110 protein-coding genes, 2 tRNA genes and 1 riboswitch (2 of these 113 cut by a window edge) are annotated in these 111097 nt (G+C 70.2%); of the genes, 68 read left to right on the top strand and 44 right to left on the bottom strand.

All coding sequences use genetic code 11. The features are described from left to right. The 3 genes from mnmA to DEIGR_RS11535 form a co-directional block, all read right to left on the bottom strand. On the bottom strand, window positions 1–227 hold the 5' portion of the coding sequence (gene mnmA, locus DEIGR_RS11545) for a tRNA 2-thiouridine(34) synthase MnmA (RefSeq protein ID WP_058977397.1). Its footprint begins 952 nt before the window's first position; only the first 227 of its 1179 coding nucleotides appear in the window; it begins with the start codon at window positions 225–227; its stop codon lies off the left edge, out of view. A gap of 81 nt (window positions 228–308) precedes the next feature. Beyond that, window positions 309–1151 (bottom strand): sterol desaturase family protein, encoded by an 843-nt coding sequence (locus DEIGR_RS11540; protein ID WP_058977395.1) that lies wholly within the window; start codon window positions 1149–1151, stop codon window positions 309–311. Further along, a complete protein-coding gene (locus DEIGR_RS11535) occupies window positions 1144–1836 on the bottom strand; it encodes a GntR family transcriptional regulator (RefSeq protein WP_058977393.1) in 693 nt (230 codons plus the stop codon). The genes DEIGR_RS11540 and DEIGR_RS11535 overlap by 8 nt, the downstream gene beginning before the upstream one ends. A gap of 99 nt (window positions 1837–1935) precedes the next feature. Here DEIGR_RS11535 and lysA point away from each other — a divergent pair, with 99 nt between their 5' ends. Together lysA and DEIGR_RS11525 are read left to right on the top strand one after the other, a co-directional pair. Next, on the top strand, window positions 1936–3207 hold the full coding sequence (gene lysA, locus DEIGR_RS11530; RefSeq protein WP_083524034.1) for a diaminopimelate decarboxylase: 1272 nt from the start codon (window positions 1936–1938) through the stop codon (window positions 3205–3207). Between the two features lie 63 nt (window positions 3208–3270). After that, window positions 3271–4263, top strand: coding sequence for a nuclease-related domain-containing protein (locus DEIGR_RS11525; RefSeq protein WP_058977390.1), 993 nt, complete (start codon window positions 3271–3273; stop codon window positions 4261–4263). A gap of 54 nt (window positions 4264–4317) precedes the next feature. Here DEIGR_RS11525 and DEIGR_RS11520 read toward each other — a convergent pair whose 3' ends face one another. Continuing rightward, window positions 4318–4950 (bottom strand): phospholipase A2, encoded by a 633-nt coding sequence (locus DEIGR_RS11520; RefSeq protein ID WP_058977388.1) that lies wholly within the window; start codon window positions 4948–4950, stop codon window positions 4318–4320. Between the two features lie 103 nt (window positions 4951–5053). Between DEIGR_RS11520 and DEIGR_RS11515 the strand changes: the two genes are divergently transcribed. Further along, window positions 5054–5647 carry a TetR/AcrR family transcriptional regulator gene (locus tag DEIGR_RS11515; protein ID WP_058977387.1) on the top strand — a complete coding sequence of 198 codons (594 nt, stop codon included), beginning with the start codon at window positions 5054–5056 and terminating at the stop codon, window positions 5645–5647. Between the two features lie 210 nt (window positions 5648–5857). After that, entirely contained in the window at window positions 5858–6631 is a 774-nt protein-coding gene (locus tag DEIGR_RS11510) for a TerC family protein (protein WP_058977384.1), read from the top strand. Between the two features lie 69 nt (window positions 6632–6700). Here the strand turns inward: DEIGR_RS11510 and DEIGR_RS11505 are convergent, their stop codons facing one another. Together DEIGR_RS11505 and hslO are read right to left on the bottom strand one after the other, a co-directional pair. Then, window positions 6701–8020, bottom strand: coding sequence for a lasso peptide biosynthesis B2 protein (locus DEIGR_RS11505; protein ID WP_058977382.1), 1320 nt, complete (start codon window positions 8018–8020; stop codon window positions 6701–6703). 6 nt (window positions 8021–8026) lie between these two features. Continuing rightward, the gene (gene hslO / locus DEIGR_RS11500) at window positions 8027–8935 is read right to left on the bottom strand and encodes an Hsp33 family molecular chaperone HslO (RefSeq protein WP_058977380.1); all 909 of its coding nucleotides are present in this window, start codon (window positions 8933–8935) and stop codon (window positions 8027–8029) included. Window positions 8936–9473: 538 nt separating this feature from the next. Between hslO and DEIGR_RS11495 the strand changes: the two genes are divergently transcribed. From DEIGR_RS11495 to DEIGR_RS11485, 4 genes are all read left to right on the top strand, one after another. Continuing rightward, entirely contained in the window at window positions 9474–11216 is a 1743-nt protein-coding gene (locus DEIGR_RS11495; RefSeq protein WP_058977378.1) for an ABC transporter substrate-binding protein, read from the top strand. Window positions 11217–11487: 271 nt separating this feature from the next. Next, window positions 11488–12462: a hypothetical protein gene (locus tag DEIGR_RS20380; protein WP_160329932.1), complete on the top strand. Its 975-nt coding sequence runs from the start codon at window positions 11488–11490 to the stop codon at window positions 12460–12462. Between the two features lie 128 nt (window positions 12463–12590). Then, window positions 12591–13277 carry a response regulator gene (locus DEIGR_RS11490; protein WP_046844446.1) on the top strand — a complete coding sequence of 229 codons (687 nt, stop codon included), beginning with the start codon at window positions 12591–12593 and terminating at the stop codon, window positions 13275–13277. Window positions 13278–13282: 5 nt separating this feature from the next. Beyond that, a complete protein-coding gene (locus DEIGR_RS11485) occupies window positions 13283–16180 on the top strand; it encodes a GAF domain-containing sensor histidine kinase (RefSeq protein ID WP_058977376.1) in 2898 nt (965 codons plus the stop codon). A gap of 9 nt (window positions 16181–16189) precedes the next feature. Here the strand turns inward: DEIGR_RS11485 and DEIGR_RS11480 are convergent, their stop codons facing one another. Then, the gene (locus DEIGR_RS11480) at window positions 16190–16735 is read right to left on the bottom strand and encodes a VOC family protein (protein WP_058977374.1); all 546 of its coding nucleotides are present in this window, start codon (window positions 16733–16735) and stop codon (window positions 16190–16192) included. A 16-nt stretch (window positions 16736–16751) separates the two neighbouring features. Then, complete coding sequence (locus tag DEIGR_RS11475) at window positions 16752–17762, bottom strand: YkoP family protein (RefSeq protein WP_058977372.1); 1011 nt, start codon at window positions 17760–17762, stop codon at window positions 16752–16754. 209 nt (window positions 17763–17971) lie between these two features. Here DEIGR_RS11475 and DEIGR_RS11470 point away from each other — a divergent pair, with 209 nt between their 5' ends. Then, window positions 17972–19153, top strand: coding sequence for a glycosyltransferase family 4 protein (locus DEIGR_RS11470; protein ID WP_058977370.1), 1182 nt, complete (start codon window positions 17972–17974; stop codon window positions 19151–19153). Here DEIGR_RS11470 and DEIGR_RS11465 read toward each other — a convergent pair. After that, window positions 19113–19787, bottom strand: a complete 675-nt coding sequence (locus DEIGR_RS11465) for a glycosyltransferase (RefSeq protein WP_058978681.1) — start codon at window positions 19785–19787, stop codon at window positions 19113–19115. The genes DEIGR_RS11470 and DEIGR_RS11465 overlap by 41 nt on opposite strands. Before the next feature lie 50 nt (window positions 19788–19837). On the opposite strand from DEIGR_RS11465, the gene DEIGR_RS11460 reads away from it, so the two are divergent. Then, window positions 19838–21067, top strand: coding sequence for an MFS transporter (locus DEIGR_RS11460; RefSeq protein ID WP_058977368.1), 1230 nt, complete (start codon window positions 19838–19840; stop codon window positions 21065–21067). Then, window positions 21064–21768, top strand: a complete 705-nt coding sequence (locus DEIGR_RS11455; RefSeq protein WP_058977366.1) for a polysaccharide deacetylase family protein — start codon at window positions 21064–21066, stop codon at window positions 21766–21768. The genes DEIGR_RS11460 and DEIGR_RS11455 overlap by 4 nt, the downstream gene beginning before the upstream one ends. A gap of 198 nt (window positions 21769–21966) precedes the next feature. Here the strand turns inward: DEIGR_RS11455 and recR are convergent, their stop codons facing one another. From recR to DEIGR_RS11430, 5 genes are all read right to left on the bottom strand, one after another. Further along, window positions 21967–22572, bottom strand: coding sequence for a recombination mediator RecR (gene recR, locus DEIGR_RS11450; RefSeq protein WP_058977365.1), 606 nt, complete (start codon window positions 22570–22572; stop codon window positions 21967–21969). A gap of 117 nt (window positions 22573–22689) precedes the next feature. Next, the gene (locus DEIGR_RS11445; RefSeq protein ID WP_046844453.1) at window positions 22690–22980 is read right to left on the bottom strand and encodes a YbaB/EbfC family nucleoid-associated protein; all 291 of its coding nucleotides are present in this window, start codon (window positions 22978–22980) and stop codon (window positions 22690–22692) included. Window positions 22981–23033: 53 nt separating this feature from the next. Continuing rightward, window positions 23034–23249 carry a hypothetical protein gene (locus tag DEIGR_RS11440; protein ID WP_058977363.1) on the bottom strand — a complete coding sequence of 72 codons (216 nt, stop codon included), beginning with the start codon at window positions 23247–23249 and terminating at the stop codon, window positions 23034–23036. A 190-nt stretch (window positions 23250–23439) separates the two neighbouring features. Beyond that, window positions 23440–24117 carry an NUDIX hydrolase gene (locus tag DEIGR_RS11435; protein WP_058977362.1) on the bottom strand — a complete coding sequence of 226 codons (678 nt, stop codon included), beginning with the start codon at window positions 24115–24117 and terminating at the stop codon, window positions 23440–23442. Window positions 24118–24239: 122 nt separating this feature from the next. After that, window positions 24240–26243, bottom strand: coding sequence for an amylo-alpha-1,6-glucosidase (locus DEIGR_RS11430; RefSeq protein ID WP_058978680.1), 2004 nt, complete (start codon window positions 26241–26243; stop codon window positions 24240–24242). Window positions 26244–26364: 121 nt separating this feature from the next. Here DEIGR_RS11430 and infC point away from each other — a divergent pair, with 121 nt between their 5' ends. From infC to tnpC, 3 genes are all read left to right on the top strand, one after another. Beyond that, on the top strand, window positions 26365–26994 hold the full coding sequence (infC, locus tag DEIGR_RS11425) for a translation initiation factor IF-3 (protein WP_058978679.1): 630 nt from the start codon (window positions 26365–26367) through the stop codon (window positions 26992–26994). A gap of 144 nt (window positions 26995–27138) precedes the next feature. Beyond that, window positions 27139–27384: a glutaredoxin family protein gene (locus DEIGR_RS11420; protein ID WP_058977360.1), complete on the top strand. Its 246-nt coding sequence runs from the start codon at window positions 27139–27141 to the stop codon at window positions 27382–27384. 136 nt (window positions 27385–27520) lie between these two features. Next, window positions 27521–28915 (top strand): IS66 family transposase, encoded by a 1395-nt coding sequence (tnpC, locus tag DEIGR_RS19675; protein ID WP_083524033.1) that lies wholly within the window; start codon window positions 27521–27523, stop codon window positions 28913–28915. On the opposite strand, the gene DEIGR_RS11410 is transcribed toward tnpC, so the two are convergent. Continuing rightward, window positions 28905–29966, bottom strand: coding sequence for a metallophosphoesterase (locus DEIGR_RS11410; protein ID WP_236704736.1), 1062 nt, complete (start codon window positions 29964–29966; stop codon window positions 28905–28907). The genes tnpC and DEIGR_RS11410 overlap by 11 nt on opposite strands. Window positions 29967–30018: 52 nt before the next feature. On the opposite strand from DEIGR_RS11410, the gene DEIGR_RS11405 reads away from it, so the two are divergent. The 5 genes from DEIGR_RS11405 (at window position 30019) to thrS (ending at window position 34314) form a co-directional block, all read left to right on the top strand. Continuing rightward, window positions 30019–30462 carry a DUF805 domain-containing protein gene (locus tag DEIGR_RS11405; RefSeq protein ID WP_058977357.1) on the top strand — a complete coding sequence of 148 codons (444 nt, stop codon included), beginning with the start codon at window positions 30019–30021 and terminating at the stop codon, window positions 30460–30462. A gap of 76 nt (window positions 30463–30538) precedes the next feature. Next, window positions 30539–30946: a DUF805 domain-containing protein gene (locus DEIGR_RS11400; protein WP_058977355.1), complete on the top strand. Its 408-nt coding sequence runs from the start codon at window positions 30539–30541 to the stop codon at window positions 30944–30946. 45 nt (window positions 30947–30991) lie between these two features. Further along, complete coding sequence (locus DEIGR_RS21605; protein WP_407638322.1) at window positions 30992–31540, top strand: GNAT family N-acetyltransferase; 549 nt, start codon at window positions 30992–30994, stop codon at window positions 31538–31540. Then, window positions 31537–32088 (top strand): GNAT family N-acetyltransferase, encoded by a 552-nt coding sequence (locus tag DEIGR_RS11390; protein ID WP_058977353.1) that lies wholly within the window; start codon window positions 31537–31539, stop codon window positions 32086–32088. Before DEIGR_RS21605 ends, DEIGR_RS11390 begins: the two co-directional genes overlap by 4 nt. Window positions 32089–32364: 276 nt before the next feature. Then, complete coding sequence (gene thrS / locus DEIGR_RS11385) at window positions 32365–34314, top strand: threonine--tRNA ligase (RefSeq protein ID WP_058978678.1); 1950 nt, start codon at window positions 32365–32367, stop codon at window positions 34312–34314. A gap of 47 nt (window positions 34315–34361) precedes the next feature. On the opposite strand, the gene DEIGR_RS11380 is transcribed toward thrS, so the two are convergent. From DEIGR_RS11380 to DEIGR_RS11370, 3 genes are all read right to left on the bottom strand, one after another. Further along, window positions 34362–35498: a permease prefix domain 1-containing protein gene (locus DEIGR_RS11380; RefSeq protein ID WP_058977351.1), complete on the bottom strand. Its 1137-nt coding sequence runs from the start codon at window positions 35496–35498 to the stop codon at window positions 34362–34364. Next, window positions 35495–35836: a PadR family transcriptional regulator gene (locus DEIGR_RS11375; protein WP_058977349.1), complete on the bottom strand. Its 342-nt coding sequence runs from the start codon at window positions 35834–35836 to the stop codon at window positions 35495–35497. The genes DEIGR_RS11380 and DEIGR_RS11375 overlap by 4 nt, the downstream gene beginning before the upstream one ends. 61 nt (window positions 35837–35897) lie before the next feature. Then, window positions 35898–36920 (bottom strand): DsbA family protein, encoded by a 1023-nt coding sequence (locus tag DEIGR_RS11370; protein WP_083524031.1) that lies wholly within the window; start codon window positions 36918–36920, stop codon window positions 35898–35900. Window positions 36921–37060: 140 nt separating this feature from the next. Here DEIGR_RS11370 and DEIGR_RS11365 point away from each other — a divergent pair. From DEIGR_RS11365 to DEIGR_RS11350, 4 genes are all read left to right on the top strand, one after another. Continuing rightward, window positions 37061–37134, top strand: a tRNA-Cys gene (locus tag DEIGR_RS11365). A 19-nt stretch (window positions 37135–37153) separates the two neighbouring features. Beyond that, window positions 37154–37228: transfer RNA gene (locus DEIGR_RS11360), tRNA-Val, on the top strand. 137 nt (window positions 37229–37365) lie between these two features. After that, complete coding sequence (locus DEIGR_RS11355) at window positions 37366–37671, top strand: hypothetical protein (RefSeq protein ID WP_058977347.1); 306 nt, start codon at window positions 37366–37368, stop codon at window positions 37669–37671. Between the two features lie 51 nt (window positions 37672–37722). Continuing rightward, on the top strand, window positions 37723–38751 hold the full coding sequence (locus tag DEIGR_RS11350; protein ID WP_058977345.1) for a PIN/TRAM domain-containing protein: 1029 nt from the start codon (window positions 37723–37725) through the stop codon (window positions 38749–38751). A gap of 95 nt (window positions 38752–38846) precedes the next feature. Here the strand turns inward: DEIGR_RS11350 and DEIGR_RS11345 are convergent, their stop codons facing one another. Beyond that, entirely contained in the window at window positions 38847–41582 is a 2736-nt protein-coding gene (locus DEIGR_RS11345; protein ID WP_058977343.1) for an AAA family ATPase, read from the bottom strand. 64 nt (window positions 41583–41646) lie between these two features. After that, on the bottom strand, window positions 41647–42825 hold the full coding sequence (locus DEIGR_RS11340) for an exonuclease SbcCD subunit D (RefSeq protein WP_058977341.1): 1179 nt from the start codon (window positions 42823–42825) through the stop codon (window positions 41647–41649). Between the two features lie 274 nt (window positions 42826–43099). Here DEIGR_RS11340 and DEIGR_RS21495 point away from each other — a divergent pair, with 274 nt between their 5' ends. Beyond that, on the top strand, window positions 43100–43222 hold the full coding sequence (locus DEIGR_RS21495) for a hypothetical protein (RefSeq protein WP_256435016.1): 123 nt from the start codon (window positions 43100–43102) through the stop codon (window positions 43220–43222). Between the two features lie 55 nt (window positions 43223–43277). Here DEIGR_RS21495 and DEIGR_RS20865 read toward each other — a convergent pair whose 3' ends face one another. Beyond that, window positions 43278–43451 carry a hypothetical protein gene (locus DEIGR_RS20865; protein ID WP_160329931.1) on the bottom strand — a complete coding sequence of 58 codons (174 nt, stop codon included), beginning with the start codon at window positions 43449–43451 and terminating at the stop codon, window positions 43278–43280. A gap of 87 nt (window positions 43452–43538) precedes the next feature. Between DEIGR_RS20865 and recD2 the strand changes: the two genes are divergently transcribed. The 6 genes from recD2 to DEIGR_RS11310 all read left to right on the top strand — a co-directional run bounded on the left by recD2 (window position 43539) and on the right by DEIGR_RS11310 (window position 51336). Further along, window positions 43539–45674, top strand: a complete 2136-nt coding sequence (recD2, locus tag DEIGR_RS11335; protein WP_058977339.1) for an SF1B family DNA helicase RecD2 — start codon at window positions 43539–43541, stop codon at window positions 45672–45674. Window positions 45675–45913: 239 nt separating this feature from the next. Further along, window positions 45914–47911 carry a DUF4900 domain-containing protein gene (locus DEIGR_RS11330; protein WP_058977337.1) on the top strand — a complete coding sequence of 666 codons (1998 nt, stop codon included), beginning with the start codon at window positions 45914–45916 and terminating at the stop codon, window positions 47909–47911. Further along, window positions 47908–48351, top strand: a complete 444-nt coding sequence (locus DEIGR_RS11325; protein ID WP_058977335.1) for a GspH/FimT family pseudopilin — start codon at window positions 47908–47910, stop codon at window positions 48349–48351. Before DEIGR_RS11330 ends, DEIGR_RS11325 begins: the two co-directional genes overlap by 4 nt. After that, window positions 48341–48760 carry a type IV pilus modification PilV family protein gene (locus DEIGR_RS11320; protein WP_058977333.1) on the top strand — a complete coding sequence of 140 codons (420 nt, stop codon included), beginning with the start codon at window positions 48341–48343 and terminating at the stop codon, window positions 48758–48760. The genes DEIGR_RS11325 and DEIGR_RS11320 overlap by 11 nt, the downstream gene beginning before the upstream one ends. Then, a complete protein-coding gene (locus DEIGR_RS11315; RefSeq protein WP_058977331.1) occupies window positions 48757–49578 on the top strand; it encodes a prepilin-type N-terminal cleavage/methylation domain-containing protein in 822 nt (273 codons plus the stop codon). Before DEIGR_RS11320 ends, DEIGR_RS11315 begins: the two co-directional genes overlap by 4 nt. Before the next feature lie 117 nt (window positions 49579–49695). Then, window positions 49696–51336, top strand: coding sequence for a CTP synthase (locus DEIGR_RS11310; protein WP_058977329.1), 1641 nt, complete (start codon window positions 49696–49698; stop codon window positions 51334–51336). Window positions 51337–51513: 177 nt separating this feature from the next. Here the strand turns inward: DEIGR_RS11310 and coaE are convergent, their stop codons facing one another. Next, window positions 51514–52104, bottom strand: coding sequence for a dephospho-CoA kinase (gene coaE / locus DEIGR_RS11305; RefSeq protein ID WP_058977326.1), 591 nt, complete (start codon window positions 52102–52104; stop codon window positions 51514–51516). Window positions 52105–52366: 262 nt separating this feature from the next. Here coaE and DEIGR_RS11300 point away from each other — a divergent pair, with 262 nt between their 5' ends. Together DEIGR_RS11300 and DEIGR_RS11295 are read left to right on the top strand one after the other, a co-directional pair. Continuing rightward, complete coding sequence (locus DEIGR_RS11300; RefSeq protein WP_058977324.1) at window positions 52367–53521, top strand: tetratricopeptide repeat protein; 1155 nt, start codon at window positions 52367–52369, stop codon at window positions 53519–53521. Window positions 53522–54051: 530 nt separating this feature from the next. Next, a complete protein-coding gene (locus tag DEIGR_RS11295; protein WP_058977322.1) occupies window positions 54052–54615 on the top strand; it encodes a CAP domain-containing protein in 564 nt (187 codons plus the stop codon). 266 nt (window positions 54616–54881) lie between these two features. Here the strand turns inward: DEIGR_RS11295 and DEIGR_RS11290 are convergent, their stop codons facing one another. Next, window positions 54882–55616 carry a DUF937 domain-containing protein gene (locus DEIGR_RS11290; protein ID WP_058977320.1) on the bottom strand — a complete coding sequence of 245 codons (735 nt, stop codon included), beginning with the start codon at window positions 55614–55616 and terminating at the stop codon, window positions 54882–54884. A 186-nt stretch (window positions 55617–55802) separates the two neighbouring features. On the opposite strand from DEIGR_RS11290, the gene DEIGR_RS11285 reads away from it, so the two are divergent. Genes DEIGR_RS11285 through DEIGR_RS11260 form a run of 6 tightly spaced genes read left to right on the top strand, consistent with a single transcriptional unit; the run spans window position 55803 to window position 59845 of the window. After that, window positions 55803–56648: an ABC transporter permease gene (locus DEIGR_RS11285; protein WP_083524028.1), complete on the top strand. Its 846-nt coding sequence runs from the start codon at window positions 55803–55805 to the stop codon at window positions 56646–56648. Next, window positions 56641–57459 (top strand): ABC transporter permease, encoded by an 819-nt coding sequence (locus tag DEIGR_RS11280; RefSeq protein ID WP_058977319.1) that lies wholly within the window; start codon window positions 56641–56643, stop codon window positions 57457–57459. The genes DEIGR_RS11285 and DEIGR_RS11280 overlap by 8 nt, the downstream gene beginning before the upstream one ends. A 34-nt stretch (window positions 57460–57493) precedes the next feature. Further along, window positions 57494–58450, top strand: coding sequence for an ABC transporter ATP-binding protein (locus DEIGR_RS11275; RefSeq protein WP_058977317.1), 957 nt, complete (start codon window positions 57494–57496; stop codon window positions 58448–58450). 5 nt (window positions 58451–58455) lie between these two features. After that, complete coding sequence (locus DEIGR_RS11270; protein ID WP_058977315.1) at window positions 58456–58845, top strand: hypothetical protein; 390 nt, start codon at window positions 58456–58458, stop codon at window positions 58843–58845. Window positions 58846–58901: 56 nt separating this feature from the next. Continuing rightward, window positions 58902–59225: a hypothetical protein gene (locus DEIGR_RS11265; protein WP_058977313.1), complete on the top strand. Its 324-nt coding sequence runs from the start codon at window positions 58902–58904 to the stop codon at window positions 59223–59225. Further along, window positions 59222–59845 carry a DNA-3-methyladenine glycosylase gene (locus DEIGR_RS11260; protein WP_058977311.1) on the top strand — a complete coding sequence of 208 codons (624 nt, stop codon included), beginning with the start codon at window positions 59222–59224 and terminating at the stop codon, window positions 59843–59845. Before DEIGR_RS11265 ends, DEIGR_RS11260 begins: the two co-directional genes overlap by 4 nt. Here DEIGR_RS11260 and meaB read toward each other — a convergent pair. The 5 genes from meaB to scpA form a co-directional block, all read right to left on the bottom strand. Beyond that, a complete protein-coding gene (gene meaB / locus DEIGR_RS11255) occupies window positions 59829–60797 on the bottom strand; it encodes a methylmalonyl Co-A mutase-associated GTPase MeaB (RefSeq protein ID WP_058977309.1) in 969 nt (322 codons plus the stop codon). The two genes, DEIGR_RS11260 and meaB, sit on opposite strands and share 17 nt — an antisense overlap. After that, complete coding sequence (locus DEIGR_RS11250) at window positions 60773–61309, bottom strand: hypothetical protein (protein WP_153013717.1); 537 nt, start codon at window positions 61307–61309, stop codon at window positions 60773–60775. The genes meaB and DEIGR_RS11250 overlap by 25 nt, the downstream gene beginning before the upstream one ends. Continuing rightward, on the bottom strand, window positions 61303–61746 hold the full coding sequence (locus tag DEIGR_RS11245) for a hypothetical protein (RefSeq protein ID WP_153013716.1): 444 nt from the start codon (window positions 61744–61746) through the stop codon (window positions 61303–61305). The genes DEIGR_RS11250 and DEIGR_RS11245 overlap by 7 nt, the downstream gene beginning before the upstream one ends. 47 nt (window positions 61747–61793) lie before the next feature. After that, window positions 61794–62012 carry a hypothetical protein gene (locus DEIGR_RS11240; protein WP_058977305.1) on the bottom strand — a complete coding sequence of 73 codons (219 nt, stop codon included), beginning with the start codon at window positions 62010–62012 and terminating at the stop codon, window positions 61794–61796. Window positions 62013–62089: 77 nt separating this feature from the next. Beyond that, on the bottom strand, window positions 62090–64219 hold the full coding sequence (gene scpA, locus DEIGR_RS11235; protein WP_058977304.1) for a methylmalonyl-CoA mutase: 2130 nt from the start codon (window positions 64217–64219) through the stop codon (window positions 62090–62092). A 288-nt stretch (window positions 64220–64507) separates the two neighbouring features. Here scpA and DEIGR_RS11230 point away from each other — a divergent pair, with 288 nt between their 5' ends. The 7 genes from DEIGR_RS11230 (at window position 64508) to DEIGR_RS11200 (ending at window position 73235) form a co-directional block, all read left to right on the top strand. Next, a complete protein-coding gene (locus DEIGR_RS11230; protein ID WP_119673358.1) occupies window positions 64508–65149 on the top strand; it encodes a YbhB/YbcL family Raf kinase inhibitor-like protein in 642 nt (213 codons plus the stop codon). A 142-nt stretch (window positions 65150–65291) separates the two neighbouring features. Continuing rightward, entirely contained in the window at window positions 65292–65966 is a 675-nt protein-coding gene (rpe, locus tag DEIGR_RS11225) for a ribulose-phosphate 3-epimerase (protein WP_236704734.1), read from the top strand. Between the two features lies 1 nt (window position 65967). After that, complete coding sequence (locus DEIGR_RS11220; protein ID WP_058977303.1) at window positions 65968–66687, top strand: 2-phosphosulfolactate phosphatase; 720 nt, start codon at window positions 65968–65970, stop codon at window positions 66685–66687. A gap of 85 nt (window positions 66688–66772) precedes the next feature. Next, window positions 66773–67975 (top strand): carboxynorspermidine decarboxylase, encoded by a 1203-nt coding sequence (nspC, locus tag DEIGR_RS11215; protein ID WP_407638321.1) that lies wholly within the window; start codon window positions 66773–66775, stop codon window positions 67973–67975. Window positions 67976–68774: 799 nt separating this feature from the next. After that, window positions 68775–70778: a methionine--tRNA ligase gene (gene metG / locus DEIGR_RS11210; RefSeq protein ID WP_058977301.1), complete on the top strand. Its 2004-nt coding sequence runs from the start codon at window positions 68775–68777 to the stop codon at window positions 70776–70778. 260 nt (window positions 70779–71038) lie between these two features. Further along, the gene (gene rapZ / locus DEIGR_RS11205; RefSeq protein WP_058977299.1) at window positions 71039–71878 is read left to right on the top strand and encodes an RNase adapter RapZ; all 840 of its coding nucleotides are present in this window, start codon (window positions 71039–71041) and stop codon (window positions 71876–71878) included. Continuing rightward, window positions 71871–73235 (top strand): gluconeogenesis factor YvcK family protein, encoded by a 1365-nt coding sequence (locus tag DEIGR_RS11200; RefSeq protein ID WP_083524027.1) that lies wholly within the window; start codon window positions 71871–71873, stop codon window positions 73233–73235. The genes rapZ and DEIGR_RS11200 overlap by 8 nt, the downstream gene beginning before the upstream one ends. Window positions 73236–73288: 53 nt before the next feature. Here the strand turns inward: DEIGR_RS11200 and DEIGR_RS11195 are convergent, their stop codons facing one another. Then, entirely contained in the window at window positions 73289–73897 is a 609-nt protein-coding gene (locus DEIGR_RS11195; RefSeq protein WP_236704733.1) for a hypothetical protein, read from the bottom strand. A gap of 164 nt (window positions 73898–74061) precedes the next feature. On the opposite strand from DEIGR_RS11195, the gene DEIGR_RS11190 reads away from it, so the two are divergent. Beyond that, on the top strand, window positions 74062–75429 hold the full coding sequence (locus DEIGR_RS11190; RefSeq protein WP_236704732.1) for an alpha/beta hydrolase: 1368 nt from the start codon (window positions 74062–74064) through the stop codon (window positions 75427–75429). A gap of 201 nt (window positions 75430–75630) precedes the next feature. On the opposite strand, the gene DEIGR_RS11185 is transcribed toward DEIGR_RS11190, so the two are convergent. The 4 genes from DEIGR_RS11185 to DEIGR_RS11170 all read right to left on the bottom strand — a co-directional run bounded on the left by DEIGR_RS11185 (window position 75631) and on the right by DEIGR_RS11170 (window position 80202). Next, window positions 75631–76275, bottom strand: coding sequence for a thiamine diphosphokinase (locus DEIGR_RS11185; RefSeq protein ID WP_058977293.1), 645 nt, complete (start codon window positions 76273–76275; stop codon window positions 75631–75633). Further along, window positions 76272–77246, bottom strand: a complete 975-nt coding sequence (locus DEIGR_RS11180; protein ID WP_236704731.1) for an ABC transporter ATP-binding protein — start codon at window positions 77244–77246, stop codon at window positions 76272–76274. Before DEIGR_RS11180 ends, DEIGR_RS11185 begins: the two co-directional genes overlap by 4 nt. Before the next feature lie 13 nt (window positions 77247–77259). Continuing rightward, a complete protein-coding gene (locus DEIGR_RS11175) occupies window positions 77260–78807 on the bottom strand; it encodes an ABC transporter permease (protein ID WP_058977289.1) in 1548 nt (515 codons plus the stop codon). Window positions 78808–79179: 372 nt separating this feature from the next. Further along, entirely contained in the window at window positions 79180–80202 is a 1023-nt protein-coding gene (locus tag DEIGR_RS11170; RefSeq protein ID WP_153013850.1) for a thiamine ABC transporter substrate-binding protein, read from the bottom strand. Window positions 80203–80265: 63 nt separating this feature from the next. Next, a riboswitch (TPP riboswitch) is annotated at window positions 80266–80363 on the bottom strand. Window positions 80364–80449: 86 nt separating this feature from the next. Here DEIGR_RS11170 and DEIGR_RS11165 point away from each other — a divergent pair. From DEIGR_RS11165 to DEIGR_RS11140, 8 genes are all read left to right on the top strand, one after another. Continuing rightward, on the top strand, window positions 80450–80896 hold the full coding sequence (locus DEIGR_RS11165) for an NUDIX domain-containing protein (protein WP_058977286.1): 447 nt from the start codon (window positions 80450–80452) through the stop codon (window positions 80894–80896). Continuing rightward, window positions 80893–81354 (top strand): NUDIX domain-containing protein, encoded by a 462-nt coding sequence (locus DEIGR_RS11160; protein WP_058977284.1) that lies wholly within the window; start codon window positions 80893–80895, stop codon window positions 81352–81354. The genes DEIGR_RS11165 and DEIGR_RS11160 overlap by 4 nt, the downstream gene beginning before the upstream one ends. Before the next feature lie 78 nt (window positions 81355–81432). Next, a complete protein-coding gene (locus DEIGR_RS19670; protein WP_322787165.1) occupies window positions 81433–81930 on the top strand; it encodes a winged helix-turn-helix domain-containing protein in 498 nt (165 codons plus the stop codon). Continuing rightward, window positions 81912–82493, top strand: coding sequence for an IS630 family transposase (locus DEIGR_RS11155; protein ID WP_153013714.1), 582 nt, complete (start codon window positions 81912–81914; stop codon window positions 82491–82493). The genes DEIGR_RS19670 and DEIGR_RS11155 overlap by 19 nt, the downstream gene beginning before the upstream one ends. Window positions 82494–82565: 72 nt before the next feature. Then, window positions 82566–82970 carry a transposase gene (locus DEIGR_RS19665; RefSeq protein ID WP_083524026.1) on the top strand — a complete coding sequence of 135 codons (405 nt, stop codon included), beginning with the start codon at window positions 82566–82568 and terminating at the stop codon, window positions 82968–82970. After that, on the top strand, window positions 82946–83455 hold the full coding sequence (locus DEIGR_RS11150) for a transposase (RefSeq protein ID WP_083524025.1): 510 nt from the start codon (window positions 82946–82948) through the stop codon (window positions 83453–83455). Before DEIGR_RS19665 ends, DEIGR_RS11150 begins: the two co-directional genes overlap by 25 nt. Window positions 83456–83792: 337 nt before the next feature. Beyond that, entirely contained in the window at window positions 83793–84242 is a 450-nt protein-coding gene (locus tag DEIGR_RS11145; RefSeq protein WP_236704730.1) for a MarR family winged helix-turn-helix transcriptional regulator, read from the top strand. Further along, a complete protein-coding gene (locus DEIGR_RS11140; RefSeq protein ID WP_058977272.1) occupies window positions 84239–85858 on the top strand; it encodes an MDR family MFS transporter in 1620 nt (539 codons plus the stop codon). Before DEIGR_RS11145 ends, DEIGR_RS11140 begins: the two co-directional genes overlap by 4 nt. Window positions 85859–85923: 65 nt before the next feature. On the opposite strand, the gene DEIGR_RS11135 is transcribed toward DEIGR_RS11140, so the two are convergent. Together DEIGR_RS11135 and DEIGR_RS20375 are read right to left on the bottom strand one after the other, a co-directional pair. Further along, entirely contained in the window at window positions 85924–88062 is a 2139-nt protein-coding gene (locus tag DEIGR_RS11135; protein ID WP_058977270.1) for a DNA internalization-related competence protein ComEC/Rec2, read from the bottom strand. Window positions 88063–88109: 47 nt separating this feature from the next. Beyond that, window positions 88110–88664: a ComEA family DNA-binding protein gene (locus DEIGR_RS20375; RefSeq protein ID WP_083524024.1), complete on the bottom strand. Its 555-nt coding sequence runs from the start codon at window positions 88662–88664 to the stop codon at window positions 88110–88112. A 171-nt stretch (window positions 88665–88835) separates the two neighbouring features. Between DEIGR_RS20375 and rpmH the strand changes: the two genes are divergently transcribed. From rpmH to yidC, 4 genes are all read left to right on the top strand, one after another. Further along, window positions 88836–88979, top strand: coding sequence for a 50S ribosomal protein L34 (gene rpmH / locus DEIGR_RS11125; protein WP_046844501.1), 144 nt, complete (start codon window positions 88836–88838; stop codon window positions 88977–88979). Between the two features lie 73 nt (window positions 88980–89052). Further along, on the top strand, window positions 89053–89553 hold the full coding sequence (gene rnpA / locus DEIGR_RS11120) for a ribonuclease P protein component (protein WP_058977268.1): 501 nt from the start codon (window positions 89053–89055) through the stop codon (window positions 89551–89553). Between the two features lie 17 nt (window positions 89554–89570). Further along, window positions 89571–89804, top strand: coding sequence for a membrane protein insertion efficiency factor YidD (gene yidD, locus DEIGR_RS11115; protein WP_058978671.1), 234 nt, complete (start codon window positions 89571–89573; stop codon window positions 89802–89804). Continuing rightward, a complete protein-coding gene (gene yidC / locus DEIGR_RS11110; protein WP_058977266.1) occupies window positions 89801–91411 on the top strand; it encodes a membrane protein insertase YidC in 1611 nt (536 codons plus the stop codon). Before yidD ends, yidC begins: the two co-directional genes overlap by 4 nt. Before the next feature lie 57 nt (window positions 91412–91468). Here yidC and DEIGR_RS11105 read toward each other — a convergent pair whose 3' ends face one another. Continuing rightward, the gene (locus DEIGR_RS11105; RefSeq protein ID WP_153013713.1) at window positions 91469–91795 is read right to left on the bottom strand and encodes a hypothetical protein; all 327 of its coding nucleotides are present in this window, start codon (window positions 91793–91795) and stop codon (window positions 91469–91471) included. 131 nt (window positions 91796–91926) lie between these two features. Further along, complete coding sequence (locus DEIGR_RS11100) at window positions 91927–92406, bottom strand: heme-binding domain-containing protein (RefSeq protein WP_058977262.1); 480 nt, start codon at window positions 92404–92406, stop codon at window positions 91927–91929. A gap of 252 nt (window positions 92407–92658) precedes the next feature. On the opposite strand from DEIGR_RS11100, the gene DEIGR_RS20370 reads away from it, so the two are divergent. Beyond that, a complete protein-coding gene (locus DEIGR_RS20370; RefSeq protein ID WP_153013712.1) occupies window positions 92659–93369 on the top strand; it encodes an Ig-like domain-containing protein in 711 nt (236 codons plus the stop codon). Between the two features lie 315 nt (window positions 93370–93684). Here the strand turns inward: DEIGR_RS20370 and DEIGR_RS11095 are convergent, their stop codons facing one another. Next, window positions 93685–95601 (bottom strand): heavy metal translocating P-type ATPase, encoded by a 1917-nt coding sequence (locus DEIGR_RS11095; protein ID WP_058977261.1) that lies wholly within the window; start codon window positions 95599–95601, stop codon window positions 93685–93687. Window positions 95602–95799: 198 nt separating this feature from the next. After that, window positions 95800–97278 (bottom strand): NADP-dependent isocitrate dehydrogenase, encoded by a 1479-nt coding sequence (locus tag DEIGR_RS11090; RefSeq protein WP_058977259.1) that lies wholly within the window; start codon window positions 97276–97278, stop codon window positions 95800–95802. Between the two features lie 71 nt (window positions 97279–97349). Between DEIGR_RS11090 and DEIGR_RS11085 the strand changes: the two genes are divergently transcribed. Beyond that, window positions 97350–97628: a helix-turn-helix transcriptional regulator gene (locus DEIGR_RS11085; RefSeq protein WP_058977256.1), complete on the top strand. Its 279-nt coding sequence runs from the start codon at window positions 97350–97352 to the stop codon at window positions 97626–97628. A gap of 20 nt (window positions 97629–97648) precedes the next feature. On the opposite strand, the gene DEIGR_RS20860 is transcribed toward DEIGR_RS11085, so the two are convergent. Both DEIGR_RS20860 and DEIGR_RS11075 read right to left on the bottom strand, forming a co-directional pair. Beyond that, window positions 97649–98431 carry a DinB family protein gene (locus tag DEIGR_RS20860; protein WP_058977254.1) on the bottom strand — a complete coding sequence of 261 codons (783 nt, stop codon included), beginning with the start codon at window positions 98429–98431 and terminating at the stop codon, window positions 97649–97651. A 32-nt stretch (window positions 98432–98463) separates the two neighbouring features. Beyond that, complete coding sequence (locus tag DEIGR_RS11075; protein ID WP_236704729.1) at window positions 98464–99306, bottom strand: hypothetical protein; 843 nt, start codon at window positions 99304–99306, stop codon at window positions 98464–98466. A 179-nt stretch (window positions 99307–99485) separates the two neighbouring features. Between DEIGR_RS11075 and acnA the strand changes: the two genes are divergently transcribed. Then, entirely contained in the window at window positions 99486–102197 is a 2712-nt protein-coding gene (gene acnA / locus DEIGR_RS11070) for an aconitate hydratase AcnA (RefSeq protein WP_058977252.1), read from the top strand. Window positions 102198–102282: 85 nt separating this feature from the next. Here acnA and DEIGR_RS11065 read toward each other — a convergent pair whose 3' ends face one another. Next, complete coding sequence (locus DEIGR_RS11065) at window positions 102283–103134, bottom strand: hypothetical protein (RefSeq protein ID WP_058977250.1); 852 nt, start codon at window positions 103132–103134, stop codon at window positions 102283–102285. A gap of 86 nt (window positions 103135–103220) precedes the next feature. Between DEIGR_RS11065 and DEIGR_RS11060 the strand changes: the two genes are divergently transcribed. Together DEIGR_RS11060 and DEIGR_RS11055 are read left to right on the top strand one after the other, a co-directional pair. Further along, window positions 103221–103553 (top strand): hypothetical protein, encoded by a 333-nt coding sequence (locus DEIGR_RS11060; RefSeq protein ID WP_058977248.1) that lies wholly within the window; start codon window positions 103221–103223, stop codon window positions 103551–103553. Between the two features lie 321 nt (window positions 103554–103874). Then, on the top strand, window positions 103875–104990 hold the full coding sequence (locus DEIGR_RS11055) for a S8 family peptidase (RefSeq protein ID WP_236704728.1): 1116 nt from the start codon (window positions 103875–103877) through the stop codon (window positions 104988–104990). 46 nt (window positions 104991–105036) lie between these two features. Here DEIGR_RS11055 and DEIGR_RS11050 read toward each other — a convergent pair whose 3' ends face one another. After that, complete coding sequence (locus DEIGR_RS11050) at window positions 105037–106257, bottom strand: type II secretion system F family protein (RefSeq protein ID WP_058977243.1); 1221 nt, start codon at window positions 106255–106257, stop codon at window positions 105037–105039. An 84-nt stretch (window positions 106258–106341) separates the two neighbouring features. Between DEIGR_RS11050 and DEIGR_RS11045 the strand changes: the two genes are divergently transcribed. The 4 genes from DEIGR_RS11045 (at window position 106342) to gatA (ending at window position 109934) form a co-directional block, all read left to right on the top strand. After that, the gene (locus DEIGR_RS11045; protein WP_407638319.1) at window positions 106342–106965 is read left to right on the top strand and encodes an L-threonylcarbamoyladenylate synthase; all 624 of its coding nucleotides are present in this window, start codon (window positions 106342–106344) and stop codon (window positions 106963–106965) included. Then, window positions 106962–107519, top strand: coding sequence for an SMC-Scp complex subunit ScpB (gene scpB / locus DEIGR_RS11040; RefSeq protein ID WP_058977241.1), 558 nt, complete (start codon window positions 106962–106964; stop codon window positions 107517–107519). Before DEIGR_RS11045 ends, scpB begins: the two co-directional genes overlap by 4 nt. A 143-nt stretch (window positions 107520–107662) precedes the next feature. Further along, window positions 107663–108424 carry a DUF4388 domain-containing protein gene (locus tag DEIGR_RS11035; RefSeq protein WP_058977239.1) on the top strand — a complete coding sequence of 254 codons (762 nt, stop codon included), beginning with the start codon at window positions 107663–107665 and terminating at the stop codon, window positions 108422–108424. A gap of 61 nt (window positions 108425–108485) precedes the next feature. Further along, window positions 108486–109934 (top strand): Asp-tRNA(Asn)/Glu-tRNA(Gln) amidotransferase subunit GatA, encoded by a 1449-nt coding sequence (gene gatA, locus DEIGR_RS11030; RefSeq protein WP_058977237.1) that lies wholly within the window; start codon window positions 108486–108488, stop codon window positions 109932–109934. 68 nt (window positions 109935–110002) lie between these two features. On the opposite strand, the gene truB is transcribed toward gatA, so the two are convergent. Then, window positions 110003–110944 (bottom strand): tRNA pseudouridine(55) synthase TruB, encoded by a 942-nt coding sequence (truB, locus tag DEIGR_RS11025; RefSeq protein ID WP_058977236.1) that lies wholly within the window; start codon window positions 110942–110944, stop codon window positions 110003–110005. 98 nt (window positions 110945–111042) lie between these two features. Between truB and DEIGR_RS11020 the strand changes: the two genes are divergently transcribed. Further along, window positions 111043–111097, top strand: partial view of a hypothetical protein gene (locus DEIGR_RS11020; RefSeq protein ID WP_046844516.1) — the beginning only. 317 nt of this gene lie beyond the right edge of the window; only the first 55 of its 372 coding nucleotides appear in the window; it begins with the start codon at window positions 111043–111045; its stop codon lies off the right edge, out of view.

Below are 111097 nucleotides of genomic sequence, written 5' to 3'. Positions count from 1 at the left end.
CGCGCCTCGTACGCCGCGTCGGGCGAGCAGCACGAGTCGAAGGTGTCCGTGCGCTTGTCGTCGGGCCAGAAGCGCATCATCGCGCCGACCACCTGATACCCCTGGTCCTTCAGCAGCGCCGCCGTCACGCTGCTGTCCACGCCGCCGGACATGGCGCACAGCACCCGTTCCCCCGCAGCGGCGGCAGGGGCAGGAACGGTCGCGGAGGCAGGAGAGGGGGCACTCATACAGCCGCGCAGCTTACCACCCGGCCCCTGAACCGGCGGTGACGCGCGCGGCAATTGAGGCGGGGCCGCATCGGGGCGGGGCTACCGCTCGGGGTGCCAGCCGGGTGGGCGGGTCAGGTAGTGCAGGCGGTCGCGCCAGCTGCGGGCGGCGCGGACATCGCGCCACAGGGCCGCGAATTCGTGGAAGGCGACCTGCACGGGCCGGTGCGTGTCGATGTTGTGCACGAGGCCGTAGCGGACGGGTTCCGTCTCGGGCTGGAAGGTGCGGTGCAGGCGGTCCCAGACGATCAGGATGCCGCCGTAGTTGCGGTCGAGGTACACGTCGTTGCTGCCGTGGTGCGCGCGGTGGTGGCTGGGCGTGTTCAGCACGGACTCGATGGGGGCGGGCAGGCGGCCCACCCGTTCGGTGTGGACGAAGAACTGGTACAGGAGGTTCCATGCCTGCGCGAGCAGCACCATCCACGGCGCGAAGCCCAGCAGGGGCAGGAGCAGCCAGAAGGGCAGGGCGGTCATGGGCACCCAGGTCTGCCGCAGCGCGGTGGACAGGTTGTAGTGCTGGCTGGAGTGATGCACGACGTGACTGGCCCAGAACAGCCGGACCTCGTGGCTGACGCGGTGGTACCAGTAGTACGCGTAGTCGTCCGCGAGGAACAGCAGGACCCACACCCACCACGCGTCCTGGGGCAGGCGCAGCGGGGTGAGGCTGTACAGCGCCGCGTAGATCGTCACGACGGCGCCTTTCCACAGCAGGTTGATCAGGACGTTCCCGACGCCCATGCTCAGGCTGGTGAGGGTGTCGCGCGTCCCGTACCCGAAATGCTCGTGCGGCGCGTCGTGATCGTGGCTGAGGTGGCGGTACGCGGCCCACTCGATCAGCAGGGACAGCAGGAAGACGGGGATCGCGGCGCGGATCAGGTCAAACACGGCGCGCCTCCCACAGCTGCAGGCTGTCGAGGCTGGTGCTGCGCGCCACCTGTTCGGCGGCGGCGGGTCCCAGGGGCAGCGCGGCGTGCAGCGCGCGGTAGTGCTCGCGCGAGCGGTCCCGGCGATGTGCGTCGCTGAAGTAGATCGCCCCGGCGCGGGCGTACACCTCGGCGAACGCGCCCAGCAGCAGCGGGGCCAGCGCGTTCCCGCTGCCCTGCGCGGCGAGCGTCTGGAACGCCCAGTCGAACGCGGCGAACGTCTGCGGCAGGTTCGGGTCGTCCGACTCGGCGGGCGGCGAGGCCAAGTGCTCGCGCAGCGCACGCGGGTCGCGGTCGGCGGTCTGCGCGACCCAGTGGGGCAGCAGCGCGGCGCGCAGGTCCAGCAGGTCCGGCACCATGCGGCCCAGCTCCCCGTGGCGGGACAGGTGCGCCAGGACGCGCAGGCCGCCCTCGTGCGGGTGCAGGACGCGGGTGGGTTTGCCCTGGCGGATCTCCAGCAGCCCGTCGCGGCCCAGGCGTTGCAGCGCCTCGCGCAGGGTGGGCCGCGTGACGCCCAGGCTGGCGGCCAGTTCGCGTTCGGCGGGCAGGGTGCTGCCGGGCGGGTACGTGCCGTCCAGCAGGCGGGCGAGCAGGGTGTCCTCGGCGTGCAGCGCGGGGCGCAGCGGGACAGGGGTGGGGGCGGTCATGGCAACCTCCTCGGTACAGCTCAGTAGTCAGTGGTCTGACCAGTCTGGGCTGACCACCACCCGTCCGTCAAGCCTGCCTCGCCCGCTACACTCCCCGGCATGAGCCTCGAAGAGCATTGCGGCGAGTCGCAGACGAGCCCGACCGGAGGGAGCAGCAACCAGGACCGGACGTCCGGAGATGGACGAGTCGCTGGTGGTGTACCGGCGACTCGGGAATCGCAGGAATCCGGTCTCACCGCCGACGCCCTTCACGCCGCCGCGCACACGTACGGCACGCCCCTGTACGTCTACGACGCCGCCGAACTCGACGCCGCGCTGGCCCGGGTCCGCGCCGCGTTCGGGGACGCCCGGGTGTACTACGCCATGAAAGCCAACCCCAACCTGACCCTGCTGCGCCGCCTGCACGCCCAGGGCGTCGGCTTCGAATGCGTCAGCGCCGGAGAACTCGCCCGCGCCGCCCACATCGGCGCCACAGGCGACCGGATCCTCGTGAACGGCCCCGCCAAGACCCCCGGCGAGTACGCCACCGGCGCGCAGCTCGGCGCGACCTTCATCATCGACCGCGAAGAGGAGGTCCGCCTGCTTCCGCCCGCCTCCCGCGCGCTGGTCCGCGTGAACCCCGCCCTGAACGTCAGTACGCACGACCACCTCGCCACCGGCGCGGCGGGCAGCAAGTTCGGCGTGACCCTCGACCAGGCCCCGCGCGTGCTGGACGCCCTGCGCGCCGCCGGGCACACCGCCCTGGGCCTGCACGTGCACATCGGCAGCGCCATCCGCGACGCGCACGACTTCACCGCCGCCTTCCACCGCCTCGGCGACCTGCGCGCCCACACCGGCCCACTCGACGTCCTCGACGCCGGGGGCGGCTGGGGCCTGGGCGCCGACCTGCACGGCATCGCCCGCGAAGCCCGCGCCGCCGCCGCCACCTTCGGCGCGCAACTGTGGGTCGAACCCGGCCGGTACCTCGTCGCGCAGGCCGGCACCCTCCTGACCCGCGTGGTCGGCACCAAACGCACCGGACGGAACTTCGTCCTCGTGGACGCGGGCATGACCGAACTCCTGCGCCCCATGCTGTACGGCGCGCAACACCCCGTCACGCCCCTCTGGGACCGAGGGGAGAGCGACACCTGGGACCTCGCCGGACCCGCCTGCGAGAGCGGCGACCTCCTCGCCCGGGACCTCACCCTGCCCGATCCGCACCCCGGCGACCTCCTCGCCATCCACGAGGCCGGTGCGTACGGCGCCGCCATGAGCAGCAATTACCTCACCCGCGCCCGCCCCGCCGAGGTCCTGCACGACGCGGGCACCTGGACCGTCATCCGCCAGCGCGAAACCCCACAGGACATCTGGCGCGCCGAGGAGAATGTGTAAATATTCGCGTCCACGTGGGCGATTTCGCCTCCTCCGGCGGGCTGGACGCGCTAGCGTGGCCGGGTGATCGTCAAGGACCTCGAACCGCAGCAGCACGCCGACCCGCTGCGCCGCGCCGGGTACGACGCGGAACGGCAGATGGCCCACTACCTCAAGCGTGCCTTCGCGGAGGACCCCCGCAAGTTCGTGTTCCACAACCTCCGCCTGGAGCGGCGCGGCGAGATCGCGCAGATCGACCACCTGATCCTGCACCGCTTCGGCCTGCTGATCGTCGAGAGCAAGAGTGTGGCCGGGCAGGTCAGCGTGAACGAGCACGGCGAGTGGACCCGCTGGTGGAACCGCCAGGGACGCGGCATGCCCTCGCCGGTCCTCCAGGCGCGGCGACAGCTGGACCTGCTGCTGGCGCTGCTGGACGACCACACCACCGAGCTGATGGACCGCTCCATGCTGGGCCTCAAGCAGCGCACCCTGAGCGGCGTGCGGCGCGACGTGCTGGTCGCCATCTCGGACGGTGGGCGCATCACCCGCAAATCGGACGTGCCGGAACTCGTGAAGGCCGATCAGGTACCCGACCGCGTGAAGGCCATCATCGGGGCCGAACAGGAGAAGACCTTCGGCTCGTTCGGCCTCACCGACGCCGAGATGACCCGCATCCAGGCGTTCCTGCGCAACCGCCACGTTCCAGCGCCTGCCGAGGCGGTGCCTGCCGCACCTGAACCTGCCCACACCAGAGCGGCGCCCGTCAGTGTGCCCCCGGCGGAGCCCGCACGTCCGGAACGCCACAGCGCCGCCCCGGTCCGCACGTCGCAGGAGCGGCAGGCGCAGGCGCGGCCCCGCCCGGACGTGGCGTGCCGTGCGTGTTCATCGGCGAACGTGACGGTGCAGTTCGGGAAGTATGGGTACTACCTGAAGTGCGGCGACTGCGGTGGGAACACGCCCGCCAAGCCGGTGTGCGCGGCGTGCGGGCAGCCGGGGAAGGTCAGCAAGCGCGGCCCGGAGTTCACGGCGACCTGCGCGGGCGGGCACACCTGGGCGTACTGGACGAACCCGGCCTGAACACGGGAGGTGGGGCGCGATCAGGCCCCACCTCCCGCACCCTGCGTCCCTGGTTCAGAAGCTGTCGCTGCCGCCGATGCGGACGCCCTGGTAGTAGGCGTACGCGGCGCTGTAGCAGGCGGGGCGGGCGTACCAGCTCTTGGCGGCGCAGATGGCTTTCATGTTCGTGTAGAACACGTCGTCGCTGGTCAGGCGGTTCGCGTCGGTGCGCTGGTACACCTTGAGGTTGCGGTACGCGAAGTCGTGCACGTTGCATGCCGGGCGGAAGTCCTCGCGGTAGCCCAGGCCCAGGCCGTCGGGGGCGCTGCACCCGTCGCGGGTCCAGTCCAGACCGGTGTAGGGGCTGCTGGTCCCGGCGTACGCGTTGTACTGCGCGTTGTAGTTGCTCACGGTGCCCCACCCGGTGCGCTTGACGTACGCGAGGCGGTCGCTGGCGTAGTCCTGCGTGTTCAGCGTGGGCACGCTGGGGTAGGACAGGGTGCCGGGCCGCTCGCCGTACGCTTCCTGCAACGCGGAGGTCAGGCCGGGGTCGTTGCCGTAACGGGCCAGGATGGCCTGACTGCCCGCGTCCTGCAACTCGGGGCGGTCGGCGTACGGTGAGGGGCTGGTGGTGGGCGCGGCCTGCTGGGAGCAGGCGGCCAGGGCCAGGGGCAGCACAAGGGTGATGGCGGCGGCAAGTCGGCGCATGGGGGGTCCTCCGGGAGTGGGGGCGATGGGTTGTGTGACGCCTCTCACTCTACCCGTCCGTGTCAGGGTGGTGCCAGCCCGCGGCCCGCTATCATGAGCGGCAATGACGGTTCCTCCTGTGTCTTCCCCCGCTGTGCCTGATACGACCCGCGCCCGCATTCAGCAGGAGGCGGCGCGGCTGTTCGTGAAGAGCGGCTACCACGGGGTGAGCATGCGCGAGGTCGCGGAGGCCGTCGGCGTCACCAAGCCCGCGCTGTACCACCACTACGCCGACAAGGAGGCGCTGTTCCTGGCGATGCTGGAGGGCACCCTGGCGGGCCTGAGCCGCCTCGTGCAGGCCGCGAACTCGCAGGTGGGCATCCGGCTGCAGCTGGACACGCTGGTGTACGAGCTGCTGGCCAGCGTCCCCGAGCAGCGCGTGGGCCTGCAGCTGGCGAGTGAACTGCGGCACGTGAACCCGGACCGCCGCGCGGCGTTCGAGCAGGAGTACCGCCGCGTGTGGGTGGGCGGCCTGTCGCGCCTGTTCGAGGAGGCGGCCGCGCGTGGTGAGCTGCGCGGCGACCTGCCCCCGGCGATGCTGGCCCGGGCGTTCCTGGCGATCACGTACCCGCTGGTGACGGGCGCGCCCACCTCCGATCCGCAGGGGACCGCGCGGGCGCTGCTGGCGGTCTTCCTGGACGGCGCGACGCCCCGCTAGGCCCCGGGGTGGCCCGTGGGGGGACGACCCGCGCGCCGCATGAAGGCCGGGCCCCACAGCATGAAGGATTGACTGGACTTGACCGGCGCCCCGGCTGTCAGGGAACATGACCCCTGGCGCGCCGCACGGGCGCGGAAGTAGGGTTACTACCCCCAACGGCATCCTGGACGTGCGTGGCAGCGTCCGCTTTCTGTTTCGTGGAGTGACACAATGGAATCACTGTTCGGCTGGATCACCCAGCCTGAGGCGTGGCTGGCGTTCGGTACGCTGCTGCTGCTGGAAGTCGTCCTTGGCATCGACAACGTCATCTTCATCTCGATCCTGGCCGGGAAGCTCCCGCCGGAGCAGCGGCAGCGCGCGCGCACCATCGGCCTGCTGGCCGCGATGATCATGCGCCTGGGTCTGCTGTTCTCGATCAGCTGGATCTACAGCCTGAAAAACGACCTGTTCACCCTGTTCGGCATGGGCTTCTCGGGACGGGACCTGATCCTGATCTTCGGCGGTCTGTTCCTGCTGTACAAGGCCGTCAAGGAAATGCACGAGCAGCTCGAGGGCCCCGGCGCGCACGAGGGAACCCCGACCGCCGGGAAGGTGGCGGGCGCGAACTTCGCGGCGATCATCGGGCAGATCATGATCCTCGACATCGTCTTCAGTCTCGACAGCGTCATCACCGCCGTCGGCATGGCCGACGACATCGGCGTGATGGTGGCCGCGGTCGTCGTGACCGTCCTGATCATGCTTGTCGCCGCGCGCCCCATCGGGGAGTTCGTGCAGGCCCACCCCACCGTGAAGATGCTCGCCCTGGCGTTCCTGCTGCTGATCGGCGTGAACCTCATCGCGGACGGTTTCGGTTTCAAGATCCCCAAGGGGTACACGTACTTCGCGATGGGCTTCGCGATCGCCGTGGAACTCCTGAACCTGCGCGCCCGGCGCGGCAAGCCCGTGCAGCTGCACGAGACGAACCGTCACCCCGACGCGGGCTGATCCGGCCCTCACCACAGACAGCGCCCCACCTGCACAGAGGTGGGGCGCTCTGCATTCACGCGGGGCGGTTCAGGGTCGGGGTGGGTGCTCCAGCGTCACCCGGAACGTCACTCGGTTGTGCGGCTCGGCGTACCCGATCAGCGGCCCGTGGGTGTCCTCCACCCACGCGTGACTCAGCAGCTGCCCGCCCTGGCGGGTGACGCCGCTGACGAACACCGCCGGGTGGCCCAGGCGCCGCAGCGCGCGGTAACTGGCGTACGCGCGCGGCACGCACACACCCGCGCGCCGCTGCCGGGGGTGCAGCAGGTGCGTCACGAGGCGCGCGGCGGTCAGCGTGCGGTCCAGCACGTCCGGTGTCAGGTCCGCGCCGGGCCCCGGGCGGCAGCGGTCCAGGTGACGGCGCGGATCGCCGCCCCGCCGCACCGCCCAGGCGGCCCACAGCACGTCCCCGAACGCGGCCGGAACAGCCGGGAGCAGGAACGCGGCGCGGCCCAGGCGTTCACTGCCGGTGCGCCGCGTCCGGCCGCCGTCGGCGTGCAGGGCGCGCAGCAGCAGCGGGCGGGTCACCTCTGCGTTCAGCTCCAGTCGGCCACGCGCCGGATCGCAGACCGCCTGGAACGCCGCCCAGGTGTGCGTCAGGCCCAGGTGCCGGGCGTGCGCCGCGAGGGCCTGCGGGGTGGTGTGCCGCGCCAGCCGCTCGCTGTCGAGGTAATCCTGGGGTTTCAGGCCACCGTGGTCCCCGCCCCACACGCGGTTGAGGACCAGCGTGAGCAGCAGCTCGTCACGCGGATCGGGCCGCCACACCGGAATGCCGTCCCAGTCCACCGCCCGCGCGCGCCGCCACAGGCCGGTCGTGAGCGTCATGGCGCGCGCCCGCGGCAGGTACAGCGCCGGGACGATCCAGCGGTGCACGTCGAGTTGCGCGGCGTCCCCCGGGGCGCGCAGGTGTGCGGTCTCGTGCAGCCACTCGGTGGGCCGCGTGACGTCCTCCAGCCGGTCGCTGCGCCACCCGAGGCGCCGGGCGACCTGCACGGCGCGCCGCACGGTCTGCGGGTCCGGCGGCAGCAGGACGTCCACGTCGCCGTAGAAGCGTTCGCCCGGCGCGTACTCGAACTCGCTCAGGGCGAAGCCCTTGAACATCAGCGCGGGAATCCCGGCGGCCGCCCAGGCGCGCAGCAGCTCGCGCACCGGACCGCGGGTGCGGGCGTGCCGCAGCGCGAGGTGCGCGGCGTCGTCACGCAGCTCGGCGCGCCAGGGGTGCCCGTGCGGCAGGCGGGCGCGCAGGGCGCCGCCCAGTCCGGACTGCCGGGCGGCGCGCCGCATCTCCGGGGTCAGCTGCCCGGGCGGGAGGGTCAGGGCGCCCTGCAGGTCACGGGCCGGTGCGGTCATGGCGGGTCAGGCCTGCGCGTGCCGGCCCTGGTCGTCCAGGGCGGCGATCTCGTCGGGGGTCAGCTGGTAGCGTTCGCCGCACCAGTGGCAGACGATCTCCTGGCCGCCCGATTCGATCATCTCCTGACGCTCCTGGGGGTCGAAGAACTTCAGGCTGTCCGCGGCGCGCTCGCGGGAGCAGCGGCACTCGAAACGCGCACTCTGCGCGTCGGGCGCGAGGTGCAGGTCCAGGCCCTCGGTGGCGCGACTGATGGCTTCGAGCAGGCCGCCGCGGCGCAGGTTGTCGGTGATCTGCCCCATGGCGCGGATGTTCGCCTCCAGCTTCCCGAGGGTCTCGTCGGTCACGCCGGGCATCGCCTGGATCAGCAGCCCGCCGGCGTGCGCCACGCGGCCGCCTTCCTCGTACACGCCCAGCAGCACGGCGTTCGGGATCTGCTCGGAGACGCCCAGGTAGGTGCTGACGTCCTCGGCGATCTCACCGCTGACCAGCGTGGCGCTACCGGTGTAAGGCTCGCCGTTGTCGAGCAGGCGGGTCACGGCGATCTCGCCGTCGGTGCCGACGATGCCGCTCACGTCCAGCTTGCCGTCCCGTTCGCGGATGGGCAGGTCCGCGTCCGGGTGGCGGACGTAGCCGCGCACGCGCCCGTCGGTGCTGCCCTCGGCGACGATCCAGCCGACCGGGCCGCCGCCCTCGACGCGCAGGTTCACGCGGCTGTCGCTCTTCTTGCCCAGCACGACGGCCAGCAGCAGGCTGGCGGTCAGGGTGCGGCCCAGCGCGGCGGTGGCGGTCTTGGACAGGCCGTGGCGCACGCGGGCGTCCTCGGCGATGCGGGTGGCGTCCATGCCGACCAGCCGCAGGGTGCCCTGCGCCGCGGTGCCGCGCAGGATGAAGGAATCGGGGATCGAGGCAGTCATCCCGACACCTTAACCGTTGCGCCCCGTGTGGGCTGTGCAGGGACTCGCAATCCGGGCGGACCTCCGGGCGAGCCTCACATGATACGGACTCCGGTTGAAAGGTTTGCAAAAACTTTCAACCCGAGCGGAGCGAGCAGGAGAGAAACGGGTTCCGGACGTGGAGTTGACAGATCGGTGGTGTTCCGATCTGTCAACGAAACAAACGGAATCCGTATGAGCCCCCGGCGCGCACCGGGGGCCGCCCCCCCCACCCCGGCGGACGGGGCGCGCGCGTCTCCCACGCGGGGACAATCGTGGTTTGGCTTCCTGTTCCCCATGCGGTACCTTCAGGCTTCTGGCGGGAACTTCTCACCTGCCGTTCCTAGCATGAGAGGCCATGACGGCCTGGATGGAACGCCCCGCACCGCTGCCCTGAAAGGGCGTGCGCGGCGACCACTGACACCACTGCCCCCCGCGTTCTCCCCGTCAGGTGTCCATCTGTGTCCCGACCCGCCAGTGTCCGGGAAGCGCCCCCTGTTTCCCGCCCCAAGGAGTACGCATGAAGAACAAGACCCTCAGCGCCGTGGCCCTGGCCACGCTGACCCTCACGCTCGCCGCCTGCAACAACAAGCAGGCGGGCGGCGCCGACAGCACCCTGGTCATCCAGCAGTCCGCCGACATCCTGACCCTGGACCCCGGCACCACCTACGACACGTCCAGCGGCCAGATCGTCGAGAACATGTACGAGACCCTGGTCGGCTACAAGGGCAGCGACATCACCAAGGTCGAGCCCGTCCTCGCCACCGAGTGGCAGGAAGGCCAGGGCGGCAAGGAGTACCGCTTCACCCTGCGTGACGGCGTGAAATTCCACACCGGTAACGACCTCACCTGCGCCGACGCGGAGTACACCTTCCGCCGCAACCTCGTGACGAACACCGCTGACAGCGGCAACTGGTTCCTGTCCGAGAGCCTGCTGGGCACCGCCAGCAACGCCAAGGACGACACCAGCATCACCTGGGCCAAGATCAGCAGCGCCGTCAAGTGCGACGGCGACACCCTGGTCTTCACGCTGCCCGCCGTGGACCCCGCCTTCCTGACCAAACTGGCCTACATCGGCCAGGGTATCGTGGACAGCAAGCACGCCAAGGAGATCGGCGAGTGGGACGGCACCGAGGCCACCTGGAAGGACTGGGTCGGCAAGGACATCCTGGGCGGCGAACTGAACAAGCAGCCCAGCGGCACCGGCGCGTACAAGCTGGTCAACCGTGACGCGAACACCATCAGCCTGACCGCCTTCGACGGCTACTGGGGCGAGGACAAACCCCAGATCAAGAACGTGCTCCTGCAGAAGGTGCCCGAAGAGGCCGCCCGCGTGCAGGCCTTCCTGAAGGGCGACGCGGACTTCATCGAGGTGCCCCGCGCGATCATCAGCACCCAGCTGCAGGGCAAGCCCGGCGTGGCCGTCCTGGACGACCTGACGAACACCACCGCCGCAGGCTTCAGCATGAACCAGAAGATTGAGGCGGGCAGCGGCATGATCGGCAGCGGCAAACTCGACGGCAAGGGCGTCCCCACCGACTTTTTCAAGGACGCCGACGTCCGCCGCGGCTTCGTGGCCTCCTTCGACGTGCCCACGTACATCGAGCAGGTGCAGGAAGGCAAGGGGAGCCCCCGGAACTTCCTGCTGCCCGACTCCTTCCCCGGGTACGACAGCAACCTTGAGGCGGCCACGTTCGATCCGGAACTCGCCAAGGCGGCCTTCCAGCGCGCCTGGGGCGGGCAGGTCTGGCAGAACGGCTTCACGATCAACGTGTCCTACCGCGCCGGCGCGCAGACCCAGCAGACCGCCATGGAACTGCTGAAGAAGAACATTGAAGCCCTGAACCCCAAGTTCAAGGTGAACATCGTCGGCAAGGAATGGAGCGAACTGATCAACTCCCAGAACGTCCCCAAGGAAGCGATGGTCATGACCGCCTGGGCGCCTGACTACGCCGACCCGGACAACTTCGTGTCCACCTTCTACTCCAGCACCGGCTACTACGCTCCGCGCATCAACGCGCAGGACGCGCAGATCGACGGCTGGATCAAGGAGGCGCGCGGCACCACCGACACGGCCCGCCGTGACGAACTGTACGCGCAGATCGCCAAGCGCGCCCTGGACGAGGCGTACTACATCATCATGCCCGCCCAGCCCGGCGTGTTCCCCTACCGCGACACCATCAAGGGCGTCAGCGCCGACACGTTCAACCCCATGATCGCCTTCACCAGCGGCACGTACTGGAAGAACCTCAGCAAGGAGTAATAAGGACTCCGGTTGAAAGGTTTGCAAAAACTTTCAACCCGAGCGGACTCGCAGAGCTGCGCAGCAGAGCGAGTAGGAGACAAACGGGTTCCGGGCGTGGAGTTGGCAGATCGGTGATTTTCCGATCTGTTAACGAAACAAGGTAGAACCACAGGACAGCGTGGAGTGATGAGCAACGAGATCGGGAAGATGGAGTGGTATGCAGCCAACTCCCTCTTCCCGACGCACTGATGATACGCCCCGATGCCCGTATTGCCCGTCGCCCACCAGAGTGGGCGTTCATTCCCGTCGCGACGCTCGATACCGCTGTCATCGCTGCCACACGACGTTCACCGCGACGCACGGCACACCGCTCTATCGACTCAAGACCGATCCGAACATCGTCCAACTGGTCCTGACCCTCCTCACCTTCGGTTGCCCCATCCCAGCAGTGGTCATGGCCTTCAAGATCGACGAGCGCACACTGGCCGACTGGGTGAGGAAAGCCGGTGAACACGCGCAGCGTGTTCACGAGCACCTTGTCTGTCAGGGCCAGTTGCATCTCGGGCAGGTGCAGGCGGACGAACTCTGGTGTCGGACCCAACGGGGCGTGCGGTGGCTGGCAACGGCCGTCTGTGTCTCCTCACGACTGCTCCTGTGGGGTGCGTTCGCTGCTGAGCGAACGCACGCCCTGATCGCCGAGGTCGTGAATCAGGTGCACTGCGCTGCACAGCTTCAATCACCAGTGCTGTGGGCAACAGATGGATACGGCGCGTGGAAAACACAGGTTCTCAGGATGTTCCGGACGCCGCGGCACACTGGGCGCCGTGGGCGCCCAGCGTTGGTGCCCTGGGCGGAGTTGCACATCGTGCAGGTCGTGAAACGAACCTCCCGTGACCGAATCGAGCGACGCATCGCATTCGGTGATCTCTTCGAAGCGCTGCACCTGATCGAAGCGTCGCAAGGTCGCCCGGGTACCGTGAACACCGCATTCGTGGAACGGTTGAACGCGACCCTCCGGACGTGGTTGCCGGCACTGGTCCGTCGCTCCCGGCATGCCGGGAGCGACGGCGAGCGACTGGAACGTCACTTCTTCCTGGTGTTGGCGGCGTACAACCTCATTCGTCCACATCGGTCACTTCGGGTGCAGGTGAATGGTCGGTGGGTGGATCGAACGCCGGGGATGGCAGCAGGTGTGACGGATCACGCCTGGACGATCGCGGAACTGCTCCGCTGTCGGATCGAACCATGTGTTCAAGCCGCATGATTCAACTCCACGCTGTCCTGTGGTCCTACCCGAAACAAACGGAATCCGTATAATCCCCGCTGATTCACGGCACCGCCTCGGCCACTCGGCTGAGGCGGTTTCGCGTGTGTGCGGGCTATGCTGCGCGCATGCTCGACGCCGAGACCCTCGAAGCCGGTTCCACGCGCCCCATCACGCTGCTCCTCGTGGACGACCACCCGGTCGTGCGCAAGGGCACCCGCGAACTCCTTGAGAGCGAGGCGGACCTGCGCGTGGTCGGCGAGGCGGGCAGCGGCGAGGAAGCCATCCTGCGCGCCCGGGAACTGACGCCGGACGTGATCCTGATGGACGTCAGCATGCCCGGCATGAACGGCATCGACGCGACACGCGCCATCAAGGCCGAGCGGCCCGGCGTGGGCGTGCTCGTGCTCACCAGCTACGACGACGACGCGTACGTGTTCGCGCTGCTGGAAGCCGGGGCCGCCGGGTACCTGCTGAAGAATGCCTCCGAGGACGACCTGCTCGGCGCCGTGCGCGCCGTGGCCGCGGGCGAGAGCGCGCTGCACCCCAGCGTGGCGAAGAAGGTCCTCGAGCGCTTCAGCACCCACACCACCCCCACGCCCCCCGAGGACGACCTGAGCCCCCGTGAACTGGAGGTGCTGCGCGTGGCCGCCACCGGCCGCACCAACAAGGAGATCGCGCGCGACCTCGACATCAGCCCGCGCACCGTGCAGGTTCACCTCGCGAACATCTTCTCCAAGCTGGGTGTGGGCAGCCGCACCGAGGCGGTCCTGTACGGCATCAAGCGCGGCTGGATCGACCCGAAGAACCTGTAAACGCGGTGTCCGAGTTTCTCCCGCCGTTCCCGCAGACCCTCTCGCAGGCGTCGAGTGTCGCCGCGTTCGCGCGGGACCTCGCCGCGTACGCCTGCCCGGTCCTGCACGCGCACGGCGTCCGCGTGTGGATCGTGCAGGACGCCGCCCTGACCCCCGCCGCCGAGGAGGGGCGCGGGCTGGCACTCAGTGACGGCACGCTGGCGCACGAGGCGCTGACCGTCGGCACCCTGCTCGAGGACGGCATGCTCGCGGCCCTGCCCTTCGGCTGCGGCGTGCTGGAGGCCGTGGGCGCCAGCCCCGACGGGCTGCGCGCGCTGCTGGGCGCCGCGCCGCTGCTGGCCCTGGCGGTCGAGGGCGTGCAGGCCCGCGAGGCCCGGCGAGGGCACGGCCGCATCGCCGAGACCGTCGAGGGCCTCGTGCGGCGCCTGGGCGGCAGCCTGGACCTCGCGGAGGTCCTGACCGTCACCGCGCAGAGCGCCGCGCTGGCCCTGGGCTTCCGCCGGGCGTTCGTGGCGCTGTTCAGCGAATTCCACGAGGGCGGCCGCGCCCGCACCGGCGAGGTCTTCACGCACGGCTTCGACGAGGAATTCCGCGGCGGGATCGGCGTGGGCCCCGTGACCTTCGAGACGCTGGTGCAGCGCGGCGAGGCGATCCGCTTCGAGCGTCCGCGCGACGCGGGCAGTCCCCTGGCGCAGGGACTGGCGGAACTCGCCCCGCACGCCGCCGTCATCGCGCCCCTCTCTGCGCGCGGGCAGGCGCTGGGCCTGCTGTACGTGGACACCCAGCAGCCCGGCACGACCGCCAGCGAGGACGACGCCCGGCTGGTCCTCGCGCTGGCCGAGCAGGCGTCCCTGGCGATCGACAACGCCCGCCTGTACGCCCTGGAAACCCGCAAGCGCGAGGCGGCCGAGGCGCTGCGCGAGGCCGGCGCGGCCCTGGCGGGGAGCCTGCACCTGAGCGACACCCTGACCCGCGTGCTGGAACGCGCCGCGACCCTCTTCCACGCGGACGCCGCCGCCGTGTACGAACGCCAGCCCGACGGACGCACCGTGAACATCCGCTCCGCGCTGGGCCTCCCGAACGAGTACCTGCTGCGCGTGCGCGCCAAGGTCGGCCTGGGCGTCACCGGCCGCGCCATCGCCGAGTGCCAGCCGGTCGCCGCGCGCGACCTCACGCAGGCGCACTACGGGGGCAGCAGCCGCTACACCCGCCAGCTGCTCGCCGCCGGACGCTACCCGTACCGGGGCGTGATCAGCCTGCCCCTGACCACCCGCGCGGGGGTGTTCGGCGCGCTGACCCTGTACTGGCAGGACGCCCTGCCGCTGGACGCCGACGATCAGGCGCTGGCCGCCGTGTTCGCGTCGCAGGCGGGACTGGCCATCGAGAACGCCCGCCTGTACGAGGAGGAACTGCGCCGCGAGAACGAGGCCGCGCTGCTGCTGAACCTGGGCCGCACGCTGGGCGAGGATCAGAGCGACGCCGTGCTGGCCGACGCGGCGCGGCTGGTCACGCACGCCATGAACGCCGCACGCGGCCTGATCGCCTTGACCGACGATCAGGGTGCGTTCACCCGTTGCGCCACGTATAACCTGCACGTGCCCCCGCAGAGCGACCTGCACGCCCTGGCTGCGCAGCTGGGCCGCGGCGCGCGCGCCCTGACCCGCCGCTACACCCTGGCGGTCGCGGGCAGCGGCCTGATCGTCCCGCTGCGCGCCGAGGGCCACCCCGACCAGAACGGCGAGGACGCCCTGCTGGGCTTCCTGTACCTCGACGATCCCGGCACGGACCCCCCGGGCGAGCACCTGCTGGCCCTGGCCCGCAGCGTCGCCGACCAGATCACACAGACCCTGACCCGCCAGCGCCTGCTGACCGAACTGGAACGGCAGGAAGCCCGCTACCGCCAGCTGGCCGAGGGCGCCCACGACCTGATCATCAGCACCGACCCCGGCGGGACCATCACGTACGCCAACCCGGCCGCCGGGACGCTGCTCGAACCCCTGACCGGGCCGCTGCCCGGCGCGAACCTCCTCGACCTGCCCACGCCCGACACCCGCCCCGCCCTGCGCGCCGCGTGGGCCAGCGCCCGCCGGGCCTCGCGCGGGAGCCGCACCGAGATCCAGATCGGCCCGCACCGCCTGGAACTGCGCGTGGGCGTCATGGACGGCGGGCGCGGCGTCCTGACCGTCGGGCGCGACCTCTCGGAACTCCAGACGCTCGCCGACGAGATCGCCCGGCGCGGCCAGGCGCTGGAGGCCGCCACCAGCGCCGCGCTCGAGATGCGCACCTTCCTGACGCTGTTCACGCAGGCGCAGGAGGAGGAACGCCGCCGCATCAGCCGCGAACTGCACGACGACACCGCGCAGGTCCTGACCGCCACCACCCGCCGCGTCGCCCGCCTCGCCCGGGAACTCCAGGGGCCGCAGAAGGACCGCGCCGACGACATCCTGACCGACCTGAACGCCGCCATCGACGGCGTGCGCCGCTTCGCCCGCAACCTCCGCCCCAGCGTGCTGGACGACCTGGGCCTGCTCCCGGCGCTGGAATGGCTGGCCACGCAGGCCGCCACGCCCACCCGCCTGGAGGTCAGCGGTCAGGAGCGCCGCCTGGACGCCGCCACGGAACTCACGCTGTTCCGCCTGTCGCAGGAGGCGCTGAACAATGTGGACAAGCACGCCGGGGCCGCCAGCGCCGCCATCCGCGTGGCGTTCCGGGCGGGGCACGTGCAGGTCGCCATCCGCGACGACGGGCAGGGCTTCACGCCCGATCAGGCGCAGGAACGCGCGCAGGCCGGGCACCTGGGCCTGATCGGCCTGCGTGAACGTGTCGCCCTGACCGGCGGCACCCTGGACGTGGACAGCAGCCCCGGCGCGGGCACCACCCTGACCTTCACCCTGCCCGGCTGAGTATCCGGCTCAGCGGCGCAGCAGGTCCTCGATGGCGTCCGCGAGGTGCTCGGGGCTGAGGTACGCGTCGCCGCGCGCCACGCGCAGCTCATAGGCGCGGCGCAGCACGTCCGCGTCCCGGAAGCCCTCGGGCGTCTGGAACTTGTAGCAGGCCAGTTCGACCTTCATGCCGTTCGGATCGCGGAAGTAGATGGAATCCATGAAGCCACGGTCGCGTTCCAGCACCTCGATGCCGCGCGCCCGCAGCCGCGCCGGGGCGAGCTGGAAGGTCGCGCGGGACACGGTGAACGCCAGATGCTCCACGGTGCCCGGTTCGCGCGGCGCGTCCCGCCCGGCGTCCACGCGGCCCTCGTCGGTGAAGACGGTCAGCAGGCGGCCGCCGCCGGGGTCGAAGTACAGGTGGTTCTCGGCCGGGTTGCCGAGGTTCGGCTGCTCGAACACGAACGGCATGCCCAGCACCCCCTCCCAGAAGTCCAGGGCACTCTGGCGGGTGGAACCGACGATGGTGACGTGATGCAGGCCCTGCACCTGCACCCGGGGGTCGCTGCGGGTCATGCGTCAGGCTACCGCGTCAGCCGTAGCGCCTGAGGAACTCCTCGCGCGGGAGCCACGCCATCTTCGGGGTGTCCTCGCTGGGCGCGCGGGTGGTGCCGTACGCGACGCGCAGCAGCCGGAAGCCCAGCCCGTACCAGCGGGCCGTGGCGGGCGGCAGGTCCAGCAGCGTGAAGCCCGCCTGCGCCAGCGGCGCGTGGAAGAGGGTCACCGCGAACACCGCCTGCGCCTCCTGCAACTCGGGGCGCTCCTGCAACGCCGCGCCCACGTCGCGCAGGCTGCGCAGGTACGCGCGGTACGCGGTCAGGGCGCTGCGCGAGGCGAGCCCCACGATGCGCGGCGAGTGCAGGTGCAGTTCCGCCGTGTGCGCCGAGCGGGGCAGGGGCAGCGGTGCGGGCGCGTGATCCAGCGGCGCCACGCGCATGACCGCATCGGCCCGCTGCGCGAGGTCGATCACGCCGTGCTGCCGCGCGAACCGGTCCTCGACCAGCCGGGTGTAACCGTGCAGGAACAGGTCGCGGCCCGTCCCGGCGCGCAGGTCCGGCACGTCCCGCACCGGCACCGGGCGGTACCCCAGGCGCTTCAGGTCGGCCAGCAGCGTGGGCAGCCGCGCGGGGTCCACGGTCAGCAGCGCGCCCGGGGCGGGCCGGTCGGTGCCCGGAGGCAGGGCGTGCAGGCCGCGCGTCCCCAGCGCGTGCAGGCCACGCAGGCGCTCCGGAGTGGCCCAGGTGGTCACGGGCGTACCCGCCAGGACGTCCAGCCCGGGCGCGCCCGCCGGGTCGCCCAGGCCCCCCACCTCGTGGCCCGCCAGCCGGGCGCGGTCCAGGTCCCGGGCCAGGGTGGGGGAGAGGAGCAGCGTGGCGCTCACCCCGGCCTCCGCCAGGGTCGCCAGCGCGGCCCGCAGGTCGGCGTCCGAGCGGACGGGGACGCTCAGGCCCACGCGCGGGTCGCCGGGGTGGCCGCCGTGCCACGCGCCCGCCCGGCCCGCCCGGAGGGCCGCGCGCACCGCTGCGGTCGAAGAAGGTGCCATGCGGCGTGAGTCTAGCGCGCCCGCCCCGCTCCCTGCCGCCGCAGGGCCACACGCGCATGAGAGCCGCGCCCGGGTCGCCCCGGCAGGGTGAGTCGGATTTCTGAGCCTACTCTCATGTCCGGCGTCGTATGCTCCTGTCTAGTGATGCTTCAGGAATTCTTAAACTTTCCCCGGGGCCGCGTCACCCAGCCCCTGACCGGCGGCGCCGCATGAGGCCGCTGCGCATCGGGCTGTTCACCGACACCTTCCTGCCGGACCAGAACGGCATCGTGACCAGCGTCAGCCTCCTGAGCGACGAACTGCGCGCACAGGGACACCACGTCGACGTGGTCGCCCCCGACTTTCCCGAACACATCGACACCCGCCCGGACGTCATGCGGGTCGACAGCCTGCGCTACATGTTCCTGCCCACCTACCGGCTGGCGTGGCCCACCCGCCGGGACTTCACGCACCGCTACGACGTGATCCACACCCACACGCCCCTGACGCTGGGGCTGTCCGGCGCGCGGCTGGCGCGCAAGTGGGACATCCCGCACGTCGCCACGTACCACACCCACATCGAGGCGTACACCCACTACGTGCCCGGCGCGACCGCCCTGCAACGCCACACCGGCGTCGTCACGAAGGTCATGGCGCTGCACTACGGCAGGGCCGACGCCGTCATCACGCCCACGGCGGGCATGATGGACGTCCTGAACGCCATGAAGGTCCGCAACCCGGTCGTGATCCCCACCAGCATCGACCCGCGCGCCCTGAACGCCGCCCCTAGCGTGCCCAGCCCCTGGCCGGAAGGGAAGCGGCGCCTGCTCAGCGTGGGCCGCCTCGCCCGCGAGAAACGCTTCGATCACGTCCTGGACACTCTGGCAGGCCTGCCCGACGCGCACCTGGTGATCCTGGGCGAGGGCCCGGAACGCGACCACCTGGAAGCGCACGCCGCCCGGATCGGCGTGGCGGACCGCGTGACGTTCCTGGGCGTGCGCCCCTGGACCGAGATCGGCGCGTACTACCGACTCGCGGAACTGTTCGTGTTCGCCAGCGACACCGAGACGCAGGGCCTCGTCCTGCAGGAGGCGCAGCTCATGGGCGTGCCGGTCGTCGCGGTCGGCGCGCGCGGCACCCTGAGCGGCGTGGCGCACGAACGCAGCGGGTACCTCGTGACGCCCGGCGACGTGAACGCCCTGATCCACCACAGCCGCGAGCTGCTGAACGACCCGGCCCTGTGGGCCCGCCTGTCTGCGGGCGCGCGCAGCTTCGGGGCCAGCACCACCCCGCACGGCGTCGCGCAGCGCGTCCTGGACGTGTACAGCCACGTGCTGGGCATGCCGCGCGCCGTGGCGTTCCAGGACGACCTCAGCGGTCATCCCCGAAGTAGCCTCGCGTATGACCAGTGATGTTGCGCACGTGCTGCCACAGGAACGGCAGCACGCCCCGGTCCAGGCGCCGGGCGCTCGTCTCCACCAGCGCGCGGCGCACGTACGCGATCTCGCCGGTGCGGGCCAGTTCCTCACCCAGGATCACGTCCTCGTAGGCCTCCACCTGCGGGTACCCGCCCACCAGCAGCGCCGCCTCGCGCGAGAAGGCCATGTTCGCCCCGGCCAGGTTCGGGCGGCCCATCAGCCGCGCGACGTGCAGGAACGCGCTGTAACTCGTGCCCGACGCCAGCGCCCAGTGACGCGGCACGCCCGAGAAACGCATCGGGCCGTACAGCGCCGTGCGGCCCGGCGCGGCCTCGTTCAGGACCTCCAGCCAGTGCGGCGCGGGCAGGGAATCCGCGTCGGTCGTCGCCACCCAGTCGGTCCGCGCGGCCTCCAGGCCCATCTGACGGGCGCGGGCCACGCCGCGTTCCTCGCAGCGCAGCACCCGCGCGCCGGCCGCCCGGGCGATCTCCATGGTCGCGTCGCGGCTGCCGTTGTCCACCACGATCACCTCGCGTGGGGGCCGGGTCTGCCGTTCCAGCGCGCGCAGCGTCAGGGGCAGGTACTTCGCCTCGTTGCGGGCGGGAATGACAACCGTGAAATCGGGCACCTTCACACCCTAGCAGGCCAGCCGCGCACGCCGCACGTCCGGAGCGCGCCGTGAACCTGCGCGAGCGCCTGCCCTTCCAGCCCGGCACTGCCCGCGCCGTCGTGATCGCCGCGCTGTCCCTGGCCGCCGCCGAATTCGTCCGCAGCGGCCTGTACCTCCCGTACCTGGGGCAGAGCCCCCGCGTGCAGGCGCAACTGGACCTCCCGGCGACCGTGGTGGGCCTCGCCTGGGCCGCGCACGTCCTGACCGACACCGTCATGCGCGGCCCGGCCGGGCTGCTGATCGCCCGGGTGGGCCTGCGCTGGGCCATGATCGCCGGGACGGCCGTGAGCCTGCTCGCCATCAGCCTGCTGCCCGCCGCGCACAGCGGGCTGACCCTGCTGCTCATCGCGGCGCTGCACGGCGTGGGCTTCTCGGTCATGTGGCCCGGCACCATGAACCTCACGGCGGACGTGACCCGACAGACCGCGCAGGGCCGCACCCTGACCGTCGTCGGCATGAGCGTGTCCTCCATGATCGGGCTGGGCTTCTTCGCGTACGGGTCGCTGCGCGCCGCGCCGCCCGAACAGGTGTACCTCCTGAGCCTGGGCGCGCTGATCCTGTCCCTGGTGATGGCCGTGCTGCTCCCCGCGCGCGCCGTGCGCGGCCCCGCGCGCGAGGCCCTGCGCGGCGACGCCCTGAAAGCCACGCTGCGCCGCGTGACGCCCCTGCTGCCCGCCGCGCTGATGCAGACCGTGACGCTGTCCCTGTTCGGGCAGGTGCTGTACAAGATCGCCGACGCGCTGAGCCTGAGTACCGCGCAGATCGTCAGCGTGCTCGTCGTGGGCGGCGCGGTCGCCTTCGCGTGCATCCCGCTGCTCGGCAAGATCGCCGACCGGGGCCGCGCCGTGCCCGTCCTGATCGGCGGGTACGCGCTGATCGCCGCCGGGATGCTCGGCCTGGCCGCGCTGCCGCCCCTGTGGGCCATGTACCCGCTCGCGGCGCTCGTCGGCGTGGGATTCGCCGGGGTGCAGCCCGGCTGGGGCGCCCTGGTGACCCGCACCCTGCCCGCCGCGCAGCGCCCCGCCGCGTGGGGCGTCCTGATGACCGTCGAGAACGGCGGCACCGCCCTGAGCCCCCTGCTGGGCGTCCTGGCCTTCGAACGCTTCGGCGCCGGCGGCCCCTTCGGACTGGCAGCCGGACTGGCGACGCTGGTCACGGCGTTCTACCTGCTGCTGCGGCCCCTGTTCGCCCGCGCCGCGCAGGAACAGGAAGCCGCGCCCCAGGACGCCCCGGCGTGAGGCGCGTCGCCTGGACCGCCGCGCTCCTGACCCCCGTCCTGCTGGCCGAAGTCCTGGGCCGCGCTGCCGGGTGGGGCGCCCTGGGTCACGGCCCGCGCGACCGCTGGCGGGTCGCCGTGACCTTCGACGACGGCCCCGGCGAGCGCACCCCGGACCTGCTGGCGATCCTGGCCCGCCACCGCGCGCGCGCCACGTTCTTCGTCACCCGCCCGGCCGCGCAGACCCACCCGGAGCTGCTGGACGCCATCGAACAGGCCGGGCACACCCTGGACGCCCACGGCATCTGGCACCGCACCGCCCTGACCCTGACCCCCTGGCAGGAGTGGGCGCAGGTCGCGTGGCACCCCCGCCCCGCGCGGCCCGGCCCGCACCTGTACCGCCCGCCCTACGGTGGGCACAGCCCCCTGACCCGCCTGTTCGCGCACCTGTCCGGGCGGCAGGTGGCCCTGTGGGACACCGAGGGCCGCGACTGGACCGGCGGCGACCCCGCCACGCTGGCCGCGCAGACCCTGGCGCGCGTGCAGCCCGGCAGCGTGATCCTCCTGCACGACGGGCCCGCCGTGACGCCCGCCCTGCTCGACGCCCTGCTGAGCGGCCTGGGAGAACGTGGGTTAGAGGTCGTCCCCATGCACGAACTGCCCGCGCGGCGCATCACCCTCCGCGAGGGGCTGACTCGACTACGCGCCAGCTACGGCGCCTGACGCTGGCAGCGGAGCGGGGCAGAGGTGACATGAACGCCTCCGCCCCGCTCCGCTGTCCGTATCAAACGGATTCCGTTTGTTTCGTTGACAGATCGGAACACCACCGATCTGTCAACTCCACGTCCGGAACCCGCTTCTCTCCTTCTCGCATCCGCTCGGGTTGAATGGTTTTTGCAAACCATTCAACCGGAGTTCATATCAGCCCTGCGGTTTGCTGACGCGCTGACGTCCGGCCAGCGCGCGGCCCAGCGTCACCTCGTCCGCGTACTCCAGCGCGCCGCCCACCGGCAGCCCGTACGCGATACGGCTCACGACCGCACCCAGCGGCTCCAGCAGTCGCTGCAGGTACAGCGCCGTCGCATCGCCCTCCACGGTCGTGCCGGTCGCCAGGATGACCTCCTGTCCCTCCTGCACGCGCGGCAGCAGCGGACGGATGTGCAACTTGTCCGGCCCCACGCCGTTCATGGGACTCAGCACGCCGTGCAGGACGTGATACAGGCCGCGGTACTCGCCGCTGCGCTCGATGGCGATCACGTCGCCGGGTTCCTCCACGACGCAGATCACGCCCTGATCGCGGCTGGGGTCGCTGCACACGTCGCACCTCTCGGCGTCCGTGATGTTGAAACACACCGGGCAGGTGTGCAGATCACGCTTGGCTTCCAGCAGCGCCCGCGACAGGCGCTCGATGTCCTCGCGGGGCTGCTCGAACAGATGGAACGCCAGCCGCTGCGCGCTCTTCGGCCCGATGCCGGGCAGGCGCGACAGCTCACGGATGAGCGCCACCAACGATGGGGGGTACTTCACTCGGACTCCTTCACCACCACCGGCCCCCAGTGCAGGGCCGGACAGAAACGGACAGATCAGCACAAACGGGCGCGGCCACCCACCGCCCACCGGCAGGGGTGGCCGACCACGCGGGACTCAGAAGCCGGGAATGCCCAGCCCGCGCGTGGCGTCCTGCTGCAACGCGTCCGCCTTCGCCCCGGCGTCCTGAATCGCCACGAGGATCAGGTCCTCCAGCGCCTCGACGTCGTCGGCGTCCACCGCTTCGGGCTTGATCTTCAGCGCCGTGACCTTCCCGTGCCCGTTCATGGTCACGGTCACCAGACCGCTGGCACTGCCCTCGACGGACTTGGCGGCCAGATCCTCCTGGATCTTCGTGGCGGCCATCTGCGCCTGCTGCATCTGCTTCATGAGCTTCTTCATGTCCATGCCCGCAGTCTAGCGGCCCGCGCCAGGGCAGATGGTGCCCTCCGGCGGGCGGGTCACAGCCAGCCGAGCACCAGCGCCGCCGCGAGCCCCGCGAACAGCAGCGCCGCCGCGCCCACCGCGCGGTTCAGCCCGGACAGCCCGGCGGCGGCGGACGCCAGGAACGCCAGGATGCCCAGCAGGCCGGGCGCGCGGCTGAAGCCGTCCCCGCCGAGCGCGGCACTCAGGACGAACAGCAGGACACCAGCCAGGAACAGGACGCCGGGAAGCATGCCCGATTCCAGCACGCTTCCCCGGCGTGGCGCTGCCCTATCTGTGTGGCGGGGCTATACGGATTCCGTCTGTTTCGTTGCCAACCCGGTGTCCTTCCGGGTTGGCAACTCCACGCCCGGAGGGGCGTTTCTCTCCTGCTCGCGCCGCTCGGGTTGAACGTTGTTGCAGACCGTTCAACCGGAGTCCGTATTACAGCGCGGGGGTGCGAGTGCCCTTGGCGCGGCGGTACAGCTGCGCGGGGCGGCCCACACCGCTGCGGCGCTCGCCGCTGGGCGTCAGGCTGCCCTGCGCGAGCAGCCGCTTGCGGAAGTTCCGTTTGTCCAGTTTGCGGTTCAGGATCGCCTCGTACACGCCCTGCAACTCGGGCAGGGTGAAGGTGTCGGGCAGGAACTCCAGCGCGAGGTTCGCGTATTCCAGCCGCAGCTGCAGGCGGCCCAGCGCGCGGTCCAGGATCGCCTGGTGGTCGAAGGCCAGTTTCGGCGTGCGGTGGGCGGGCATCCACTCGGCGCCCAGGGTGTGCCCGCCGCCGCTGACGCTGACCGTGCCGTGCGGCAGCACCGCGAGGTGCGCGACGCTGACGATCCGGCCGCGCGGGTCGCGGTTGATCTCCCCGAACGTGAAGAACTGTTCGAGGTGGCGGGGTTCGAGTTCCACGCTGGTCTCGGTGCGCAGTTCGCGCAGGGCCGCCTCGTGGAGTTCCTCGCCGGGGTGCACGAAGCCGCCGGGCAGCGCCCAGTCGCGCGCGTGCGGGAGTTCGCCGCGCTGTACGAGCAGGACGTGCAGTTCAGAAGCGTGCATGGCGAACGCGGCGACGTCCACGGCCAGGCCGACCTGCGTGGCGCCGCGGGGCAGCGCGAGGTCGGTCACGCGCGCTCCGGGTGGCGGGGGTGAGGTCGGGCGGTCATGGCGTGATGCTAGGGTTTGTGTCCCCGGTACGTCAAGGGGAATAGTGTCCTGCGGGCGCGGATTTTCACACGTGACAGCGGGGTTTACGCCGGGCTTTGCGTGCCTGCCGCCTGCGCCTCGGCCCGGCTGACCAGCACGTGGGCGCGCAGCAGTTCCGCCACGCTCCACGCCTGGAACGGGCACCCGCCGGGCCGCAGGCTGTCCCCGGCGAACACCTCCGACACGTGCCCCAGCCCGGCTTCGAGCACGTGCCCGCTCAGGCCGCGCAGCGCCGCGCGCGCCCGCCCGACCTCGCCCTGCGCCAGCAGCAGTTCCACGAACGCCGTCAAGGGCCAGGGCCACACGGTCCCCTGATGGTACGCCGCGTCCCGCTGCATCTGCGCGCCCCCGTAGTTACCCCGGTACCGCCCGTCCAGCGGGGACAGCGTGTGCAGCCCGACAGGGGAGAGGAGTTCCGATTCCAGCTGCGCGGTCGTCGCGGCAACCAGCGCGGGGCTGGTGGGCGTGTCCGGCAGTGCCAGCGCGATCGCCACGTTCGGGCGGAGGCTGCGGTCCGGCGTGCCGTCCGCCGCCAGGGTGTCCACGTACGCGCCCTGCCAGAACGCCGCGAAGCTGGCCTGCGCGCGCGCCAGGGTAGCCGCGAACTGCGCCTCCTCACCCAGCGCCGCCGACAGGCGCGACTCGGCGCCCAGCGCGGCCAGCCACAGGCCCTGCACCTCGATGGGTTTCCCGTGGCGGGGCGTGACGACCCAGCCCTCGATCTTCACGTCCATCCACGTGAGCTGCACACCCGCCTCGCCCGCCAGCAGCAGCCCGTCCGCCGGGTCCATGCGGATGCCGTGATCGGTGCCGCGCACGTGCCAGTCGAGCAGGTCGCGCAGCTGCGGCAGCGCCTCCCGCGCGAAACTCGCGTCGCCGGTGACGGTCACGTACCGTTCCAGCGCCACCGCCAGCCAAAGCGCGCCGTCCACCGTGTTGTACCCGGCGCCCTGCCCGTCGTCGTGGAAGTTGTTCGGCGTCAGGCCCCGGCGCAGGCTGCGCAGGAACGTGCCCAGGAGGTCTTGCGCCTCGGCGTGCCGCCCGGTCAGCAGGGTCAGGCCGGTCAGGGCGATCATGGAGTCGCGGCCCCAGTCCGCGAACCACGGGTACCCGGCGATGACCGTCACCCCCTGCGGCTGCGTGCGGCGCACCAGGTACGCGTCCGCCGCGACGGCCAGCGTGGCGACCAGTTCATCCGGCACGCCCGTCGTGACCTGTGCCCGCACGGCCAGTTCGCGGCGGCGCCCGGCCTCGTCGGCGTACGCCGCCCACGGGTCGAGAACCAGCGCCTGCGCCACGCCCGGCGTGACCGCCTGCACCACCAGCGCCGCGCGGCCCCCGCCCGCCGGGAAGCTCAGGTCCCACAGCGGCGTGCCCAGCGTGGACTCGGTGTCCGGCTCGCCACGCGCCAGATCGTGCCGGTAGTGCACCCGCTGCGGCACAGGCCGGGGGTCCAGGGCGTCGATCACCGCGCCCGGCGCGTGCACCTGCACCCGCGTCTGCGCCTCGCCCTGCACCGTCACCTCGCGGCCCGCCCCGTGGAAGGCCAGCGTGGGCACCCGCTCGTGCACGGCGTGCATGTCCCGGTCCACGAAGAACCCCCCCAGCCGCAGCGCCACCGGATCGCGGCTCTGGACGTCGTACACGAACACCACCGCGCCCGACCCGCGCGGCATGAACGCCCGGCGGCGCACCCGCACGCCCGCGAACAGCTGCTCCCGTTCGGGCAGCAGGTCACTCAGTGACGCGCCCGTCAGCCAGCGCAGCCCCTCCCCCTCGAAGGTGTCCGGGGCGATCTCCAGGGCGTGCAGGGTCGTCTCGCGCACCCCGCCTGCGCCGGGCACGCGCAGCACCTCCAGCGGCGAGACCAGATGCGTGCGCCGCTGCACCGGCGGCAGCTGGCTGGCCACCAGCCCCGAGTAGCAGCGGGTCGGGACGCCCGACAGGCTGCTCAGGGCGAAGCCGCCCAGCCCGTCGGTCAGCAGGACCTCCAGGTCCGCGCTGCGGGCGGTCAGGGAACCGAAAGGGAAGGTGACAGGCGCACTCATGCGCGCCAGCATGGCACGAAGGCGCCGCATGGAAGGCGCGTGGTAGACTGAGGGGTACCGTCCGCCCCGTGGGGTGGGCGCAGCCGCCCGGGAAGCCAGCGTGCCCCGGAGCGCGGCGGAGGTGATGAACATAGCGAAAGAACACAAGGTCAACGAGCAGATCCGCGTGCGCCAGATCCGACTGATCGGCGCCGAAGGCGAGCAGGTGGGCATCATTGACACTCGCGACGCCATGAACATGGCCCGCGAGGCCGGGATGGACCTCGTCATGGTCAGCCCGCAGGCCGTCCCCCCCGTCTGCCGCCTGCTCGACTATGGCCGGTTCCGCTACGAGCAGCAGCAGAACGAGAAGGAAAACCGCAAGCGCGCCCGCGCCCAGGAAGTCAAGGCGATCAAGTTCCGTGTGAAGATCGACGACCACGACTTCAACACCAAGACCGGGCACGTGCGCCGCTTCCTGGAAGAAGGCCACAAGGTCAAGGTCACCATCATGTTCCGTGGCCGTGAACGCACCCACCCGGAACTCGGCGAGCGCATCCTGGTGCGCGTCGCGGAGTCCCTGGCGGACATCGGCGCGCCCGAAGGCACCCCGAGCATGATGGGCATGGACATGAACATGATCATGACCCCCCGCGCCGAGAAACCCGCGAAGAAGGAACGCGCCGCCGAGGACGCCCCCAGCACCCCGGCCCCCAGCGCAGCTGCCGCCGAGCCCGCCCCCAGCGAGCCGGTGGCGAACGCCGGCGCGTAAGCCCTGACCTGCGAGAACGCCCGTCCCGGCTGGGGCGGGCGTTCCTGTTGCCCGGGTGGTCCGCGTTTGTGGACGCGACCACCCTCCGGAATGCTTTAAATAGTAAACTGAGGTCCGTGGGCGACGCCCACCCGGAGGAACCCCATGATCAAGATGTACACCACCACCTGGTGCCCCGACTGCCACGCCGCCAAACGCGCCCTGACCAGCAAGGGCCTCGCGTTCGAGGAAATCAACATCGAGCAGGACGACGCCGCCGCCGAGTACGTCATGAGCGTCAACGGCGGCAAACGCAGCGTCCCCACCCTCGTGCACGGCGACACCGCCGCCAGCCTCAGCGGCTTCCGCCCCCAGAAACTCGACGCGTTCCTCGCCCAGGCCGGACTGTAAGAGACGTCGAAAGTCACAGGTTGATGGTTGATGGAGGTGTGTCCTCCATCAACCATCAACTTTCTACCTTCAACCCTTCTTCAACCGTAACTGCTCAGCAGGGTGATTTTCCGGAGTCGATTGGGTAAGGTGGACCATCAGCGAGGTCCCCTGCCCAAACTGCAAACGACTCGAGGCACGCGTCCGTGAACTCGAAGCCCAGCTCGCTGAGGTGCTGGCTGAACTTCGCACCATCAAAGCTCAACTGGCCCGAAACAGCACCACATCCAGTCAGCCTCCCAGTCAGGACAAGCCCTGGCAGCCCAAGAGTGAGCGCCAGAAGACCGGCCGGTCTTCTGGCGCTCAACCCGATCACCCCGGCAAGACCCTCAAGATGTCCGCGCATCCCGACGTCATCGTCGATCTCCCGGTGACGGGACACTGCACCTGCGGGCAGGCCTGGGATGACGTTCCAGTCGACACCCAGGTCGCTCGACAGGTTCATGACCTCCCCGACCTCCACCTTCAGGTCACCGAATACCGCGCCGACGTCAAGATCTGCCCTGGATGTCGTTCCCGGCAGCGAGCACCCTTCCCCACGCACGTCACGGCTCAGGTGCAATACGGTCCACGGGTCCACGCCTTGACGGTGTATCTGAACGTGGCGCACTTCGTGCCCCTCGAACGCACCAGTGAAATCCTGCACGCGGTCTGCGGAGCACGCCCGAGTGATGGCACCATCGCGCTGAACCTGAATCTGGCAGCGGAGCGACTGCAGGACTTTGAAGGGCGACTCAGGACAGCCCTGACACATCAACCGGTGCTGCATGCAGATGAGACCGGCAGCCCGGTGAACGGGAAGCTGCACTGGATGCATGTCGTGAGCTGCGCGCAGCTCACGTTCTACGGCCAGCATGCCCGGCGCGGCCTCGCGGCACTGGAGCACATGAAGGTCCTGCCGAAGTACACCGGCATCCTGGTCCACGACGCCTGGAGCTCGTACTTCAAACTTCCGGCACAGCATGCCCTGTGCGGAGCTCATCTGTTGCGGGAGCTGCGGGGATTGGCCGAACACCATGGGCAGGTGTGGGCTGGCGCACTTCGGGAATCGCTGAGGACGGTGTATCACGACCTGAACGCCGGGACGCTGAGCCCAGAGGCCCGCACGGCGTTTGAACGGCGATTTGATGAACTGCTTGAGGAGGGCTTGCTGGCCAACCCAGCCGCGCCGCCCGTTCCAGGGCGACGCGGTCCGACGAAGCAGTCACATGGGCGGAATCTGGCGTTGCGGTGCCAGCAGCACCGCGCAGCGGTGCTGCTGTTCCTACATGACTGCCGAGTGCCGTTTGATAACAATCAGGCGGAGCGGGACGTGCGGGCATGGTGCGTGAAACGCAAGGTATCTGGAGGATTCCGGTCCGAGGAGGGTGGGTGCAATTTCGCTCGGATCAGGAGTTACATTTCCACGTTGCAGAAGCAAGGTCTCAGCGTCTGGGAGGGCTTGGTCAGCGTGTTCACGGGTGACGTGCTCATGCCTAACTTCAACCCCTGAGCTTGCCCTGCTGAGCAGTTACCTTCAACCGAGCGGCTTCGCGGGCCGTGACCGTGTCGTCTGCCGCGACCGTGTACGCCGTGACGACCAGCTCGGCCGGCGTGAGGTCCAGGCGCAGGAAACCCGGCTGACCGAAGGCCGCGAACGCCGCCGCACGCGAGCCCGATGGACCTCCCCCCACCTCGCCCGCCGCGCCGGACACCGCCGTCCACGTGCCCGGGCACTCCGGCTGCGGGGCGAACACCTCCAGCGCATGCACGTGCCCACTCAGGATCAGGTCCGCCGCGCCGCACACCGACCCGTACAGGTCCCGCACCGCGCCGCCCTTCTGGAACTCGAACGGGAAGCGGTCGTACGCCCCGGCATTCCCGTGCTTCCCGTTACTGAACAGCGGGTGATGCCCCAGCACCAGCCGCCAGCGCGCCCCGCTGCCCCGCACGGCGCCCGAGAGCCACGCCCGCTGCGCCTGATCCCACGCGCCCCCCGGCCGCTCGGCAGGCCGCAGGCCCGGCAGGTACGCGGCCAGCGGCGCCGTGTCCACCCCGAAGAACTCTGCCAGGGTTCCCACCGGCGCGCGGTAGGTGCGCGCGGGCATTACCCACTGCCCGTTCACGCGCGAGTACGCCACCTGCACGTCCGCGCCGCGCGCATCGGCCCCGTCGCCGCCCACCAGCCACGACTCGTCATGGTTGCCCGGCACCACCAGAAACGGAAAACCCAGCGGGCCGTACACGTCCGCGAACCGCTCCCGGAACAGCGGCGAGGACACGTCCTTCGGCCCCGCCGGGTAGAAATTGTCGCCCAGCGCCACCCCCAGGTCACAGCCCTCGCGGGCGCACACCTCCCGCATGGCGGCCGCCACGCGCCGCTGCACCTCCGACCCCGTCCCCTGATCCCCCATGACCAGCACCCGCAGCCGCTCCGTCGGCAGGGCGGGCAGTGACGCCCGAACGTCCGGGACGACGACCGGGTCGGTCAGGGCTGGCGCGCACGATCCCAGCGTGACCCCCAACAGCACCCCCAGGGCACCCCTCCACATTTTCGGCAACATGGGCTAAATGTGACGCTTAGACTGTTCTCACGCAACAACCCCAGGGGGAACCATGAACGAATACCTGAATGTCATCCGCAACAACTACGCCAACTTCACCGGCCGCGCCCGCCGCCGCGAATACTGGATGTTCACCCTGATCAACGGCATCATCACCTTCGTGCTGGCCATCCCGCTCTTCGGCGTCGTGACGAGCCTGGGCATGCAGGCCGACGCGGGCACCGACCCCAGCGCCGCCCTGACCGGTACCACCCTGATCTTCGGCCTGATCTACACGATCTACGCCCTGGCCACCTTCGTTCCCAGCCTCGCCGTCACCGTCCGCCGCCTGCACGACGCGGGCTTCAGCGGCTGGCTGTACCTCCTGAACTTCATCGGCCTGAGCATCGTCGTGCTCGTCCTGTGCGTACTGGACAGCAAACCCGGCAGCAACAAGTGGGGACCCAACCCCAAAGGTATTACCGACGGCACCCCCGCCCCCGCGCAGAACTGGTAACACCCACCGGTCAGGTGAAGTCCCCGTTGCCACAGGTGAGGCAGCGGGGACTTCACATTCCGCTTACTCTGAGCTCATGAACGAGGTCATCGAAGTCGTCACCAAAAAGTACGCGCAGTTCACCGGTCGCGCCCGCCGCCGCGAGTACTGGATGTTCACGCTCGCCTACGGCATCGTCAACATCATCCTCACCGTGCTGGACAACGCACTTGGCCTGAGCACCGGCAACACCCTCAACGACGTCGGCGTGTTCTCCGGCCTATTCGCGCTGGCGATGCTGATTCCGCATCTGGCCGTCAGTGTCCGCCGACTTCACGACACGGGCCGCTCCGGTTGGTGGATCCTGCTTGGCCTGATTCCATTCTTCGGCTGGATTGCCCTGATCATCTTCATGGCGACCGACGGACAAGCTGGAAGCAACAAGTGGGGACCGAACCCGAAGGCCCCGGCCGGACGCACGCCCGTTCCGGCGCAGAACTGGTAACGCTGCTTGCCTGACCGCTCTGCCGTCCGGTGGGGCGGTCTTCTCATGCCCGTGCATCTGCCAGTTGGCGCAGGCGCGCCTGGGGTCGGGCGGTCAGACTGGGTGGCGTGCCTCTCACTGTGCGACCGCTCACCCCGTCCGACTTTCCCCAGGTCCGGCCGATGTTGCTCGACATGGGGTTCGTGGAGGACGAAGCCGAGCTGGCGGCGCGCTTTCCGGCGTTTTGCGTCCATCCGGAGTGTGGTGGGCGCGTTCGAGGATGAACGTCTGCTCGGGTACGCCGCCGCTCAGGATTACGGGTCGCACATTCGCTCCGGGAGCACCCACCGCACGGCGAAACTGCACGACCTGTACACCGCCCCGGGTGCGCGTCGCCGGGGGGTGGCCCGCGCCCTGATGCGGGGAGTCGAAGCCTGGGCCTGCGCCCGCCTGCTGCGGTACGTGTTCTGGTACGCGAATACCCGTGAGGCTGGCCCGGCCTACGAACGCATGGGGTATACAGCGGCCGATGCCGGGCAGCAGGGATACCTGTTCTTCGAGATTGATCTGGGGAACCCGGCAACCTGCATCCCGCACCCGGAGCGGGGCTCGTGACCCTGACCGCGCACGTCACACCCCGCGCGGACCTGACGCCGGAACTGGAGGCCGGGCTGCGATCCCTGTTGATCGCCGCGTACCCGCAGTTCGCGGACTTCTGGGTGGGCACGTCGTACTGGGGCAGCGAACCCGAGTGGCACCTGTGGCTGGCCGACCCGGCAGGCGTGCCCGCCGCGCAACTGGGCTGCGGGCGGCGCGTGGCGGAGGTCGGCGGGCGTGAGGTCACGCTGGTGGGCGTCGGTGGGGTCGCCACGCATCCCGCGTGCCAGCGTCGGGGCGTGGGCCTCCGCCTGCTGCGGGAACTGCGTCCCTTCCTGCACACGCTGCCGGACGTGCAGTTCACGTTCCTGCAGTGCCGGGAGGAGGTCGTCCCGTTCTACGAGCGGGGCAGTTTCGTGCGTGTTCCGAACCCCACGCAGTACCTTGACCCGGACGAGGACCGGTGGGTGACGGACGCCGGGCCCACCCTGATCTTGCCTGTGCACGCCACGCTGACTGACTGGCCGGTGGGGGAGACCGTGAATCTGCGTGGAACACCCTGGTAGTGCTGGGTGGGTGAGAGGGCCGGGTAGGCCAGGGTGCGGGTTGCCCCCCTCTGCGTGGGGCGGTATCCTGCCTGTATGAAGCCTCTCGCCCGTCACTCCGGTCTGGTGATGCGTGGCGCAGGGCTGAACCGAATGCCTGCACCCGGTCTGGTCACGCGAACTCTGAGCGCCTGAGAACCCCTTCAAGGTTTTCAGGCGTTCTGCTGGAACGGTGGCCAGACCGGGTTTCTCATGGTTGAACGCGACCGCGCGCTCAGCCCGCACACAGAGGTCGACATGCACGTAATCCTTCCCGACGGTAAACAACTCGAACTGCACGCTGGCGCGACGGCCCTCGACGCCGCCGCCGCCATCGGCCCGCGCCTCGCACAGGACGCCCTGGCCGCCACCGCGAACGGCGAACTGGTGGACCTGATGACGCCCCTGCCCGACGGCGCGAACATCACGCTGATCACGAAGAAGAACCCGGCCGACGCTGCGCCGCTGTTCCGCCACTCGCTGGGCCACGTCATGAGTCAGGCGGTCGGTGAGTACTACAAGGGCAAGGGCTACGGCGCGGACGCCATCAAGCGCGGCGTGGGCCCCAGCATCGAGAACGGCTGGTACCAGGACTTCGACCTGCCCGAACCCCTGAAGGAAGAGGACCTCCCGGAGATCGAGAAGATCATGCGGGACATCATCACGCGCGGCCTGGACTTCACGCGCCGCGAGATCAGCAAGGCCGAGGGCCTCGCGCAGTTCCCGCACGACCCGTACAAGCAGGAACTCATCGCGGGCCTCCCCGAGGACGAGCCCATCACGTTCTACACGCAGGGTGACTACACGGACCTGTGCCGTGGGCCGCACTTCCCGAACACCGGGAAGCTGCCCGGCGCGTTCAAGCTCATGAGCACCAGTGGCGCGTACTGGCGCGGGAACGAGAAGAACCCGATCCTCCAGCGCGTGTACGGCGTCGCGTTCGCCACGCAGAAGGAACTCGACGCGTACCTGCACCAGCTGGAGGAAGCCAAGCGGCGCGACCACCGCAAACTGGGTCGCGAACTGGAACTCTTCACCATCGACCCGCTGGTCGGCAAGGGCCTGCCGCTGTGGCTGCCGAACGGCACGGTCCTGCGCGAGGAGCTGACCAGCTTCATGAAAGAGCAGCAGTTCCAGCGCGGCTACCAGGGCGTCATCACGCCCAACATCGGGAACCTCGACCTGTACCGCACCAGCGGGCACTACGAGAAGTACTCCGACGGTCAGTTCCGCCCCATCGAGGTGGATGACGAGGAGTACATGCTCAAACCCATGAACTGCCCGCACCACGTGCGCATCTACGCCAGCAAACCCCGCAGCTACCGCGACCTGCCGGTGCGACTCGCGGAGTTCGGTACGGTGTACCGCTATGAGCAGAGCGGCGAACTGAACGGCCTGACCCGCGTGCGCGGCTTCACGCAGGACGACGCGCACCTGTTCGTCCGCCCCGACCAGCTGAAAAAGGAATTCCTGGACGTCCTCGACCTGACGGTCCTCGTGCTGAAGACCTTCGGGATGAACGAGGTGCGCTTCCGCGTCGGCACCCGCGACCCCGAGAGCGACAAGTACGTCGGCGACGAGGCCAACTGGACCCTCGCGGAGCAGCAGATCATCGAGGCGGTCGAGGAAGTCGGCCTGCCCTACACCATCGAACCCGGCGACGCCGCCTTCTACGGCCCCAAACTCGACTTCGTCGTCAAGGACGTCCTGGGCCGCGAATGGCAGCTCGGCACCATCCAGGTGGACTACAACCTCCCCGAACGCTTCGACATCAGCTACGTCGGCGAGGACGGCCAGGACCACCGCCCCATCATGATCCACCGCGCCCCCTTCGGCAGCATCGAACGCTTCACCGGCATCCTCATCGAACACTACGCCGGGGACTTCCCCCTGTGGCTCGCCCCCCGCCAGGTCATGATCATCCCCATCGCCGACCGCCACAACGACTACGCCTGGCAGCTCCGCGACGAACTGCACCAGGCAGGCCTGCGTGCCGAGGTCGACGACTCCTCCAACCGCATGAACGCCAAGGTCCGCACCGCCGAACTCAGCAAGATCCCCGTCATGCTCATCGTCGGCGACCAGGAACAAGACGGCCGCGCGGTCAGCGTCCGCGAACGCACCCCCGAAGGCCACAAGGAACGCAAAGGCGTCGCCTTCGACGACCTCAAGAACGAAATGCTCAGCCGCTACAAGACGCGCAGCTGAACTGCAACAGAAACGCCCGGTCCATGGAGGCCGGGCGCTGTTGTTGATCAGGGAGTGAACGGCAACGGGGTCAGGTCAATCGGCGCATCGGTCCGGTCCGGTAAGGCCACGAGAATGGCCGGGAAGGTGCTGCTGTCTGCTCTGAGCCAGTCGTTCATATTCGATTTGAGGGTCAGGTCAACGACTTTCATGCCATGCGGTACACGAATCGGAAGGTTGACCTGACCCTGATCACTGACTGGCAGCGTGAACGAGAAGAACATGGGTGCTGAATACTTCCGCTTGTCCGGCCAGGAGGTTCCGTTGAGCTGGAACCGGACGAGCAATCCCACATTCTGGGCGGCTGTCTCGACGTGGCGTGTGCTCCATATGATCTCCGATGAGTAGTCCGAGTAGGCAAGCACACTGGGCTCGTTCTGTGGGAAGGGAGCAGTCGGGCTAGACCACAGGTGGCGGGGCAGGTGACCGAGGCTGCGGGAGAGTTGCGGCACGTAGAACATGGTGGCGATCTCTCTGGTCCATGCGTCAGGGAAAGCTTTTCCGTGCAGTTTCACCTGTTGTCCGTCGAGTTCAAGCGGCCAGCCGGCTTCACTCATGCAGGCCAGCAGGCTGGCTGGATTGACATACCTCACACTTGGGTTGCCCGTGAGCCAGTACCGGGGTTGATCGGTGGCACTGGACGTAGTGGGTCCCTGGCAGACCCAGGACTGGTTCAGTTCGGTGTTCGCGACGGGTAGATCAGCACGCCGCAGTTCCCATGATTCGCCGTGGTACTTGAGTTGAATGCCGTAGGGTTTCAGTTGTGCATTTGCCTCTTTGACTGAGAGGTACCCTCTGGCCCGCAGTTCAGTGACTGATTCATTGGTATCACCTCCGGAGTAGGTTGCCTGCGGGTTCAGTAGCTCCGGCACGGGCCACAGCAGCAGCGTGGCGAGTGCGATGAGGGCGGCAGCACTCAGGGCGGGGTGGACGTGCTGGGTGCGGCGCAGGCTGCGGGCGACGGTGGGGGCCGGGCCGAGTTCCTGCTTGGCCTGCGCGCGGGCCTGCTCGGGGCTCAGGCCGGTCAGGGTGAGTTGCCGGGTGCGTTCGGTGAGGTGGTCGAGCAGTTCGGCCTGGGTGTCCTTGCGGGCCTGGCCCTTCAGGCCGCGGGTGGCGTTGCGGACGTACTGATGTTCGGGGCTCATGAGAATTCCAGGTAGGGGCGCAGGGCGCGGGCGTGGGCGCGCTGTTCTTCCCGTTGCCGCGTCAGTTCGCTCAGGCCGGTGGGGGTCAGGTGGTAGTACTTGCGGGGTGGACCGCCGGTGTCGCTGGGGCGGGTCTCGGCGCGGAGCAGGGCGCGTTTTTCCAGGCGGTGCAGGGCGGGGTAGAGGGTGCCTTCCTTGAAGTTGAAGTGGCCGCCGGTGCGCTGCTGGACGTCCTGGATGATCCGCAGGCCGTAGAGGGGGCCGTGTTCGAGGCTGGCGAGCAGCAGGAAGTCCAGCGTACCGCGCAGCAGGTTGCCGTCCGCACTATTACTTTGCATGGCTACATAGTGGCACAAAGTAATGGCGGGCGCTGCACGCACCCGCCGGGGGAGGCACGGATCAGCGGAACGTTTTCAGTCGCGCCTCGATCACACTGGCTGCGGACGGCTGCGCCGTCGTGATCGCGCGGGCGCGGGCCACTTCACGCGCGTCACTGTAGTTCGACAGTTTCAGGCCGTTCAGGTACACGGTCGGTGTGCCCTGCACGTTCACCTTCAGCCCCGCCTGCATCTGGGCGTCCACGCTGGCCCGGAACGTCCGCTGGCTCACGCAGGTCTTGAACGCGGCCGTGTCCAGCCCGGCGGGCTTCGCGTAGGCGGCGTACTTCGCGGGGGTCTCCTTCGGGTCCAGTGGGGTCCAGGTGCGGAAGTTCGCGAACAGCTGATCCGCGAACGGCCAGAACTTCCCCTGCGCGGCGGCGCACTCACTGGCCTCCGCCGCGCCCTGCGCGTTGCGGTGGAACGACAGCGGGAACTCGTAGTGCATCACGCGGTACGTCGCGCTGTCCTTACGCCACGCGGGCATCGCGTTGTCCCACATCTGTTTGCAGTACGGGCACTGGAAGTCACTGAACACCCGCAGTGTCACGGGCGCGGCAGCGCTGCCCGTCACGGCCTTCGTGGCCGGGAAGGCGCTGTCCGGCCAGATGTTCACGGCGACGTACGCCGCGTACCGCGTGGCGCTGCCCTCGCCGGTCACCTTCAGGGCAATGACGTCCGTTCCCGAATCGTCGGAGGGCTGCACGAACCCCGAGCGGGCCGCCGCCAGCAGCTGCGGGTTACTCAGGCTGGCTTTCAGTTTCGGAAGGTCCGGGGCGCCCATGCCCCAGCCGGTCGCCACGCCACGCGCCAGCTCATCGAGCGAGTCCGTCTCGGTCAGCACACCCACCACGTACCCGCCAGTGACGTCGAGGGTGATCGTCGTCGCACCCTGACGCAGCGTCGTACCGTCCACCGTCAGGCCCTTCAGGATCGGCTGCGCGGCCGTCTGGGCGGGCGTCTGAAGGAGCTGCGCGCCCGCCGGTGCGCTCAGGGCGAGGGTGATGGTCAGAGGCAGAAACCGGGTCAGGACAGGCGCGTGCATGTGCGGCAGTCTAGAGGCTGGCCCGGCAGTTCCGCGGCGCAGCTGCCCCCCTGTTTACAGACCAGAAAAGCCGTGCTAACATTCCTTCCGCTGGAGAGGAAGACCCACCAGCCGCCCGCAAGGGACAGCAAAAGCCTCACGGCGCTGTAGCCAAGTGGTAAGGCAGAGGTCTGCAAAACCTCCACCACCGGTTCGAGTCCGGTCAGCGCCTCCAAGTACCCCATTTCAGGTCTAGAACCGTAGCTCAGGGGTAGAGCACTACCTTGACACGGTAGGGGTCAGGGGTTCAAATCCCCTCGGTTCTACCAACAGAAAGTCCCCAGTTCAGACACTGGGGACTTTTTTTATGTGGTGTGAGGCGCAGCCGGGAGGCAACCTGTCTCGTCTGTCTCTGAAGAATTCACAGCTTTCTCAAGAAAAGACTCTCTACTTTCGAGGGTGGACTATGAATGACCTGCAATTGATGTTGTGCCTCGTGACCGGCGTCGCTCTGGTGGCGACGGCTACTCAGTTGCGCGGCGCGTCCCGGCGCATCCATTACCGTGACCGCCGGGGCTTCTGGCGTGGTGTGGCGAGCATTCCCGTCGTGGCTGCGCTTGGGCTGCTGCTCGCGGCGGTCGTGCTTCAGGGCTGGGTCGCGGACGGTTTCCTGTGGCTGGCGGCGGCGCTGGCAGTCCTGAGTGGCGTCGCGAGTTACTGGGTGGACCTGGACCCGCAGCGCGTTCTGGCGTGGCGCCGCGCGCGCGCCTGACATTGAGGGATGTCCCGGCCTCTGCTCAGGCTGGGACGCTAGACTGAGTCAATGCTGGCTTTGCGACTCTTGATCATGCTGCTGGGCCTGCTGCTGGGGCTCGCGGCCGGTCGCGGCCTCGCGGCGGTGCAACCGGACGACCTCGGGATCGTCAACACCCTGAGCCTCATGCTGGCCGGGATGCTCACCGCGTTGCTGCTCGCGCCGCGCATCGAGCAGGTTTTCGTGCGGTTCTCGGCGACGTTCACCCGCTGGTACGCGCGCCTGTCGCCCCGCGCGGTGGCCGCCGCGACCTTCGGCCTGATCGTGGCGCTGCTCGTCAGTGTGCTGCTGAGCAGCCTGCTGCGGACCGTGCCGTTCTACACCTGGATCTGGAACCTGATCGTCACGGTCGTGCTGGGCGTGTTCTTCGTGTCGTTCGCGCTGCGCAACGCCGAGAGCTTCGGGCTGCTGGCGTTCCCGCAAGTGCGCCGCAAGCCGGGCAGCAGGCTGCTCGACAGCAACGTCATCATCGACGGGCGCATCGTCGAGTTGCTGCGCGCCGGGTTCCTCGACGGGGAACTCGTCGTCCCGGCGTTCATCCTGCGGGAACTCCAGACGCTCTCCGACCATCACGACGCGCAGAAGCGCACGCGCGGCAAACGCGGCCTGGCGGTGCTGGAGGACCTGCGCGCCCTGCGGCCCCTGCGTATCGAGGACTGGGACGACGCGGCCCTGCCCACCACGGACGACAAACTGATCCGGCTGGCCCGCGAGAGCGGCGCGCGGATCGTCACGAACGACAACAACCTCGGCAAGATCGCCCGCCTGCACGGCGTGGAGATCCTCAGCATCCACGAGGCCGCCGTCGCCCTGAAACCCCAGGTGCAGGCGGGGGACCACCTGACCGTCACCATCAGCAAGGGCGGCCAGCAGAAGAATCAGGGCGTCGGGTACCTCGAGGACGGCACCATGGTCGTCGTGGAGGACGCCATCAGGTTCCGGGGCAAACCCACCCGCGTGGTCGTCGTGAACAACGTGCAGACGAACGTGGGCCGCATGATCTTCGCGAAACTCGACGGAGAGGAAGGCGCGGCGTAACCGGGGAGTGGGCAGTGGGCTGTAGGCAGTGGGGAGTGGACGAGGTGCACCAGCAACCAACCGACCCACTCCCCACTGCCCACTTCCTACTGCCTTTAGAGGTCGAAGCGTTGCACGCTGCTGCCCGCCACGCTCTTGGTGACCAGAAGGCGGCTGGGCAGGCGTTCGCTGAGGCTCTCGACGTGCGTCACGACGCCCACCATGCGGCCCTGCGTGCGCAGGTTCTCCAGGGCGTTGGCCACGGCTTCCAGCGCCTGCGGGTCGAGCGTGCCGAAGCCCTCGTCGAGGAACAGCGCGCCCAGCACGCGGTTCCCCGCGAGGTAGTCGCTCAGGGCGATCGCCAGGGACAGTGACGCGAGGAACGTCTCGCCGCCGGACAGGGTCTTCACGCCGCGCACCTCACCGGCGTTCCAGAGGTCCTGCACGACGTACTCGCCGTCCTGCAGGGCCAGGCGGTAGCGCCCGTCGCTGATCTCGTGCAGGAGGATGCCTGCTCGGGTCAGGAGTTGCGCCTCGATCTCCGCGAGGAGGAACTGCTGGAACTCGTTGGCCTTCAGGCTGTTCGTGAGGGTCTGCCAGGTGTCCAGAGCGCGCGACGCGGCCTGCGCGCGGGCGTGGATGTCCGCCTTGCGCTCCAGGCGTTCACGCAGTTGCCGTTCCTGCTCGGCGAGGCGCCCGGCCTGCTCGCGCGCGGCGGTCAGGGCGGCGTCGGTGGCGGTCAGGTCGCGGGTGACCTGCGCGAGGTGCGCCGGGTCGAAGGGGGCCGCGCCCAGCTGCCGGTCCAGGTCGGCCAGTGCCGAGCGGAGCTGCGCCACGTCCGCCTCGTGGGTGCGGGCGGCGGCTTCCAGCGCGGCGATGTCATTCTCGGGCAGGGCGGCGGCGCGGGCCTGCGCGGCGTCCAGGTTCAGGTCACGCAGGGCGGCGTCCAGGCTGGCCTGCGCGTCCTGCGCCTCCTGCGCGCGGCGGTCGGCGTTTGCCTGCACGCCGCGCAGGGTCGCCCCGGCGGCGGCGAGGTCACCCTGCGCGCGCGCCAGGGTCGCCTGGGCGTCCTGCACGCGGGTGCGCAGGGCCGTGATCTCGGCCAGGGCCGCCTGCCGCGCGCGGGCCGGGTCGGGTCCCGCCGCGCGGACACGGGCGGCCAGTCCGGCCAGCAGCCGGGCCATGTCCGACTGCGGGTCCCCCGTCACCAGCGCTTCGGCGGCGCGCAGGTCGGTCTCGCGGGCGGTCAGTTGCTCGTCCCAGTTGCGGTACTCGGCGCGTTTCTCGTCCAGCCACGCCTGCCGGGCCTTCAGCGCGGCGCGCAGGTCCGTGAAGCGCGTGCGGCGCTCGTCCAGCGTGCGGGACAGGGCCTCCACCTGCGCCTGCTGCGCGCCCAGATCGGCGCGCGGCGCGTCCGGCAGCACCGTCACGGTCTGCCCGCACAGGGGGCAGTCGTCCCCGACGTGCAGGTGCGCGCGGTACGACGCCAGACCCGCCTCCAGCCGCGCGGCGTCCAGTGCCCCCTGCGCGGCCTCCAGCGCCGCCTTCGCGTCGGTGCCCTCGCGCTTCACGCGCTCCTGCTCGGCCGTCTCCTGCGCCTGCGCGCGTTCCTCGCTGGCGAAACGGTCGTGCGCGGCCTTCAGGCTGACCCGTTCGGTCTGCACGAGCACCCGCTCCTGCCGGGCCTTCTCGGCACGCTGCGTACCCTCACGCGCGGCGAGGAACGCGTCCTCGTCCCAGGGCAGGGGCTGGGCGTGCGTGGCGTCCGGTTTGCCGCCCGCGCGGCGCAGCCTCGCCACGTCACTCTCGGCGTCGCGCAGCGCCTCGGCGCGGGCCTCCAGGTCGGGAATGCGGGTCTCGGCGGACTGCGCGGCCTCCAGGGCCGCGGCGGCCCCCTGCGCGGCCTGTTCCGCCGATTCGGCGGCGGCCTGCGCGCCCCGCAACTCGCCCGCTTCACGCGCCGCGGCGATCCGCGCCCGCTCGGCGGCGTCCAGGAGCGGCAGCACGCCCGCCACCCGCCGCGCCCGCGCCGCCCGCGCCGCGCCCTCCTGCACGCCCTGCGCGCGGCCCTCCAGCGACGTCAGCCGCCGCGCGGTGTCCTCGCGCGCCTTCCACACCCGCTCCTGCTCGCGCAGCCGCAACTGCTGCCCGGTCAGGCGTTCACGCTCGTCGGTCAGGCGTTCGGCGTCCGCGTCCGTCCGCTCCCGTTCCACCCGCAGGCCCGCCAGTGCCTCGGGCGTCACGCCCGCGTACTCGCCGTCCAGCACGGCGTTCAGGCTCCCGGCCTCGTGCTTGAGTTCCTTCGCCCGGTCGGACGCGACGCGCTGCATGGCCGCCACGTGATCCAGCCCCGTCAGCTCGCCCAGCAGCGCCTGCCGTTCCTTCCCGGTGCCGTGCAGCACCCGCGAGAACTCCCCCTGCGGGAGCATCACGCTGCGCGCGAAATTCCGGAAGTCCAGCCCCAGCACCCGCCGGATCCGCTCGTTGATGACCTTCATGCCACCGTCGGACAGGTTCGTCCAGCGGCCATCGTCATCCAGCCGCTCGAAACGCACCTCGTTCTCCGCCTGCCGCCGCCCCTTCGTGCGCGACGCGCGGTACGTCACGCCGCCCACCTCGAACGTCAGCGCCGCCGACAGGCCACGCTCGCCCTGCGAGATCAGCGCGTCCAGCCCCGACGCACCCAGCCGCGCCGTCTGCCCGTACAGCGCGAACGTCATCGCGTCCAGCAGACTGCTCTTCCCACTCCCCGTCGGCCCCACCAGCGCGAACAACTCCAGATCCCCGAAATCCAGACTCGTGAACTGCCGGAACGCCGTGAAGCCCTGAATGTCCAGCTTAATGGGCCTCATTGCCTTGCCTCCGGCGTGGTGATGGCGGATGGCAGATGGCTGATGGCATTCAGCTCAGGCCGCCTCATGCGCTTTCCTCGGTGCGGGCGAGTTCGTCGGCTTCCTGGAAGGCGGCGCGGAGGTCGTCGGGGAGGTCGCCGCGTTTCTCGCGGTGGTAGCGTTCGTAGAGTTCCATGAGGCTCAGGCCCTCCCGTTTCAGTTCCGGCAGCGCGAGGTCTTCCTGCACGGCGTCGAGGTCCACCGCGAGGGTGTTCGGCGCGAGGTTCAGCACGCGGTCCTTCAGGCCCGGCAGGGCGGTCCCGGCGGGGGCGCGTACGACGACCTTCAGCAGTCCGTCGAAGCCCTGAAGTTGCGTGAGGCGGCTCTCGACGTGTTCGAGGTCCACGCGCAGGGTGCGGAGTTCGCGGCCGCTGGCGAGCGGCAGGGCGTGGACGCGGGCGGGACGTCCGGCCTCCACCTCGATCAGGTTCACCTGTTTCTTCTCGCCCGCCTCGCCGAAGTCGAGCTGGATGACGCTGCCGGGGTAGTACGCGGGGGGCGCGTCGGACACCTGCTGCGGCTTGTGCACGTGTCCGAGCGCGACGTACTGCGCGCCGGGCGGGAGTTGCAGCCCGGAGAGGGTGTAGCTGTTCGTCAGGTCGAACTGCATGGTGCGCTCCGAGCCGCTGGGCACGGCGCCGTCCATGGTCGCGTGGGCCATGAGCATGTTCACGCTGCTGCCCGTGAAGCCCTCGCCGAGGCGGCGCAGGAAGAAGCCCATGCCCTCGCGGTACTTCTGCCGCCACGCGCCCGTATCCCCGCCCAGCAGGTCGGCGGCCTTCACGAGTCGCCGTTCGGACAGGTACGGCAGCGCGCCCACGACGAGGCGTTCGCCGCCGCGCGTCTCGATGGTGCGGATCATGTCGGCCGGGTTCGCGGTGGGTTGCGCGACGACCTGCACGCCCACCCAGCCCAGCAGCCCGGTCACGGACGCGAGGCGGGCGGCGCTGTCGTGGTTCCCGGCGATCACGACGCTGGGAATGCCCTGGTCGCGCAGGCGCAGGAAGAAGTCGAACACGGCGTGCTCGGCCTCCGCGCTGGGGTTGGCGGTGTCGAAGAGGTCGCCGGACACGAGCACCACGTCGGCCCGTTCGGTGCGGGCCAGCGCGGCGATCTCGGTCAGGGCGTCGTGTACCTCTGGCGTGCGGTCGAAGCCGCGCAGGGAACGTCCCGCGTGAAAATCAGCGGTGTGAAGTACGCGCATAACGGAAAAAATAGCACGGTGGGCCCGGGCGTCCCGGAAGGGTGGCCGCCCGCAGCTGTGCAGGGGAGAGGTGGAGGCTCTCGTGGGTGAATATGCATGACTGCATATGCATCTGGGTTGCCGTATGAAAAGCCGGCTTACCGGAATGATGGCGAATGCTGCGTGCGGACTGTCTCTCGCGGTCTCATCTGCAAATAAAAAGAATACCCACTTATAAGCATTCAAAGGGTCATTTATCATATTGAAAACGGCAATTCAATGCAAAGATGAACCCATGTACAGCAGTGACCTCGACCTCATCACGAAAAGCCGCCTGACGGCCACCGGGGACGTGGCCCTCGCCCAGCGCGCCGCCCGCCGCCTGCCCCGCTGGCTGCGCCGCCTCACCCGCCGCTGAACCCACAGTCCCCCGCTCCTCCACGCACCCCCGGGTTCGCGGAGGAGTTTCCGGTTCATTCTGGTGGGCATGACCGGCCCAGAGCGCCCTGGGCACCGCGCTGGCCGGGATCGCCACCAGTGTCCTCGCCGCGCATCAGGTGCCCCAGCGGCGTCAGCAGTGCCGGGTCGAGCAGCAGCCGCGCCTGCTCGGGCGTGCTGGCCGTCAGGGACTGGGGAAGGTCACTCACGTGCCGCAGTCTGCCACCGCAGGCGGGACCGCGGCGGCCGGATTCCGTCACAGGCGGAGTGCCCGCCCCGCGCTATGCTGAGTGGCGATGTCTGCTGCCGTTCCAACCGAGGCGTTCCGCGTGACCGGCGGCGTGAATAAAGTGCGGTTCCGCGCCGATTCGGGCTTCACGGTCATGACCGCCCGCATCCGCAACGCCGAGGGTGAGGACCCCGACGCGACCGTGATCGGCGTGATGCCGCCCCTGGAGGCCGGGGACACCTTCAGCGCCGACGTGCTCATGGAGGAGCACCGCGAGTACGGGTATCAGTACCGCGTGCTGAACCTCGTGCTGGAGGCCCAGCCCGCCGACCTGTCCGAGGCGGGCATCGCCGCGTACCTCGAAGCGCGGGTGGGCGGCGTGGGCAAGGTCCTGGCCGGGCGCATCGCGGGGACGTTCGGCGCGGCGACCTTCGACATCCTGGAGAGCGACCCGGACCGGCTGCTGCAGGTGCCGGGCGTGACGGCCAGCACGCTGCACAAGATGACGTCCAGCTGGTCGCAGCAGGGCCTGGAACGCCGCCTGCTGGCCGGGTTGCAGGGCCTGGGCCTGAGCATCACGCAGGCGCAGCGGGCCGTGAAGCACTTCGGCGAGGCCGCGCTGGAACGCCTGACCGCCGACCTGTTCACCCTGACCGAGGTCGAGGGCATCGGCTTCCTGACCGCGGACAAGCTGTGGCAGGCGCAGGGCGGCGCGCTGGACGACCCGCGCCGACTGACCGCCGCCGCCGTGTACGCGCTGCAGCAGGCGGCGCAGCAGGGCGGGCACTCCTACCTGCCGCGCGCCCGCGCGGAGAAGGGCGTGGTGCACTACACCCGCGTGACGCCCGCCCAGGCCCGGCTGGCAGTCGAGACGGCGGTGGAACTGGGTCGCCTGAGTGACGACACGCCCCCGCTGCTGGACACCGAGGACGCGCTGCACGACCCCAGCCGCATCTACCTGCCGCCTACCCTGCGCGCCGAGAAGAAACTCGCCAGCCTGATCCGCACGCTGATCGCCACGCCCCCCGCCGGGGACGAGTGGATCGTCCCGAAGGGCGCGGCGAAGGGCCTGTCCGCCGAGCAGGCCGGCGTGCTGGACCTGCTTGGGGAGCACCGGCTGGTCGTCCTGACCGGCGGGCCCGGCACCGGCAAGAGCACCACCACCCGCGCCGTCGCGGACCTCGCCGAGCAGCTGGGGCTGGAGGTCGGCCTGTGCGCCCCGACCGGCAAGGCTGCGCGCCGCCTGGGCGAGGTGACGGGCCGCGCGGCGAGCACCATTCACCGCCTGCTGGGCTACGGCCCGGCGGGTTTCCGGCACAACCACCTCGAACCCGCCCCGTACGACCTGCTGATCGTGGACGAGGTCAGCATGTGCGGCGACGGCCTGATGCTGTCGCTGCTCGCGGCGGTCGCGCCGGGCGCGCGGGTGCTGCTGGTCGGCGACACGGACCAGCTGCCGCCGGTGGACGCCGGGCTGCCCCTGCACGCCCTGACGCAGACGGCGCCCACCGTGCGCCTGACGCAGGTGTACCGGCAGGCGGCCGAGAACCCCATCATCCGCGCCGCGCACGGGCTGCTGCACGGGCAGGCCCCCGCGTGGGGCGACCCCCGATTGAACCTCACGGAGACCGAGCCCGACGTCGGCGCCCGGCGCGTGGCGCTGCTCGTGCGGGACATGGGCGGCCCCACGCAGGTGCAGGTCCTGACCCCCATGCGCAAGGGCCCGCTGGGCGTGGAGATGCTCAACCACCACCTCCAGAGCCTCTTCAACCCCGGCGAGGGCGGCGTGCGCATCGGGGACTCGCACGCGCGGCCCGGCGACATCGTCGTGCAGACGAAGAACGACTACACCAACGAGGTCTTCAACGGTACGGTCGGCACCGTCCTGAAGGCCGACGGATCGCGCCTGACCGTGGATTTCGACGGGAACATCGTGGAGCTGGCCGGGGCGGAACTGTTCAACCTGCAGCTCGGGTACGCGCTGACCGTGCACCGCGCGCAGGGCAGCGAGTGGCGCACCGTGCTGGGCGTCCTCCACGAGGCGCACATGCCGATGCTGAGCCGCAACCTCGTGTACACCGCCCTGACCCGCGCCCGCGACCGCTTCTACGCCGTGGGCTCCGCCACCGCGTGGCAGCGCGCCGCCGGGCGCCAGCGCGAGGAACGCTGCACGGCGCTGCTCGAACGCATCCGGGGCCGCTGAGCACCGGGGCCGCCCGGAAGTCCGGTGGGGGAGGGGGTCCAGGCTGGTGCGCCGCGGCGCCGCGTGCCGGATTTCCGGTCGTCACGCGGCACGCTGCCGGGCCGTGCCGGACGCCATGAGTGAACAGCGGGTCAACAAGTATGACATTCCGGCCCGGCGCGGCCAAGACCCGACCCACCCAGCCGGACGCCCCGGGCTGGGGGTGAGATTTTTCGCAGACGGATCTTCATACTGATCTCATGCGGTCATCCGAACGAACGCAGGGCGCCACCCTGATCGTCTCCCTGCTGCTGGTCATGCTGCTCCTCGCGGTGATCATGAGCGTCACCGCGCAGGTCACCCTCTCGACCCGGCGCTCCAGCAGCGACCAGGAAAGCGTGCTGCGCGCCCAGCTGGCCGCCGAATCCGGCACCGCCCTCATCCAGGCGCGCGCGCGCGTCATGAGCACCCTGCTGAGCGCCGCGCAGTTCAGCCCCGCCGACACGCCCCTCGTCCTGAGTGACCTGGCCGCCATCTGCGGCCTGAGCAGCATGCCCCCCGTGGCCGTCGGCAGTGACGTCTGCGACCTGAGCGCCCTGAGCGGCGGCCTGAACGAGGCCGGTGACGCCCGCGTCCGCCTGCTCGTGCGGGCCGTCGGCCCCGCCGCCTTCGCCGCCGCCGGACTCGACGGCAGCACCGATGCCAAACGCGCCGCGTACTGGCGCGAGATGTTCAGCGGTGCCGCCGGCACCAGCCTGAACGGCGCCCCCAGCGGCGCCACGTACGCCGCCACGTACGGCCTGCGCCCCACCCGCCTGACCCGCAGCGGCGTCAGCGAGTACCGCCTGTTCTTCAGCATGCCCGACGCGCAGATCACCGGCGCGGCCGGCACCACCACCCGGCAGGTCCGCCTGCGCGCCGAGCAGCCCGGCCTGAACCTCGTCATCCAGCGGCCGTCGCTGGCGCCGAACGCCCTGTTCACCAACCACCACTTCTCCTCCCCCGAGGCCGAAGCGGCCGGCAACCGCATCACCTTCACCAGCCGCACCATGTTCAGCGGCCCGGTGCACACCAACGGCCAGTTCCGCTTCATCGGCAAACCCTGGTTCGGCGGGGCCGTCACGAGCGCCGGCTGCCCCGCCGGGCAGATCCAGACGACCGCCACCGGCGACATCTGCGCTGTCGCCACCCAGCCCGGCGCACACTTCGACACGACCTTCACCGCCAGTTCCGCCATGACCCCCAGCCCCGACGCGCCCACCTACTGCTACGGGGGCAACCCCGACTGCGCCGGCAACCCCGACGTGGCCCCCAGCTTCCCGCAGGGCGTCACGTGGAACGCGCCGTTCATGCAGCTGCCCGTCAACGGCAACGACCAGACGGCCGCCGCGCTGACCGGCGGCGTGCTGATCCCCGGGAACGTCACGAACCTCCAGCTGTACCGCGCGGCCGTCACCGGGCAGGACAGCCAGCGCATCACGTACACCACCGAGGCCGGCGTCACCGTGAACCTCGCCGTGGGCGCCAACCGGAAACTGCGCATTCAGGACGGTGACGGCAACTGGGTGCCCGCCGTGCGCGCCGCCGACGGCAGCATCGCCCCCGGCAGCCCCGCCTCGGACTTCAACGGCGTGGTGTACGTCAGCGGCGCCGTGGCCAACCTGAACGCCGGGCCCGACCCGACCGTCCCCGCCGTCGCGCCCTTCAGCGGCCTGACCCTGGCCGCCACCGGCAACATCAACATCACCAGCGACCTGACCTACGCCGACCCCCCCTGCAGCGGGCAGCACACCCGCAACGCCGACGGGAGCGTCACCCCCGCCACCTGCGCGAACCTGAACGCCACCAACATCCTGGGCATCTACTCCAGCACCGGCAACGTGAACCTGATCAGCCCGCAGGTGGACCCGACCTCCCGGCTGGGCAACGACCCGAAGATCCACGCGGTCATGATGGCCGGCACCGGCGCCGTGCAGGTGAGCGGCTACGGCACCGGCACCCCCATGGGCAACGTGAACCTGATCGGCGGGATCATCGAGAACTACTACGGCGCATTCGGCACGACCAGCGGCAACGTCCAGCAGACCGGGTACGGCCGCAACTTCGTGTTCGACCCGCGCACCCTGGCGGGCGTGGAACCCCCGTTCTTCCCGACGTCGCGCACGTGGACCATGGCGCTCGTCACGACACCCACCGGCACCACCCAGCCCGCCCACCCCATCGACCTGCGCGGCGACACCGTCTCGGAGGCCCCGTGACCCCCCCGCGCACCCAGGGCTTCACGCTGCTGGAACTGCTGCTGGTGATCGCCATCCTGGGGATCATCGCGGGCATCTTCGGGTGGTCCCTGCTCGGCAACCTGCGCGCCACGCAACTGCGCGACGCCGCCACCCAGCTCGGCGCGGACCTGCGCGCCGCCCGCAGCGCCACCCTGAAAAGCGGGCAGAGCACCACCGTCACCACCACCCTGAACGCCAGCACGTACACCGTCACGCGCGGCGCCGACACCCGCACCCTCAACCTGCCCGGCGGCGTGCAGGTCAGCGCCCAGACGGCCGCCGCCGTGCAGTACCGCGCCCCCAGCGGCGTCACCGACGGCACCGGCACCATCTGGACGCTGCGCCACCCGGCCAGCGGGCGACTCATGCAGGTCAGGATCATCGGCCTGACCGGAAAGGTCATCCTGAATGCGAACTGAACCCCCCACCGCCGGACTGACCATCGTCGAGGTGCTCGTCGGCGTCTTCCTGCTGAGCGTCATCGCCGTCGTCGTCCTGAGCCCCCTGACCAGCTTCTTCGGCCTGACCCGCAAGAGCAGCCAGCAGGTCAGCGCCACCCAGCAGGCCCAGCAGGTCGTCGAGGCGATCCGCGGCGACTGGCTCAACGTGGGCAACTACGACCAGCGCTGCGCCACCGAGCCGCTCCCCGCGGGCACCACCGTCACCCTGCACAACCTCGACCTCAGCGGCGCCGAGGCCGCGGCCGTCACGCTGAACCCCACCTGCACCGGCCACCCGCCCGACCCCAGCCCCGCGCGGCGCATCAGCGTGCAGGTCAGCGTGAACGGCACCGCCAGCACCCTGAACGTGGACGTGGCCCGCCCATGACGGACGCCCACCACACCCCGGTGACCGCGCAGGGCTTCACCCTGATCGAACTGCTGATAGGCATCAGCCTGGCCCTGCTGGTCCTGTTCGCCGCGAGCAGCCTGCTGATCAGCAGCAGCCGCAGCGCCAGCGACCTGCAGATCCGCAACGACCTGCTGCTCGAACAGCAGGTCGCCGCGAACTACCTGCTCGCGGGCGCCCGCGAGGCCGCGTACGTGTACCCGAACGGCACGGCCATCAACCTGCCCGCGCACTACTCCACCACCCGCCCGGGCGGCGGCAGCTGGACGGTCGGCGGCAGCGTCCCCATCCTGGCGTTCATCCAGGCGCCCGAACGGCCCGTGGCAGGCTGCGCCCTGACCACCGCCGACACCCGCCGCGCCTGCTACACCTTCCGCGCGTACTACCCCGTCCGCCGGGGCGACTGGACGGCCGCCGCGCCCCCCGAAGCGAACCCCGGCGCCGACCCCGGCAACGACGACCGCTGGGTCCTGGCCGAATTCACGCAGGTCCTGAACGCCGTCACGCCCCCCACCGTCACGGGCGCGCAGAACCTCGCGGCGGGCGGACTGAACGGCGCGGCCACCCTGCTGCTCGACTACGTGCAGCCGGCCGTGCCGGGCCTGCCCGCGCTGCTGGACGCGGTCACGCCGGTCCCGCAGGCGCCCGGCACGGTGCGCGTCACCATGAACCTCAGCCTGAACCGCGCCGTCCGGGGCCGCGACACCACCCTGCCCGCCCGGCCAGACGCGACGCCCGCCACCTGGGTGCAGCGCGTGACCGTCGCGCCCCGCAACGTGGGCACCCTGGCGCCCTGACCGGGCCAGGACGTGCTAGCATGAAATCCCGGAGGCCGAGCGCCCCGGTTTTTCTTTTTGGCCCCGTCTCACCTGGGGTGGCCCCCCGGGCTGGGGGTCAGGCGCTCGCGGTCAGACATGAAATACATCTTCGTTACAGGCGGCGTCGTCAGCAGCCTCGGTAAAGGCGTGGCCAGCGCGTCCCTCGGGGCACTCCTGCGCGCGCGCGGGTACAAGGTCACGGCCGTCAAGATCGACCCGTACATCAACATCGACGCGGGCACCATGCGCCCCTACGAGCACGGCGAGTGCTTCGTCACTGCCTCAGGCGCCGAGACCGACCTCGACATCGGCAACTACGAACGCTTCCTGGACCTGGACATCCCGGCGGGCAGCAACATCACGACCGGGCAGGTGTACCAGGAGGTCATCCGCAAGGAACGCGCCGGGGACTACCTCTCGCAGACCGTGCAGGTCATCCCGCACGTCACGGACGAGATCAAACGCCGCGTGCGCGCCGCCGGGGAACGCGCCGGGGCGGAGATCGTCCTGATCGAGGTGGGCGGCACCGTGGGCGACATCGAGAGCCTCCCGTTCCTCGAGGCGATCCGGCAGTTCAAGTTCGACGAGGGCGACGAGAACGTCCTGTACCTGCACCTCACGCTCGTGCCGTACCTGGGCACCAGCAACGAGTTCAAGACCAAACCCACCCAGCACTCGGTCGCGGAACTGCGCAGCGTGGGCATCAGCCCCGACATCGTCATGGTGCGCAGCAAGGAGAAACTCCCGCCCGAGATCACCCGCAAGATCGCCGCGTTCACCAGCGTCCGCGAGAACCGCGTCTTCTCCAGCTTCGACGTCTCCCACGTGTACGAGGTGCCCCTCGCGCTGGAGGAACAGGGCCTCGGCAAGACCGTCGAGGACATCCTGGGCCTCGAGCGCATCCACCCGAACCTCGGCGTGTGGCAGAACGCCGTCAAGACCATCAAGCAGCCCGCGCGTGAGGTCACGATCGCCATCGCCGGGAAGTACACCGCGATGCCCGACGCGTACCTGAGCCTCATGGAGTCCCTCACGCACGCCGGGATCGCCAACGACGCCAAGGTGAACATCCAGTGGGTGAACGCCGAGGACCTCGCCGATCCCAGCGTCACCGACGCGGACGTGAGGGCCCGCCTGGACGGCGCCGACGGCATCCTCGTGCCCGGCGGCTTCGGCATCCGCGGCATCGAGGGCAAGATCCGCGCCGCGCAGTACGCCCGCGAGAGCGGCACCCCCTACCTCGGCATCTGCCTGGGCATGCAGATCGCCGTGATCGAATACGCCCGCCACAAGGCCGGGCTGGACGGCGCCAACAGCGCCGAGTTCGACGAGTACGCCCCGCACAAGGTCATCGACCTGATGCCCGAACAGCTGGAAGTCGCCGGGATGGGCGGCACCATGCGCCTCGGCGACTGGCCCATGGACCTCCAGGCGGGCACGAAGATCGCCGAACTGTACGGCGTCCCGCAGGGCGGCACCGTCCGCGAACGCCACCGCCACCGCTTCGAGGTGAACCCCGCCTACACCCAGCAGCTCAAGGACGCCGGACTCGTCATCAGCGGCGTCACCCCCGGCGTCGAGGGACGCGGCGCGGGCCTCGTGGAAACCATCGAGATTCCCGGCCACCCGTACTTCGTGGCCCTCCAGGCCCACCCGGAATTCAAGAGCCGCCCCATGCGCCCCAGCCCCCCCTTCGCCGGACTGATCAAGGCCGCGCTGGACGCCCAGCAGGCGTAATCTCGCGCAGGGAAGAGGGGGCGGACTCGCGGGGCGCGGGCGCCCCCTCTTCTGGGCTGTGGGGTGTAGGGAGTGGGTTGTGGGAAGTGGGGAGTGGGCTGGCTTGACGTGGGCATCCGGGTCGCGCAGACGCTGTTGACCATCAACCATCAACCATCAACCATCAACCATCAACCATCAGCCACCCAGTCCCAGCTGGCGCAGCGCCCTGTCCAGCTGCGCTTCGAGGTGGGGGAGGTCGCGGTCGTTGTCGATGACGACGGTGGCGCGCGCGCGTTTCTGGTCGGCTGGCAGCTGGCGGGCGTCGCGGGCCAGGACCTCGGCCTCGGTCAGGCCGCTGCGGGCCATCACGCGCCCCACGCGCAGGGGCAGGGGGGCGTCCACGACGATCACGGCGTCCATCTGGGCGTCCAGGCCCCCCTCGAACAGCAGCGGGACGTCCTGCACGACGACCCGGCTGCCCGCCTGCGCCTCCAGCGCCGCCATGCGCTCGCGGACACGGGGGTGCACGATGGCGTTCAGGGCCGCCAGTGCCTCCGGCTGGCCGAACACCCGCGCCGAGAGGGCCGCGCGGTCCAGGCGGCCCCCCACGACCACCCCCGGGAAGCGGGCCTCGATCAGGGTCAGGGTTTCCGGGTCCTGCGTGACCAGCCGCGCCTGCTCGTCGGCGTCCAGCACGGTCAGGCCGCGCGCGCGCAGCAGCTGCGCGACGGTACTCTTGCCCGCTCCGATGGACCCGGTCAGGCCGATGCGCTGCGTGGTGGTCATGCCCGGCACTGTAGCAGCGCCGCGCCCCGCCTCTGATGGGCGGACGTGGCAGCGCGCGCGGCCCGGCGGGCCGTCAGACGCCCGTCAAGTGGCGCGGCGACACTGCCCTCATGAACCGCCCGGCCGGTCATTTTCCTGCCTCTCACGGGCACTTCACCCCGCCCGGAGCGGTTCTCACGTATCATGCCCGCATGCCCAATCCCGGCAGTGAGCGGATCGCGCGTCCCCAGACGGCCGCGCCGACCCCCACGGAGGTTTCCGAGTGAATCGACGCACCATGACCGGCGGACTGCTGAGCCTCATGCTGCTGCTGGCGCCCGCCAGCGCGCAGACGGCCCCCGCCACGCCCGCCACCCCCAGCGCCGCCCCGGCCGCGCGCCCGATCCCCGCCGCGAACTACGTCGCGGTCGGCGGGTACTACTACGAGCAGGGCAAGTACGATCAGGCGTACGTCGCGTACCGCGCCGCCGCCGAACTCGAACCCAGCAACCCGGCCGCGCTGCTCGGCCTGGGGCGCGCACAGGTGAAACTGCGCCTGTACAGCGCCGGGATCACCACGCTGCAGAAACTCGTGACGCTCGACCCGCGGAACTTCGACGCGCAGATCGCGCTGTCACAGGCGTTCGTGCAGCAGTACATCGGCGCGGGCGACCGCACGCTGGTCGCCGCGAACCTCGGCGCCGCCCTGAAGGTCCTGCAGGACGCCGAGGGCGTCGCGCAGGCCGCCACGCAGAGCGGGGACCTGCTGCTCAGCCGCGTCTGGAACGAACGCGGGTACGTGTACAAACTCCAGGGCGACGCCGCGCGGGCCATCGACGCGTTCAAGCGGGCCATCGCCCTGAACGGCGAGAACGCCATCCTGCTGTACAACCTGGGTGACATGTACTACGCCACCGGGAATGTCCCGCTGGCCCTGGACAACCTGCAGCAGGCCGTGATCCTCGACCCGCGCGATCCGTTCAACCGCGCGTACTACGCCAAGCTGCTGGCCCTGAGCGGCAACGTCGCCGCCGCCAAACCCGAGGCCGCGCAGGCCGCGCGGCTGGCCCCGAAGAACGCCTACGCCGTCGGGCAGTACGGCGTCGTGAGTTACCTCGCGCGGGACGCCGTCACGGCCCGCGCGCAGCTGACGCAGGCCGTGGCCCTCGACCCGCTGCGCTACCCGGAGTTCTACTACTACCTGGGTCGCCTGTCGCTGGACGCCGGGGACCTGAAGGTCGCGCGTGAACAGTTCACCCGCGCGAGCGCCCTGGGCAGCCAGAACGCCGAGTACGCGTACTACCTGGGGCTCAGTTACGAGCGCGGGGCGGGCGCCGTCGCGCCGGACCGCCTGAAGGCCCGCGAGAACTACGAACGCGCCCTGAAACTCACCCCCGGGTACAAGGACGCGCAGGACGCACTGAACCGCGTGCGCTGATACGGACTCCGGTTGAAAGGTTTGCAAAATCTTTCAACCCGAGCGGAGCGAGTAGGAGAGAAACGGGTTCTGGACGTGGAGTTGGCAGATCGGTGGTGTTCCGATCTGTCAACGAAACAAACGGAACCCGTATGAGTCCACGCCCCCCTGCCGCAGGCCCCCTGGTTCCGACCGGGGGGCCTGCGCCGTGTGGTGCCCGGAACGCTGCCGCGCCACGGCGCGCGGGTGATCTTCATGTTGGGCGCGTGCGGTGACGGCCGCTGTCACAACAACCTCACAATCGTAAAAAATCCACATTCAACCCGGTGATCGTCCGGCATCCAGCCTGGCGGCAGGCGCGCGAATGACGTGCAGCACGCACATGCTGCGCCAGGACCCCCGGCCCCGCGGTGGCGGCCAGCCCCCAGGGTGGGGGCGCCCGGACCGTCAGTCTTCATTTTCTCCGTCGTGAGTGGCCCGAGAGGGCCCCCCGGCTACCTTGAGGCCACTTCGGACCGCGCCCACCTCTCCCGCCGGTCAAAGGACCTCACATGCGCCAGTTCCTCCTGACCAGCCTGATTCCCCTGACCGCCCTGCTCGCCTCCTGCGGCGGCCCCGCCGCCCCCAGCGCCGTCGGCAGTGTCGGCAGCACCGGCGGCCAGAGCAGCGGCCCCCGCGACGCCGGGAATCAGACCATGAGCAGCGAGGAAGCGCAGATCCTCAGCGCCCTGAACGCCGCGCGCGGCGTGGCCCGCACCTGCGGCAGCGAACGGTTCGAAGCGGCGGCGCCCGTCACCTGGAACGGCTACCTGGCCGCCGCGGCCCGCGCCCACGCGGCCGACATGGCCGCCCGCCGGTTCTTCGACCACGTGAACCCCGACGGGGCCACCCCCGCGCGCCGCGTCGAGAAGGCCGGGTACACCGCCTGGACCGAGGTGGCCGAGAACATCGCCGCCGGGTACACCGTGGCGAACGTCATGCAGGGCTGGATCGACAGCCCCAGCCACTGCAAGACCCTGATGGACCCCACCCTGCGTGAAGTCGGCGTCGGGTACACGTACCAGCCCGGCACGCCCTACGGCACGTACTGGGTGCAGGACTTCGGCACGCGCTGAAGCGCGCGGGGGACGCCGGCGGCAGAAGGCCCGTCCCCACTACGGCAACCACCGGGCGGGGCGACTCTGTGAGGGGAGTCGTTCCGCCCACGACTTGACCGCGCCGACTTGACCGCACAGCCCCGCTGCGGTGACGTCCGGCGGCCGTGACCCGGCGCCGACACAACCCGGCCAGGACATGACCCGGCATGGGGGAGGCCCGGCGCGGCGTGTGACCGGGCCTCCTTCCAGACCGGGTGTTCAGGGCTGCGGCGCGTGTGGGGCGCTCAGCGCCGCCCGCCGAACATGCCGATCAGGTCGTCCAGGGCGTTGCCGTCCCCGTCGCCGTCCAGCGCGCGGTTCAGTGTCCCGAACAGGTCGCCGCCCTGCTGCGCCGTGGCACTCGGGGCCGCGCGGCCCGCGTCCGGGTAGCCGGGCAGGACGCTACCACCCAGACCGCCGCCCATCTGTGACTGCGGCATCGGGGTCTGGGCCTGCCCGCCCAGGAGTCCGCCCAGCAGGCCACCCAGCCCACCGCCCCCCACCAGGCCGCCCAGGATGCTGCCCAGGTCGGGCCCGCCGCTCATGCCGCCGCCGCTGTTCGTCGTGTTCGCGGCGCCGCCCTGCCGCTGGCGGCTGAGGTACGCCAGCACCAGCGGGGCCAGCATGCTCATGATCTGCATGGCGAGCTGCGGGTCGATCCCGGCGCGTTTGCCCACGGCCTGCGCGGCCTGACCCTGCTGCGCGCCGAACACGTGCCCGAGGATCTTCTGGCCGTCCTGCGTGTCGGGCGCCTGCCCCTGTGTGAAGGCGTCCAGGGCGCTGCCGTCGTGGCGGTTCAGGGCGCCGCTCAGGGCGTCGAGGCCGCCGGGCTGCGCGGCGTTGCGGGTCAGGGCGCCCAGCAGCAGCGGCAGCGCCGCCTGGATGGCCGCCTGGGTCTGGTCGGGGCTGGCGCCGGTCTGGCGGGCGACGGTCTGCTGCGCCTGTCCCATCCCGCCGAGCATGTTGAAGATGTCCATCATGGTGTGTTCCTCCGTGTGGTGAAGTGCGTTCAGCGTACCCTGCGCGCGCCCTGTCCCCGCCGGGGGGGCCTTCAGGAATCCCTGACGTCTGCGCCTGTCCACTCCGCCACCCGGCGTATTCCGCGTCCGTCCCCGCCCCTGTAGCCTGAACGCTTCCGGTTCGGCAACTGGAGCAGGGAGGAAATCATGACCACCATACCCGCCCCCCCCACGGGAGGCCACGTTTCAGGCCTGTCCCGGCTGGCGCTGCCCTGGGCAGTGATCCGGCTGGGCTTCCGGCGTCAGTTCGCGTACCCGCAGGCGGCCCTGTGGGGCCTGATCACCAACTCGTTCTTCGGACTGCTGCGCGTGGCGGTGCTGCTGGCCCTGTTCGGCACGCGCCCGCAGGTGGCCGGGTACACCCCACAGGACGCCATCACGTACACCGGGCTGACCCAGGCGTTCATCATGGCGTTCAGCCTGTTCGGCTGGTTCGACTTCATGCGCGTCATCCACCGGGGCGAGGTGACGGCGGACCTGCTGCGCCCCGCCAGCCTGCTGGGCTTCTGGGCCGCGCAGGACGCCGGGCGCGCCCTGGGGCAGCTGGTGCTGCGCGGCCTGCCGATGCTGCTGATCTTCCAGGTCATCTGGGGCCTGAACTGGCCGCCTGGCCCGCTCGCCTGGGCGCAGGTCACCCTGAGCGTCCTGCTGGCCTGGGCGTGCGGGTTCCTGTTCCGCTTACTGGTGAACTGCGCGGCGTTCTGGTCGCCGGACGCGGTGGGGTTCGGGCGCTTCGCGTGGGCTGTGCTGGGCCTGGGCTGCGGCTTCCTGATGCCCCTCGCGTTCTTCCCGGAGTGGTTCCGTGCGCTGCTGGCCTGGACGCCCTTTCCCGCCATGCTGAACACAGTCGTGGAACTGTGGGTGGGCGTCACCACGGGCGGCGCAGCGTGGGCGGCACTGGGCACGCAACTGGGCTGGACGCTGGCGCTCCTGCTCGCCTGCCGGGTCACGCTGCGGGCGGGCCTGCGGCGGTTGGAGGTCGCCGGTGGCTGACCTGCGGCACCACCTGACTCTGTACGTCCGGCTGCTGGGCGCGCAGATCCGCTCGCAGGGCGTACACCGCGCCTCGTTCATCCTCGACGCGCTCGGCAGTCTGCTCATCACCGCCGCCGAGTTCGCCGCGCTCGCGCTGGTCCTTCCACGCTTCGGCGGGCTGGGCGGCTGGACACTGGGCGAGATCTGCCTGCTGTACGGCCTCGCGGAACTCGCGTTCGTCCTCATGGACATCCTGTTCGGCGGCTTCGACGCGCCCAACCTCTCCGCGCACGTCCGCAGCGGCTCGTTCAGCACCTTCCTGCTGCGCCCCGCCCCCCTGACCCTGCAGGTGTTCGCGTCCGACTTCGCGCTGCGCCGCCTGCCGCGCGTGCTGCTCGCCGCCGCCATCGCCGGGTATGGCCTCCTGCACGCGCCGCTGGCCGCCGGGCCCGAAACCGCCGCTCTCCTGACCGCCGCCGTGCTGGGCATGATCTGCTTCTTCGGCGGGCTGTTCGTCATCGGCGGCACCCTCACGTTCTGGACGGTGGACAGCGTCGAGGCCATGAACGTCCTCACGTACGGCGGCCGCACCCTGATCAGCTACCCCATGGACATCTACAGCGCGTGGCTGCGCCGCACCTTCACGTACCTGATCCCCGCCGCGTTCCTGTCCTACCTGCCCGCCCTGCACCTCCTGGGCCGCCCCCTGCCCGACGGCCTGCCGGACTGGGCCGCGCTGATCGGACCGCTGGCCGGACCGCTCGTGCTGGCCGGGGCGTTCGCGTTCTGGCGCGTCGGCGTGCGGCACTACCAGGGCACCGGCACATGAGGGCAATCAATACAGATCCGAGAGGAGGCACTCCATGATTCACGTCGAGCACCTGCGCAAGACCTTCACCACCCGCACCGGCCGCTTCCTGAGCGCGGGGCGCCGCACCCAGGAGGCCGTCCGGGACGTGTCCTTCCACATTCCACGCGGCGAGATCGTCGGGTACCTCGGGCCGAACGGGGCGGGGAAGAGCACCACCGTCAAGATCCTCACCGGCCTGCTCGAGCCCGACAGCGGCGCCGTCACCGTCGGCGGCCTGACACCCTGGCAGGACCGCCGCCGCCACGTCGCGCGGCTCGGCGCGGTGTTCGGGCAGCGCACCACCCTGTGGTGGGACCTGCCCGTCATCGAGAGCCTGCGCCTGCTGCGGCACGTGTACCGCATCCCGCACGCGACGTGGCAGGCGAACCTGACCACCTTCACGGATCTGCTCGACCTCGGGCCGTTCCTGCACACCCCGGCCCGCGCGCTGTCGCTGGGGCAGCGGATGCGCGCCGACCTCGCCGCCGCGCTGCTGCACGACCCGGAGCTGCTGTTCCTGGACGAACCCACCGTCGGCCTGGACGTCGTGGCGAAGGAACGCATCCGGGACTTCATCGCGCACGTCAACCGCGAACGGGAGGTCACCGTGCTGCTCACCACGCACGACTTGGGGGACGTCGAGCGCCTCGCGCGGCGCGTCCTGATCATCGACCACGGGCAACTGCTGTTCGACGGCGATCTCGCCCGCCTCCAGGCCGCGTACGGCTCGCAGCGCGAACTGCACGTGGACTTCGACGGCCCGGTCGCTCACCCCGAAGTACCGGGCTTGACCCTCCTGACCCACGAACCGGGCCGCGCCACGTACGCGTTCACGGGCGCCGCCGCGGACCCCATCGCCCGCGTCACCGCGCACGCCCCCGTCCGCGACCTCACCGTGCGCGAACCGGACATCGAGGCCACCATCCGCCGCATCTACGAGGGCGACCTGCTCCGCGCCGGGGTAGGGTAGAAGTCATGTCGCACCCTGAAGCCACGGGCCCGGCCCCCAGCGTGAGCACGGGCACGCTGTTCTTGGTGATCCTGACCTTCGCGGTCGCCTTCAACACCCTGTCCCTGACGGTCATCCCCGAGGGCCGCCCCCTGCGTCTCGCCTGCGCCGCCCTGCCCCTCGCCGCGCTGCTGTGGACCGCCGTCGCCGTCTGGCGTTCACGCGGCGTGCCCAGCCCATTCCCCGCCCCGCTCCTGCCCCTCACGGCCACCCTCCTCAGCCTGCCCGTGTCCGGCGCCGCCCTCCGCCTCGCGCAGGGCGACACGCTGCCCGCCGGACGGTGGGCCTTCCTGGGGCTTGGGCTGCTGGCATTCACCGGCGCGGCCAGCTACACCCGCCGGACGGGCGCCCGGTGAGTGGCAGACTCCAGTCACCCGGCGAGCGGGCATTCGTCCTCCTCCTACTCGTGGTGATGGCGATCAGTGTCATCGGCCACGCGGCGACCCTGCTGGGCCGCCCCGACGACCGGACGCTGCGCCTCCTGTGCGCGGCGGCGCCGTTCGCGCCCCTGCTGTGGTGGGCGCTGCGGCTGCGTCACCCGCAGTCGTCCTGGACCCCCGAGGCGACCATCCTGGGCCCCCTCTTCCTGTGCATGGCCGTTCTGAACCTCTCGGGCGTGACGCTGCTCCTCCTGACGGGCCAGCCGCTGCCGCCCGCCCGCGCCACCCTGCTGATCGGCGGTGTGCTGAGCCTCGGGCTGGCGGTCGTGCTGCTGCGCCGCCCGCCTCCTGTATGACCTCGCCGCTGCCACCGGCTCACTTCCAGGGTGACCCGGTTCCCGTCGCCCGCGCGCTGCTGGGTGGAACGCTCGTGCGCGTGCTGGACGGTGGGGAACGCCTGACCGGGCGGATCGTGGAGGTCGAAGCCTACGACTGCCCCCGCGACCCCGCCTGCACCGCCGGGCGCTTCCACGCCGCCCGCAGCGCCGAGATGGCCATCCCGCCCGGCACGTGGCTGTTCTGGACGGCGCACGGCCACCCGCTGCTGCAGGTCGCGTGCCGCCCCGAGGGCGTTTCGGCCAGCGTGCTCATCCGCGCCCTGGAGCCGCTGGAGGGCCTGGGCCAGATGCTGACCTTCCGGCCCGTCACCCGCGAACGGGACCTGACGAACGGCCCGGCGAAACTGGTGTACGCGCTGGGCCTGAACCCCGCGCAGATCAGCGGGCGGCCCGTGAACGCCCCGGAACTCCACCTCCTGCCGCCCCCCGCACCGCTGCCCGACGAGATGGTGGAGGTCACCGCCCGCGTCGGCATCCGCGAGGGCCGCACCCTCCCGTGGCGCTTCACCATTCGCGGCAACCCCTGGGTGTCGCCCGCCATGCCCAGCATGGACCTCGCCCTCAGCCCCGCAGAGTAGCGGGAGCGTCCAGCAGCGCCGCGACGCCCTGCACCGCCGTGCGCTCCCCGCGCGTGACCTCGGCGCGCAGGGCGTGCAGCCGCGCCGGGTCCAGGCCCGCCTGGAACGCCCGCCACGCGGCCTCGCGCAGCAGTTCGTCGAACCACTGCGCTGCCTGCCGCTGCCGCTTCACGCGCAGATCCACGGCGGCGCGGTACGCCTCGACGGTCGCCCACACGCCGTCCAGTCCCTCACCGGTCAGCGCCGACGCCCGCAGCGCCATCGGCCGCCACGGCGCGTCGTGCGGGGTCAGGAGGGTCAGCGCGGTGCGCAGCTCCGTCTGGGCGCGCACCGCCGCCTGCGGGCTGACGTCCGCCTTGTTCACCACGCACACGTCCGCGAGTTCCATGATTCCCCGCTTGATGCCCTGCAACTCGTCCCCGGCGTTCGGGAGGGTCAGCAGCACGAACAGGTCCGTCATGGCCGCCACCTGCGTCTCGCTCTGCCCCACGCCGACCGTCTCCACGAGGATCACGTCGAAGCCCGCCGCCTCGCACAGCGTGATCGACTCGCGCGTGCGCCGCGCCACGCCGCCCAGCGTGCCCCCGCTGGGGCTGGGGCGGATGAACGCATTCGGATGCACCGTCAGGCGCGGCATGCGCGTCTTGTCGCCCATGATGCTGCCGCCCGTCCGGGCGCTGCTGGGGTCCACGGCCAGCACCGCCACCCGGTGCCCCGCGTCGGCCAGCCGCACGCCCAGCGCCTCGATGAACGTGCTCTTGCCCACGCCCGGCACTCCCGTCAGGCCGATCCGCACCGACCGCCCCGCACGCGGCAGCACCTCCGACAGGAGGGATTGTGCCTGCGCCTCATGTTCGGGCCGCGTGGACTCGACCAGCGTGATCGCCTTCGCCAGCGCCCGCCGCGCACCCGACAGCAGCGGCAGCGTCAGAGGATGCGGAGTGGCGGACAAGTGAACCTCTCTCTCAGGTCGGCGGGGCGCAGTTCGCGTTCCAGGGTCGGCCAGGGCACGCGGTGCTCGGGGTGCACGTCGCCCCACTCACGGGTCTGCACGACCTGCCCGGCGGGGCCGATCAGCAGCTCGATCCGCGCGGCGACCGTGTCCTGGCCGGGCGTGCGGCGCAGCGCCCACGAGTACGCCCGGGGGCGGCCCGCCTCGTCCCAGTCGAGGCGCTGCTCGGTCCGGTCCGGGTTCCAGCCGGAGGCCGCGCGGAACACCAGCCGCCGCACCGTGCCGCGCGCGTCCGTCCAGGTCTGCACGTCGAAGAACGCGTCCATGATGCAGGGCATGGACGAGCCCTGGAACGCCCGCCACCCCCCCAGCGCGGCGTCGTTCCCGGTCACGACCGCCCGCGCGGACGCCGCAGGGGAGAGGGCCACCGGACCGCTCACCCCGCCCGCCAGTGCCGCACTACCCGTCAGCGGCGCACTCAGCAGCAGCGCCAGCAGCACCTGTTTCAACATGTCAGCCCCCTCGGCACCGCCCGCAGGTACGACCCCAGCGGTGTCGTCACGCCCCGCGCCCGGAAGCCCGATTCCCGCACCAGACGCCCGCGCGCGTCGAACGACCCGCGCACGTCCAGCAGGCGACCCGCGAAGCCACTCCAGCTCACACTGAGGCCCGTCAGGCGTCCGGCGCGGTCGTAACTCTGCCGCACCCACAGGCGGTTGTCCGGCACCAGCCGCGCGTACGTCAGGCTCCGCACGCGGCCCGAACGGTCCAGCAGGTACGTCGTGTCCCCCCGCTCGCACACCCGCAGCCCCCCCACCTGCGCGGGCGGCCCAGCAGGCGGCGCGGGCAGGGCCATTCCCACCGCACCCGCACCGCTCAACCCGGTCCCGGCCAGTCCAGCCACGCCCAGCACGGCACACGCCACCACAGCCCTCAGTCGCTTCAGCATGCGCGCAGGTACGCGGGGAGAGGGGCAGAGGTTGCGAGACACGTGCGTCAGGCTCTCCGGCGAAAGATCAGGGAGATCAGCCAGACGGCCAGACTCACGATAAAGAGGACAGCCGTCACGAGAACCAGCAGGAGCGGCGGGTTGACGTTCGGGAGGCTGTCCCAGGACTCCGGGCCACCGCCGGCAAGCAGAAAGATGAAGCCCATCCCCAGAGGTTCGAGCAGGAGAAGTGCACCCATGACGACGCCCAGGAGGCCGATCGCCATGCCCCAGCAGCCCAGGTGCCGCCAGACCCGGCTGGGATCGGCGGGGGTCGGGATCTGCGGGCTGGGCTGGGGTGTGCTCACGCCTGTTCGCGCGCTCGCAGGAGGTTCAGCACTTCGCGGGCGCTGCTGAGGATGGGGGTGCCGGGGCCGAAGATGCCCGCTGCGCCCGCCTCGCGCAGAGCGGGGTAGTCCTGCTGCGGGATGACGCCGCCCACGACCACCAGGATGTCCCCGGCGCCCTGTTCGCGCAGCGCGGCGATCAGTTGCGGCACGAGGGTCTTGTGCCCGGCGGCCTGACTGCTCACGCCGACCACGTGAACGTCGTTCTCGATGGCCTGCCGCGCGGCTTCCTCGGGCGTCTGGAAGAGGGGACCGACGTCCACGTCGAAGCCCAGGTCGGCAAAGCCCGTGGCGATGACTTTCGCGCCGCGGTCGTGGCCGTCCTGGCCCATCTTCACGACGAGGATGCGGGGGCGGCGGCCCTCGGCCTCGGCGAAGGCCTCGATGTCACTCTGGAGGGACGCGAAGCCCTCGTCGCCGTCGTACCCGGCGGCGTACACGCCACTGAGGGTGCGGATCTCGGCGGCGTGGCGGCCCCAGGCGCGTTCCAGCGCGTCGCTGACCTCGCCCACCGTGCAGCGGGCCTGCATGGCGGTCACGCTCAGGGCCAGCAGGTTGCCTGACCCGCTGCGGGCGGCATGTTCCAGGGCCGCGAGGGCGGCCTGCACGGCCTGCGGGTCGCGCGTTTCGCGCACGCGGTTCAGGCGGGCGATCTGCGCGTCCCGCACGGCGGCGTTGTCGATGTCCAGCACGTCCACCGGGGTGTCCTGGGTGGGGCGGTACCTGTTCACACCGACGATGACGTCCTCGCCCCGGTCGATGCGGGCCTGTTTGCGCGCGGCGGACTCCTCGATGCGCAGTTTCGGCACGCCGCTCTCGATGGCCTTCGCCATGCCGCCCAGTTCCTCGACCTCGCGCATCAGTTCACGGGCCTTCTCGGCGAGGTCGTGGGTGAGGCGTTCCATCATGAAACTGCCGCCCCAGGGGTCCACGACGTGCGGGATGCCCGTCTCCTCCTGGATGACCAGCTGGGTGTTGCGGGCAATCCGGGCGCTGAAGTCGGTGGGGAGGCCGATGGCCTCGTCGAAGGAGTTCGTGTGGAGGCTCTGCGTCCCGCCGAACACGGCCGCCATGGCCTCGACGGTCGTGCGGATGACGTTGTTGTACGGGTCCTGCTCGGTCAGGCTCCAGCCGCTCGTCTGGCAGTGGGTGCGCAGGGCGCGGCTCATGGGGTTTTTCGGCTCGAAGGGCGCCATGAGTTCGCTCCAGAGCAGGCGGGCGGCGCGGAGCTTGGCGACCTCCATGTAGAAGTTCATGCCGATCCCGAAGAAGAAGCTCAGGCGCGGCGCGAACTCGTCGATGTGCAGGCCCTTCCCGAGCGCGGCCTTCACGTACTCCAGCCCGTCCGCGAGGGTGTACGCGAGTTCCAGCGCGGCGTTCGCCCCGGCCTCCTGGATGTGGTACCCGGAAATGCTGATGGAGTTGAAGCGCGGCATCTGCTGCGCCGTGAACTCGATGATGTCCGCGATGATCCGCATGCTGGGCGCCGGCGGGTAGATGTACGTGTTGCGGACCATGAACTCTTTCAGGATGTCGTTCTGGATGGTCCCGGACAGCTGATCGAGGGTCGCGCCCTGCTCCAGCCCCGCCACGATGTACCCGGCCAGGATCGGCAGGACCGCGCCGTTCATGGTCATGGACACCGACATCTCGCTCAGCGGGATGCCGTCGAAGAGGATCTTCATGTCCTCGACGGAGTCGATGGCGACCCCGGCCTTGCCCACGTCGCCCACCACGCGCGGGTGGTCGCTGTCGTACCCGCGGTGCGTGGCGAGATCGAACGCGACCGACAGGCCCTTCTGCCCGGCGGCGAGGTTACGGCGGTAGAAGGCGTTCGATTCCTCGGCGGTACTGAAGCCCGCGTACTGCCGGATGGTCCAGGGGCGCGCGGCGTACATGGTGGCGCGCGGCCCACGCGTGAAGGGCGGCAGGCCCGGCAGTGAGGCCGTGTCCACGTTCTGCACGTCGTCTGCGGTGTACAGCGCCTGGAGGGTGATGCCCTCAGGCGTCTCGCGGTTCAGGCGCGCCGGGTCGGCGCCCTTCAGGTCCTTGCTGGCCTGGGCTTTCCAGGCACTCAGGTCGGGCATGTGTGTTCCTCCGTGTGCTGCCGCCATCATGCCACCCACCCCGCCCCGGCACCAAACGACCGTTCGGTGTTCGTGGGGCGTCGGCTGTTCCTGCGTGTGAGACAGGGCCACGCGCCGGGCTCCGCCCTTGACGAAGTCTGAAGTGTCCGGTGAGGCTCCCTTCAGAATGTGACCCCCGCAGGCGGCCCGCCACCCAGACCGTTTAGCGTTGAACCACCTGCGCGGCCCGCGCCCCCGCCGCCCCGCGCGCCGGAACGCGAACCCCTGCCACGCACCTCGAGGACCCCCATGCGCCACCTGCACACCGCCGCCCTGACCGTCACCACCCTCGCCCTGGCCGCCTGCGCCCCCACCCAGATGGTCGGCGGCGCCAACCCCATGAACGCCGGTCTGAACCCCGCCCAGCGCCTCACGGTCGCGCAGCCCGCCCCCACCGCGACCGCCATGGGCCTGAGCCTCACCAGCCCCACCTTCGCGGGTGGCGGCGCGTACCCCGCCGCGCAGGTCGCGAGTGGCTTCGGGTGCAGCGGCCCCAACATCAGCCCCGCCCTGAACTGGAGCGGCGTACCCGCCGGAACGCAGTCCCTGGTCCTCACCAAGTACGACCCGGACGCCCCCACCGGCAGCGGCTTCTGGCACTGGGCCGTGTTCAACATCCCCGCCAGCGCCACCGGCCTCGCGCAGGGCGCCGGGAACCCCGGCGGCACCCTGCCCGCCGGGGCCACGCAGCTGAACAACGAGGGCGGGCAGCCCGGCTTCATCGGCGCGTGCCCCCCGGTCGGTGATCCCGCCCACCGCTACGTGTTCACGCTGTACGCCCTGAGCAGCACCCTCGACCTGCCCGCGGGCACGACACCCGCCGTGCTGGGCTTCATGCTGAACGGCAAGGTGCTCGCCAAGACCAGCCTGACCGCGTACTACGGCCGCTGAGCCACGGCCGGTCGTCTGCTGCCCGCCCCGCGCGCCTGCCGGGGCGGGTCAGTTCTGTGTTCGCGTTCTGCCCAGCGCGAACTCGGGCGCGCCGCTTCGCCCCCCGTGAAATCCCCGCGTGGGGAATGCTAAGCTTCTGCCCGTGACCGCCGACACCCCCGAAGCGAGGCGCGTGAAGCTCGCGCCGAGCATCCTCGCCAGCGATTTCGCCCGCCTGGGCGACGAACTCCGCGCCATCGAGAGCGCCGACTGGGCGCACGTGGACGTCATGGACGGCCAGTTCGTCCCCAACATCAGCTTCGGGCTGCCCATCCTGGCCGCCGCCCGCGCCGCCAGCCCGCTGTTCATGGACGTGCACCTCATGATCGACCGGCCCGAACGCTACCTGCGGGACTTCGCCGACGCCGGCGCCGACGGCCTGACCGTGCATGTGGAGAGCACTGCGCATGTCCACCGCGCCGTGCAGCAGATCCGGGAACTGGGCAAGAAGGCGGGCGTCACCCTGAACCCCGGCACCCCCCTGGAGGCCCTGCGGCCCGTCCTGGCTGACGTGGACCTCGTCCTGATCATGAGCGTCAACCCGGGCTTCGGCGGGCAGAAATTCATCCCGAACAGCCTGGAGCGCATCCGCACCGTCCGCCGCTGGCTCGACGAGATCGGCAGCGCCGCCGAACTCCAGGTCGACGGCGGCGTCAGCGCCACGAACGCCCGCGCGGTCGTCGCCGCCGGGGCGAGCAACCTCGTCGCGGGCAGCGCCGTGTTCGGCAGGGACGGCGCGCAGGCCGGACTCGAACGCCTGCGCGAGGCCCTGAAATAACATGCGCCTGCGGGTCGACCTCCTCCCACACGGCAATTACCCGGACGTCGTGGTCATCATCGACGTGCTGCGCGCCACCACCACCGCCGTCACGTATCTCGAACGCGGCGCGGACGCCCTGCTGCTCACCGCCACCCCCGAGATCGCCCTGAACCTCCGCACCGAGGGCAGCCCCTACCTGCTCGGCGGGGAACGCGGCGGGCTGCCCATCCCCGGCTTCGACTTCGGCAACAGTCCCGTGGAGGCCGCCGGGCAGAACTTCACCGGCAAGACGGTCGTCATGAACACCACCAACGGCACCGGCGCCGCCCACACCGCCGCGCAGAGCGGCAAGCACATCTTCCTGGCCGCCCTGACGAACGCGCACGCCGCCGCCCGTCGCGCCCGCGCCGCCGCCACCGAGGAAATCGCCATCGTCTGCGCCGGCACCGACGAACACGTCGGGCTGGAGGACGTCTACGCCGCCGGGGTGCTCGCCGAGTACCTGCTCGCCATGGGGGAATTCAGCATCGACGACGGCGCCCGCATCGCCCTGACCGTCCGTCGCAACGGCGGCAACCCCCTGGAGGCCCTGGGCAGCAGCGGCCACGGCCAGCACCTCATGCGCCTGGGCCTCGGCGAGGACGTCCGCGCCGCTGCCGGACTGAGCACCAGCACCATCGTCCCCACCCTGACGCCCGACGACGCGCCCGAAGGCACCCTGAAATTCACGGCGGGATAAGCCCGGTCTGAACGCCCGCTGACCCTTTTCGTGCGCGTCAGCCGTTACGCTGTGGGGCGTGACTGTTTTTCCCTCTGATCTCAAATTGAGTGCTGTGACCCCGACCGAGTCGGTGGACTGGGCGGCGATTCCCAGTCCGGCGTTCGTGCTGGACGAGTCGCGGCTGCGCCGGAACCTGGAGTTGATCTCGTACGTGCAGCAGGAGAGTGGCGCGCAGATCATCGTGGCGTTCAAGGGCTTCTCGATGTGGTCGGCGTTCCCGACGCTGCGTGAGTACGGGATCACCGGGGCGACGGCCAGCAGCCTGAACGAGGCGCGTCTGGCGCGCGAGGAGATGGGCGGCGAGGTTCACGTGTACGCGCCCGCCTACAGTGATGCGGAGTTCCCGGCGATCCTGGAACTGGCCGATCATCTGGTGTTCAACTCGTTCAGTCAGTGGGCGCGCTTCAAGCCGCAGGTGGAGGCGGCGCGCGCGGCGGGCCGGACGGTGCACGTGGGCATCCGCGTGAACCCGGAGTACGCGGAGGTGGAGACGGACCTGTACAACCCGGCCGGGCCGTTTTCCCGGCTGGGCGTGACCCGGCGCGAGTTCCGCATGGACCTGATGGACGGCGTGGACGGCCTGCACTTCCACACGCTGTGCGAGAAGGACAGCGACACGCTGGAGCGGACGCTGGAGGTGCTCGAAAGGAACTTCGGGGACGTGCTCTCGCGCGTGAAGTGGGTGAATTTCGGTGGGGGACACCTGATGACCCGCGAAGGCTACGACATTCCGCGTCTGATCCGCGTGGTGCGGGCCTTCCGTGAGCGGTGGGGCGTGCACGTGATCCTGGAGCCCGGCAGTGCGTTCGGCTGGCAGACCGGCTGGCTGGTCAGCAGCGTGCTGGACGTGGTGCATAACGTGAAGGACGCCCTGCTGCTGGATATCAGCGTGTCGGCGCACATGCCGGACGTGCTGGAGATGCCCTACCGGCCCCGCATCCTGGGGGCGGGCGATCCGCCCGAGCTGGATCATCACCGCGAGACGACCGAGGGCGCGGGCGGGCATCCGTACATCATCGGCGGGACGACCTGCCTCGCGGGGGACGTGGTCGGGGAGTACGTGTTCGACCGGCCGCTGGAGGTCGGGGACCGCGTGGTGTTCGACGACATGATCCACTACACGATGGTGAAGACGACGTTCTTCAACGGCGTGAAGCACCCGGATATCGGCATCCTGCATCTGGACGGCTCGTACGAGCGGGTGAAGACCTTCGGGTACGAGGAGTTCAGGGCCAAGCTCAGCTGACCGCGCCTATCTGATACGGGATAAAATTGATTTGCTTGCACCGTGATCTCATTCCATTGTCCCCTCTCCCCCTGTGGGACTCGGAGAGCTGCGCAGCAGAGAGGGAGGGGCTCGCAGAGCTGCGCAGCAGTGGAGCGACAGGGCGGAAGGGTGAGGGGGCCACCGGGCGACTCCGAATGATGTGGAATCACTGGAGTCGCGTATGACGTGGTACAGGGTCCGGGCCGCCTCCTCTGCGCGTGGGGGCGGCCCGGGTGCTGGACAACGAAGCTTCGGTGAAGGGGTGTGCCTCTGCCTGGGCGGCACAGGCGCCGATTGGAACCCCGTGTGGTGGCCGCGCACATTGCGGCGTCGCCTGCGGGGGGAGGGGTGGGCCGGGGGCGTGCGGTGTGTCCCTCCGGCAGCACGAAAACGCTGAGTGGTCTTCACCTCTTCCGAGGTGAGCCCAGCATAGGCGCCGCACCTGACCCGTCACTGAACCCCCGCCTCATGCACGCGCTTTCGGCCCTCATGGACCTTCAGGTGAACCCCACCCCACGCAGGGCCGCCCGTCACGCGCGGGGCAGGCCCCTCTGCCAGACAGCGCATGGCCGCGCCGCACCCCGGACGGTACACTGGGCCGCATGACGGCCCGCATGCGAATGTCCCCCCGGCGCTGAGCACGAGCAGCGACCGCGCGGGGCGTCACCGATCAGGCCGGGACGCCCCGCACGCCATTTCACGCCCCCGCCCGCAGCCCGTATCCTGAACAGGTTGCCCCCGGCGCGGCCCACCGCGCCGCGGGGAAGGAAGGACGCCCATGAGCCAAGACCCGTTTTTCATCACGACCGCCATCGACTACGCCAACGGCGCGCCCCACATCGGGCACGTCTACGAGAAGATCCTCACCGACGCCATTGCCCGCTACCAGCGCCTCGCCGGGCGGGACGTGTTCTTCCTGACCGGCACGGACGAGCACGGCGAGAAGATCGCCAAGGCCGCCGCGAAGGCCGGGCAGACCCCGCAGGTGTTCGTGGACGACCTCGCCACGCGCGCCTTCAAGGGCCTGTGGGACCGCCTGGAAATCAGCTACGACGATTTCGTCCGCACCACCGAGGGGCGCCACAAGCGTTTCGTGCAGGACGTCCTGCAACGCGTGTACGACGCCGGGGACATCTACTTCGACGAGTACGAGGGCCTGTACTCGGTCGGCGCCGAGCGCTACGTCACCGAGAAGGAACTCGTGGAGGGTCCCGACGGCGTGCGCCGCTACCCCGGCGACAAGGACCCGCCCGAACTGCGCCGCGAGGCGAACTACTTCTTCCGCATGGAGAAGTACCAAGCGTGGCTGCAAGGGCACATCCAGCAGAACCCGGACTTCATCCAGCCCGCCGGGTACCGCAACGAGGTCATCGAGATGCTGCGTGAACCCATCGGGTCGCTGAGCATCTCCCGGCCGAAGAGCCGCGTCCCGTGGGGTATCGAGTTGCCCTGGGACCCGGACCACGTCACGTACGTGTGGTTCGACGCGCTGCTGAACTACGTGTCCGCGCCCGTCAGCAAGGGTGCCAAGCCCGACGTGATCGGCACCGCGTGGCACGTGATCGGCAAGGACATCCTCAAGCCGCACGCGGTGTTCTGGCCGACCATGCTCAAGGCCGCCGGGCTGCCCCCCTACCGCCGCCTCGTGGTGCACAGCCACATCCTCGCGGAGGACGGCCGCAAGATGGGCAAGAGCCTCGGGAACGCCATCGACCCCGAGGCGCTCGTGGGCGCGTACCCGGTCGACGCGATCCGCTACACCCTGCTGCGCGAGGCGACCCTCAGTGCCGACAGCCCCTACGGCGAGGGGATCCTAGTGAACCGCCTGAACAGCGACCTCGCCAACGACCTGGGCAACCTGCTCTCGCGGACCGTCAGCATGATCCAGAAGTACCGCGCGGGCGTCATTCCCGCCGCGGCGGACCTCAGCGACCGCGACCGTGAGATCGAGGCCGCCGCGCTGGCCCTGCCCGGGCAGATCCTGGGCCTCGTGGACGACCTGAAGATCAACATGGCCATCGAGGCCGCCATGAACTTCGTGCGTGACCTGAACCGCTACATCGCCGAGAGTGCCCCGTGGACCCTCGCCAAGAGCGAGGAGACGCAGCGCCGCCTGGACACCGTGCTGTACACCGCCGCCGAGGGCCTGCGCGTCGCCAGCGTCGCCCTGGAAGCCGTGATTCCCGTCAAGGCCCGCGAACTGCGCGCCCAGCTGGGCCTCGGCGGGCACACCTACGCCCTGCAGGCCGCGTGGGGCCTCACGCCCGCCGGGACGCGCGTGCAGGGCGGCGCGATCCTCTTCCCGAAACCCGAACCGAAAGACACCCCCACCCCCGCCGCGCCCATCCCGAAGCCCGGCAAGAAAGAGAAAACCATGACCCAGACAGCCCCCGAACCGACCACCACCGCCCCCGCTGCCGCCCCGGCCCCCGCCGCCGCACCCGAGGCCGAGGGGACGCTGATCAGCATCGACGAGTTCGCCCGCATCGACCTGCGCGTCGCGGAAGTCATCGCCGCCGAGGCCGTCGCCAAGGCCGACAAGCTCCTGAAACTCACCGTGAAACTCGGCGAGGAGGAACGGACCGTCGTCAGCGGCATCCGCCGGTGGTTCGAACCCGAGGCCCTGGTCGGCCGCAAGGTCATCCTGGTCGCCAACCTGAAACCCGCCAAGCTGCGCGGCATCGAATCGCAGGGCATGATCCTCGCCGCCGAGGACGACCAGGGCAACCTGGACCTCGTCGGCCTGGGCCTAGACCTGCCCAGCGGCACCAAGGTCCGCTGAACCGGCGCTGATCCGCCACTGATACGGACTCCGATTGAATGGGCTGCAAAGCCCGTTCAATCCGAGCGGATGCGAGTAAGAGAGAAACGGGTTCCGGAAGTGGAGCCGGCAATCCGGTGAAGTTCCGGATTGTTGGCGAAACAAACGGAATCCGTATGACCCCGCACCGCCGCCCGCGCGTCCCTACGCGCCGGGCGGCGTTCATGTTCCATGACGGTCCCGTCACGGGACGCCCGGCAGGCGCGGGCTACACTGCACCCATGCCGTTTGTCGTCGTGTCCGGTCTGTCCGGCAGTGGAAAAAGCACCGCGCTGCGAACCCTGGAGGACGCCGGGTTCTTCATCACGGACAACCTCCCGCCCGAACTGTGGGGCGCCATGCATGACCTCGTGCACGCCCGCGGCCTGACCCGCGTGGCCATCAGCACCGACGTCCGCACCCGTGACTTCATGGGCGCGCTGGAGGACAGCTACGTGCGCCTCTCACGCCGCCGCGAGGACCTGCGCGTCCTGTTCCTCGAAGCGAACGACGACGTGCTGCTCAAACGCTACAACTTCACCCGCCGCGAACATCCGCTCGGGGAGAACCTGATGTTCGACTTCGCGCGGGAACGCGAACTGCTCGCCCCGCTGCGCTCCATCGCGGACACCGTGATCGACACGACCGCCCTGAGCGCCAAGGACCTCGCCGCGCAGGTTCTGCGGGTCTTCCGGTTGGAACACGACTTCCACCTGCGCCTGATGTCCTTCGGGTTCAAGCACGCCCCGCCCCGCGACGCGGACCTCGTGCTGGACGTGCGCAGCCTGCCCAATCCCTACTACGACCCGGAACTGCGCCCCCGCACCGGCCTGGACCCCGAGGTCGCCGCGTACGCCTTCCAGGGCGAGGCCAGCGAGCAGTTCTACGCCGACCTGCGCGACTTCGTGCGGGTCGCCGCCGAACGCGCCCGCACCACGGGCCGCCACGGGTACACCGTCGCGATCGGCTGCACCGGCGGGCAGCACCGCAGCGTGGCCGTCGCCTCACGCCTCGCGCACGACCTGCAGGACCTGAATGTCGATATCATGGATCACCGCGACATGAAAGAACCCCATGAGTGACCCGCCACTCCCGCACCGCGCCCCACCGGAAACCCGCCGCCGCGAACTGCTCGCGCGCGGCCAGCACGCCGGCCGCCGCGCCCGCATGTGGATGTCTCCCGGCCTGGGCGTCAAACGCTGGCTGGCGCTGTTCGTCATCTGCACCCTGATCGGCGCGGTGGGCGTGCTGCACTTCACCTGGACCGGCCCGCTGCACTTCACCGCGACCCGCTGGATCCTGTGGGTGAACGCCCTGATCCGCCCCGAGGTCATGCCGCTGTACGTGGGCGGCGTCGTCCTGATGCTGCTCGCGCTGTTCGGTGCGCTGTGGAGCATCATGATGCTCAACCGCTCGGTGCTGCGCGGCACCGGCACCGCGCCCGAACAGGCCGTGGACCTCATGTACCAGAACCGCCACCTGTCCCGCGGCCCGCGCATCGTGACCCTGGGCGGCGGCACCGGCATGTCCAACCTGCTGACCGGCCTGCGCGTCCACACCGGGAACACCACCGCCATCGTGACCGTCGCCGACGACGGCGGCAGCAGCGGCCGCCTGCGCCAGTCGCTGGACATGATCGCCCCCGGCGACCTGACCGACTGCTACGCCGCCCTGAGCGACAGTCCCGTCATGGCCCGCCTGCTGCTGCACCGCTTCGCGCGCGGGGACGGCATCCAGGGGCACACCTTCGGGAACCTGATGCTCGCCACGCTGAGCGAGCAGGAAGGCAGCCTCAGCGACGCCATGCTCGACATTCACGAGGTGCTGCGCATCCGCGGCCGCGTGTACCCCGCCGCCACCCAGCCCCCCACCCTGGTCGCCCACCTGACCGACGGCCGCACCGTGCGCGGCGAGAGCCAGTTCGCCACGCAGGTCAGCCCGTCCCGCATCGACCACGTGACCCTCGACCCGCCGGACCTGCCCGCCCTGCCCGAGGTCGTGCAGGCCATCCGGGACGCCGACCAGATCGTCCTGGGCCCCGGCAGCCTGTACACCAGCATCATTCCCGCGCTGCTCGTCCCTGCCGTCGCGCAGGCCCTGCGGCAGACCCCCGCGCCGCTGATCTACGTGGCGAGCCTGATGACCGAACCCGGCGAGACCGACGACCTGACCCTCGAAGCGCACGTGCAGGCCATCACCCGCCACCTGGGCCGCACGCCCGACTGCGTGCTCGTGAACAACGCCGTTCCACCCCGGGACGTGATCGCCCGCTACGCCGCCGAGGGCGCCCACCTGCTGAGCCTCAGCGGTGCCAGCCGCGACCTGCGCGGCCGCAGCGTCATCCTGCCCCTGCTGCACCCCGGCCAGGCCCGCCACGACCCGGCCGCCCTGGCCCAGGCGCTGCTGTACGCCGCACCCCGCCGCGACCAGACCACCTGAACGGCAGCGTGCGGGGCGGCCCCACATGAGGGCCGCCCCGCACCACGCGAGCTTTACAGGCCCAGCAGGCCCAGCGCGACCGTGTCCGTCAGTTCCCGCTGGAAGGGCTGCACGAGGGCCCGTTCCTGCGCGGTGCCGGTCTGCACGTCGCGGTTCAGGTCCGGCAGCTGCCCGTTCTGCAGGGACTGCGCCGCCTGCGAGAAGTCGATGCTGGGCACGCCCAGCGCGCGGTTCACGCTCGCACGGACCGCCGCGTAGCGCTCGGCACTCATGTTCTCGCGGTTCAGGGCGGCCTCCTGCGCCTGCCGGGCCGCGCCGACGCTGCCGCCCACCTCGCGCAGCACGGTCATCATCTGGAACAGGTTCGGGTTCTGCCCGTTCTGGATGTCCGTCCACACCTGCTGCACGCCCGTGAACGACGAACCCATCGCCTGACGCACGTCACGGCGCACCCGCACGAACTTCTGCACGTCCGCCTTCGTCAGCGCCCCGTTCACGTTTCCGGTCGGGGCGGGCGGCGTGACCGTCCCCCCACCCTGCGTCTGCCCACCCTGCGCCGGTCCACTCTGCGTCTGCGTGGTGGGCGTCTGCCAGTTCGCCAGGAACGCTCGCGCAGGCTGAATCACCAGGAACCACGCCAGGCCGCCCAGCAGCGCCAGCACCAGCAGCGTGCCCCCGCCGCAGCCCAGACACCCGCACCCCCACCCTCTGCCACTTGATCTCATACCCACCCACTACGTGAGGAGGCCCGCGGCGGTTCCCGGGTATACAGTCAGGGCAGACCAGCACAACCCACCCCGGCGCCCCCGCGCGCCCAAGGAGTCCCATGAAGCGTTCCATGACCGCCAGTCTGCTCGCCGTCCTGACCCTGTCCGCCTGCACCCGCACCACCCTCCCCACCCAGAGCCGCCCGCACGACACCCGCACCTTCAAGGCCGTGACGCCCACCTTCACCGCCCTGACCGGCGCGAGCATCTATCAGGGCGTCATGCCCGGCATCCACGGCGACGCCGCGTACGCCATCGAGGTGCCCGCCACCTGGAACGGCCAGCTGATCATGTACGCCCACGGCTACGCCGGTGACGGCCCGGACCTGAAAGTCCAGGCGCCCGCCCTGCGCGCCTACTGGCTGAGCCTCGGGTACGCCTGGGCCGCCAGTTCCTACAGCGCCAACTACTACGACGTGCAGGCCGGCGTGGAGGACACCAACGCCCTGGCCAACGCCTTCCCGACCCTGACCGGCCGGGCGAAACCCACCAAGACGCTGATCATGGGCGTCAGCATGGGCGGGCACGTGGCGGGCGCCGCCGTCGAGAAGGAAACGGCCCAGACCGCCAAGAACAGGACCACCTACGCCGCCGCCATGCCCGTCTGCGGCGTCATGGACGAGGAATACGAATTCCAGTGGCTCGGGGACTACACGCTGGCCGCCGCGCAGCTCGCCGGGGTCGGCCCGAAGACCTTTCCGCAGGGCAGCGACACGTACCGCGCGCTGCTGCCCGACATCCTGGGCGCGCTGTTCACCAGCACCACCGACCCCCTGTGGCAGGAGAACGCCACCCAGGGCGCCAAACTGCGCGAGATCGCCCGTCACCTCACCGGCGGCCCCCGCCCCGCCTTCGAACTGGGCTTCCGCGCCGGGTACTGGCAGAAGGCGGTGCTCGGCACTGGCGGCGCGGACGGCACCATCACCGGCATCCTGCCGCGCAACATCTACGGCAACGCCACCACCACCTACCGCTGGACGACCGGCGCGACCCCCACCGCCGCCGAGACCGCCTTCAACGCGGGCCTCGTGCGCGTCACGCCCGCCCAGGACCCCAACCCCGCCCTGACCGGCAAGGTGCGCTACCTGCCCCGCGTGAACGGCGAGATCAGCGTGCCCGTGCTGACCCTGCACACCACCGGGGACTTCTACGTGCCCTTCAAACACCAGGGGCTGTACCGCGCGGCCGTGACCGCCGCCGGGAACGGCGACCGCCTCGTGCAGCGCGCCATCCGCGCCGCCGGACACTGCGAATTCACCGGCCCGGAGCTCGTCGAGGGTTTTGGCGACCTCGTGAAATGGGAGGCGGGCGGCGCGAAACCCGCCGGGGACGACGTCACCACGCCCGCCGTGCTGGCCGACCCGAACTACGGCTGCACCTTCACGCGCGGCACCCGCCCCGGCGTGGACGCCTGCCCCGCGAACTGACAGCGGTGTTCAGAAGTGTTGAGGGATGTGCTCAATGCCTCTGAACCGAGCAGAGCGCGAAGCCGTCAACATCAGCGGTTGGAAGTGGAGCCCAGGGGCGTGCCGTTGGCCCTTCAATGGAACTGGAAACCGCTGTGAGAAGGTTGTGGAGTAGGGAGTGGGAAGAGAGGGGGCATTCCGGTTCGGGGTGCCCCCCTCGCGTTATTCCGGCAGGGTGGGCAGCAGCGTCACGAGGGCGCGGCCCTCCCGCAACGACGCGGTCACTGTTCCGCCCTGCGCCTCGTTGCTGACCGTCCAGCCGCTCCCCAGCGGAATATCCGCGTGCTCCAGCGGCCAGCGCACCCCGCCCAGGCTCAGGCCGCGCAGGTCGGTCACGGCCAGCACGCTCAGGGTCGCGCCGCGCGGCACCTCCAGCGACAGGGGAGAGGCGGGCGTGAGCGGCCAGCCCCACTCGTCCCCGCTGGTCAGGGTCACGCGCAGCCCCTCGCGCTCGGTCAGGCGCAGGGCCAGCAGCGCCAGCGCCAGCGTGTGATCGAAGCGGCCCCCGAACGCACCCAGCAGCACCAGCTCCGTCGCGCCCCGCTCGCGCGCCACGCGGATCGCCAGTTCCGCGTCCGTCTCGTCCTTCGCGACCGGGTGCACCTCGCGCGGGGCGTCCACGAACACGCCCGCCGACGAGTCGAAATCCCCCACCCACACGTCCACCCGCACGCCAACGCCCCACATGCCCAGCAGCGCCGCGTGCCGCGCCCCACCATCCGCCGCGACCACGATATCCGGTCGGGGCAGCGCCGCCAGCAACGGCGAATCCACCAGCCGACCCCCCACCAGCACCCACGCGATCACGCTCGGTCCTCCGGCAGGCGCCGCACGCCCGACTCCTCCACGCTCAGGCGCAGGCGGTCCCCTTCCAGCGCCGCCGCCTCCCGCGCACTCAGGATCAGGGACAGCGGCCCCCACGCGTGCGCGACCGTCACCTGCACACCCCCCTCCACCGGCTGCCGCGCCACCACCGGCCACCACTCACCCACACCGGGCCGCAGCGCCTCCTCCGGGACGAAGCGCACCCAGCCCGGCCCGTCCGGCAGCAGATTCACCTCGCCCAGGAACGCCGCCACCCACGCCGTCGCGGGCCGCGCGAACACCTCCTCCGCTCCCCCCACCTGCACCAGTTCACCCGCCCGCATGACCGCCACGCGACCGGCCAGCGCCCGCGCCTCCCGCTGGTCGTGCGTGACCAGCAGCACCCCGGCCCCCACCCGCGCGAACAGCGACCGCAACCCCGCGCGCAGCTCGGCGCGCAGCCGCTCGTCCAGGTTCGACATCGGCTCGTCCAGCAGCAGGAGCCCCGCTCCCGTCGCCAGCGCCCGCGCCAGCGCCACCCGCTGCGCCTGCCCCCCCGACAGCCCCGCGACCCGCCGCGCCTCCAGCCCCGGCAGGTCCACCAGCGCCAGCGCCTCGCGCGCCAGCGCCTCCGCCGCCGCGCGCCCCGCGCCCCGCACACGCGGCCCGTACGCCACGTTCCCCAGCACGCTCAGATGCGGGAACAGCGCGTAATCCTGAAACACCAGCCCCACCCCACGCGCCTCCGGCGGCAGGGCCGTCACGTCCCGACCCGCCACCGCCACCGACCCCGCGTCCGGCCGTTCCAGGCCCGCCACCACCCGCAGCACCGTGCTCTTCCCGCACCCGCTCGGACCCAGCAGCGCCACCGTCTCACCCGCCGCCACATCCAGCGACACCCCATGCACCGCCGACACCCCACCAAACGATTTGTGGATGTCACGCAGGGACAGGGCAGGGGGAAGGTCGGTCACGCGGGACAGCATCTCACGTGACCTCGCCCTCGCCGCCGTCCAGCAGCGTGAAGGCCAGCGTGGCGAGCAGCAGCAGCGCGGTGGCCAGTGCGCAGGCCTCGCCGAGGTTGCGTTCACCGGGGCGGCCCAGCCGTTCGTACAGGCCGGTGCTGAGGGTCGCCCACTCGGGCCGCGTGAGGACCAGGGTCGCGCCGAACTCGCCCAGTACGGTCGCCAGGGCCAGCGCCCCGCCGCCCCGCAGGGCCGGGAAGGAGAGGGGCACCGTGACGGACCGGAACGCCGCGCCGCGGGAGGCACCCAGCGAACGGGCGGCCTCGAACAGCCGGGGTGGAATGGCCCGCAGCGCGGGCAGCAGCGAACGCACCACCAGCGGCCACGCCAGCAGCGTGTACGCCGCAATCATCATGGGCAGCGTGGCGGCCAGCACCGGGTACGCCAGCAGGTACCCGACGGCGAGGCTGACCGGTGAGACCATCAGCGGCAGCAGCGACACCAGGTCCAGCGCCCGCGACCCGGCGCGCCACGCGCCCAGCGCGTACAGGCCGCCCAGCAGCGTGGCGCCCGCCAGAGCCATCAACCCGAAGCGCACGGTGTTCCACACCAGCAGCGGCGTCTCCGGGTCCGCCAGCACGCCCTGCCAGTACGCCAAGGTGAACCCCGACGTGCCCAGCAGGCCCCGCACCACCACCGCGAACAGCGGCGCGAAACACACCAGCGCCACCACACCCCCCAGCCCCACCAGCGCCACCCGCGCCCCACCCCGAGCGCGCGGCAGGCCACCCAGCGGCACGCCCACCCCACCCCGCGACAGCGCCACGTACGCCCACGTCGCCAGCAGCGTGAACCCCAGCTGCCCCACGATCAGGGCACTCGCCTCCGACAGACGCAGTTGCAGCGCCGTCAGCGTGTAGATCTCCACCTCCAGCGTCGCGAACCGCTCCCCACCCAGCGCCAGCGGCAGGCCGAAACTCAACGCCGAGTACAGGAACACCAGCACCACCCCCGCCAGCACCCCCGGCAGCGCCAGCGGGAGCGCCACGCCCAGCGCCGCCCGCCACCAGGGCGCGCCCAGCGACCGCGCCGCGCCCACCACGTTCCCCGGCACCCGTGCGAACCCCGCGTAACTCAGGCGCACCAGCACCGGCACGTTGAAGAACAGATTCCCCAGCACCAGCAGCGTCGGCGTGTCACTCAGGTCCACTCCAGTCACACGCGTCACCCACCCCTGCGGCCCCAGCAGCGCACTCAGGCCCAACACCGCCACCAGCGTCGGCGTCACGAAGGGCAACAGCAGCAGGCGCAAGAACAGCGCCTTCCCCCACACCTCGAACCGCGACAGCAGGAACGCCAGCGGCACCCCGATCAGCCCCGCCACGCCCGCCGTCACGCCCGCCTGCGTCAGCGTCCACGCGAGGCGACCCTGGAAGTACGGATCCCGCCACACGTCCAGGGTCACGCCACCCTCGCGCAGCGTTCTGGCCAGCGGCAGGACGAGGCACAGGGCCACGAAGATCAGGCCGGGCAGGGCGAGGAGCCAGCCCTCCAGTTTCGTGCGGGTCATGGGTGGGCGCCTGCGGCGGGCTGCCCCACCCCCCAGCCCCCTACCCCAGCGGGGCAGGGGGAGCAGTCGCTGCGCTCGGCAAGAGATTCGACTGACGCGGCGGGCTTTCTTGCGGCGGTGACGTGTCCGGCCTCGACGCCATCCTCCGGCATCGCCGATGGCCCGCGCGCTTCGCGCACGACGGCTCGTGGGCCACGACGGTAGAGGGGCAGGGTGTCCTGGTGCATGTCGGCAGGTTCTACTGTTTCAGCTCAGGCGAGAGAAGGTGTGCAGGCTCCCCTCTGAGGGGAGCTGTCAGCGCAGCTGACTGAGGGGTCCTGCGCAGCAGCGGTGTTGCCGTTCCTACTTCCCACTTCCCACTCCCTACAACCCTCACCTCGCCCGGAGCACCTGCGTCACCCACGCGTCCACGAGGCGCTGGGGGTTGGCGGCGACCTCGGCCTTGATGGGGGTGGATTGGGGTTCCTGCGCGAAGGTGAACACGGGGTTCAGGGGGGTGCCTTTCACGGCGGGGTAGATCCACATGCGGGTGGGGATGTCGCTCTGGACGGGTGCGCTCAGCATGAAGTCTACGAATTTCCGGGCGAGGGCCGCCTGCTTGGTGCCTTTGAGGATGCCGACGCCTTCGAGCTGGGTGTAGGTGCTGCCGGGCAGGAAGAGGTTGGCGGTGGGGGCCTGCGCGGGGAGTTTGGTGGGGGTGAAGCCGTCGGCGTAGAAGACTTCGGCGGCGGGGCTGCTGGCGTAGGACAGCACGATGGGGTACCGGCCGCCGTTGCGGGTGAAGTCCTTGTAGTACGCGTCGCTCCAGCCGCGCGTGACTTTCATGCCCCCCTGCCGGGCGGCGCGCCACCACTGCCACGCGCCTGCCTCGCCGTAGTGGTTGACGGTGGCGAGCAGGAACGCGAGGCCGGGGCTGCTCGTGGCGGGACTCTGCACGACCGTGAGTTTCGCGTAGGCGGGGGTTTTCAGGTCGTCCAGGCTCTTGGGGAGCGCCACGCCGTTCTTCTCGAACCACGCGCGGTCGTAGTTCAGGGCCACGAAGCCGTAGTCGACGGTGTTCAGGAGGCCGTCGTCGCCCAGGCGGTACGCGGCGGGCACGCGGGACAGCGCGGGGCTCCTGTACGGCTGGAGGATGCCCGCCTGCCGGGCGCGGGGCAGCAGGCTGTTGTCGAGGCCGTACACCACGTCGGCGATGGGGGCGCGGCGGGTGAGGATCAGGCGGTTCAGGAGTTCCCCGGCGTCGCCGCCCTTGATGAAGCGCACCTTCGCGCGGTTCTGCGTTTCGAACGCGGCGATGAGTTTCTTGTCCACGTCGAACGAGTCGTGCGTGATGACGGTCAGCGTGGTCTGGGCACTGGCGGCGCCAGCGGCGGCGAGTGCGGTCAGCAGGATCATTGTGTTACGCATAAGAAAGTCCCCTCGCGTCACGAGGGGAAGCGGTGGGCCTGCGCCACGGGTGTGGGCGGCCGGTCACGCTCCCTCCGCCGGAATGACCCGGATCAGGTTCCTGGGGTAAGTCTCAGCCCGCCCTTCGGCAGGCACCCCCGGTGACGCGTCCGTGAGGATAGCGCAGGCTGCCGCACGGGAGGTGTCCTGCGTCACCGGTTGCGGTTGCGGCGCGCGACGCGTGCCACCCTGAACCATGCGGAATCTACTCGTGTGGGTGGTCATGCAGGATGAGGGGGGCCGCGTGCTGCTCGGGCGCCGCGACGGCTCTGCGTACGGACACGGCCTGTGGGGCCTGCCGGGCGGCGGCGTGGAGCGTGGTGAGGGCCTCCCCGAGGCAGCCGCGCGTGAGGTCTGGGAGGAGATGGGCCTGACCCTCGACCCGGCCGGGCTATCCCTGCTGGGCGTGCGCCGCTATGAGGTGGACGGCGCGCAGGGCACGGATTTCCTGTTCCGCGCGCCGGACTGGGCGGGTCAGCCGCAGCCGCTGCACAAGACCTCGGAAGTCGCGTGGTTCGCGCTCGGTGACCTGCCGCCCGACACCCTGCCGTGGGTCGCGCCGCTACTGGACGCCCACCTGCGGCGCGGGGCGCGCCTGACCGAGCAGCTGCACGACGTGCATTCGGCGCGGGTGATCGCGTGACGTTTCATCTGGTCGCGTGGCTGATCGTGCAGGACGACGCGGGACGGGTGCTGCTGGGCCGCCGCTCCGGGTCCTCCTACGCCGATGGCCTGTGGGGCCTGCCGGGCGGGCACGTGGAGGCGGGGGAGACGCTGGCGCAGGCGGCGGCCCGCGAGGTGCTGGAGGAGGTGGGCCTGCGCGTGAACCCGTCGGCCCTGACCTGCCTGGGAGCCTGCCGCTACGACCTGGACGGCATGGGGGGATTGGATGTGTTCTTCCTGACCCGCGAGTGGACGGGCGAGCCGACCCCGCTGGAGAAGACCTCGGACGTCGGGTGGTTCGACCCGCACGCCCTGCCGGGCGACGCCCTACCATGGCTGCCGGGCGTGCTGGACGCGCACCTGCGGGGCGGGGTGCGCCTCTCGGAGATGCTCGACGGCTGGGCGGCCCTGCGGGGAGTGCCGCTGGCCGATCGCTGACAGCGGGTTTCAGAGGTGTTGAGGGGTGTCCTCAAGGTCTCTGATACGGACTCCGATTAAAAGGTTTATGATTGTCAGATCAAACAGACACTCCTGACGGCTCCCCTGGCGCATGACGCCGACACTTTCTGGCACCTCTACACGACCAGCACCTGCGCCGTCGAGCGGCGCAGAGCCCAATTCATGGCCCTCCTCGCTGAAGGACGCCCCCTCCCAGAGATTCTCCAAGTGACCCGGTACAGCCGGGTCACCGCCTACGATCTGGTGAACCGCTACCGCGACCGGGGACTTGCCGGGCTGTGTGACGGGCGCCACACGAATCAGGGTGCACCCCGGCTATTGAGCGCTGAGCAACAACAGACCCTGGCGACCCGACTACACGCCGACTTCGAGCAGGACATCGTCTGGTCTGGGAAAGACGTTCAGAACTGGCTTCAGGAGCAGTACGGACTGTCCGTTCACCTCGGGCGCACCTATGAATTCCTTCGAGCGGCTGGCTTTACCCCCCAACGACCCCGCCCCCGGCACGTTGGGGGCGATGAGGCCGCGAAGGAAGCATTCAAATCAAAGTCCTGATCGAGACGCTCCGCCAGGCGGAGCGTCTCTCACCGCGCGTCTCCCTGTGGTGTATGGACGAACATCGGATCGGGCTCAAGCCAATCCGCCGTCCAGTCTGGGCACCAACTGGGCAGCCGTTGACCTGTCCGGTTCAGCCTGGGTACGAGTGGCTCTACGTGTACGCGTTTGCCAATCCGGAGAGCGGCAAGAGCCTGTTTTGGTTGATCCCAGTCGTCAACAAACAGGCGTATGTGGCCGTCATGGCTGCGTTTGCCCGCATGGTCGGCGCCAGCGCCGACCATCGTGTGCTGGTCGTTCAGGATGGGGCCGGTTTCCACGTGCCACCCGATGATGGGCATCCGGAGGGCATTCAGACCGTGACGCTCCCGCCGTATTCGCCGGAATTGCAGCCAGCAGAACGGCTCTGGGCGTTGACGGATGTACCAATCGCGAACCGGGCGTTCGACAGCATTGAAGAGGTGGAATTGGCACTCTCCGAACGCTGCGTGTGGTTGGAAGCTCAACCTGATCTCATCACTCAGCAGACCCTCTTTCACTGGTGGCCTTTGTTAGCGAATTAATCGGAATCCGTATGAGAGGCTGTCTGGAAAGAGGGTTGAGGGAGTGGTGTCGAAAACAGCGTACTGTTTTTTATGACTCGGCACCGACACTACCCCAGCGATACCAGTGACGCTGAATGGGCCATCCTCTGCCCACTGATTCCCGCGCCTCAACCAGGCGGACGTCCAGCACGCATCCATCGCCGGGATGTCGTTGATGCCATCTTCTACATCACACGTGGCGGCGTGTCCTGGCGCATGTTGCCTGCCGATTTTCCGCACTGGAAGACGGTGTACAGCTACTTCCGGCAGTGGAAGCTCGATGGCGTCTGGCTGCGCGTCAATGACGCGCTGCGCACCCAGACTCGAACGGCCATGGGCCGCAACGCCCGCCCAACGGCGGGCGTCGTGGATTCCCGAAGTGTGAGGACCTCCCAAAAAGGGGGGTCAGAGGGTACGACGGGGGCAAGAAGATCAACGGACGAAAGCATCACCTGATCGTGGATACGCAGGGGTTGTTGCTGGGTGTCACCGTCACGGCAGCGAACATCAGCGACCGCGAGGGTGGGAAGGTGTTGCTGCGACAGGTGCACCTGTCGCAGCCGCAGTGGTCACTCCATCTGTTCGTGGATGGAGGGTATGCCGGGCCGTGGGAGGCGTGGGTGAAGACCACTCTGGGGTTCAGCGTGGAAGTGGTACGGCGTGCGGATGCCAACACCCGAAGGTATTGGCTGCCTGTGGGACAGGAATTGACGGAGGAACAGATCAAGACGTTCAGGGGGTATCGGACGTTCAAGGTGCTGCGCAAGCGGTGGGTGGTGGAGCGGAGCTTCGCGTGGTTGTCGTTTGATCGTCGCTTGAACCGGGAGTATGACCTGCTGCCGAGTACAACGGCGGCGTTCATCGTTGTGTCGTTTGTTCGGCTTATGATTCGCAGACTCGCGGCGTTCGCTGGTGAACAGCCGTCACCAGCTCGAAAATGACTTTCCAGACAGCCTCTGATACGGGATTCAAGTGATGCCACGTCATTCGGAGTCGCCCGGTGGCCCCCTCACCCTTCCGTCGCTTCGCTCCACTGCTGCTCAGCTCTACGAGTCCCGCAGGGGAGAGGGTCAACGGAACGTGACCGCATTGAAAGCGAGTCACTTGCATCCCTTATGAGAATGAGCGGAGTGAGAACCCGTCAGCGCGGTCGCCCCCTGAAGTGTGACCTGTGGTGTTCCTGCTGGATGAACACTTGCTCACTGGCGAGAACTCCTTCCATTTGAAATACTTCCATCTGAAATGAATGGAAGTCCCACCCTCACCCCCACTCCAGTCATGGACGACCTGTACGGCCTCGTCCGGCTGATCCTGCGGCTGTCCCGGCGCGTGCATCACGTCCTCGACGACCCGCTGGAGACCGCACTGGGCCTGAACACCAAGGAACTGCTCGTGCTGGCCACCGTCATGGACGGCGCCGACACACCCAGCGCCGTGGCGCAGGCGCAGAACCTCCCCGCGCCCACCGTGACCCGCATGGTCACCAAACTCGTGCAGGCGGGCCTGGTGCGCCGCGTCACCGACCCCAGCGACCTGCGGGTGCAGCGCCTGGAACTCACGCCCGACGGGCAGGCCACCCGCGCCCGCACCCGCGCGGTCGCGCAGGACATCGTCCACGCGCACTTCGGCCACCTGCCCCCCGAACGCGTGCAGGCCGCGCTGACCGCGCTGGCCGCCCTGGACGCGGCCCTGCACGCCCCCTGCCCCACCCCTGGAGACCCCGCATGACCACCCCCGCACCCACCCCGGCCAGTCCGGCCCCGTCGCGCGAGCAGCTCCTCGCGTTCGTCGGCATCCTGACCGTGCTGTTCCTGTCCAGCCTCAACCTCACGGTCGTCGGCAGCGCCATGCCCCGCGTCATCAGCGATCTGGGCGGCTTCCACCTGTATGCCTGGGCGTTCACCGCGTACTCCCTGGCGACCACCATCACCATTCCCATCGTGGGCACCATCAGCGACCGTTACGGCCGCCGCCCGCTGATCCTGCTCGGCATCGCCGTGTTCACCCTCGGCAGTGTGCTGCTGGGCTTCGTGCAGAACATGGAGCAGCTGATCGTCCTGCGGGCCCTGCAGGGCATCGGCGGCGGCACCCTGATGGCCATGAGCTTCACCGCCATCGCCGACCTGTTCACGCCCATCGAGCGCGGCCGCTACCAGGGCTACACCGGCGCCGTGTGGGGCGTCAGCTCGGTCGTGGGGCCGCTCGTCGGCGGCTTCCTGACCGACCACCTGGGCTGGCGCAGCGTGTTCTTCGTGAACCTGCCCTTCGCGCTGCTCGCCGCGTACTTCATCTGGCGGTACTTCCGCCTGCCCGCCCCCGGCGCCCGGGGCCACTTCGACGCGCCCGGCGCGCTGCTGCTGGGCGTGTCCGTCACCACCCTGACCCTGGCCCTCTCGTGGGGCGGCGGCACGTACGCCTGGGGCAGCGCCACGATTCTGGGCCTGCTGGCCGCCACCGTCCTCACCTTCGGCGCGTACGCGGGGCACAGCGCCCGCCAGGAACGCCCCATCCTCGACCTGCGCCTCCTGAAAGACCGCGGCATCGCCATCGCGTCCCTCGCGGGCTTCCTGACGAGCGCCGGCATGTACGCCGCGATCCTGTACCTCCCGCTGTACATGCAGGGCGTACGCGGCAGCAGCGCCAGCGGCAGCGGTCTGGCCCTCGCGCCGCTGATGTTCGGCATGATCCTCACCAGCACCCTCAGCGGGCAGGTCGTCAGCCGCACCGGCCGCTACAAGAATCTCATCCTGGCGGGTGGAATCGTCGCCACCGGCGCGCTGCTGCTCGCCACCACGCTCGGCACCGGCACGCCCATCCTGATCGCCGTGGGCATCATGGTCCTGCTCGGCCTGGGCCTAGGTCCCGTGAACAGCCAGCTGACCCTGGCCGTGCAGAACGCCGCGCCGCGCGAGCAGCTGGGCAGCGCCACCAGCGGCAACCAGTTCTTCCGGCAGATCGGCGGCACCCTGGCCGTCAGTCTGTTCGGCGCGCTCGTGAACGCCCACCTGAACGCCAACCTCGCCGCGCAGCTGCCCGAAGCAGCCCGCACCCTCCCGGCCCCCGTGCAGGACGCCATCGCCAACCCGAACCTGCTGACCAGCCCGCAGGCCACCGCGCAGCTCGGCGCGGGCCTGAGCCGACTGGGCGACGCGAACCTGCTCCAGCCCATCCTCGACGCCCTGCGCGGCGTCATGGCCGGCGCGATCGATCAGGTGTTCCTGGTATCCGCCGTGCTCGTGGGCCTCGCGTTCCTGGCGACCATCGCCCTGCCCGAACGTCCCCTGAAGGGCCGGGCCGGACTCGCCCCGCGCGCCGAGAAGATCGAGGTCAGCGCCACCGACTGAAGCAGGGTTGTGGGTTGTGGGGTGCAGGCATGGGTCTCTTCCCACAACCTGCACCCCACAACCCATCACGGCACCGGCCAGCGGATCGTGCCCAGCTGATCGGTGCGCCACGCCCGCGAGTGCGCCTGCGCCAGCCGCGTCAGCACGTCCGGGTGAGGGTGCCCGTAGGTGTTCCGCCCCACGCTGACGACGGTGTCGGCGGGGGTGGTCTGCGCCAGGAGGGCCGCGCCGGTGCTGTGGCGGCTGCCGTGGTGCGCGGCCTTCAGGAGGTCCAGCGGTCCAGCGACGAGTCGTTCCTCGACGGGGGCGGGCAGGTCGCCCAGGAACGCGGCCCGCCACCCGCGTGACTCCAGGCGCAGGGCGACGCTGTTGTCGTTGTCCTCGGTGCTCCACGCGTGTCCGGCGGGCCACAGGACGGTCAGGGAGGCGCCGTCGGAGGTGACCTGATCGCCCCGGCGAACCTCGCGCACCGGGACGTGCCGCTCCCGCGCGGCGAGCAACACAGCGGTCAGGACCGGATCGTCCGTCTTGCGCTGCCCGATCCAGACCTCCCCGACCGGCAGCTGCCGCAGGACGCTCGCCGCGCCCTCGATGTGGTCGGTGTCCGCGTGCGTGGCGACCAGGACATCCAGTTTCCGCACGCCCAGAGCCCGCAGGGTGGGCACGACCGTGTGCGCCCCCACGTCGTAGTCACTGCCCACCGAACCCCCGGCGTCCACGAGGACCGTCAGGTGGGGGAGGCGGATCAGGGTGCTGTCTCCCTGCCCCACGTCCAGAAAGACGACCTCGCGCGCGGGATGTAGTCGTCCCGGTAGGGTCGTCAGCAGGAGGCAGGCCAGCCACGTGCCCAGCGCGGCGGGCGCGCGGACGCGCCCCAGCAGCCACAGCCACCCGGCCAGCAGCGCCGCCGCGTAGGCCAGCAGGCCGCCCACGCCCACCTGCCCCCAGGACAGCACCGGGGCCTGCCCGAAGGTCCGGGCGAACAGCAGCAGCGCGTCGGCCAGGACGCCGTTCACCACGTTCAGCGGCAGGGCCAGCGGTCCCAGCAGCCCCGCCAGGAACCCCAGCGGGACGAGCAGGGCCATGATCCCCCCGGCCAGCAGGTTGGCGGGCAGCCCCACCAGCGGCACCTGCCCGAACGTCCCCGCGATCACCGGCAGCGTACCCGCCTCGGCCAGCAGGGTCGCGGCGAGGCCCAGCCGCAGCCAGCGCGGCCAGCGCCCCGGCAGCAGCCCCGCCACCCGCTCGGACTGCGTGAGAGCCAGCACCGCCAGGAACGACAGCTGAAAGCCCACGTCCGTCAGCCACAGCGGATACAGGAGCAGGCACGCCAGCGCCGCCAGCGCGATCACCCCCACTGGGTCTGGCCGCCCGCGCCCCAGCGCCAGCGCCATCAGCACCGCGCCGCCCATCAGGACCGCCCGCGTGATGCTCGCCGAGGACTGCACGAGCAGCAGGTACGGCCCCAGCAGCAGCACCGGCAGGCCGAACCGCCACGCGGGAGCCGCGCCCAGCCGCGTCAGCAGCAGGATCAGCGCGCCGGTCAGGATCGCCACGTTCTGCCCGGACAGCGCCATCAGGTGCGCCAGCCCCGCCCGCGCGAACGCGTCGCGCACCGCCTCACCCTCGCTGAACTGCTCGCGGCTGATGTCACCCCGGTCGCCGAGTTCGATGGCCTGCATCAGCGCGCCCTGCCGCTCCGTGAGGCCCGTGGTGAGGCCCCGGCGGAACCAGCCGCGCAATCCGCCCTGCGGCTGGAACTCCCGTACCCGCGCCCCCACCAGCGCGCCGCCCGGCGTGACGCTCAGCAGCCCACCCTGCGCGCGGAACCACGCCGCCTGATCGAAGACCCCGGGCGTGCGGCGGCCCTCCGGGGCGAGCAGGCGACCCGACACCCGCAGCTGCCCCGGCCCCTGCGTGGGCTTCGGCGCGAGCGTCACGCGCGCGGGCGGGTCGCGCAGCGTCAGGAACTGCCCGTCCCACTCGCCCTGCACGGTCACCAGTGCCCCGAACCACGGCGTCAGGGCGTTCGGGCGGGTCAGGACCGCGTGAGCCGAGGCCCAGCCCACCGCGCCGCCCAGCAGCACCAGCGCCAGCAGGACCGGCCGGGCGTGCCACAGCACCAGCCCCGCGCCGACCAGCAGCGCCGCCACGCCCCACCCCTGCCCCAATGCGAGCAGGATGCCGCCGATCACGCCCACCACCGCCGGAACCGGCCACGGCAGGCTACCCACGCGGGGCCGGGGCGCGTTCAGAACGACACCAGCGGCCCCAGGGCCTTCAGCGCTGCTGGCCCGACGCCCTTCACGCGGTCCAGGTCCGCCAGCGACCGGTAGGGGCGCCCCGCCACGATCCGTGAGGCCAGCGCCGGGCCGACCTTCGGCAGGGCCTCCAGCTGCTCCAGGCTGGCCGAATTCAGGTTCACCCGCCCGGAGATCAGCGGCGTGACGCTGCTCGTGGTGGGGTAGACCGGCGCCTCCGGCGTGGCGGGTGCAGGCGAGGTCGCCGCCGGTGAGGTCGCAACGGGCAGCGCCGCGCGGGTCACGGTCGGCACGCGCGGCTGCGGGAACAGCGCCGGAAGCAGCGTGAACGCCGCCGCGAGCAGCACCGCGCCGCCCAGCAGGAGCGTCCAGGGGTCCAGGGCAGACAGGTGGGGCGGAAGAACACGCAGACGGGACAGAGGCTCAGGGGGTGCCAGTCTGGCTGGCGCCGCCGGGGACACGGGCGCTGCGGCGTGCCGCCCTGCTCCCCGCTCGGGCGCGGACGGGTCAGCCGGGTGAGGGGTCGCCACCTCGGTGCTGGGCATGCGGTCAGCTTAGAAGTCCGGGGGCAGGCACGCTGCCGCACATGCCCTTTGCCCTCGCGGCGCGCGCCGTGCTACACTCCCGGAGTTTGCCTCCCGAGGGAGGCGTTCCCGCGTGACGCTCCGCGCCCGGCCAGCAGGCCAGCGGCTCCGCGAGAAGAAGAGGAGAGCACCATGAAGCGTACCTACCAGCCCAACAACCGCAAGCGCGCCAAGACCCACGGCTTCCGCGCCCGCATGAAGACCAAGTCCGGCCGTAACATCCTCGCGCGTCGCCGCGCCAAGGGCCGTCACCAGCTCACCGTCGCCGACGAGTAAGCTCCCACCCGGAGCGGCCCTCATCGCACAGACTGATCCCCCCAGCGCCACCCAGGAACGGCCCCGCCGTCCGGTGGCGCTGGACTCGTTACGGGGTGACCGCGACTTCCGCAAGGTCCGCGCCCACGGGCAGGCGATCCGCGACCCGCTGTTCACGCTGCGTGTCACCGAGTACCGCCCCCGCCACGGGGAATCGTGGCAGCCGCGGGCCATCATCGGCATCGTGGTCAGCAAGAAGACTCTCAAGAACGCCGTGGACCGCAACCGCGCCCGCCGCCGCGCCCGCGAGGCCCTGCGGACCCTGCCCGGCGGTCTCCCCGCCTGCCGCGCCATCCTGCTGCCCAACCCCGCCATCCTGGATGTGCCGTTCGAGGACCTCCAGGCGGCGCTGGAACGCGCCCTGAAACGCGCCCCCACGCGCGGCGGCCGGGGCGGCAAGGGCGGCAGCGGCGGCAAAGCTGGCGGCGGCGGGAACCCGGGCGGGGGGCGGCGCGTACCTGCCCCCGTGCCCCCAGCCGCCCCCCAGCCCGCGCTAGACTCACCGGAACCCGACCCGCAGGGGGACCGCGCGTGAACGCGCCCCGCAAACTGATGGTCCGGGCCGTCCGTTCCTACCAGCAGCACCTCTCGCCCCGCAAGCCCGCGCCCACCTGCCGCTTCACCCCAACCTGCTCGGAGTACGCCGCGCAGGCCATCGAACGGCACGGCGCCGTGAAGGGCGGCTGGCTGGCCGCGTGGCGCGTCATGCGCTGCAATCCCCTGGTGCCCGGCGGGTTCGACCCCGTCCCCGAGCACTTCCCCAAGAGGCAACCCCGAAACCCATGAAGACACGACACCTGCTTCCAATCGCCGCCCTGGGCGGCATGCTGCTGCTCAGCGGCTGCGGTCAGACCGGCCCGCTGCCCACCTTCGGCAAGGCCATCACCCCCGAATGGATCAAGGCCGACTTCGACGGCCAGCTCGGCGACGAGTACATCGCCACGAGCAACCTCCAGGACGTGGTGTTCAACGCCCGCGGCGAGATCATCGGCTGGTACGTCAAGGGCTACGCCGGCACCCCCTACATCAAGAAGCGGGGCGACGGCACCTACGATTTCAGTGCCCTGACCAACCAGAAGGGCATCGTAAACATGGTCGCCGGGCGCAAGGCCCTGGCTGTCGAGGACAAGGCCGCCGGGCTCGACCCCGCGCAGCCCGCCGAGACGACCACCCCGACCGGCCTGACCACCGACCTGAAGGCCAACCGTCAGGACGCCGTGTTCCGCTACACGCAGGGCGGCGTGACCGTCACGAAGACCGTCACGCTGCACCCCCGTAACTTCAAGGTCGACCTGAAGACTGAGGTGACGGGCGGCTCCGAACGCGTGAACATCCTGTTCCCGGGTCTGGGCAAAGCCGACAACCCGCGCGTGCAGGCCTACACGCAGGGTGGCGCGCAGCCCGCCGCCGTGCAGGGCAGCGGTACCCTGAGTGTCGACAACATCCAGTACGCCGCGCTGCAGGAAGTCGGTGGATCGGCTTTCGGTCCAGGACAGGCCGCACACGCCTTGATGATCCTCCCGCAGGGCGGCACGCAGGTGAACACCACCCTGACCGGCGGCGCGCAGGGCCTGATCACGGCGTCCGTACCGGCCAGCAGCAACCTGGAAGTCTACGGCGGCAAGAACGAACTGATCCACCTGTACCAGAGCGGCTACACCGACCTGCCGGGCCTGTTCAAACCGAACTTCTTCGGTCAGATCAGCCTGCTGATCGTGAAGCTCATGGAGCAGCTGTACAAGGTCATTCAGAACTGGGGCCTGGTGCTGGTCGTCCTGACCATCCTGCTGCGCGCCATCATGTGGCCCCTGATGCAGGCCCAGGGCCGCACCACCGCCCGCATGCAGGTCATGCAGCCCAAGATCAAGGAAATCCAGGAGAAGTACAAAGACCGCAAGGACATGGATTCCCAGCGGGCCATGCAGACGGAAATGCAGCAGCTGTACCGGGATTACAACTTCAACCCGGCCGGGTGTTTCTCCACCTTCATTCCGTTCCCGGTGCTGATCGCGCTGTGGTCGACCATCCGCAACTTCGAGTTCGACAGCGGCTTCCTGTGGCTCCCGGACCTCGCGATTCCTGATCCGTTCTACCTGCTCGCCGTCGTGTACCTGATCGTGAACATCGGGCAGCTGTACGTCATGACCCGCAAGAACCCGGACATGTTCCGCCAGCAGGCGTTCATCTACCTGATCTTCCTGTACTTCGCGCTGACCTTCCCGGCGGGCGTGACGATCTACATCATCCTGTCCACCCTGATCGGCATCGGGCAGCAGATCCTGATCAACCGTCAGGTCGAGAAGGAAACCGCCAGCATCGGCCAGAAGGTCGAGAAGGCCCCCGCCCGTCCGGCCACGAAGGCCAGTAAGACCATCGACGCACCCAAGAAGTAAGTCCCGTCAAGGGAAAGCGCCCACCCCTGCTTGCGGGTGGGCGTTTCCATTGAGGGTTCAGGCCTTGTCGCTGTCGGCCTTCGTGTCCGGGTCGGTGGTGGCGCCGCTGGCGGGCAGCCCGTCCTGCATGCTCCCGAACGAGGTGGGGTTCACGTCCGTGCCGCCCTGCGCGTCGGGGCGCGGGTCGGTGGTCAGGCTCACCTGCTGCGCCTGCGAGGTGGTGTCCCCGGCGTCCGCGTTCGCGTCGCTGGCGTCCGGGTAGATGCCCTGGGTGGCGGCGTCGCCCGGGTTCTTGGGGGTGCCGGTGTTCCACTGGCCCTGGTCGTTGATGGTCTCTTGCGAGACGTTCGCGTGTGCCTCACCGTTCGGTCTGCCCTCTCCCATGCTGTTGCCTCCTGCCCCGCCCGCGCGGGGACCCACTGGATTGAATGCGTCGCTGCCCAGCGTAGGCCCGCGCAGGCTGGAATCGGGTGGGGGCCGCGTTCACCAGACCTTACGGCGCGGCCCGGTCACGCTCAGCGGCCCTCGCCCTCCGCTTCCCCACCCTCGCGTTCCCCGCCGAAGGTCGCTTCCAGACCCGCCGCGAGCTGCTGCTTCTCCTGCGCGTTCAGGCGGGCTTCCGGGTGCATGGGGAGGTAGGTCGGTTCGGGCATTCCACCGCTCCGGACTTCCTTGGCGGCCTCGTCGGCATCCCGCCCGAAGCCGGGGACGTTCACGTTGAACCGGCTGCGGCCCTCGTCCACGTGCCGCTGCACCAGCCACGAGACGGGCGCCACGTTGCTGTACCAGGGCCATACGGTCGCGTGGCTGTGGCAGTCCGCGCAGGCGCGCGTGAACAGCGCCTCGGTCTGCGGGCTGTCCCACTTCGGCTGCGCCTGCACAGTGGGATTGGCGTGCGCCCGGCCATACGGCACGAGTTGCGCGACGACGAACAGGCTGACGAGCCCCAGCAGCACACGGGGCAGGAGGGGACGGCGGGCGGGATTCAGTCTCATGGGGCCTCCGGTGAACTCTGAAGCTCAGCCTGTGCTTCCCAGTCCACGCCGGGATGTGTCTTGACCTGCGGGAACCTTAAGGGGCGCGGTTCTGATCCGAATGTTTGACATCGAGCCTGATTGCCACCCGCCCGTTCCATTCCCCCCTTGCCTGGCTCGAACACGCCGGGGGGGCCGGACGCAAAGAATCACGGACGCAATCAGGCGCTGATTCGACAGTCCCGCATCAGGGTTTCGACGTAGGTTACTGCCATGGCCATCCTGCCCTGGCTTCTGACCCTGACCCTCACCGGAGGCGTGACCGGTCCGGTCCTTCAGCCGCTGCCGAGTCCCCACCTAGGACAGCCTGCGGTCTCCGCTTGTCCGGCCATGCTCGTTCCGCCAGTCTCCGTCGAGGTGAGGAACGAGGCCGGACAGGTGCTGCCAGACGCCGCTTTCCCCCTTGCTCTGCCTCCCGGACGTCAGGGAACGCGTCAGGTCACCGTGCATCAAGAGCGCACCGGTCGCTACACCGTTACCGTCAATCGTCCCTGGTACAGGCCGGTGACCGTGCGTGGTGTGGTGGTCAGAGAAAATCGGTGCGGCCCGGTCGCGCCCACACCTCTCGTGATTCGCCTTCAACCCACCACGAATGCTCCGGTCGTCCGCGGATTCGGGATTCTGGGTTCGGAACTGCACACGGCCGTCTGGCCTTACCAGCAGCGGTTGGGGAGCTTCGTGGATGCGCCCGGGGTGAGTCCAGCGGTGACTTGGACGTCCAGCCGCCCGGATGTGGCGTCCATTGACCAGGGCGGTCTCCTTGAAGCGAAATGCCGGAAGGTAGCAGGCTGGACGGTGATCACCGCCAGACTCAAGGCAGACCCGTCCATCATGGCCAGCGTGCGCTTCGGGGCGGGGGGAGCACGCACCGATTGCAGTCGGGCGCAGCCGGATCAGAAAGCAGGTCCCGGGCACCGTGATTGAGTGGATGAGATTCCGCCGGTGTTCAGGAAGTCGTGGTGACCTTCGGTCGAGTCTGTCGATGACCTCGGCGGCCTGCGCCGGGCTGCTGAATGCAGAGACACGGCAGGTTGCCAGTTGAGCCTTTGACGCCACAGGTAACACAAGGGGGCGTGGTTCAGGCCACCCCATCGCCCCGAGCACTGCCTCCTGCCTAAGTACACTGCGTTTGTCTTTTAGATAAACCGCGCGGAGCGCGTAGCAGAGGAAGTACGTTGAAGCGGGAATGGAGAGATTCCGGTGCTTTCCCGGAATCTCGCAATGTTAGCTTCGACGTCCTTAGACCCGGTGGCGCAGCAGGCGCAGGCCCATGAATACGACGAACACCGTGCCGCCCTCGTGTGCCAGGACGCCCAGCGGCAGTGGCACCTTGCCCGCCACGGCGAGCGGCGCGACGATCAGGATCACCCCGAACGCGAACAGGAGGTTCGTGATCACGGTGCGCCGCGCGTCGCGGGCCAGTCGGACGGCGCCCGCCAGTTTCCCGAGGTCGTTCTGCATGAGGACCACGTCCGCGCTCTCGATGGCGACGTCGGTGCCCGAGGCGACCGCCACGCCCAGGTCGGCGCGGGCCAGGGCGGGCGCGTCGTTCACGCCGTCCCCGACCATGGCGACCGGGCCGGGCAGCTCGCCGATCAGGCGCAGCTTGTCCTCGGGCAGCAGGCCCGCGCGGAACTCACTGAGGCCCACCTCGGCGGCCACGCTGCGGGCGACCTCCTCGCGGTCGCCGGTCAGCATGACGCGGTGGGTGACGCCGCTGGCCTTCAGGGCGTCCAGCGCGGCGCGGATGTCGGGGCGCAGGGCGTCCGCGACGCCCATCACGCCGGTCACGCGCGGGCCGACGCCGACGATGACGCTGCTGCTGCCGCGCGCGCCCAGGTCACTCAGGGCCGCCTGCTGCGCGGCGTCCAGCGTGGCACCCTGCCGCTCCGCGAGGCGGACGTTCCCCGCCCACGCGACCTGCCCGTCCGGCAGGCGCGCCTCGATGCCGTGACCGGGAATCGCCTGCGCGTCCGTGACGGTCAGCGGGGTCACGCCGCGTTCCTGCGCGGCGGTGACGATGGCCTGCGCGATGGGGTGCTCGCTGTGCGCTTCCAGTCCGGCAGCCAGCGCCAGCGCCTGCCCCTCGTCATCCGCGTGCACGGCGGTCAGGGTCATGCGGGCCTGGGTCAACGTGCCGGTCTTGTCGAATGCCACGGTCTGCACGCCCGCCAGGGCGTCCAGGGCGGCGCTGCTCTTGAACAGCACCCCGGCGCGCGCGGCGGCCGCCATGGCCGAGAGCATCACGGCGGGCGTGCTGATCACCACCGCGCAGGGACTGGCGACCACCATGAACGTCATCGCGCGGTACCACGCGTCGTCCACGCTCAGGCCGAACCCGAAGCGCAGCAGGGCGTACACGGCGGGCACGAGGGCTAGCACGATCACCGCGTACGGGCTCTCCCAGCGTTCGGTCAGGCTCTCGGTGCGGCTCTTCTGCGTCTGCGCCTGCTCCATCAGGCCCACCAGTCGCGCCAGGGTGCTCTCGCCCGCCGGGCGGACCACTTCGGCCTCCACGCTGCCGTTCAGGTTCACGGTGCCGGACGCCAGTTCCGCGCCTGGGGCCTTGTCCACCGGGACGCTCTCGCCCGTGATGGGGCTCTCGTCCACGCTCGTCTGCCCCCGGACGACCAGCGCGTCGGCGGCGACTCGCTCGCCGGGCCGCACGACCAGCAGGTCCCCGATGCGGATCTCGCCCAGCTCGCACCATTTCTCCACGCCGTCCCGGCGGACGGTCGCGCCCTCGGGGTTCAGGTCCATCAGGGCCTGGATGGCGCTGGACGTGCGGCCCATCGCCCAGTCCTGCAGGGTGTTGCTCAGGCTGAACAGGAACAGCAGGATCGCGCCGTCCGCCGCCTGCCCGATGCTCGCCGCGCCCAGGGCCGCGAGCACCATCAGCAGGTCCACGTCCAGCTTGCGTTCCGCGAACAGCGAGTGCAGCGCCTCGCGCCCGGCGGGAATGCCGCCCGCCAGGAACGCCGTGACGTACCCCGCCCACTGCAGGGCCGGGAGGTGCAGGAGGTACTGCCCGGTCAGGCCCACGAGGAGGCCCGCCAGGGTCAGGGCGGTTAGGGTGACCGCGCGGCGCAGATCGGACGACATCGTGAAGCGCGGCTCGGGCCGGGCGCCTGGGTGGGGAAGGGTCTGGGTGGTCACGGGGAGCCTCCGGGGTGGGGGAGAGGAACGACCCTCCTTAATAGGAAGGATTCTCAATAAGAGGATTCTACTCCCCCCGCCCCCCGAACTCAACGCAGAACACCCACCGGAATGCTCGGCAATCCCAGGCGCCCAACAGAAGGAAGCCGCCCCCTCCCACGCGGGAAGAAGGCGGCCCCCCGTCAGAAGGTCTGCCTGCTACTGCCCCTGCCCCATCGAGAAGCCCGGCACGCCGTCGAAGGTGTACAGGTGCTCGGTCTTGATGAAATCCAGCCCGCTGCCCAGCAGACCCGTCAGCAGCGCCACCACGTCCGCGTGCCGCACCGGCCCGTCCCCGTCGGCCAGGAAACGGCAGCGCCAGTGGTCCGCGCGGAACGTCTCCGGCTGCCCGCCCGGCCAGACCTTCACGCCCCGGTTCGTGATCATGTTCAGCCGCAACCGCCCGGTCACCAGTGCCTCCAGCCGCGCCGCCAGCACCGACGGGTCACGGTCCGCCTCGGCCCACTCGAAGAACACGTCCGTGCCCACCAGCGTCTTCACCACGTCCCGGCGGTCCGGCTGCGGCGCGGGCGCCGGCAGCTGCCCCGGTCCCCGGCGCGCGGCGGGCAGCACCTGCGGCTCCTGCCCCAGCCGGGCGATCACGGCGTCCGCGAACTCGCGCGTCCCGACCCGCCCGCGGGTGTGTTCCCCCGCGATGTCGGCGGTGTGCACGCCGTCCTCCAGGGCGCGCAGCCACGCGTTCTGCACCCGCACCGCCACGTCGTGCTGCCCCAGGTGCCCCAGCATCATGACCGCCGCCTGCAGCAGTCCGCCGGGGTTGGCGACGTTCTGCCCGGCGATGTCCGGCGCGCTGCCGTGAATCGCCTCGAACAGCGCGAAGCTGGGGCCGATGTTCGCGCTGCCCGCCAGTCCCACCGAGCCCGTCACCTCGGCCGCCACGTCACTGATGATGTCCCCGTACAGGTTCAGGGTCACGACCACGTCGTACCGTTCGGGGCGGGTCGCCAGCCGCGCCGTGCCGATGTCGATGATCTGATGCTCCTGCTCGAGGTCCGGGTACTCGGCGCCGATCTCGCGGAACACCTGATGGAACAGGCCGTCCGTGAGCTTCATGATGTTGTCCTTGCTCAGCGCCGTCACCCGGCGCCGCCCGTGCGCGCGGGCGTACTCGAAGGCGTAGCGCACGATCCGCTCGCAGCCGTCCCGCGTGACGAGTTTCAGGCACTGCACGACCTCGCGCGTCTGGCGGTGCTCGATGCCGGCGTACAGGTCTTCCTCGTTCTCGCGGATGATCACCACGTCCGTGCCCGCGTGGTGGCTGGGCACGAACGGCGCGTAGGCACGGCACGGGCGGACGTTCGCGTACAGGCCCAGCGTCTTGCGTAGCGTGACGTTCAGGCTCTTGTACCCGCCGCCCTGCGGGGTGGTGATGGGGGCCTTGAGCAGCACGCCCGCCGCGCGCAGGGTGTCCCAGGTGTCCGGCGTGAAGCCGCTGGTGTGGCCCTCGCGGTACACGGCCTCACCGATGCGGATCGGGACGGGCTGGAGGCGCGCCCCGGCGGCGGCCAGGATCCGCAGGGTGGCGTCCATGATTTCCGGGCCGATGCCATCCCCGTGGGCGACGGCGACGGTGGTGAGGGGTGCGGTGTGGGCAGGGTCGAGGGTGAGTTGCGTCATGGCTCCTCCAAAGAGCGAAATCTAATACGCGAAAAGTATGTCGTATTTTGTGTGCTAGGGTCAAGCCACCCATGACCACGCCCGCCCCGTGGACCTTCCTCACCAACCACACCCACGTCCTGCTGTGCCTCCAGCAGCACCCAGGCGACACCCTCCGCGAAGTCGCCACCCGCGTCGGCATCACCGAACGCGCCGTGCAACGCATCGTCCGCGACCTCGAAGACGCCGGCGTCCTCACCCGCGAACGCCAGGGCCGCCGCAACACCTACCACCTCCAGCCCAGCACCCCCCTGCGCCACCCCCTCGAAGCGCACCACACCGTCGGCGAACTCCTCGACCTGCTCCGCTAGGCAGTGGTGCCCACCCCCTCTCAGCCGGGCCGCGCCACGCGCGTGACGGTCACGTCCTGCGTGCCGTCATCGCGCCGGACCGTGAAGGTGCTGCTCACGCCCGGCGCGGCTCCCAGCCGCAACTCGTGAAAGTAGGCGGCCTGCACGTCCACCCCGTCGATGGCGACGATCTCGTCCCCGCCGCGCAGGCCTGCCTGTTCGGCCGGGCTGCCCTCATGCACCATGCGGCAGCGCACGCCCCGCCCGTCCGCGAGTGGTTCCAGCCATGCGCCCGTCAGGCCCAGCCCCTGTAACCCCGGCTGGTGCCGCCGCAGCAGCCGCAGCTGGCCCCGGTGGTTGATCTCGTCCTCGAACACGTGGAACCACATGAAGTGCCGGTTGCCCGTGCCCCCCCAGAAGGGGAGGGGTTCGTCCAGCCATGCGTCGTCCCGCGCGGCCAGGAGTTCCAGCGTTCCGGCGCGCACGCGGGCCAGTTCCTCCAGGTAGTGCCGCAGGGGCCGCCCCCGGACCTCCGCGCGGCCCTGCTGCCCGAGGTTCAGGCCCGGCCAGTGGTGGGCTTCCAGCGCTGAATCCGGGTCCGGGTGCCCGTCACTGATCAGCTGGTAGATGCGCTCCACCGCCGCCATGTGCGCCAGCAGCATCCCGGCGCTGTTCGCGTGCCCGTCCGGAATCAGGTCCAGTTCCTCTGGCGTCCAGCCCTGCACGGCCTCCAGGGTCGTCTCGCGCGTGTAGGTCATCATGCCGACCAGGCGGGCGATCATGGGCGTGAAACCGGGCCGGTCCGTGAGCAGCGTGGAGGTCATGCCCGCAGCATACGGGTCACCTCCGCGCGGCCTTACTTCAGTTCGGCGGCGAGGTTCAGCACGGCTTTCTTCAGGGTGACGGCCCCGGCCCCGGCCGAAAGGACCTCGCCGGTGCCCCCGTCCACAATGCGGGCGACGGCGCGGGCGGCGCCGCTGCCGTCGGGTTCCACGGTGATCTCCAGCCGCTGCCCGTGCCCGAGGTTCTGCGCGGCGGTGTTCAGCACCCAGTCGGCCCAGTTGATCTTCTCGGCCTGCGGGGCGTTCGCCTTCGCCTCCTGCTTCTCGCGGTATGCCTGGGTTTTCTGGTCGACGTGGGTGCGGATGACCTCGAAGCGTTCGGGGTTGCTCAGGGTGTCGAAGGGCACCTCGTCGCCGCTGTCCGGGTGGTGGACCAGGGCGTCGGGTTGCATCTTCTTCACGACGCTGGCCATGATGCGGACCTCGGCGGCGGGCACGTCCCAGGGCAGGTCGGTCTCGCCGTCCGCCTCACCCTCTGCTCCGGGCTGGGTGTCGGGCGCGGCGGCCTCCACGAGGCGGGCGATGACGCGCTGCTGTTCGGGTTCGAGTTCCTCGATGACCTTCGCGGCGGCGCGGTACGAGCGGGCCTGCGCCTCGTTCTTCGGCTGGATGCCCAGCGGATCGAGGACCTTCGCCACGTCGGACGCGTCGATCAGACGCCCGGCCTGCGGGGCGGTGAAGCCCCAGCGGTCCTGCAGGTACGCCTCGAAGGACTCGTAGGAGGCGCGGTAGAACCCGTTGTCGCGGATCTCGCTGAGGGCCTGTCCGGTGCGGCGGAAGTCGCGCAGGCCGTCGCGGACGGTCTGTTCCAGCGCGGAGAGGCGGGCGGACTCGTGGGGGGCGAGGGAAGCGGTCACGTCCTGAAGTATGCGCGAGCGGCGGCCCCGGTGTCCGGGGGAGGCGACCCCGACCGGCGCGCGTTGTCCCCGGCGGGGTGACGATGGCGGGCGTTCGTGCCTGCACGGGTAACGCCCGCCCACACACGAAACATTTATGATGGAAGAACCGCCCCCTGTGGGCAAGGAGGAAACCAAGCATGGCGATGAACCTGTTCGGGACGCGCGACGTCCTCACCACGCAAAGCGGTCAGAAACTCTACTACTACAACCTGAACAAACTTCAGGAGCAGGGCTTTGAGATCACCCGCCTGCCTGTCAGCATCAAGGTGCTGCTCGAGAGCGTCCTGCGCGAAGCGAACGACTACGACGTCCGCCGCGAGGACGTCACCACTGTCGCCGGGTGGAAACCCGTCAACGAGGAAGTCGAGATTCCCTTCAAGCCCGCCCGCGTGATCCTCCAGGACTTCACCGGCGTGCCCGCCGTCGTCGACCTCGCCGCCATGCGCAGCGCCATGGTCAAACTCGGCGGCGACCCCAGCAAGATCAACCCGCTGATCCCCGTGGACCTCGTCATCGACCACTCCGTGCAGGTCGACGAGTTCGGCACCGACTTCGCGCTGGCGAACAACATGGCCCTCGAATTCGAACGCAACCGCGAACGCTACGAGTTCCTCCGCTGGGGCCAGCAGGCCTTCGACAACTTCGGCGTCGTGCCCCCCGCCAGCGGCATCGTGCACCAGGTCAACCTGGAGTACCTCGCCAAGGGCGTCCAGAGCCGCCCCGAAGACGACGGCGTCGTCGTGTACCCCGACAGCCTCGTCGGCACGGATAGCCATACCACCATGATCAACGGCCTGGGCATCGTCGGCTGGGGCGTCGGCGGCATCGAGGCCGAGGCCGTCATGCTCGGCCAGCCCATCTACATGCTGATGCCCGAAGTGATCGGCTTCAAGATCACGGGCGCCATGCCCGAAGGCGCCACCGCCACCGACCTCGCGCTGCGCGTCACTGAGATGCTGCGCGCCAAGGGCGTCGTGGGCAAGTTCGTCGAGTTCTACGGCGCGGGCCTGAGCAACATGACCCTCCCCGACCGCGCCACCATCGCCAACATGGCCCCCGAATACGGCGCCACCATGGGCTTCTTCCCCGTGGACGACGAGGCGCTGCGTTACCTGCGCCGCACCGGCCGCCTGGACACCGAAGTCGAACTGGTCGAGGCGTACTACAAGGCCCAGGGCATGTACCGCACCGACGAGACGGTCGACCCCGTCTTCACCGACACCATCGAACTCGACCTGGGCACCATCGTCCCCAGCCTCGCGGGCCCCAAGCGTCCCCAGGACCGCGTGGACCTGACCGGGATGCACACCGTGTTCAACGAGGCCCTCACCGCGCCCGTCAAGGCCCGCGGCTTCGAACTGCCCGAAGGCAAGCTGGACGCGCAGGGCACCATCGGCGGCACCGACATCAAGATCGGCCACGGCGCCGTGACCCTCGCCAGCATCACCAGCTGCACGAACACCAGCAACCCCAGCGTCCTGATCGCCGCCGGTCTGGTCGCCAAGAAAGCCGTCGAACTGGGCCTGAAGAGCAAGCCCTGGGTCAAGACCAGCCTCGCCCCCGGCAGCCGCGTCGTCACCGAGTATCTCGAAGCCGCCGGCCTGCAGAGCTACCTCGACCAGATCGGCTTCAACACCGTCGGTTACGGCTGCATGACCTGCATCGGCAACAGCGGCCCCCTCCCCGAACCCGTCGTGGAAGCCATCCAGGAAGGTGACCTCGTCGTCGCCAGCGTCCTGTCCGGCAACCGCAACTTCGAAGGCCGCGTCAACCCGCACATCAAGGCGAACTACCTCGCCTCCCCGCCCCTGGTCGTCGCGTACGCCCTGGCCGGGACGGTCGTGAACGACATCGTGAATGACCCCATCGGCACCGGCCCCGACGGTCAGAGCGTGTACCTGCGCGACGTGTGGCCCACCACCGCCGAGATCCAGCAGGTCATGGACCAGGCCATCAACGCCGAGATGTTCAAGAAGGTCTACGACGGCATCGAGAAGAGCAACCAGGACTGGAACGCCATCCCCGTCGCCGAGGGCGCGCTGTACGACTGGAAGGAAGACAGCACCTACATCCAGAACCCGCCCTTCTTCGACAACCTCGCCGGCGGCCCCAGCGACATCGTCAGCATCGAGGGCGCCCGCGCCCTGGTGAAGGTCGGCGACTCCGTCACCACCGACCACATCAGCCCCGCCGGGAGCTTCAAGGCCGACACCCCCGCCGGGAAGTTCCTCACCGAACGCGGCATCGCTCCGAAGGACTTCAACTCCTACGGCAGCCGCCGCGGCAACGACCGCATCATGACGCGCGGCACGTTCGCCAACATCCGCCTGAAGAACCAGCTCGCCCCCGGCACCGAAGGCGGCTTCACCACCGACTACACCACCGGGCAGGTCAGCTCCATCTACGACGCCAGCGTCAACTACAAGGCCAGCAATATCCCCCTGGTCATCTTCGCGGGCAAGGACTACGGCATGGGCAGCAGCCGCGACTGGGCCGCCAAGGGCACCTTCCTGCTGGGCGTGAAGGCCGTCATCGCCGAAAGCTTCGAGCGCATCCACCGCAGCAACCTCGTCGGCATGGGCGTCCTGCCCCTGCAGTACAAGAACGGTGAAACCGCCGACTCCTTAGGCATCAACGGCGACGAGACCTTCGACGTGATCCTCCCCGGCGACCTCAAACCCCGCCAGGACGTCACCGTCAAGATCACCGCCGCCGACGGCCAGAGCCGCACCATCACCGTCCAGTGCCGCATCGACACCCCCGTCGAAATCGACTACTACAAGAACGGCGGCATCCTCCAGACCGTGCTCCGCGGCATCCTCGCCAAGAGCAACGAAGTCAAAGCCTGAACCTGACCTGAACTGAAGTGAGCCCCACCCGGGAAACTGGGCGGGGCTCGCTTCAGTCAGCGGTGGACTGGTGTCGTCTCCTCGTTCACAGTGGTGTTGTGGGCTGGTCGGTGCGGCGCATCAGGTACTGCAGTTCCAGGAAGTGGAGGTGCCACAGCCGGAGCGTGTGCCGGGCGCGCAGCTCTGATCGTTCGTCCACCCAGACGACGATGTCCTCATGCAGCGGGATCATGCGTCCGACGGCCCGTCGGTGGGGGGGACCGGCCAGCGTGAAGTACCCTCCGGCGCCCCCGAAGGTGCGTCCGTTCGAGGAGAGCTGCAGTTCCCCGGCGGGGCCGACGGTGGCGGCCATCAGCACGGTCAGGTTGCCGCCGGGGAGGGGGAAGACGATGCGGACGCCGGGACCGTCCGGCAGGGTGATCTCGCTGTAGTACCCCACGAACAGGACGCGGCCGGTGCGGCGTAACCGGCGTCGCCATACGGTGTGCTGCACGCGTCCGGAGGGGTCGCGCAGGTGGGTGACCTCGCCGTGGAGGCCCCAGGCGGTGTCCAGTCCGTCCAGCGGGACGTTCATCTGCTCCAGGCGGCGGCTGAACAGCGCGCCGAGCAGCTGGCCGAAGGGGCGGAACGGGCCGCGCCAGCTGCTCCAGACCTGCAGTTCGTAGTGGGAGGTCTCGTCGTAGAATTCCGCCACGCGGGGGTGAATGCCGGGGAACAGCGCGGCGCTGTCCTGCAGCAGTCCGCCCGAGGGGGACGTGTCCAGCGTCAGGTTCAGCGCGTCGGCCAGCTGCTCGGGCTGGTCGAAGCCGATGCGGCGTCGGGTGCCGACCGGGCCGAGCAGGTGGGGGTGGTCGTCTAGGGAACGTCCGGTTGCCCTGACCCATTGTTGGGTGATCCAGTCACTGAGATACCCGCGTCGTTCCCCCAGCCACAGCATGATCGTACTATTCCAGATTGCGCGGTTCCGGGGTGTGCAGGTGCGTCGACCCGGTTGGTCTGCTGCCCGCGCGCTATGGTGCCGTCATGGGTCGGAAGGAACGCGAGCAGGCGAGCTGGATTGAGGACATGCAGGCGGAACCGCTGGACACGTGCGTGCTGTGTGGGCGGGAAGGGGACATGACGGATCATCACCTCGTGCCCAAATCGCAGGGGCGGCGGCAGGGCGTGAAACTGGGCGAGATTCCCACCGTGAAGATGTGCGCGGCCTGCCAGGGGTTCCTGAGCAAGACGTTCAGCAACGCGCAGCTGGCGAACGAATTGAACACCGTCGAGGCGATCCGCGAGCGGGAGGAGGTGCAGAAGTTCGTGAAGTGGGTGCAGAAGCAGCCACTGACGAAGGGCGTGCGCGTTCACTGATCCGGCGGCGGGTGTGACGTTCAGGGTTGATGGAGGCTGTTCAGACCCACGTCAGGGCACGGGCTTATACGCTGGAGTATGCGTCTGCCTGTGCCCGTCCTGTGTGCCGTGACCGCCTCGCTGCTGTTGTCGGCCTGCGGAGGTGGAGGCGGCGGGACGATCACGCCGGTTCCCGAGCCAGCTCCCGCGCCGACGCCTGGGCCGGTCTGCACGCAGAGCCTGAGTGCGCAGCCCGCCCCGGCCGCAGCGCCCATGGGTGGGGCGGCGTGGGGAGCTGGCTCGGCCGACTGGTCCAGACCTCACGTTCCGGGGCGGGTGCTCGTGAGCGGCGCCGTCAGCGGACCGGCGCTGTCCACGCTGGGCGTGACGGGGCAGGAGGTCGTGCCGGGCGTGACGGTCGTCACCACGCTGCCCGGCGCGGAGGCGAGCGTCGCTGGCCGCCTGCAGGCGCAGGGAGCCGTCATCCAGCCGGATTACCTCTACGTTCCGCTGGCCGTGCCGAACGACCCTGGCGTGCCCGGCAACGGGGGCGTGACCGTGGGCGGCGCCCGGTACGAGCAGACGTACCTGACGCGCGTGAACGCCCCTCAGGCCTGGACGTTCCTTCAGAGTTGCGGGAAGACGCCCGTCGCCGCCCGCACGGCCGTGCTGGATTCACTCGTGAACGCGGCCCACCCGGACCTGCAGGGTCGCCTCGCGGCGGGACGGTCGTACCTCGCGGGCGGTCCGTCCGACGATGGTGGGCACGGCACCGCCACGACCGGCCTGATTGCCGCCACGACCAACAACGCGCAGGGAATGGCGGGCCTTACCTGGACGGGTACGGTCACGCCCCTGGAGGTCATCGGCGCGAGTGGCGCCAGCACCAGCACGGTCGCGCAGGCCGTCCGGGACGCGGTCAGCGGCGGCGCGCTGGTCATCAACATGAGCCTCGGCATCGCCGTGACCGGCACGACCGACCCTGACCCCGTACTGTCGAAAGCCCTCTCGGACGCCGCGAAGAGTGCCGTTCTGGTCGCCTCGGCGGGCAATACCGCCGGGGACGGCCTGTACTACCCCGCCAGCCACCCGGACGTCATCGCGGTCGGCGCAGCAGGCAGCGGGGACGCACTGGCGTGCTACAGCGCCCGCCCGCTGACCGGTCAGACCACACAGGCCGCGCAGTTCATGATCGCCCCCGGTGGCGCCGGGAACTGCGCCGGCGCGACGAACGCCACACAACTGCTCGTCCTGAACCACAGTGGCGGGTACACCCTGCAGGCCGGCACGAGCTTCGCCGCGCCACTCGTCTCGGGCGCCGCGGCCCTGATGCGCGCCGCGAACCCAGCCCTGAGCGCGCAGGAGACGAAAGCCCGACTGCTGACCAGCGCGCGCCTCACGGCCGACGGCCTGCGTTTCCTTGACGTGAACGCCGCCGTGCGGTCCGCGACCCGCTGACAGACGGCGGCCCCCGCACCTGCGGGGGCCGCCGGGAACACCTGCGTTACTGGCTGAGCTGGCCGATGATGGCGAACATCGGCAGGAACATACCTGCCACGATCGTCCCGACGATCCCCCCCAGGAAGACGATCATCAGGGGTTCAATCGCAGCGGTCATGCTGTCCACTGCCTCGTCAACCTCGCGGTCGTAGAAGTCCCCGACCTTGACCAGCATGTCGTCCAGCGATCCGGTCTCTTCACCGATGGAGATCATGCTGACGACCATCGGGGGGAAGACCTTGCTGGTGGCGAGGCTGCTGCTCATCTGCTCACCGACCATGACGACGTTCTTGGCATTCTCGATGCTCTCCTCGACGATGGCGTTGTTCGCGGTGCCCTTGGTGATCTCGAGACTCTCGATGATGTTGACGCCGCTGCTGATGAGCAGGCCGAACGTGCGTGAGAAGGAAGCAATGGCACTCTTCTGGATCAGGTTACCGAGGATCGGGACCCGCAGTTTGATGTCATCAATAATGACGCGGCCTTTGGGTGTGTTGTAATACCAGCGGTACAGAAAAGTTACCGCAATGATGATACCTACCATAATTAGGATTTGGTTTTTTAGGAAATCTGAAACGGCCATCAACATCTTTGTGATGAAGGGGAGCGGCGCATTCAGCTGAGAAAGAATGCCGGCAAACTGAGGGACGATGGTCGTCAATAGGAAATAAGTGATGAGCACGGCAAATGCAAGCACGACAGCAGGGTAGGTCAGGGCGCTCTTGATCTTGCCTCGCAGAGCGAGTTCTTTTTCCTGGAAAGCTGCAATACGTTCGAGAACGGAATCCAATGTGCCGCTGGTCTCACCGGCCCGGACGAGGTTGAGATACAGCCGGTTGAAGATCTTGGGGTGTTTGGCCAGCGCGTCGCTGAGCGGCGTGCCTGCCTCGATCTCGCCGCGCATTTCCTTGACGACCCCCTGGAAACCCTTGTGGTCGATCTGTTTCTGGAGGATCGCCAGGGACTGCACGAGGGGCACCCCGGCGTTGATCAGCGTGGCGAGCTGCTTGCTGAAGATCGCGACCTGTTTCAGGCTGGGGGGGCGGTTGTCGAGGAAGGGAATCTTGACGTCGGCGTTCAGGCCGCTCTTGGGGGCCTTGATCTCGACGATCATCAGGCCTTTGGAGCGCAGGGCGTCGCGGACCTGGTTGGCCGTCTCGGCTTCCATCTGGGATTTCAGCACCTTGCCGGAGCGGTCACGCACGCGGTATTCGAAGACGGGCATGCCGCTCAGTATAGACTGCGGGCCTTGCGGTGACCTTACAGGTCCGGGGGGGTGCCCTGGACCGGCGCGCCGCGCAGGGGCATGATGAACAGCTTGGACAGACTGATGGAACTGGGGGCGGGCGTGCCGTGGGCCGCGCTGCTGGACGATGCGGCGCGCGTGCTGGCGCGGGGTGGGGTCGTGGCGTACCCGAGTGAGACGGTGTGGGGCCTGGCGGCGCTGCCGGACGCGGCGGAGGCGCTGTTCGTGGCGAAGGGGCGTGACGGGGGGAAGCCGGTGCAGGCGTCGTTCGTGAGTCTGGCGTTCGCTCGGGCGTTCGTGCAGCCGGACGCGGCGTTCGATGTGCTGGCGTCGTTCCTGCCCGGGCCGCTCACGCTGGTGACGGGGGCGGCGGCGGGGTGCCCGGCGTCGCTGGCGCCGGGGGGGCAGGTGGGCGTGCGGGTGCCGGATCATCCGGTGGCGCTGGCCCTGCTGGAGCGGGCCGGCGGGGTGCTGGCGACGACCAGCTGCAACCCGAGCGGGCAGGTGGCCGCGCTGACGGAGGCGCAGGCGCGGGCCATGGGTCTGGCGGATCTGGTGCTGCCGGACGCCGGGGTGAGGGCGCTGGGTCTGCCGAGCACCGTGCTGGACGTGCCGGGGCGGCGGGTGGTGCGGGAGGGGGCGGTGCCGTCGGCGGCGCTGCTCGCGGCGCTGTCCGGTGGGGCGTGACCCCTCCTGGCCGGTCGGCGCTGACCGGGCCCAGCCGTCAGGCGCTGCTGGGCGCGGCGCTGCTCGCGGCGGGGCGGCCGGTCACGCTGCGGGAGCTGGCGCTGGTGCTGGGCGTCCCGGAGGACGCGGCGCTGCGCGAGGTGAAGGCGTTCACGGCGCAGGTGGCGTCGGCGGATCTGGGGTTCGTGGTCGAGGCGGTCGCGGGGGGGTACCGGCTGGTGGTGCCGCCCGCGACCGCGCCGCACCTGTCGCCGCTGCTGTCGCCGCCGCCCCTGCCTGCGCTGAGCAGCGCGGCGCTGGAGGTGCTGGCGGTGATCGCGTACCGGCAGCCCGTGACCCGCGCGGAGATCGAGGCGATGCGCGGCGGGAGTGCGAGCACGGTCGTGACGTTGCAGGAACGGGAGCTCGTGAAGGTGGTGGGCCGTTCGGACGCGGTGGGGCAGCCGCTGCTGTACGGCACGACCGAGCGGTTCCTGCTGGAGTTCGGGTTGACGTCACTCGCGGAGTTGCCGCCGCTGGAAAGTGGGAATTTCGCTCACCTGCTGCGCAGCTGATGGGTGCGGGGGGGCCTGCCGGGGGCGTCCGCCGGGGTGGTTGCCCTTGTTCCCCCGGCCCGGATGAGCGAACATGAGTCGCAGAGGGGTGTGCCGGAGCTGGAACAGGTCGGTCCTCCATGTCGTTCCCTGCCCGGCCATTCATGACCAAGTCCACCGCCAGCCTCGAAACCTTTGACTTTCTGGAACTGCTCTACCTGCTCTCGGAGCAGGGGCGCAGCGGGGCGCTGTACGTGTTCCGCCCGGACGGCCGCTTCGAGGCGTGGCTGGAGGGCGGGCGGGTCCGGCACCTGCAGCTCGCGGAGGATGTCGGGGTCGCGGCGCTCGTGCGGCTGATGCGCGACCCGATCGGGCGGTTCCACTTCGACGAGGGGGTCACGCATCCGGACCCGCGTCTGAACGCCTCGCTGGACGAGGTGACGCTGGAGGCGCTCGAGGCGCTGCCCGTGCAGGACCTGCCGTTCGACGGCCCGGCGCGGCTCACCTCCCCGGACCGGGTGAGGCGCATGCGCTGGAGCATGAAGGAACTGGACGTCCTGAAGATGATCGACGCGCAGAAACCCGTCCGGGACCTCGTGGAGGACCCGGACGTGAAGCGCATGCTGCTGAAACTGTTCCGGATCGGCCTGCTCGTGCCGCGGCGGTCGCGCACGGCGCGGCTGGTCGTGACGGTCACGCGGCAGGTGCGGGACGTGGTGCTCGTGGATGAACTGATCTTCCGCCGCTGGAAGGAGGACATCGTGCGGCACCCGCAGTTCGTGGCGGTCCGGGGCGAGTCGGGCAAGGTGTTCTCCCTGCCGGTGCGGGTCGGGTCGAACATCACGACGCAGCTGATGATCCCGCCGGAACTCCTCATGCGCACGTCGCTGCGCGCGGGTGAGTCGGTGCTCGTCAAGCCCGTCTGAGCGTCGGCCCGTCTGATCGTCCCCGCCGGGCGCGGGGGGCTGCCCGGTACACTGGCGCGGTATGGCCTTCACCTCCGCCGCAACTCAGGCGCGCCGCGTTCAGGCGCGTGACCTCTCCCCGCAGGACCTGACCGGTCAGGCCCTGGCCCGCATCGAGGCGGCCCGCGAGCTGAATGCCGTCGTGAGCGTCAATCCGAACGCGCAGGCGCAGGCCCAGGCGGTGCAGGCGCGCCTGGACGCCGGGGAGACCCTGCCGCTGGCGGGCGTGCCGGTGATCGTGAAGGACAACATCAACGTGACGGGCACCGAGACGACCTGCGGCAGCCGCATCCTGCGCGGGTACGTCAGCCCCTACGACGCGACCGCCGCCGCGCGCCTGACCCGGGCGGGCGCCGTCATCGTCGCCAAGGCGAACATGGACGAGTTCGCGATGGGCAGCTCCACCGAGAGCAGCGCGCACGGCCCCACCCTGAACCCCTGGGACACGGGGCGCGTGCCGGGCGGCAGCAGCGGCGGCAGCGCGGTGGCGGTCGCCGCGAACCTCGTGGACGTCAGCCTGGGCAGCGACACGGGCGGCAGCGTCCGGCAGCCCGCCGCGTTCACCGGCGTGTACGGCCTGAAACCCACCTACGGCCGCGTGAGCCGCTCGGGGCTGGTCGCGTACGCCAGCAGCCTCGACCAGATCGGGCCGTTCGCCCGCAGCGCCGATGATCTCGCGCTCGTCATGAACGTCATCGCGGGGCACGACCCCCTGGACGCCACCAGCCTGCACGCGCCGCCTGCCTTCGCCGCCGGGACGCCAGACGACCTGCGCGGCCTGCGGGTGGGCGTGATCACCGAGAGCCTCGCGGGGAACACGGCGGGCGTGGACGCCACCCTGAACGCCACGCTGGATGCCCTGCGAGACGCGGGCGCGACCGTCAGCGAGGTCAGCCTGCCCGAACTGCGGTACGCCATCGCCGCGTACTACCTGATCGCCATGCCCGAGGCGAGCAGCAACCTCGCCCGCTTCGACGGCATGGTGTACGGCCAGCGCGCCCAGGGGGGCGACCTGACCGAGGCGATGACCCTCACGCGCGAGCAGGGCTTCGGGCCGGAGGTGCAGCGCCGCATCCTGATCGGCACGTACGCCCTGAGCAGCGGGTACTACGACGCGTACTACAGCAAGGCCATGAAGGTCCGCCGCCTGATCGCCGACCGCTTCACGCAGGCCTTCGGGCAGTTCGATGTCCTCGTCACGCCCACCAGTCCCTTCCCCGCCTTCCGGCGCGGCGAGAAGACCAGCGATCCCCTGGCCATGTACGCCGCCGACGTGGACACCGTCGCCATCAACCTCGCGGGCCTGCCCGCCCTGAGCGTCCCCGCCGGATTCGACACCGCGGAGGGCGTGCGACTCCCAGTCGGCATCCAGTTCATCGCGCCGCCCCTCCAGGACGAACGCCTCGTCCGGATCGCGGGCGGCCTGGAAGGCATCGGCATCGCGCAGCCGCAGGTGGCACCGGGGTACTGAGGAGGCTGTGGGGTGTGGGTTGTCGGAGGTGGGAACAGCTGGTCCTACAGCCCACAACCCACAACCCGTCAAGCCCAGGCGCGCACGACTTTCAGCTGTTCGCCGTTGCCGTCCACGACCGCCACGAGGTCGCCGCCCAGGGTGACGACGTGGCGGCCCTGCGCGGTGTGGGCCGGGCGTTTGCCCTGGCGGAGTTCGCGGGCGAGGCGTTCGTCGGCCTGGATGACCGGGAAGTCCAGTGCGGCGAGGTCGGGAATGCCGGTCGCGCCGGGCAGGTCGTCCACGGTCACGGCGTCACGGAGGTCGTAGCGGCCCACGCGGGTGCGGACCAGGCCGCCCAGGTGCGCGGGCACGCCCAGCGCGGCGCCCACGTCGCGGGCGAGGGAGCGCAGGTACGTGCCGCTGCCCACGCTGGCCCGGACGAGCAGGGTGGGGTACTCGCCCAGCGCGGGTGGCAGCGTGAAGGTGTGACCGGTCTCCGCAGAACTGGGGTCGGTGGGGGTCCAGTCCTGCGGGTCGAAGGTGCGCGGCGCGGCGTCCACGCTGAGGTACACGCCCAGCAGGTCCAGCGAGTGGATCACCACGTTCCGCGCGGGCAGGTCCAGCGCGCCCCCGGCGCGGGCCACCGCGTAGGCCCGCTGGCCGCCCACCTGAATCGCGCTGTACTGCGGCGGCACCTGCGCCTGCGGTCCGGTGAACGTATTCAGGAGCTCCTGCACGCGCGCGGCGTCCAGCATGGGCACTTCCGCGACCTCCTCGACCGGCCCCTCGGCGTCCAGGGTGGGCGTACCGGCCCCCAGGCTGATCCACGCGAGGTACTCCTTGCTGTCGGCCTCCATGAACTGCACGACCTTCGTGCTGTCGTCCACGCACAGCACCAGCACCCCGGTCGCCAGCGGGTCCAGCGTCCCGGTGTGCCCGACGCGTTTGGTGCCGCGCGCCCGCCTCGCGCGGTTCACAACATCGTGCGAGGTGAGGTTCAGCGGCTTGTCCACGGCAATCACGGGCATACGGGGGAGGGTAGCAGAGGCAGGCGCGCCTCAGTGCCCCCCGGCGACCGGGACCGCGCGGGGCGACGGCTCTCATCCGGGCGGGTAGACTGGGCCCTGTGTTGCGTGTCGCGTTCTGGCTGACCGCCCTGCTGTTCATCCCGCTGGGCTTGT

This window comes from Deinococcus grandis (genome assembly GCF_001485435.1).
GTDB lineage: Bacteria > Deinococcota > Deinococci > Deinococcales > Deinococcaceae > Deinococcus > Deinococcus grandis.
The sequence above is the reverse complement of the archived record's forward strand: the minus strand, read 5'-3'. Positions and strand labels throughout refer to the sequence as shown.

Bases quoted from the DNA above. Each gene is read 5' to 3' on its own strand.
- DEIGR_RS11535 (WP_058977393.1), bottom strand. From the start codon at position 1,836: ATGACCGCCCCCACCCCTGTCCCGCTGCGCCCCGCGCTGCACGCCGAG.
- lysA (WP_083524034.1), top strand. From the start codon at position 1,936: ATGAGCCTCGAAGAGCATTGCGGCGAGTCGCAGACGAGCCCGACCGGA.
- DEIGR_RS11520 (WP_058977388.1), bottom strand. From the start codon at position 4,950: ATGCGCCGACTTGCCGCCGCCATCACCCTTGTGCTGCCCCTGGCCCTG.
- DEIGR_RS11515 (WP_058977387.1), top strand. From the start codon at position 5,054: ATGACGGTTCCTCCTGTGTCTTCCCCCGCTGTGCCTGATACGACCCGC.
- DEIGR_RS11510 (WP_058977384.1), top strand. From the start codon at position 5,858: ATGGAATCACTGTTCGGCTGGATCACCCAGCCTGAGGCGTGGCTGGCG.
- DEIGR_RS11505 (WP_058977382.1), bottom strand. From the start codon at position 8,020: ATGACCGCACCGGCCCGTGACCTGCAGGGCGCCCTGACCCTCCCGCCC.
- hslO (WP_058977380.1), bottom strand. From the start codon at position 8,935: ATGACTGCCTCGATCCCCGATTCCTTCATCCTGCGCGGCACCGCGGCG.
- DEIGR_RS11495 (WP_058977378.1), top strand. From the start codon at position 9,474: ATGAAGAACAAGACCCTCAGCGCCGTGGCCCTGGCCACGCTGACCCTC.
- DEIGR_RS11490 (WP_046844446.1), top strand. From the start codon at position 12,591: ATGCTCGACGCCGAGACCCTCGAAGCCGGTTCCACGCGCCCCATCACG.
- DEIGR_RS11480 (WP_058977374.1), bottom strand. From the start codon at position 16,735: ATGACCCGCAGCGACCCCCGGGTGCAGGTGCAGGGCCTGCATCACGTC.
- DEIGR_RS11475 (WP_058977372.1), bottom strand. From the start codon at position 17,762: ATGGCACCTTCTTCGACCGCAGCGGTGCGCGCGGCCCTCCGGGCGGGC.
- DEIGR_RS11470 (WP_058977370.1), top strand. From the start codon at position 17,972: ATGAGGCCGCTGCGCATCGGGCTGTTCACCGACACCTTCCTGCCGGAC.
- DEIGR_RS11445 (WP_046844453.1), bottom strand. From the start codon at position 22,980: ATGGACATGAAGAAGCTCATGAAGCAGATGCAGCAGGCGCAGATGGCC.
- DEIGR_RS11440 (WP_058977363.1), bottom strand. From the start codon at position 23,249: ATGCTTCCCGGCGTCCTGTTCCTGGCTGGTGTCCTGCTGTTCGTCCTG.
- DEIGR_RS11430 (WP_058978680.1), bottom strand. From the start codon at position 26,243: ATGAGTGCGCCTGTCACCTTCCCTTTCGGTTCCCTGACCGCCCGCAGC.
- DEIGR_RS11420 (WP_058977360.1), top strand. From the start codon at position 27,139: ATGATCAAGATGTACACCACCACCTGGTGCCCCGACTGCCACGCCGCC.
- DEIGR_RS11410 (WP_236704736.1), bottom strand. From the start codon at position 29,966: ATGTTGCCGAAAATGTGGAGGGGTGCCCTGGGGGTGCTGTTGGGGGTC.
- DEIGR_RS11405 (WP_058977357.1), top strand. From the start codon at position 30,019: ATGAACGAATACCTGAATGTCATCCGCAACAACTACGCCAACTTCACC.
- DEIGR_RS11400 (WP_058977355.1), top strand. From the start codon at position 30,539: ATGAACGAGGTCATCGAAGTCGTCACCAAAAAGTACGCGCAGTTCACC.
- DEIGR_RS21605 (WP_407638322.1), top strand. From the start codon at position 30,992: ATGCCCGTGCATCTGCCAGTTGGCGCAGGCGCGCCTGGGGTCGGGCGG.
- thrS (WP_058978678.1), top strand. From the start codon at position 32,365: ATGCACGTAATCCTTCCCGACGGTAAACAACTCGAACTGCACGCTGGC.
- DEIGR_RS11380 (WP_058977351.1), bottom strand. From the start codon at position 35,498: ATGAGCCCCGAACATCAGTACGTCCGCAACGCCACCCGCGGCCTGAAG.
- DEIGR_RS11375 (WP_058977349.1), bottom strand. From the start codon at position 35,836: ATGCAAAGTAATAGTGCGGACGGCAACCTGCTGCGCGGTACGCTGGAC.
- DEIGR_RS11370 (WP_083524031.1), bottom strand. From the start codon at position 36,920: ATGCACGCGCCTGTCCTGACCCGGTTTCTGCCTCTGACCATCACCCTC.
- DEIGR_RS11355 (WP_058977347.1), top strand. From the start codon at position 37,366: ATGAATGACCTGCAATTGATGTTGTGCCTCGTGACCGGCGTCGCTCTG.
- DEIGR_RS11350 (WP_058977345.1), top strand. From the start codon at position 37,723: ATGCTGGCTTTGCGACTCTTGATCATGCTGCTGGGCCTGCTGCTGGGG.
- DEIGR_RS11345 (WP_058977343.1), bottom strand. From the start codon at position 41,582: ATGAGGCCCATTAAGCTGGACATTCAGGGCTTCACGGCGTTCCGGCAG.
- DEIGR_RS11340 (WP_058977341.1), bottom strand. From the start codon at position 42,825: ATGCGCGTACTTCACACCGCTGATTTTCACGCGGGACGTTCCCTGCGC.
- DEIGR_RS21495 (WP_256435016.1), top strand. From the start codon at position 43,100: ATGTACAGCAGTGACCTCGACCTCATCACGAAAAGCCGCCTGACGGCC.
- recD2 (WP_058977339.1), top strand. From the start codon at position 43,539: ATGTCTGCTGCCGTTCCAACCGAGGCGTTCCGCGTGACCGGCGGCGTG.
- DEIGR_RS11330 (WP_058977337.1), top strand. From the start codon at position 45,914: ATGCGGTCATCCGAACGAACGCAGGGCGCCACCCTGATCGTCTCCCTG.
- DEIGR_RS11320 (WP_058977333.1), top strand. From the start codon at position 48,341: ATGCGAACTGAACCCCCCACCGCCGGACTGACCATCGTCGAGGTGCTC.
- DEIGR_RS11315 (WP_058977331.1), top strand. From the start codon at position 48,757: ATGACGGACGCCCACCACACCCCGGTGACCGCGCAGGGCTTCACCCTG.
- DEIGR_RS11310 (WP_058977329.1), top strand. From the start codon at position 49,696: ATGAAATACATCTTCGTTACAGGCGGCGTCGTCAGCAGCCTCGGTAAA.
- coaE (WP_058977326.1), bottom strand. From the start codon at position 52,104: ATGACCACCACGCAGCGCATCGGCCTGACCGGGTCCATCGGAGCGGGC.
- DEIGR_RS11295 (WP_058977322.1), top strand. From the start codon at position 54,052: ATGCGCCAGTTCCTCCTGACCAGCCTGATTCCCCTGACCGCCCTGCTC.
- DEIGR_RS11290 (WP_058977320.1), bottom strand. From the start codon at position 55,616: ATGATGGACATCTTCAACATGCTCGGCGGGATGGGACAGGCGCAGCAG.
- DEIGR_RS11285 (WP_083524028.1), top strand. From the start codon at position 55,803: ATGACCACCATACCCGCCCCCCCCACGGGAGGCCACGTTTCAGGCCTG.
- DEIGR_RS11275 (WP_058977317.1), top strand. From the start codon at position 57,494: ATGATTCACGTCGAGCACCTGCGCAAGACCTTCACCACCCGCACCGGC.
- DEIGR_RS11270 (WP_058977315.1), top strand. From the start codon at position 58,456: ATGTCGCACCCTGAAGCCACGGGCCCGGCCCCCAGCGTGAGCACGGGC.
- DEIGR_RS11265 (WP_058977313.1), top strand. From the start codon at position 58,902: ATGGCGATCAGTGTCATCGGCCACGCGGCGACCCTGCTGGGCCGCCCC.
- DEIGR_RS11260 (WP_058977311.1), top strand. From the start codon at position 59,222: ATGACCTCGCCGCTGCCACCGGCTCACTTCCAGGGTGACCCGGTTCCC.
- DEIGR_RS11250 (WP_153013717.1), bottom strand. From the start codon at position 61,309: ATGTTGAAACAGGTGCTGCTGGCGCTGCTGCTGAGTGCGCCGCTGACG.
- DEIGR_RS11245 (WP_153013716.1), bottom strand. From the start codon at position 61,746: ATGCTGAAGCGACTGAGGGCTGTGGTGGCGTGTGCCGTGCTGGGCGTG.
- DEIGR_RS11240 (WP_058977305.1), bottom strand. From the start codon at position 62,012: ATGGCGATCGGCCTCCTGGGCGTCGTCATGGGTGCACTTCTCCTGCTC.
- scpA (WP_058977304.1), bottom strand. From the start codon at position 64,219: ATGCCCGACCTGAGTGCCTGGAAAGCCCAGGCCAGCAAGGACCTGAAG.
- DEIGR_RS11230 (WP_119673358.1), top strand. From the start codon at position 64,508: ATGCGCCACCTGCACACCGCCGCCCTGACCGTCACCACCCTCGCCCTG.
- DEIGR_RS11220 (WP_058977303.1), top strand. From the start codon at position 65,968: ATGCGCCTGCGGGTCGACCTCCTCCCACACGGCAATTACCCGGACGTC.
- metG (WP_058977301.1), top strand. From the start codon at position 68,775: ATGAGCCAAGACCCGTTTTTCATCACGACCGCCATCGACTACGCCAAC.
- rapZ (WP_058977299.1), top strand. From the start codon at position 71,039: ATGCCGTTTGTCGTCGTGTCCGGTCTGTCCGGCAGTGGAAAAAGCACC.
- DEIGR_RS11200 (WP_083524027.1), top strand. From the start codon at position 71,871: ATGAGTGACCCGCCACTCCCGCACCGCGCCCCACCGGAAACCCGCCGC.
- DEIGR_RS11190 (WP_236704732.1), top strand. From the start codon at position 74,062: ATGAAGCGTTCCATGACCGCCAGTCTGCTCGCCGTCCTGACCCTGTCC.
- DEIGR_RS11175 (WP_058977289.1), bottom strand. From the start codon at position 78,807: ATGACCCGCACGAAACTGGAGGGCTGGCTCCTCGCCCTGCCCGGCCTG.
- DEIGR_RS11170 (WP_153013850.1), bottom strand. From the start codon at position 80,202: ATGATCCTGCTGACCGCACTCGCCGCCGCTGGCGCCGCCAGTGCCCAG.
- DEIGR_RS11165 (WP_058977286.1), top strand. From the start codon at position 80,450: ATGCGGAATCTACTCGTGTGGGTGGTCATGCAGGATGAGGGGGGCCGC.
- DEIGR_RS19665 (WP_083524026.1), top strand. From the start codon at position 82,566: ATGACTCGGCACCGACACTACCCCAGCGATACCAGTGACGCTGAATGG.
- DEIGR_RS11145 (WP_236704730.1), top strand. From the start codon at position 83,793: ATGGACGACCTGTACGGCCTCGTCCGGCTGATCCTGCGGCTGTCCCGG.
- DEIGR_RS11140 (WP_058977272.1), top strand. From the start codon at position 84,239: ATGACCACCCCCGCACCCACCCCGGCCAGTCCGGCCCCGTCGCGCGAG.
- DEIGR_RS20375 (WP_083524024.1), bottom strand. From the start codon at position 88,664: ATGCCCAGCACCGAGGTGGCGACCCCTCACCCGGCTGACCCGTCCGCG.
- rpmH (WP_046844501.1), top strand. From the start codon at position 88,836: ATGAAGCGTACCTACCAGCCCAACAACCGCAAGCGCGCCAAGACCCAC.
- yidD (WP_058978671.1), top strand. From the start codon at position 89,571: ATGGTCCGGGCCGTCCGTTCCTACCAGCAGCACCTCTCGCCCCGCAAG.
- yidC (WP_058977266.1), top strand. From the start codon at position 89,801: ATGAAGACACGACACCTGCTTCCAATCGCCGCCCTGGGCGGCATGCTG.
- DEIGR_RS11105 (WP_153013713.1), bottom strand. From the start codon at position 91,795: ATGGGAGAGGGCAGACCGAACGGTGAGGCACACGCGAACGTCTCGCAA.
- DEIGR_RS11100 (WP_058977262.1), bottom strand. From the start codon at position 92,406: ATGAGACTGAATCCCGCCCGCCGTCCCCTCCTGCCCCGTGTGCTGCTG.
- DEIGR_RS20370 (WP_153013712.1), top strand. From the start codon at position 92,659: ATGGCCATCCTGCCCTGGCTTCTGACCCTGACCCTCACCGGAGGCGTG.
- DEIGR_RS11090 (WP_058977259.1), bottom strand. From the start codon at position 97,278: ATGACGCAACTCACCCTCGACCCTGCCCACACCGCACCCCTCACCACC.
- DEIGR_RS11085 (WP_058977256.1), top strand. From the start codon at position 97,350: ATGACCACGCCCGCCCCGTGGACCTTCCTCACCAACCACACCCACGTC.
- DEIGR_RS20860 (WP_058977254.1), bottom strand. From the start codon at position 98,431: ATGACCTCCACGCTGCTCACGGACCGGCCCGGTTTCACGCCCATGATC.
- acnA (WP_058977252.1), top strand. From the start codon at position 99,486: ATGGCGATGAACCTGTTCGGGACGCGCGACGTCCTCACCACGCAAAGC.
- DEIGR_RS11065 (WP_058977250.1), bottom strand. From the start codon at position 103,134: ATGCTGTGGCTGGGGGAACGACGCGGGTATCTCAGTGACTGGATCACC.
- DEIGR_RS11060 (WP_058977248.1), top strand. From the start codon at position 103,221: ATGGGTCGGAAGGAACGCGAGCAGGCGAGCTGGATTGAGGACATGCAG.
- DEIGR_RS11050 (WP_058977243.1), bottom strand. From the start codon at position 106,257: ATGCCCGTCTTCGAATACCGCGTGCGTGACCGCTCCGGCAAGGTGCTG.
- DEIGR_RS11045 (WP_407638319.1), top strand. From the start codon at position 106,342: ATGAACAGCTTGGACAGACTGATGGAACTGGGGGCGGGCGTGCCGTGG.
- DEIGR_RS11035 (WP_058977239.1), top strand. From the start codon at position 107,663: ATGACCAAGTCCACCGCCAGCCTCGAAACCTTTGACTTTCTGGAACTG.
- gatA (WP_058977237.1), top strand. From the start codon at position 108,486: ATGGCCTTCACCTCCGCCGCAACTCAGGCGCGCCGCGTTCAGGCGCGT.
- truB (WP_058977236.1), bottom strand. From the start codon at position 110,944: ATGCCCGTGATTGCCGTGGACAAGCCGCTGAACCTCACCTCGCACGAT.